An 88833-nucleotide genomic window follows, 5' to 3' on the forward strand; every position below is an offset into this window, starting at 1 on the left:
TGATAGGCTGGATGTGGAAGTGCGGTAACGCATGGAGCTAACCAGTCCTAATTGCTCTGATCGCGCCTGAGAGTCCCACCATCAACAACAGCACTGGAAAATCAGTGCTTCTGTTGAACGGATGGTTATCAGACAAAGCCAGATTATATCTAAATACAAGCAATTGTTTGATCGTTCATTTTCTCAAGTGAAAATGAACATGTGCACGGTATCGATTATAACCCAATATATGCGCAAGCTTCATTGCTTGGTGACCATAGCGTCTGTGACCCACCCGATCCCATCCCGAACTCGGCCGTGAAACCAGTCTGCGCCGATGGTACTATTGCTCAAGCACTGGAAGAGTAGGGCGTCGCCAGGCATTGCAGCTCGCGCATATATCGATCAAAAACCCATCCACAACCAAGCGACCTCCGGTCGCGCCTTCCGGGCAATACCGTCTGAACCAGACGATCCGCCGTGAAACCCTGCCAACATCATGCGACATGAAGAGCCTGAACGCTCCGAAATCGACAATCGTCAGGCATCCGGCCACAAGCCAGCACCATCCCTGCCGATCATATCTCCGCTAATAGCAACCTGCATTGATCATGACCTGTGCGTCAATTTGCGGGGTGCGATGGTCATGATGCGCCAAGGCTGATCGACGCGCCTGTTCCAAGCTTCGCAGCTTTACGAACGACCCGGTGCCTGGATGCCCGCCGAGCAATTGGCCGCACTTGTTGATGATTGCCGATCAGTGGTGCGTGCCTGCCTGTCGGGCAGTAACCTAGCACACTGTGACAATCAGGGACACCCTCTCGGCTTCATCATGACAGGCGGGGAAGCACCCGATTATGGCGTTGTCGATACTCTGATGGCGATCCCTGTCAACAAACCCAGGGCGTTACTCACCGATTTCCGGCATTGGGCCGATCTTCATCCTGGATGGAACTGAGGATGATCAGATCCTTGTCCTCTTCGGCATCCTCCCCACCGGTTGGCAGGCCGCCGAATACGCGGACATCGAGCCGGCTACACTGTGGCCATCTGGAACTGCGGACCGATCGGCCTGTTCGCGGTCCAGTCCACCCTCGTGATTGCACAGGCGATCGTGCCTGATGAGCGACCCTGATATAAAGTCGAGGTTCGCGGCCGTTCCCCAATGCCTAGACTGCCGCCAAATCCGCGCGCCATGCACGAGCGCTTGGGAAGAGGACAGGCAATGGCAAGAGAACATTTTCTGGGGCGAACGCTGGCGGATTTCGATCCTCCGGTTCGCGGCGATCCGATTACTGGGGAACGCTATTTTTCGCAGCGCTGGGCGCGCGCCGAATGGCGCAACGTCTTTGCCAAAGTGTGGCATATCGGTGGCATGCTGGCCGATCTGGAGGAGCCGGGCGACTGGATCACCCATAATCTGATGCGTGACAGCGTGATCATGATCCGGCAAGAGGATGGCTCGATCAAAGCCTTTTTCAACGCCTGCGTTCATCGCGGCAATCGGCTGCTCTGGTCAGACATGGGCAGCAGCGAGCGGATCACCTGTTCCTATCATGGCTGGCAGTTCGGCAAGGACGGCACCTTACTGTTCGCGCAGGATGCGGAGGATTTCCCCGGCGGTAATCCCTGCGGCAAGGCGCATCTGACCGAGATCGCGGTGGGCACATGGGGGCCGTTCGTGTGGTTCAACATGGACCGGGACGCCACGCCGCTGCTGGAATGGCTGGCGCCGCTGCCCGAACAGTTGGCCGGATATCAGATGGAGACGATGACGCGGGTGCTGGACGTGCGTTGCGAAATCCCGTGCAACTGGAAGATCATCCGCGACAATTTCAACGAAAGCTATCACCTGCCCACGCTCCACCCGGAACTGGCGAGCTTCATCGACGACGAATATACCGATACCAGCTTCGAAATGTACCCCAGCGGCCATAACCGCATGGTACAAAAGGGGTGCCACCCGTCCAAGCGACTGGACTATCCCGATGCGATGCAGCCGCTGGTCGAGGATAGTCTGCGCGAATGGGGGCTGGACCCCGCCGACTTCACCGATCGTGCGACGCAGGCGCGAGTGGCGATCCAGCAGGCCAAGCGGCGGCTGGGGCCGGAGCGGGGCTATCGGCATTTCGACACGATGACCGACAGCATGTTGACCGACTATTATCATTACACGCTCTGGCCCAACACGACCATCACGATGAGCCCGGACGGGTTCCAGATCCTGCGGTCCGAACCGCACCCGACCGATCCCGAAAAATGCATTTTCGATCACTGGTATATGATTCCGCCTGTCGACGGCCGCAAGGAAGTCGTCACCCCGGTCGGCGTCGTGCCCTTCGCTCCGGCCGAGCGGGAGGTGGTGATCTACGGCGCCAAGACGCTGGGCTATGTGGCGGATCAGGACATGTCTGTCGCGGTCGGCCAGCAGCAGGGGCTGCATTCGATGGGCTATAAGGGCGGCACGATTTCCGGACAAGAAAAGCGAATTCAGCGCTTCCACGAACTGCTTAACGACGCGTGCGGCCTTCATGGCGCGCTACCGGCAGACGGGGACTGATGTCGGTGTTCGAAGACCGGGTGGCGATCAACGACGTGCTGGCGCGCTATGCGGACTGCGTGAACCGGCGCGACGCGGCATTATGGGCGTCGACCTGGGACGAAGAAGGCGAATGGCGCCTGTTCGATCCCGTTCCGGTCAAGGGTCGCGCGGCGATCGTGGAGGCCTGGCAACAGGCGATGGCGGGTTTCCCCTTCGTGGTCATGATAGTCTCGCAAGGCGAGGTCGTCATCAATGGCGATGCCGCCGCGGGGCGGTCCTATTCCAGCGAAGTGGCGCGCACGGCCGATGGCAAGCGGATGCGGGTGCAGGGCTGCTACGACGATCGTTATCGTAAACGTAACGGCGTCTGGGGCTTTGCCTTTCGCGCCTTCACCGTCCTCGACAGCGAAAACTATTGATACCGATCAGGAGATGATGATGGCACGACTGGACGGCAAGGTTGCGGTCATATTGGGCGCGTCGGACTCGCGCAGCATGGGCGCGGCAACCGCGCGGCGCTTTGCGGCGGAGGGCGCGCAACTGGTGCTGGCGGCGCGACGGGCGGATGCGGTCGCGGCGGTGGCGGCAGAGTTGGGCGCGATCGCCATCGCGTGCGACATCACCGACGAGCCGCAATTGGCGGCGCTCGCCAAGGCGGCGGTCGATAGCTATGGCCGCCTAGACATTGCTGTCAACTATGCGGGCATCGGTGGATCGGGCGCGATCCTGGAAACCAGTGCAGACCTGTTCCGGCAACAGGCGGAGGTGCATTTTGTCGGCACCGGATTGTTCATCAAGCATATGGCGTTGGCCATGACCCCGGCGGCCAATGGTACGGGCGGCGGGTCGATCATCACCGCGTCGTCGCTCACCGTATTGGTGCAGGCACCCGATCATGGCGCCTATGCGGGGTCCAAAGGCGGGGCGGACGTGCTGGTGAAGGTCGCCGCCAATGAACTAGGCGAACGTGGCATCCGAGTCAATTCCATCGCGCCGGGCTTCACCAAAAGCGCCATGACGGACGCCTATTTCGCCATGCCGGCGGTGACCAACGCCTTTCTGAAGGAAATGCCGCTCGGTCGCTTCCCCACGGTCGAGGATATCGCCAACACCGCGCTGTGGCTTGCCAGTGACGAGGCGTTCGTGACCGGCCAGCGGATCGACGTGACGGCCGGGCAGGCGCTGCGGCGAACGCCGCGGCCGGAGGAGTTCGTCTGATGGGCCGGCTGTCGGGCAAGGCCGCACTGGTCGTGGGTGCCGCGGGCGTCGAAAATATGGGACAGGCGATCGCGCGCCGTTTCGCGGACGAAGGCGCGCGGGTCGCAGTAGCCGGGCGCAATATGGATGTGCTGGAGACGCTGGCGGCTGATATTGGGGGCGTGGCGCTGCCCTGCGACTTTTCCGACCGGGCGAGCATATTCGCCATGGTCGAGGGCGCCAGGACGGCGCTCGGCGGTCTGGACGTCGCGGTCAACGCCACCGGATGGGGGCTGCTCAAACCGTTTCTGGAAACGACCGACGAGGATTTCGACCGGATGTATGCGCTGCAACTGCGCGGGCCGTTCCAGTTCCTTCAAGCGCTGATCCCGGCCATGGCGACTGGTGGGTCGGTCATCCAGATCAGTTCCGCGACGGCGACGATCATGTTCCACGATCATGACGCCTATATGGCGACCAAGGCCGGGACCGACCATATGATCCGCAGCGTCGCCAACCAGTTTGGCGACCGCGGCATCCGTTTCAACAGCGTGTCGCCGGGCGTCACCGAAACGCCGATGACGGCCGACGCGGCTGCCGTGCCGGGCCTGATGGATGCTTTCCGCAAAGGCTATCCGCTTGGCCGCCACGGCACGCGGGAGGATGTGGCAGCGGCCTGCGTCTGGCTGGCCAGCGACGAATCTTTCATGACCGGCGAGAATATGCAGGTGAATGGCGGGCTTAGCCTGCGCGGCAATCCGTCCAAGGCGGAGATCGAAGCGGCGGTCGCGGCGGCGGTGGCGACAAGCTGACGATGGGCCGCAGGCATCCCTTAACTCATCCGCTGGCCATGTCGGCGGGCATCATGCCGGAGGCGACCCCGGTGCAACTGGTCGAAGCGGCGGCGCAGGCCGGGTTCGACTATGGTGGCATGTGGGTCGAGGCGGCAGACTGGACCGCCGCCACGACCCGCGAGGTGAAGGCGGCCCTGGCGGCCACCGGACTGCCGCTGCTGGATGTCGAAGTGGTGTGGATCAAGCCCGGCCCCCTCGACCCGGCTCATTTTCGCATCGTTGATATCGGCCTGGAGCTGGGCGCGTGCAATGTGCTGTGCGTCAGCAGCGATCCCGATGCGGGCGCGACGCGCGACAAACTGGCCGCGCTGATGGCGCATGGGGGTAGCGGCATCAGGGTCAATCTGGAGTTTGGCCTGTTTACGGCGGTCAAGACCATCGATCAGGCCAGCGCGATCCTGCGGGCGATTGACGCGCCCAACATGGGCTTGCTGGTCGATGCGCTGCACTGGACCCGGTCTGGCGGGACGCTGGCGGATGTCGCGGCCGTGCCGGTGGAGTGGCTGGGCTATGCCCAATTATGCGATGCGCCGATGCCGGGCGCGGATCGGAATGATCCCGACGCTATTTTGGTCGAGGCGATCGATGGTCGTGTCGCTTTGGGGCGGGGTGGCCTGGCGATTGACGGGTTGCTGGGGACGTTGCCGGACGGATTGCCGATCGGGATCGAGGAACGGTCGAAGGGGCTGCGCGACGGCTTCCCCGATTTGAACGACCGCGCTAAAGAGCTGGTGCGAACAAGCCGGGCTTGGCTGGACGACCGGGCTTAACTTCGCATATTTCCCGTCTATCTTGAAATTTTGTTGCGGTCTGCCGATCCTATTTGTGCGTCGGACCGACAATATAAACCGGCGGGGGCGTGTAGGACAGCCCCCGCCTGTCCTCATGCCGTCAGCAGTTTCGGGTCTTCGATCAGTTCTTTCAACGTCCGCATGAACGCCGCGCCGACCGCGCCATCGATCGCACGATGGTCGCAACTGAGTGACATTTCTACGATCGTGGCGAAGCCCAAGGCATTGCCGATTTCGATCGGCTGGCGGGTGCCGGCACCTACCGCCAAAATCGCGCCTTGCGGCGGATTGATGATCGCGTCGAACTGGTCGATGCCGAACATGCCGAGGTTGCTGATCGAAAAACTGCCACCCTGGAACTCGTCCGGCTGCAACTTGCCGGTACGCGCCTTTTCGGCCAGCGCCTTGACTTCGCGCGATATGGCAGCGACCGACAACGTGTCGGCGCCCTTGACGATGGGCGTGATCAGCCCTTTGTCGGTGGCGACCGCCACCGCGATGTCGGCACCGCCGAAGCGGTGGATCTCGTCGCCATGGACCTGCACGTTGACGTCGGGATGACGGGCGAGGGCCAAGCCACAGGCGCGCACGATATAATCGTTGATGCTGGGGGCTTCGCCGGTTGCCGCCTTCGCCTGCGTGCGCAAGCCGAGGATTGCGTCGATCCGTATCTTCGACCGCAGATAGAAATGCGGGATGGTCGACTTGCTGTGGCTGAGCGCCTTGGCGATGGCCTTGCGCATCGGCGTCATTTTGACGACTTCCGCTGTACCGGCAGCAGGCCGGGCGAAGGCCATCGGAGTGGCCGCTTCTGCCGGGGCAAGTGTCAGTGGTGCGGCCGGTTGCACCTGTGACAGCACGTCCGCCTTGCAGATGCGCCCCTTTGGCCCGGTGCCGTGGAGAGTGGAAAGATCGACCTTATGCTGGACCGCGAGCCGCTTTGCCAGCGGACTGGCATAAACGTCGCCCAGCGCATTACCGACCGGGGTTGTGTCGATCACTGTACCACCACCCACCGCGACCGACGGCATGCTGGCCTGCTGCACGTCCTGAAGGGTGATGCGGCCATTGGAACCTGAACCCACGATGCCGGCAATCTCCACGCCCTCCGCTTGCGCGAAGGCACGGGCAGCGGGGCTGATATGGGCGTCGGCCGGGATCGCAACGGCCTTGGCCTCTGGCGTGACAGCGGGTTGCCCGTAACCGGGCGAGGGGGGGGGCGGCGACGATGGCGTGGCCGCCTTTGACGTGGGGCGGGCGTCGGCGGGCTGGAACCCGGCGACGAACGCCTCAACCTCTTCCGCGGACGGTTGGTCGTCGGCACCGGTTAATACGGCGATTAGGTCTCCAACCTGATAGGTGCCACCCTTTTCCGCCAGCAGTCGAGGGAACATGCCGTCGGCTTCGGCCTCGACCTCATTGGTGATCTTGTCGGTTTCGATGAGCGCCAGCGTGTCGCCCTTCTTGAACGGCTGCCCTTCGGCGACCATCCATTCGGCGACGACACCCTCGGTCATTTCGATGCCCCATTTGGGCATGGCGAATGCGCGCAGATTGGCCATGACCGCTTATCCCCGCCTGTAGGACATGGCCTTGACCGCCGCCGCCACGATCTTTTCGGGCGAGGGGAGGTAGGCGGATTCTAGTTCACGGGCGAAGGGCACTGGGCTGTGCGCGCCGGTGATCATTTCAATCGGCGCGCGCAGGCTGGAAAAGGCCTTGTTCGCGACGAGGGCGGACAGATCGGTCGCGAAGCTGCACCGCGGCGGCGATTCATCGACGATCACCAGGCGACCGGTGCGCTCGACGCTGTCCAATATCGCTTCTTCGTCCAGTGGGCTGGTGGTGCGCAAATCGAGCAGGTCGCAGCCGATGCCGTCCTGCGCCAACTCTGCCGCCGCTTGTTCGGCATAGCCGACCATCATGCCGGTGGCGAGGATGGTGACGTCGTCGCCCTGCGTCACTTGTCGCGCATGGCCGAACGGGATCAGATAATCGCCGTCGGGCACTTCGCCCTTCACGCCATAGAGGAATTTATGTTCCAGGAAGATGACCGGATCATCGTCGCGGATCGCCTGGGCCAGCAGACCTTTGGTATCGGCGGCGGTCGAGGGCATCACGACCTTAAGGCCCGGCATGGCCGTGACCATCGCGTGGATCGACTGACTATGCTGGGGCGCGGCATTATAGCCGCCGCCATAGGGCATGCGGATCACGATCGGACATTTGGTCTTGCCACCGAACATATAGCGGAATTTGGCGACTTGGTTCCAGATCTGGTCCATGCAGACGCCGATGAAGTCGGCGAACATGATTTCGGCGATAGCGCGCTTGCCAGTCAGCGAAGCGCCCGCCGCCGCGCCGATGATCGCGCTTTCCGAAATCGGGGTGTCGATCACCCGGTCGGAGCCATATTTGGCCCAAAGCCCGCCCGATGTACCCCAGATGCCGCCGATGGCTTCCGGGCCGCCGGGCGACCCCATGCCGCCGACGATATCCTCGCCCAGCATGATGACGCTGTCGTCGCGCGCCATTTCCTCGTCGATCGTGTCGCGAATGACGTCGCGGATCATTTTCATTGCCATGATGGAAAAATCTTTCGCGTCAGTAGCTGATATAGACGTCTTCAAGGACGTGGTCGGCCGTGGGGCGCGCCGCGGCTTTCGATTCGGCGACCGCGCGGTCGATGAGGGCGGTCACTTCTGCGTCCAGTGCGTCGAGCGCAGCGCCTTCCAGCAGCTTGGCCTCCGTCACCTTGGTACGAAAAACCTTGAGGCAATCACGCTCTTCGCGAATGCGATCCAGTTCGCCCTTGCCGCGATAACGCTGCGGGTCGCCCTCGAAATGGCCGAAGAAACGTTCGCAATCCAGCTCGATGGAGGCCGGGCCGTTGCCCGCTTTGCAATAGTCGATCAGTTCTCGCATCGCTTCGTAGACGGAAAAGAAATCGATGCCATTGGCCTTGATCGCCTTCATGCCGAAGGCGGCGGCGCGGGTCGTCATGCTTTCCGCGCCGACGGCATAGGATTCGCCGGTATGTTCGGAATAATGGTTGTTCTCGAACACGAAGATGACCGGCAGTTTCAGCACCACCGCCATGTTCATCGCCTCGAACGTCGTGCCCTGGTTGCAGGCGCCGTCGCCAGAAAAGGCGATCGAGACATTGCCCGTGCCTTTGGCGGTGATGCCCGCGCCGACCGCGATCGGCGCGCCCGCGCCGACGATGCCGTTGGCGCCCAGCATCCCCTTGGTCACGTCAGCGATATGCATGGAGCCGCTCTTGCCCTTGCACAGCCCTTCGCTGGAACCATAGATTTCCTTCATCATGTCGACCACGTCGCATCCCTTGGCGATGCAATGACCATGGCCCCGATGGGTGGAGATGATGAAATCCTGTGCGTCGAGATGTTCGCACACCCCCACGGCGCAGGCTTCCTGCCCCGCGTAGAGGTGGGTGAAGCCGGCGATTTCGCCCAGCGCGATTTCGTCATGCAGCCGATCCTCGAACATGCGGATCGTCTTCATCTGGCGATAGGCCTGTAACAGGGCTTCGCGGCTAAGCTGCATGTCGTCCGTCTCCCAAGATAATGTCGCCGGTCACAGACCCAGCACCGTTTTGGCGATGATAGTGCGCTGAATCTCGTTCGTCCCGCCAAAGATGGTCCAGGCGCGGCTGTTGAGATAGCGGGGCGAGGCGACCTGCGCCGCCTTGTCCCGCAAGGGTTCTGGCGCACCATTGCCGTAAAGCGGCCGATGCTCCTCCAGTGCCAGGCCGGCATAGCCATAGAGCCGCACCGCGAGGCCATCGACCTGCTGGCGCAAGGTGGAGGCGACCATTTTGCATAGCGAGGTTTGCGGGCCGGGCGGCAGGCCCTTGGCCATTTCGGCCAGAATGCGCAATTCGGTCATTTCGAGCGCCTGCGCCTCTAGTTCGGTGCGGCCGATAGCGGTCATGAAGGCGCGATCATCGGCCATGCATCCCCCCTGACCGTCCGGCTCCTGGCCCGCGGCCTTGCGCAACTTCTGGAGGTCGGACAGCAATTTGGGGGCATGGCAGGCGCCGCCGCGTTCGTTCTCCAGCAGGAATTTGGCGATCGTCCAGCCGCTGCCTTCGTCCCCCACCAGATTGTCGAGCGGTGCGACGACATCGTCCAGATAGACTTCGTTGACCTCATGGTCGCCGGCCAGGCCGATGATCGGGCGAACCTCCACACCGGGCTGGTCCATGTCGATCAGGATGAAGCTGATGCCCGCCTGCGGCTTGGCGGCCGGATCGGTGCGCAGCAGGCAGAAGATATGGGTCGCGTGCTGGGCATGGGTGGTCCACAGCTTGCGGCCGTTGACCAGATAATGATCGTCCTTGCGCTCCGCCTTGCTTTTCAGGCTGGCGAGGTCCGATCCTGCGCCAGGTTCGGAGAAACCCTGGCACCAGTAATCACTGCCATCCAGGATGCGGGGCAGGATGGTCGCTTTTTGCTCCGCCGTGCCGAAGTGACAGATGACCGGGCCGAGTAGCTTGAGACTGAGCACCGGCAGGCTGGGCGCGTCGGCGAGGGCGCATTCTTTTTCGAAGATGTAGCGCTGGGTCATGGTCCAGCCGGTGCCGCCGCAATCGGCCGGCCAGTTGTAGGCGAGCCAGCCCTTGGCGTGCAGGATCGCCTGCCATTCGCGGCCGATGTCGGGTTCGACGAAGACCGTGGGCGTGGCCTGCATCCCCGCGCGCAGATGGTCGGGCAGGTGGCCGTCCAGGAAAGCGCGTACTTCGGCGCGGAAGGCTTCGTCTTCGGGGGTGAAATGCAGGTCCATAAGCCGTCAGCGCTGGAGGATGGTCACGCCGGAAATACCGGGCGCGCCGTAAACATGGGTGTAGGCGGTTTTGGGATTGCCCGGCACCTGGCGACCGCCGCCATGCCCGCGCAACTGGATGACATTTTCATAGACCTGCCGCAGGCCGGATGCGCCGATCGGCTCGCCGCAGGCCAGGCAGCCGCCGTCGGTATTCACCGGCAGCTTGCCGTCGATCTGCGTCCAGCCCTCCGCCAGCCATTCTTCCTGCGCGCCGTCGGCGCAAAACCCGTTTTCGGCCATATGCATGATTTCCGCGCCCGATTCGGTATCCTGCAACTGCGCGACGTCGATGTCTTCCGGACCGACGCCCGCCATTTCATACGCGGCGGCAGACGCGAGCAATGTCGGCGCGCCGCCGCGGTCTATGTCCAGGCCCGGAGCAAACACTTCGAACGATCCGGGCGGGCGGGTGCGGATCGCCGCCGCCTTCACGCGGACGTCGGCGCGACCCAGTTCGCGGGCCTTCTTCTCGCTCGCCAGGATCAGCGCAACGCCGCCTTCGGCGGGCGAACAGAACATATATTTGGTCAGCGGATCGTTAATCATCTGGGCGTTCAGGATCGTGTCGATATCGACCGGCGCGCGGCGCCAGGCATGGTCGGCATGAACCGCGTTGTTGAACGCCTTTTCCGACACCCGACCCAGCGACCGGCTGGTGATGCCATGGTGGGCCATATAGCGTTGCAGCTTCATCGCGAAAAACTGGGTGGTGACCATCAGCCCGACCGATCCATACCAGTCGGGCAGGCTATAGTCCGCGGGCATCGCATTGAACGCGCCGCGCGGATGCTTGTCAAAACCCAGCGCGATGCCGATGTCATATTGACCGGACGCGATGCCCTGCCACGCCCCGATCATCGCCGACCCGCCGGTCGCGCAACCATTCTTGACGTTGATGAAGGGCAGGCCGGTCAGGCCCAACTCATTGACGATCGTGTCGGCGCTGCCCGATGCGTCGGAGCCGCCGAAGCCGAACTGGATATCGTTCCAGGCGACCCCGGCGTCTGCCATCGCCGCCCGCGCAGCATAGGCGCCCTGCTGGAGGCCCGACAGGCCATCGGTGCGCCCGAACGGATGAATGCCGACACCGACGATGAACACATCAGCCATGCTGCACCTCATCCTGAACCGGGGCAAAGGCATAGGTGACGACGGTGCGACCCGAAGCGTCGGTGGCGAAGGGAATGATGACGGTTTCCATCTCCATGCCTATGCGAATGGATGCGAAATCGACGCCGACGATTCGCGTCTCGACGATTACCGCGCCGGGCAGTTCGACATAGCCGATTGCGAACGGCTCGAACGCTTCCGGGCCGATATAGGGCGGGGTTTTGGGGCGAAAGCGCTGGATGGTCCAGGACCAGACGCGGCCGCGCGGCGGCAAGTCGAACGGCTCGAACCGAAGATCGCCTACGGGACAGGGAAAGACGATGCGGCCGCTTTCCCGATCGCGTCCGCCAATCAGATGCGGCTGCGGCTGCGCGGCGAAAATGCCGTCTGCTACGGCAACGCTATCGAGGCTGGCGATGTCGGTGATGGTTCCGCTCCCTATTCTGCTTGTCTGTGACGACTATGGAAATGCGGGCGGGCAAATGCTGCTGTAAGAAAGCATAGGTTATCGGCAGAGGTTGTCCCGATGGACAAGAAAAGGCCCGCCGCAGCGATGCCGGGCGGGCCTTTTTTCCGTTGCTGTCGCCGCGCTGCTCAGTTGGCGATGGCGGCGTCCATCATGTCGTGATTGGTCGGTGTGGTCACTGTGGCGACGCTGCCCAGATAACCGAGCTGCGTCGCCTTGAAGACTGTCTGGCTGCGATTGACCGCTTCCAATTTGGTGGCGGCATTGTGGATATGGAAGCGGACGGTGGCGCAACTGCGCGCTAGGATCATCGCGATTTCCACGTCGGTCTTGCCGACCGCCGCCCAGCGCAGGCATTCCACTTCACGCTTCGACAGTCGGCAGTTGGTGGGAATCCAGGGCCGCTGGCTGGTCACGCGCGAATAGCCGCCGACGAAGCGACGGCTGTGATATTCCAGTTGGTCTGCATAAAGATCGAACTCGCGCGACAGGTCTTCGCGTGCATCGTCCAGGGGCGAGAAGCTGACCGCGCCGATCTGGCCGAAAGGCAGGTGAATCGGCACGACGATGACGGCGCTGGCGTTCACCTGCTCGCTGAAATGCGACAGGTCGATCTGGCCGAGCAACGGGTTATGGGCGCGGGTGTGGATGCCATGGGCGTTGACCCAGAAGGGATCGCTTTCATAGCGACAGGCGAAGGGCAGGGGGGAACTGAGCGCAAGCAGCGGTTTCTTCCACCATTGCTCCTTTGACGAAGGCCAGCCGAATACGGAATGGGCCAGAACATTGCCGTCTGCGTCGCACATCGGCATTTTGGACGCGATATTGGCGCAGGCGGCGACGCGGAAATGGCCGAGATCCATGGCAATGTCGCGCAAAGCCTGTGCGGCGGGCAATATATCGCCCGGCGTCGCAATCGCGGTGGGAACATGCCTGTTGGAACTTGCGTCGGTGCCGATCTGCGTCGGTATTCCGCCGTCGTTCGAACAAGCGACGGGCATGTCGCTTAATCTCTCCATGCCCGAAAGCTACGCCCCTAGCCGATGGGGATCAAGCGAAACAAAACCTATGAATAGTGGCAGGTCCGGGATGTCATGATGCGGCAAACTATCGGAAAATGCAGGCTGGCTTGGGCGCGGCGGGGACTATCCAATAGCTTGGATATAAGGATGCCGCAGCCGAGGGAGGCGTGGCGCCACGATAGCGAAAGCGAGGGGCGGCGTGAATTTCGATCTCAGCGAGGAACAGGCTCTGCTGCGCAACCTTGTCGAGAAGTTTGCGGGGGATCGCTACGATCCGGCCAAGCGGCTGACCTATGTCCGGCAGACGCATGGATTTTGCCCGCAGGGCTGGGCGGCGCTGGCGGATACCGGGCTGCTCGCCTTTCCCTTTGCCGAGGAGTTTGGTGGTTTTGGCGGTGGCAGCGTCGAACTGATCACTGTGATGGAAGCGATGGGCCGTGCCGTGGCGGTGGAGCCGCTATTGCCAGTCATCCTGATGGCGGGCGGCGTGATCGACAAGGCGGGGACGGATGAGCAGAAGCGCACCTGGCTGTCACGCCTGGCCACTGGCGAGTCGATGGCGAGCCTGGCGCATGGGGAACATCAGGCGCGGTTCAATCAGGCCAGCATTTCCACCCGCTCGAAGGATTCGCGGCTGAACGGCGCCAAGCAGATGGTGCTGGGGGCCAGCGTCGCCGATGTTTTCGTGGTGTCCGCGGTCGACGAGGCGGGTATGCTTGGCTTTTTCCTTGTGAAAGCCGATGCGCCGGGCCTGGTCCTGCGCCATTATCGCATGACCGACGGGTCGAGCGCGAGCGATCTGGTGCTGACCAATGTTTCGGGGGAATGGATGGCCGGCGGGCTGGAGGCGCTGGACGAAGTGCTGCTGGATGTTCGATTGGCGATCTGCGCCGAGCTGGTGGGGTTGATGGCGATGATGTTCGACGCCACGCTCGATTATATCAAGACACGCAAGCAGTTCAGCCAGCCGATCGGCGCGTTTCAGGCGATTCAACACCGGATGGCGGACAATTATGCCCGCATGGAATTGAGCCGGTCGCAGCTCTATCGGGCGGCGGGAACCCGGCGGGAGGATGCCGCGCGCGCTGCGGCGATCACCGGCGCCAAGGCTTATATCAGCGCCAGCGCGATGGCGCTAGGCGAGGATGCGGTGCAGTTGCATGGTGGCATCGGCACGACCGAGGAACTGATGGTCGGGCAGGCGTTTAAGCGGGTCATGCTGCTGGCGTCGCTGCTGGGCGACAGTGACTGGGAATTGCGGCGTTATGAGGCGCTGGTGGCGGCCTGAAGCCGCCGCGCGTTCTAGCTGGCGGACAGGTCCACCATCACCTTGCCGATATTGCCGCCGGAGAACAGCTTGCCATAAGCGTCCAGCGTATTTTCCAGCCCGGTCGTGACGTCAAATTCCATCTGTACGATGCCCGCTTCCAGCCATGGCGACGTCAGCCGATTGATCTCGCCACCGCGAAAATAGAAGTCTGGCGAAAAGAAGCCAGCGACGGTCAGACGTTTCATCAGGATCAGGTCGAAATTATGCGGCCCGACCCGCTCCGCCTTGTCATAGGTGGAGATGAGGCCGCAGATCGCGATCCGCCCGTTCATCGCCATGGCGGGCAGCACGGTGTCGAGCGTGTCCCCGCCGACGCAATCGAAGAAACAGTCGATCCCGCCCGGCGCCAGCGCCGCGAGCCGCGCCGCCAGATCGTCCGTCTTGTAATCGATGGCGGCGGCCAGGCCATAACGCTCGGTCAGCAAAGCGCATTTCGCAGCACCGCCCGCAATACCGATCACGCGGCATCCCATCGCCTTGGCGAACTGGGCGGCCAACAGTCCGGTGGCGCCAGCGGCAGCCGACACCAGCACGGTTTCACCGGGGCGAACCCGGCCATATTCGGTCAGGCCGACATAGGCGGTCCAGCCATTGGGGCCGAGTACGGCGAAATGCTGGCGCATGTCGGCGATGGAGTCGACGATCCAGATATCGCCCATGTCGGGATAGAGCAGGCTATAATCGGCCCATTGGCCATAGGCCCGAACGATGTCGCCCGGTTTGTATCCGGCATGGCGGGACTCAACGACCTGACCCAGCACGAAGCCCACGATCTTGCTGCCCAGCGGCGCGGGGTCCATATAGCTGTCGGTACGCGGGGTCAGCCACATGCGGGTGCCCGCATCCAGCGACAGCCACAGGTTACGTACCAGAAGCTGGTTTTCGCCGATGGCAGGCACCGCCTCTTCGCGCAGCTTGATGCCCCCTGCGAAATCCGTGCCGTCGGGATAGGCTTCCAGTTGCCAGAAACGGTTCATGCCGATTATCCTCTTTTGTCCTGACAATGCCATGGGATGTTCGCGCCTGCCGTGCAGCTATGAAAAGCATTAATTGTCGAGGTTGTCGGCTTGAGCCAGACGGGACGACTATGGAGAGAGGCGGGATGTTCAAAACCCATGAGTGAGACATATCATCGCGTAGTAGAGGCATCGGACGTTGCGGAAAAAACGATGCTGCCGTTCATCGTCAATCGCTGGCCGCTGTTCATCTGCCGAGAAGAGGAGGCGATCCACGCCATCATCAATCGCTGTACCCACGCCGCGGCCGAACTGGCTCCCAGTGGCAAGGTCCGGCGCGGGTCGGTGATGTGCCCGCTGCATGGCGCGCGGTTCAAGCTGGACAGCGGCGAATGTCTGGGCGGGGCGGGGTACAAGCCGCTCAAGCTGTTCCCCTGGCGGATGACCGACGATGGCTGGATCGAAGTCGCCGTGCCGGACGAAGCGCCGGGGATGGAACATCTGCCGGTGAAGGCGCTGGTTTAGGCGCGCCCTTCCTTCGCCCAGTCGATTCCACGCCTTAGAAGATCGTAGAAGACCGGCAGATCCCAGGCGCAGCGATCCACGGTCGGCCAATAGTCGAGATGGGGCTGCATGTCATAATGCCCCCGGCAATGGCCCAGCGTATTGTAGAGGACAGCGCCCTTGTCCTGCGGTTTGATGTAGAGAACGGGATGCTTGTCCTGCGCCCAATCGGCCTCGTCGAAGCCGGTCGCTTCGCCGGCAAATTCGGTTTCGAGCAGGACGTGCAGGTCGCCGTGGCGTTCCATCAGATAGAGTTCGTCGGTCGTCTCGAACGGTGCGATACCGCGCGTAATCGGATGGTCCTGGTCGGCGACCGTCACACTATAGGGCGCGATCGGCGGATGGGCGATGAACTGGCTGCCAAGCGTTTCCATGAACAGCGGCGCCCAGCGCGGGCTGCCGTAAAGGCCATTGTCGAACAGGCGCAGCACCGAATTGGTCCCGTGCAGCGCATACCAGCGCCCGCCGCCCTTCACCCAGTCGCGCAGCGCCTCCTGCGCCTCAAGCGAAGGGATGACGTCACAGGTGTAAGTGACGAGAAAGTCGACCTGAAGGATAGCATCAATATTATCGTAGTTCTCGAACACGCGGGTACGGACACGATCGTCCTCGCCCAGCAGCTTGAGCAGTTCCAGCCGGGCGAAGTCGATGTCGTGATACAGGCCGCCCGCGATCAGGACGCAGTCGATCCGCTTGGGATGGTCGTCAGTCATGTTCGCCATCCGCTCAATATTGGACGCGCTTGGTAAAGCCGCCGTCGATCACCAGATTGGCGCCGGTCAGGTAGCCGCAGACGGGCGAGGCGACGAAGGCGATCGCCTTGGCGATCTCCTCGCCATTGCCCATGCGGCCGAGCGGGATTTGCTTCAACATTGAGTCGTAGAAATCGGGCATCCCCTGCTTGATCTGGTCCCAGGCGCGCCCCTCCATCTCGACCGGTCCGGGCGTAATGCAATTGACGCGAATGCCGTCCGGCGCGAATTTCTGGGCCAGCGCGGCGGTATAATTGATCGTCGCGGCCTTGAGCGCATTATAGGCGCCCGGACCCATAAATTCCTCTACGGCGGCGGTTGAAGAGATGGTGACGATGGAGCCGCTGTCCGACTTTTGCAGGAAGGGCAGGGCGGCCTGCACCCCGCGCATCAACGGCAGCGTGTCGGCATCGAATACGGCGCGCCATCCGTCTTCGTCATCGACGCCGGTATTGGCGGAGGTGAAGGGGATGAAGATGTCGCAACCGCCAAGCCGCTGCGCGGCGGATGCGATCCAGGCACTGTGCGCTTGCGCATCGGTCACATCGACCGCGCCACCCACCAGGGCGACGCCATGGGTGGCCAGCGCCGCGAGCGCGGCATCGACGCTGCCCTGCGATCGCGAGCAAAGCGCGATATCGACGCCCTCGGCCGCCAGCGCATGGGCGGTGGCGAGACCGATGCCGTGGCTGGCCCCGACCAATATGGCCTTCCTGCCCTTAAGACCCAGATCCATTGCATCATTCCTTCCATACCGGCATGGCAGCATGAAAATGCGCTTCATACTGCCGCGTTCGCTGTCCATCTTAGAGGCGTCAGCCGCTATCTGCACTGGTGTTTCCGACAGTGTGCGTCTGTTAGCCTGACCCCATGGAATTGACAGGGGCGGATGGGCAATCCCTGCCCTATAGACGGTGGCATAGACGCCAGGAGAGATGTTCCGCATATGGGCAAGCCCGTTCTCGTCGACCTTATCCGTAGCCATGCGATAGAGCGGGGCGACGCGATCGCCCTGACGTTCGAGGGGCGGGACAGCAGCTATGCCACGCTGGACGCCCATGCCAGCCGCGTGGCCGCCGCGATGGTCGCCATGGGCCTGGTGTCAGGCGACCGGGTGGCGTTTCTGGGCAAGAACAGCGATCTCTATTTCGAATATTGGCTAGGCGCGGCGAAGGCGGGCGTCGTGCTGGTGCCGATAAACTGGCGGCTGGCGGCGCCGGAAGTCGCCTATATATTGAGTGACGCCAAGCCCCGACTGGTGCTGGCCGACCCGGAATTTCTCGACCGGCTGGACGAGCAGGGCGACTATGCGGTGCTGACGACCGAACCCGTGGCGGGGCGGGAGGATTTTTCCGCCTGGCGCGATACGCAGGCAGCGATCGATCCGCACCGGGACGCCGGCTATGATAACCCCGTATTGCAGCTCTACACATCCGGCACGACTGGCAACCCCAAGGGTGCGCTGCTGACCAACCGCAGCCTGCTGTCGCTGCGGCAGGATACGCCGGACGCGATCATGCCCGCGTGGAACCGTTGGAGCGCGCAGGATGTCGCGTTGATCGCGATGCCGATCTTTCATATCAGCGGGTCGGGTTGGGGGCTGTGGTCGCTGCAACATGGCGGCAAGGGCGTCGTCGTCCGCGAATTCGACCCGCATAAGGTGCTGGGCCTGCTGACGGAGCATCGCATCACCAAGATCATGATGGTGCCCACCGCGATGCGGATCGTGTGCGATCATCCTGCCGCGGCCACGACCGATTTCAGCTTCCTCCAGACCATCTGCTATGGCGGGTCGGCCATCCCGCTGGACCTGATGCGCCAGGCGATCGCGGTGTTCGGCTGCGGCTTTGCGCAGATGTACGGCATGACGGAGACGGCCGGGACGATCGTCGGGTTGCCGCCGGAGGATCATGATCCCGATGGCAATGCCCGGATGCGGGGGGTCGGCGTGCCGTTGCCGGGCGTGGAGGTGCGGATCATCGACGAGGCCGGCGTAGAACTCCCGCGCGGCGCGGTGGGCGAGATCGCGGTGCGATCGGCCGCGAACATGATCGGCTATTATGGACGGCCAGACGCGACGGCCGAGACGATCGACGCCGATGGGTGGATGCGGACGGGCGACGCAGGCACGATGGACGCCGATGGCTATCTCTATCTGGCGGACCGTATCAAGGACATGATCATTACCGGCGGTGAGAATGTCTATCCGGCCGAGGTCGAAAACGCGCTCTACAGCCATCCGCAGGTGAACGACGTTGCGGTCATCGGCGTTCCGGACGTCAAATGGGGCGAGGCGGTCAAGGCGATCGTCGTGCCGGTTAAAGGCGAAACGCCCGATCCGGCGGCGCTGATCGCCTGGGCGCGCGAACGGATCGCGGCCTATAAAGCGCCCAAGAGCGTGGAGTTTCGCGACACCCTCCCGCGCAATCCATCCGGCAAGATATTGCGCCGCCTGCTCCGCGACGAATATCGCTGACCTGCTGTTTCCGGCAGGTCACGGCCCAGCCGCGAGGGCATAGCCTGCTGTACAACAGACAACAGGAGAGCCTAGCATGACCGCCAATTTCACAGGGCCGCTGGAAGATCGCATGGCGATCCGCGAAGTGCTGGAAACCTATGCCGACGCAGTCAATCGCGTGGACGAGGAACTATGGGCCTCGATCTGGGTCGAGGACAGCCATTGGGATCTGTCGCACTATCCCGAACTGGGGATCGTGGAGGGCAAGGATGCTATCGTCGCGCTGTGGCGCGGGGCGATGCCGCATTATCCCAAGCTCAGTTTCATGGCGTCCGTCGGCATGATCCAGGTGGAGGGCGACGCTGCTCAGGCGCGCACCTATATTTCTGAAGTCTATGAGGAACCGGAAAGCGGCAAGGATAAGCGGGCGCGCGCCTGCTATAATGACAGGCTGGTGAAGCGCGACGGAGCATGGTTCCTCCAAAGCCGCAGCTTCACCGTCATCCACCAGACCTGAATAGCTGGGCCTACTTCCCCGATCTACTTGGCGGTCATGCCGCCATCGATCACCAGTTCCGATCCGGTCATGAAACTGGCCGCCGGGGTCGAAAGATAGACGATCCCGGCGGCGATCTCCTGCGGGTCGCCCATCCGCCCCATGGCGTGACTGGCCGATACCGTCGCGCGAGCGGTGGCTTCGTCGGGGAACAGGCCGTCATCGACATAACGGGCGTAGATGGTGTCCATCATATTGGTGTCGATGCCGCCGGGATGGACGCTGTTGACGCGGATGGGCAGGCCCATCATCGCAAATTCCAGCGCGGCGCTCTTGCTGAACAGCTTCACCGCGCCTTTGCTGGCGCAATAGGTAGACATCAGCGCCGCGCCGCGCAGTCCGCCAACGGACGAGAGGTTGACGACCGAGGAGCCGCCCTGACGGTCCTTCCCGCTTTTGGCCAGCAACGCCTGCGCGGCCTGGGTGCCCAGGAAGACGCCTTCAACATTGATCGCCATGCATTTGCGGAATTCGGCCAAGGTCGTGCTGGCGATGCTGTTGGTCACGGATATGCCGGCATTGTTGACCAATATGTCGAGCCGGCCATTTTCGCCCTCGATATGGGCGATCAGTGCGGCCCAATTGGCTGCGTCGGTGACGTCCAGTCGGCGATAGTCGGTAGCGCCCGCGATGTCAGCGCTGTCGGCAAGATCGGTCGCGATGACCTTCGCGCCCGCTTCCGAAAGGGCCAGGCAGGTTGCGCGGCCGATACCGCCGGTCGCGCCGGTGACGAGCGCCACCGCGCCGCTGAGATTGAAGTTGGGCACGTTCGTCCTTTCAATATGGGGATCAGCGGGCGGTCCATCCGCCATCAACCACGACTTCGCTGCCGGTCATGTAGCTGGCGTCGTCGCTGGCGAGGAAGGCGACGACCTTGCCGATCTCGACCGGCTGGGCGAGCCGCTTGATCGGCGTGGTCGCCGCCATGCCGTCGATCAATTCCTGCGCCGTCACGCCATCCCGCTCGGCCCAGCGCGCCATGCCCTGATGCAGCAGCGGGGTTTCCACGAAGCCGGGGTGAATGCTGTTCACCCGGATCGGGATACCCGCATCGGCGAACTCCAGCGCGTTCGACTTGCTGAACAGCCGCACCGCGCCCTTAGACGCATTATAGGCCGATACGTCGCCCATGCCGACCAGTCCCATGATTGAACTGACGTTGACGATGCTGGAGCCGTAGGGCGTGCTGACCCCGGCCTTGGCGAGCAGGGGCTGGAACGTCTTGGTTCCCAGGAAGACGGTGTCGACATTCAGAGTCATCAGGCGACGCCAGTCGGCCAGCGTCAGATCCTGCACCTTGCCGGTCAGGTCCGATCCGACATTGTTGACCAATATGTCGAGATGCCCGAAATCCCGTTCAACCTGCGCCCGCGCGGCGATCCACGCCTCCTCCTGGGTGGCGTCGAGCCGAATATAGCTGGCATTTTCGATAGTGCCGATGGCCGCGACGGCGTCCGGGCTGTCGGCGGCATCCAGGTCGGTGATGACGACGCTGGCGCCATCGGCAGCCAGGCAGGCGCAGATGGCGCGGCCAATGCCCCGCAAGCCCCCGGAAACCAATGCAATGCGTCCGTCCAAGCGGCCTGCGCTCATATCCTCGCCTTTCTTGTGTCGAGCCGGTGTCGGCCCCTTATTCCTGGCGATTGTTGTCTCCTTATGTCGGCTGCGCAACACCTGCGGCTTTTGACAGGGTGACCCGCTGTGATGCCGGGTGCATTCACCCTCTCTCGGTGAACCGTAAGCCCTGACATGGGTAGAGCGCCGTCGATATTCATCGGAACAAGCCGGGCATTGACCTTGAGCGGACGATTGGAGGGGAGAGGCATATGACAGGATCTGTTGCGCGTCGCGTTTTGAATAAGGGCGGAAGCCTATTGGCGCTGACGCTAGCGGGCGTTGCACCCGCGCTGGCGCAGGACGCACCCGCGCCGCAGGCGGCAGAGGCGGCCACGACCCAGGGTGGCCTGACCGATATCGTCGTCACGGCGCGCAAGCGAGCGGAAAGCGTGCAGGACGTGCCGGTCGCTGTCACCGCTTTGTCGGCCGAACTCATCGCCAAGCAGGATCTGACCTCGATCGAAAAGATCGCGGCACGGACGCCCAACCTCAATGTCGGGCGCGCCTCCAACGGTTCAGGCGCGCAACTCACCCTGCGCGGCATCGGCTCGTCCTCGACTTCGATCGGTATCGAACAGTCGGTCGCGGTCGTGGTGGACGGCGTCTATTATGGCCAGGGGCGGATCATCAATGAAGGGTTTTTCGACCTAGGCCGGGTGGAAATCCTGAAAGGTCCGCAGGCGCTGTTCTTCGGTAAAAACGCCACGGCCGGCGTCATTTCACTGACCAGCGCCGATCCTGGTGCGGAGCAGGAAATCAAGTTGCGTGCGGGCTATGAATTCAATGCGCAACAGGTCCAGTTGGAAGGCGTTTATTCGACCCCGCTCACCGATACATTGGGCCTGCGCGTCGCCGTGCGGGGATCGAAAATGTATGAAGGCTATTATCAGAATGTCGCGGCGCCCTTCAACTATGCGACCTTCGACGTGGCGACGGGAACGGCGGGCAGCGTCGTGTCCAACCCGGCGCCGAAGGATCAGCCTGGCGAGAAGGAGTTGCTGGGCCGCGTCACGCTGAAATGGGAGCCGACGGACCGCTTCACAGCGACGCTGAAAGGATCGGGCACTTATAACAAGACCAATAACAATAGCTGGAACTATGTCGCCTTCAACTGTCCGTCGGGTGCCAGCCAACTGAACGGCTATACGTGTAAACGGGATTTCATCGGGCATCAGAACAAGCTGCCCGCAGAGTTCGCAGCGCAAATCCCCTATGCCAAGAAGGATGGCAGCCTCTATAATCGCTACAAGAGCTGGGCGGTCACGGCGAACCTCAATTATGAGCTGGACGATGTGACGCTGACGTCCGTCACCAACTATAATTGGAACAATAACCAGTGGGCCTGCGCCTGCGATTTCCAGTCCAGTCCGGCATCCAACTGGGCGACGGAAAATTCGACCTATCACGCTTTCTCGTCGGAATTTCGTGCACTCACGACCTTCGATGCGCCGATCAACCTGATGGTGGGTGCACTGTATCAAAAGACCAAGCGGACGTTCGACCAATATATCGTGCTGGCCGGCCTGATCAACAGCGCGGCCGCGCCGGAGGACGAATATCTCGCCACGCGCAAGACCAGCTTCACCGATGGCGAGACGATCGCTGCCTTCGGGCAGGTGACGTGGAAGGTCCTGCCGACGGTCGAGGTCGCGGGCGGCGTGCGTTATACGCATGAGACCAAGGACAGCTTCTTCACCCAGCCCTATAACAATCCGGGCCTGACCAGCATCTTCCGGCCGCAGGACGACCCGGACGGGCTGGGCGTAGTGACGGCGAACCAAGTGTTCAACAACTGGTCGCCCGAAGCGACGATCACCTGGAAGCCGAGCCGCGACCTGCTGGTCTATGGCGCGTACAAGACCGCCTATAAATCGGGTGGCTTCTCCAATGGCGGCATCAACAGCAAGCTGTCGAGTGTGCCGTTCGATGACCTGACGTTCGACCCGGAAAAGGCGAGCGGGTTCGAGGCAGGGATTAAATCGACGCTGATGGACAATCAGCTACGCCTGAATCTGGGCGTCTACACCTATGGCTACAGCAATCTTCAGATCGATTTCTTCAACTCGCCCATCTTCGCGTTCCAGACGCTGACAGCCGATGCCCGCACCAAGGGTGTGGAGCTGGAGTTCGAATATGCGCCGCGCAGCGCGGTGGGTCTGAACCTGCACGGTTCGATCAACTATAACCGGGCGCGCTATACTGATTTCCCGGATGCGCCCTGCTATGCGGGGCAGAGCCAGGCGGAGGGGTGCAATGTCGTTGTCGGCACGGCGCGTCGCCAAAATCTGAAGGGTCAGCCACTCTCGGTCGCGCCGGAATGGACCGGTACACTGGGCGCGTCCTACGACATGGTGCTAGGCAACGGCATGACGCTGGGCGTCAACGCCGACGCGCGGTACAGCGACTCCTATCTGGCGTCAGGCTTTGGCAGTCTGGATTCCAGGCAGGGCAGCTATGTGACGATCGACGCTGGCATTCGGCTGGGCACGCAGGATGAACGGTGGCAGATCGCGCTGGTCGGCAAGAACCTGACCAACCGTTTCTATGTGACCGGCGCGGTCGATGGTCCTTCGACCGGCGGGGCGTCGGGCGGGCTGACATCCGCCCATGCCGACCAGCTCGGCTTCGGTACGCTGCCGCGCACCGTGATGTTGCAGGTTTCGACCAAGTTTTGATGGCAACGCAAGGGAGACGACCATGGACGCCGAACGCTACGCCGCCCTAAAGGGCCAGATCAACCATCTCTATTCCCTCACGGGAACGGCCCAGTGGGACAAGGTCGAGGCGCTTCTGACCGACGACTTCAGGATCGTGGAGGCGGAATGTCTGCCGTTCGGCGGCGTCTATGAAGGCAAGGGCGCGTTGCAGGCACTCTTCACCAAGGTGTTCGCCTTCTGGGAAGATCCGGCGCTGGATTATAAGGATATCGCGATTTCGGAGGATAATATCGTCGTCCTCCTGTCCTTCCACGCGACGTCGCGTTTAAATGGGGAACGGCTGGAAATGCCCCTTTGCGAGGTATTCCACCTGCGCGACGGCAAGTTCAGCGGCATCACGCCCTATTATTTCGATACCGCGGCGATCTGTCGCGCGACCGGCACGCTGGTCGATAGCTGACATCCCATGCGCCGCCTGCCACTTATAGCAGGCGGCAAAGGGCTTGCACCTTGCCATGATGACCGCAAACAGGCGTAATCGGGCAAGAGGATGATGAACATATGAGCAATTTGGCGGGCAAGGTCGCGCTGGTCACCGGCGGGACGTCGGGCATTGGCAAGGCGACGGTAGAGCGCCTTTCCGCGGACGGCGCACGGGTGATCTTCACCGGATCGAACGAAACAGCCGCCGCCGCGATCACCGCGGCGACCGGTGCCACTTTCCTCAACGGCCGGGTGCAGGAGCCCGCCGACTGGGCGCGGTTCGATGCGCTGGTGCGCGCAGATTTCGGTCGCCTTGACATCGCTTTCGCCAATGCCGGCATGGAACGCGGCGACAGTAGCGTCGAGCATATCGCACTGGACGCCTGGAACGGGCTGTTGGACGTCAACCTGACAGGCGTGATGCTCACCGCGCAGGCGGCCGTCCGCCTGATGCGCGACAATCCAGGCGGGGCGACCGGATCAATCATCATCAACAGTTCGATGAGCGCGTACAAGACGATGGGCAATTTCGTCGCCTATTCGACCACCAAGGGCGCGGTGCTGGCGCTGTCGAAATCCATCGCGATGCATTGCGCGAATGAAGGCATGAAGGTCCGCTGCAACGCAATCCTGCCCGGCGTCGTGCAGACCGAACTCATCCAGGCGATCATCGACAAATCACCCGACAGCGCAGCGGCTTTGGCCGCCTATCAGAGCATGTCCCCGCTCCGGCGGATGGCGCAGGTGGAGGAGATCGCTGCGCTGGTATCCTTCTTGGCATCGGACGAAGCGGCGTTCATATCCGGCGGCGAATATGCGATTGACGGTGCATCGACGGCCGGGATGATGGGAGTTTAAGGGCGGGCAGGCCGGTGCGCTCCTGCCACGCAGGAGCGCACCGGGGCCTCACAGGACCGGCGGCGCTTTTGCCGGATCGTCGCTCAGATAATAGTCGATATAGCGATGGAAAAATTGGTTGCCGCGCTCATTCCGGCCAAAGACGATGTTGGGCCGTGCGCCTGATTCCATGCCCTTCTGTACCTGTAGCCCCACGCCATAATCCTCCACATCCACCACGTCGCGCAGCCAGTCCATCATGCCCTCGATCGCGGCGGCGTCCGCTTCGTCCTTCGGGCCATGGCGACGGATGAACAGCAGGTTGGTCATGTTCTTGTCCGGCGTAGGGCCGGGGATCAGTTGCGCAACCTGAGTGATTTCGGGCGCGAAGAAGATGCTGACATTGGGGAAGATGGTGCGCACGAAGTCATAGCCTTCATTTTCATGAGCGCCCCATGTCTCGCGCGGCAGAGCGCCCAGCGCTTCTTTTATACGGATCTGGGGATAGCCAACGCGCAGATGCGGGCCGTAGGCGGTGAAACTCATGATGTTGCTGAAGGTGCGCGGATGGATGGTCTCGGGATGGGCCGCGGCGAAATGATAGCCCTCCAGATAGCCGTCATAGGCGATCTTCCAGTTCGCGCCATGGATGCGGCGTGATCCGCAAAAATGCCATTTGTCCAGCTCATAGGCGTTGAGGTCGTCCAGCATGCCGCCCAGATGCTTGCCGATGTCCATGTCGGCATTGGGGTCCAGGCTGACCCAGATGATGCCGCCCGCTTCGACGCAGGGCAGGGCGGTGAGATTATGATCCTCCTTGCAGATCGTGCCGAACTTCTTGGGTTCGGCGACGCCGATCAGCTTGCCGTCATTGGCGAAGGTCCAGGCATGATAGGGGCAGGAGAAGCGCTTGGCGTTGCCATGCCCTTCAGGCTTCAGGATCATGCCGCGATGCGAGCAGACATTATACATCGCCGCGACCGACCCGTCGGTCTTGCGGGTGATGAGGATGGGCTTTCCCATCAGGTCCATCGCCTTATAGTCGCCCGGATTGGGCATTTCGGCGGTCAGCGCAGCCAGTAGCGGCAGCTTCAGGAATATCTGCGACATCTCCCGATCGAACCAGGCGGGGTCGGTATAGGCGGCGGCTGGCACGGCCATCGTTTCGGGCGCGCAATCGGTCGTGCCGCTTTCTACAAAGTCCAGCATCCTGGCGGCTTCGTTGCCGATGATGTCATGATAGCCCATGGTGCGTCTCTCTCCTCAGGGCAGGCAGACGACGGTCTTGCCCGTCGTCCTGCCGCTCATCAAATTTATGAATGCGTCCGGCGTGGCGTCCAGCCCGCAGGTCACATTTTCCAGCGGGCGCAGGTCGCCAGCCTCTACCCATGCACCGATACGCGACTGCGCCTCTTCCAGAAACTCCGGATGCTCATAGGTCAGGAATCCCTGCATCGTCGCGCGCTTCACCAGCAGCTGCCACAGGTTGCGGATCGGATATTGTGCATCGGCATGATTATAATTGGCGATCATCCCGCACACGACCACCCGGCCATGATCGGTCAGATGGGGGAGGACGCCATCCAGTATCTCGCCACCGACATTGTCGAAATAGACGTCGATCCCCCGCGGCGCGGCGGCGGCGATCTTGTCCTCCAGCGTGCCGGGTGCATTGTAATCGACAACTGTGTCAAAGCCCAGATCATGACACAGGGCGACCTTTTCAGGCGAACTGGTTATGCCGATCGTACGGCATCCGGACAGGCGCGCGATCTGGCCCGCGACATTGCCGACCGCGCCCGCTGCCGCGCTGATCGCGACGGTATCGCCCGGCTTGATCCGCCCGATCGCGAACAGGCCGACATAGGCGGTCAGGCCGGACGGGCCGAGCGTGCCCATGTAGAGCGACAGCTTGTCCCGATCGGGGCAGGAGCATTTTTCCAGGCCCAGCGCATTGGCAGGCAGCAGGCTATATTCTTCCCACCCGGCCAGCGCGCGCACGATGTCGCCCGCCTGAAAGCCAGGCAAGCGGCTTTCCACCACTTCGCCCAGCACCATGCCGCGTATGGTTTCGCCGATCGCCAAAGGCGGCAGATAGCTGGGCCGGTCGTCCATGAAGCCCCGGATCGCCGCATCGATTGCGAACACCCGATTGCGGACCAGCATCGTGCCATCCGCCACCGATGGTAACGGCGCCTGCTCCAACTGGAAGTCGCCCGCCTTTGGGAGCCCTTCGGGCCGCCGGGCCAGCGTGATTTTGCGATGCGTGCCGGTCATGACTCTCCTCAGCGCCGGTCGTAGCCGACGGCGGGATGATAGGGCGTGCGCGGTTGGTGCTTCCCTGTGATTATCACTAGGTCAACCCATCAAGCCTTGGGATCGCCTGACGCAATCCATAGGTCATAATGCGCCGGACTTTCGCTAGGTTGGGCCAAGGAAGAGGAGATTCGAGACCATGGCTGACGCCGATCCCCAGATCAAAGCCCCGCCACAGATCAAGGGAGACGCGCTGCCGCGTTGTCCTGGCCCGTCCTATCGCGACCTGGCGCTGGCCGACACCAATATGGTGCCGGAATATCTCTATCAGGATGTGTACGAGAATCTGGGGTCCGATCCGATCCCCGCGTCGCGCTATACCGACCCGGCCTTTTTCGAGCTGGAAAAGCAGAAAATGTGGCCCAAGGTCTGGCAATTCGCCGCGCGCGAGGAAGAATTGCCCGAACCGGGCGATTATGCCGTGTATGAGAATGTCGGCAAATCCTTCATCCTGGTGCGCCAGGAAGACATGTCCGTCCGCGCCTTCTACAATGTCTGCCTGCATCGCGGCCGCAAGCTGAAGCTGGAAAGCGGCTGGGCGGGCGAACTGCAATGCCCGTTCCATGGCTTCACCTGGAATATGGACGGGTCGATGAAGCAGATTCCGTGCCGCTGGGACTTCTCGCATCTGTCGGACGACAAGATGGCGCTGCCCGAAGTGTCGGTCGGCCGCTGGGGCGGCTATATCTTCATCCGGGAAGCGGCCGACGGACCGACCATCGAGGAATTTCTGGCCCCGCTGCCAGAGCATTTCCAGCGCTGGAAGCATGAGGAATGCACGACCGTCATCTGGGTCGGCAAGGTCGTTCCCGCCAACTGGAAGGTGGTGATGGAGGCTTTCATGGAAAGCTGGCACACCGTCGTCACCCACCCGCAATTGCTGCCGTTCACCGGCGACGCCAATTCATCCTACAACATCTATGGCGACTATACGAACCTGACGGTCACGCCGTTCGGCACCATGTCGCCCCACATCGATCCCGAAGGCAAGCCGCAGCAGTGGATCGTGGACGAATTCGTCAAATATAATGGCCGCTCGTCCGACAATTATGAAGAGCAGCCAAAGGGCGGCTATAACGTCAAGGTGCCCGAAGGGGTCACCGCCCGCGCGGCGCTGGGCGCCAGCCTGCGCGAAACGACGAGCAAGATGTTTGGCCAGGACATCAGCTTCGCGTCCGACAGCGAGATGATGGACGCGCTGCTCTACAACGTTTTCCCCAATTACAGTCCCTGGGCCGGGTTCCAGCCCAATATCGTGTATCGCTGGCGGCCCTGGCATGATGTCGACCATTGCCTGATGGAGGTGCGCATCCTCACCCGCACGCCACCCGGCGAAACGCCGCCCAAATGCCCGCCGATGCATTTCCTGACCGACGACCAGAAATGGACCGAAGCGGCCGAGATCGGCATTTTGGGCGACGTGTTCGAACAGGATATGGAAAATCTGCCCTTCGTGCAGCAGGGGCTGAAAAGCTCCGCCAATGGCGAAGTGCAGTTGGCCAATTATCAGGAAATCCAGATCCGCCAGTTCCAGAACACGTTGATGAAATTCATCGACGCGCAATGACCATGGAGAATAGCGCGCAGCAACGCTTCGCCGGATCGGGGTCTATCCGCGAGGGGCATGGATTCGACATCGACCGCTTGTCCATTTGGATGGCGACCCATGTAAATGGCTTTGCCGGGCCGCTGACCGTCGAGCAGTTCAAAGGCGGCCAGTCCAACCCGACTTACAAGCTGACCACGCCGACGCGCAAATATGTGATGCGCCGCAAGCCGCCCGGCCAATTGCTCAAGGGCGCGCATGCGATCGAGCGGGAGTATCGGGTGATCTGCGCGCTGGGCGGGGCGGGCTTTCCGGTCGCCAAGGCCTATGCGCTGTGCGAGGATGAAAGCATCGTCGGCACGGCCTTTTATCTGATGGAGATGGTGGAGGGCCGCATCTTCTGGGATTCCACTTTGCCGGGCCTGACGGCGGAGGAGCGGCCGGTCTATTTCGACGCCATGAACGCGACCATCGCCCGGCTGCATGGCTTTGATGCCGCAGCGATCAATCTGGGCGACTATGGGCGGCCGGGTAATTATTTCGAACGACAGATCGCACGCTGGTCGCGCCAATATGGCGAGGACAGCGAAGCCGGGCGGTTGGACGATATGGACTGGATGGTCGAATGGTTGCCGGCGCACGTCCCGTCCGGCGATGAAAGCAGCGTCGTGCATGGCGATTTCCGCGCCGACAATATGATCTGGCACGCGACCGAACCGACGATATTGGCGGTGCTGGACTGGGAACTATCGACGCTGGGCCATCCGCTGGCCGATTTAACCTATCATCTGATGATGTATCATCTGCCCCCGCATATCATCGGCGGGTTCAAGGGCGCGGATCTGGTCGCGCTCAATATCCCGGCGCAGGACGCCTATGTCGCGGCCTATTGCGGGCGGACGGGCAGGGACGGAATCGACAATCTGTCTTTCTACCTCGCCTTCAACATGTTCCGCTTCGCCGCGATCCTGCACGGCATCAAGGGGCGGATGGCGCGCGGCACCGCGGCCTCGCCCGAAGCCGCCAGCCTGGTCGATACCTTGCCGGAACTCGCCAGCCTGGCTCGCGCCATGGCGGCACGAAAGGACTGAACGCTCCATGATCACCGCTACCCACCCCGCGCCGACCCAGCGCGCCGCCGATCTCGCCGCGCGGGTCGAACGCTTCGTGCGTGATGTCGTCATCCCCTACGAGAAAGACCCGCGCCAGGACGCGCATGGTCCGATGGAGGAGTTGGTCGCCGAGATGCGCGCAAAGGCGCGGGACGCCGGGCTGATGACGCCCCATATCCTGCCTGATGGCGGCCATCTGACCCATCGCGAAACCGCTTTGGTGCTCAAGACATCAGGCCTGTCTATCCTTGGCCCGACCGCGCTCAACACCGCCGCGCCGGACGAAGGCAATATGTATCTGATCGGCAAGGTGGGCACGCAGGCGCAGAAGGATCACTTCCTTGCGCCCATGCACCGCGGTGATGCCCGGTCCGCCTTCTTCATGACGGAACCGGCTGAGGATGGCGGGGCCGGAGCCGACCCGTCGATGATGCAAACGCGGGCGGTGCAGGATGGCGACCATTGGGTGATCAACGGCCGCAAGGCGTTCATCACCGGGGCGAAGGGCGCGAAGGTCGGCATCGTAATGGCCAATAGCGGCACGGACGCAAAAATGGCCGCGACCATGTTCCTGGTCGACCTCCCCGATCCGGCGATCCGTATCGAGCGGGTGATGGATACACTGGATGGATCGATGCCCGGTGGACATTCGGTGATCGCGATCGACAATCTGCGCGTATCGGCGGACCAGGTGCTTGGGGAACTGCATCAGGGGTTCGACTATGCCCAGATCCGGCTCAGCCCCGCGCGGCTGACCCATTGTATGCGCTGGCTGGGCGCGTGCATCCGCGCGCAGGAAATCGCCTCGGCCTATGCCTGTAAGCGCCATGCCTTCGGCAAGCCGCTGATCGATCATGAGGGCGTGGGCTTTCCCTTGGCGGAGAACCTCATCGACCTGAAACAATGCGAATTGATCATCGACTGGTGCGCCGACGTGCTGGACAGTGGTGCGTTGGGCACGACCGAAAGTTCGATGGCCAAGGTCGCCGTGTCCGAAGCGCTGTTCCGCGTCGCCGATCGCTGCATCCAGGTGATGGGCGGCACCGGCGTCACGCAGGACACGATGGTCGAGCAGGTGTTCCGCGAAATCCGAGCCTTTCGCATCTATGATGGCCCGACTGAGGTCCACAAATGGAGCCTCGCCAAGAAGATCAAGCGCGCGAACGCGGGGCATTGATGCGCCAGCTTGTCCTTGCCGATCGCCCGGTCGGTCGCCCGGTCGTCGCGACCGATTTTACGATGGTCGATGGGCCTATGCCTTCGCCCGGCCCTGGCCAGATGCTGCTGGCGACGCGCTGGCTGGGGTTCGAACCCGCGCAAAAGGGGTGGATGGAGAATTTCGGCGGCTATGTCGCACCGATCGAACTGGGCGACGTCATGCGCGGCATGGGTGTCGCGGAAGTGGTCGCGAGTGAGGGCGGCAAGTTCCCGGTCGGCACCATGGTTGCGGGCATGACTGGCTGGACCGAAGCGCTGGTCAGCGACGGAACGGGTTTCGACGTCTGCCATCCTTACCTGCCGCCCCAAGCCATGCTGGGGTTGCTGGGCATACCGGGCCTGACCGCCTGGGTCGGGCTGCACAATATCGGTCGCCCCGTAGCAGGTGACACAGTCGTTGTCTCAGGCGCGGCCGGGGCGACCGGATCGGTGGCTGGCCAGCTTGCGAAGATTGCCGGATGCCGGGTGATCGGTATCGCTGGTGGCGCGGAAAAATGCGCCTGGCTGGTCGACGAAGCCGGGTTCGACGCCGCTATCGACTATAAGGCGGGCAACGTTTCGAAGCAGTTGAAGGCGCTGGCCCCCAATGGCGTCGATGTCGTGTATGACAATGTCGGCGGCGACGTGCTCGACGCGATGCTGGCGCGATTGGCGATCGGTGCGCGGGTCGTGTTGTGCGGCGGCATCAGTCGTTACGAACAGGACGGCAAAATCGCGGGCCCAGCCAATTATTTCAACCTGATCCTGCGCCGGGCGACGATGGGCGGGTTCATCATCTTGGACCATGAGGCGGAGTGGCCGCGCATACGGGCGCGCTTGGCGGCATTGGCGCTGGCGGGCCGGATCACCTGGCAGATGGACGTGCTGGAAGGGCTGGACAACGCGCCGGCGGCCTTGGCGCGGCTCTTTACCGGCGCGAACCGGGGCAAGCAGGTCTTGCGGCTGTGACGGCGACCAGACTGTTCGAACACATGCCTGCTGATCCAAAATCGGTAGTGGAAAGATGGTATCGCTGCTTGTCCGCGATGGACATTGATGGGTTCGCAGCGACGCTACATGAGGATTTCATCAACAATGTCGCCGGTCGGACCCCGGTGTCGGGGCGTTCCTATGGCAAGCGCCAATTGTTCGACGATATCTTCCCACTAGTAATGGCCAATCTTGTGCCCGGCACCGTCAATCTGGCCCGCCGCTACCGCATCATGGCCGTGGACGGTCCGACCGTAGTGGGCATGATGGAGGGCGGCGCCGAAACGAAGGATGGCAGTCGCTATGAGCAGACCTATTGCCAGATATTCCGCGTCGAGGACGGCACTATCCGCGAAATATGGGAGTTTTTTGACACGATGCAGGCACAAGTGCGACTGTTCGGCCACCCTGCCGATCCGGGAGAAGCAGTGGACGATCCGCTTCGCTTTTGACCGTCGCTCCCGCCGTCATTAGATCAACTTCAGAATCATCTTGCCTTGGTTGCTGCCCTCGAACAGGCGCAGGAAGGCGGGGAAGGCATTGTCGATGCCGTCATCGACATGCTCGTCAAAGCGCAGCTTGCCTTCGCCAACCAGCTTCGCCATCGCCACGCCGCCCTCAGCGAAGCGATCGAGAAATTCGCTGATCAGGAAGCCGCGAATGGTCGCCATCCGCGCGATCAGTTTCCAAAGGTTGCGGGTGCCGTAAGGCGCGCCATTATATTCCGAGATGAGGCCGCACAGGCCGATGCGCGCATGGGCATTAATATGCTCCAGCGTCGCGTCCAGGCCGATGCCGCCGACATTTTCGAACACCAGATCGATGCCGTTTGGGCAGGCTGCCCCGATCGCCGCGGTCAGTGCGTCGACATCCTTGCCGCGATAGTCCACCGCCGCGTCGAAGCCATAATCATCGATCAGACGGCGACACTTGTCCGGTCCGCCCGCGATACCTACGACCCGCGCGCCTGCGAGTTTGCCCAACTGGCCGACGAGCGATCCGACAGCGCCGGCCGCGCCGCTGACCAGAAAAGTCTCGCCTGTTTTGGGCTTCAATATTTCGTTCACCCCGAAATAGGCGGTCAGCCCCACAGCGCCGATGACTGAGAGATAGTTAGTCACCGATGGCACCAGAGTTGGGTCGATCGGACTGGTAAAGCCGCCTTTGCGGGCCACCGAATAATGCTCGATCTTGTTGAGGCCCATCACCCAGTCGCCGGGCGCGAACCCTTCCAGATTGCTGGCCTCCACCAAGCCCACGGTGGTCGCCCGCACCGCGTCGCCCAGGTCCACCGGTGGCAAGTAGCTCGGCACATCGTCGAGCCAGCCACGAATGGCTGGGTCTATCGAGGCATAATGGTTGCGCACAAGAATCTCGTCGGGACCGATCGCCGGGACGGGTTCGTCGACCAGCGTGAAATCGCCAGGTTTGATAAGGCCGTCGGGCCGGGTCGTCAGGAGAAAGCGGCGGTTGATGCTCATATCTGTCAGCGTCCCGATGTGCCCGACGCCCAATTAAGCGTCTGGCTGAAATCCGTGCCGTTGCGGCCCGGCAGATGAACGAGCGGCATGCCCGCCATGAAGGCGTCGCTCGGCGCATCCTTGCGCGCCCAGTCGATCAGTTCGCGGCGGCGCTGGATCGCCCATTTGCCGTCTTTACAGGCATATTCGTCGATATAGCGTCCGGCCATGAACAGGTCATAGGGTTCGCCATCCTCGATCAACCGGTGCCAGGCGAAGAAATAGATCTCACCGCTGCCGGTCCCGGCCTGCGCATCCACATCGATGTCCATCTGGCCGACCAGATGCTGGCTCCCGCCCATTCCGGCAAGAAAGCCCTGTGCAAAGTCGGTGTAAGCCTCAGGCCCGCCGCGCAGCAGGCCGCAATCAACGTCGGAATCGGCGTGGAAGGCGCGCATCTGCAAATCAGGATCGAGCCGGTCCTGGCCGCGCATATAGTTAAAGATCGCCTTTTGAATGTCGCGGCGCGCCGCCAGATCGCGGATTTCGGCCTCAAGGTCCATCGCACTCTCCATGCGTCAATGCCATCGCGCGGCGGGATGATCGCCCAGGCCCTGCATGGCGGAAGGGGCGTCGTCGGTGCAGCTGGTGCCATCGACGCGGCTCCATTCGCTGACGAATGTGCGCGCCGCGAATTTCCACACGCCATCGCGTCGGGTGAAGCGGTCGAGATAGCGGCCGCCGGTCAGCATTTCCGATTTCCCTCGGTCCAGGTCGGTCATGGTCGACACCGCGACGACATAGGTTTCGCCCATCGCGGTATCGCCGGTCACCTCTATCCATTGATGGTCGATGCTGTGCAGGGTCTGGTCGAACACCGCGCGGACGATCGCGCAGATTTCGACCGCGAATTGATGGCCATTGCCGTCAAAGGCGCCGCTGACCACGATGCTGTCGTCGTGGAATATACTTTTCAGCAGCGCCTCGTCGGCGCGATCGACGCCCCGGCAATAAGCCAGCGTCAGCTCTGCAATCTGCTGGCGGGATCGGGCTATGTCGGCGGCCGTATCGGCTGCGCTTCGCGGGCCGAGCACGCTATCGGTCATGGGGGCGACCGTTTCCGCTATTCTGCCCATGCTGCGCCTCTCCCTGTCATTTTTCCAATCAAGGAAAAAGACTAGAGCATGGCGCGGCCAATCCCGACTATCATTTAGAGCAGTTCGGCTTTTAGAGCAGGTGCCGCGAGCGCATGGCGCAGGATGGCATCGACCTGAATCGCCAGCACGCGATGCTGTTCCTGTGCGCTCCAATGATCCTGATCGAGCGCGGCCTGCGTCGCGATCCCCTGTACGATCGCCAGCAGCATGCGGGCGACCCCATCCGTTGTCGTTGCCATGCCGGGCTGGCGGCTGGCGACGGCGCCGATGATCGACAGGGCGTTGGCCTGCCACCATTGCTGTTCCGCCGCCATCTCGGGATCGCTGACCGTTGCGCTCCAGAAGGCGAAGTAAACGCGCCACGTCCTTATCCCGTCCGGCGTATCCGGCAGGAAGGCGCGGAGCGCGGCGATCAGATTATCGGGGTCGCTTGCCTGCGCCGCATCGAACCGGCGCTGTGTGGCCTGCGCGGATGCGCGATAGGCCCAGAACAAAAGTTCGCGCTTATCCGCGAAATAATGGGTGACGACTGCGGTGCTATAGCCCGCTGCGGCGGCGACGCTGCGGATCGTCGCCTTGTCCATGCCGCCCTGCGCGATCAGATCGGCGGCGATCTCGGCAATATGGCGGCGGCGGGCTTCATGGTCGACGGCAGCGGGCATGGCGCGACTTTCCCCCGATGAAGGCGATGCTGTAAAGGCTATTCACGCTTCCTAGCAGTTCCGACAGCTTTCGACCCCCACTTTTATACAACATATGTTGTAAATAAAATCAGGAGCGGATCGATGGACCAATATGACGTCATAGTGCTGGGCACCGGCGCAGCCGGTCTGACGGCGGCGATCACCGCGCATGAGGGCGGCGCTAAGGTCGGCTTGTTCGAAAAGGCGGACACGGTGGGCGGCACCAGCGCCTGGTCGGGCGGGCAGGTGTGGATCCCCAACAACCCGCACCAGCGTGCGCTGGGCAAGCCCGACAGCCGGGATGACGCATTGACCTACCTTCTGTCGCTGTCGCATGGCATGATCGCGCCGCACATGGCGGAGGCATTCGTCGACACTGGCCCAGAGATGGTCGATTTTCTGGAGCAATGCTCGCCCGTCAGCTTCTATTCTATCCCCGATTTCCCCGACTATCATCCAGAATTTCCGGGCGGCAAGCCGGAGGGCGGACGGACGCTGGAATGTCGGCTTTTCCCCTTTGGCGAACTGGGCGACTGGGCCGACCGGGTCGGCACGTCACCCTATTATCTGGATTATACCATCACCGTGGGCGAAACCACGCTGGGTCAGCCGGTGCCGGTCGAGGTGCCACAGGCGGAAAAGGCGCGGCGGCGTGACAATGACGAACGCGGCATGGGCCTGGCGCTGATCGGGCGGCTGCTCAAGGGCTGTCTTGATCGCGGGATCGAACCGCAAACGGGTTGCCGCGCGGTCGAACTGGTGATGCGGGACGGGGCGGTCGCGGGCCTGAAGCTGGAAGGACCGGATGGCCCGTTCGAGGTCGCAACAAAGAACGTCATCCTGGCCACCGGCGGGTTCGAATGGGATGCCGACATGGTCCGCGCCTTCACCCGCGGGCCGATGACCCACCCGCTGTCGATCGAAACCAATACCGGCGACGGCCTGAAGATGGCGATGCGCGTCGGCGCGATGTTGGGGAATATGCGGGAAGCCTGGTGGATGCCGGTGATCGAAGTGCCGACCGAGGTGAACCGGATGGGCAAGCAGTTGCTGACCTATGAACGCACCATGCCCGGCACGCTGATGGTCAACAAACAGGGCAAGCGTTTCACCAACGAGGCGTCCAACTATAATGCGTTCGGCGCGGCGTTCCACGAACAGGATGTCAGCCGCTTCGACTATGCGAACCTGCCCTGCTGGCTGATCTTCAACCAGGATTTCTACGCCAAATACCCCTTTGTCGGCGGCCTGCGCGACGAATATGAGCATGGCCTGACCCCACCGCAATGGATAGCGGGCGCGCCGACCCTGCGGGAACTGGCCGACCGGATCGGCATCGACGCCGACCAGTTCGAGGCGACGGTGGACCGGTTCAACGGCCATGCGGCGAGCGCGAGCGATCCCGACTTCCGGCGGGGCGAAAGCGCCAACGATCTGTGGTGGGGCGACCCGGCCTGGCGCGGCGACAAGCGCGCGACGCTTGGGGCCTTGGGCGATGGACCTTATTATGCGGTGGAGGTCAAAAGCGGCGCGCTCGGCACCAAGGGCGGCCCACAAACCGATATCGACGCCAATGTGCTGGATGTTGACGGCGCGATCATTCCAGGCCTCTATGCAGCTGGGAACGTTATGGCGTCGCCCATGGGCATGACCTATGGCGGGGCGGGCGGCACGTTGGCGCCGGGCATGGTGTTCGGTTATCGCGCGGGCCGTCATGCTGCGGCGCGGGGGTGATCCTGACCGAGCGTCATCTATCCCATCTCAATGGCAGCGCTATGCACGCGCCGACATTGCCCGCGCGCATCGTCACCGAATGCGCGGGATCGAGCCGGAACCGCGGGATGGCTGGCAGCCATTCCTGTAGGACGGTGATGATTTCCATGCGCGCGAGCGCCGCCCCGACGCAACGGTGCGCGCCGTTGCCCATGGTCGTATGTTTGAACGGCGACAATTTTCGGTCGAACCGTACATCCTGCGGCGCATCGAAACTGCGCTCATCCAGATTATGCAGCACGCTGGCGAGGTAGATCGTGTCGCCCGCCTTCATCGTAACGCCGTCCAGATCCATGTCCACGCGCAGGTTGCGGCTCACCGATACGCTGGCATAGCGGCGCATCAGCTCATCGGCGGCATCGGGAATCAAAGCCGGATCGTCGCGCAACTGCTGTTGCTGCGCTGGGTGACGGGCCAGATGGAGTATGACGAAGCCCAACATCGCCACTACCGTATCGAGGCCACCGAACAGCAGGTTCCGGCACATTCGACGCGCTTCATCCTGCGTCCACGGCCGGCCATTGATCGGGACCGCAAGGATGCGGCTGAACAGGTCGCCGCCCGGATGCGCCAACCGCGCCTGGACGAAGGGCCACAGATAATCGTCCGCCGCCTGCATCAGGTCCGCAGGCGACATCGTGCCGTCGGGCCGCGTCAACTGGGTGCCGAATTCACGCAGCATCGGGCGATCGGCCAGCGGCACGTCGATCAGCGTCAGGAAGATATTGATCGGCAGGATTTTGGCGAAGTCCGTCATGAAGTCGCATGCCTGGCGATCTTTCAAACCGGCGATCAATTCGCGGGCGACAGTTCGGACCTGCGGCTCCATCGCAATGATGTGACGGGACGCAAAGCCCGTCATCACCGCCTTGCGGAACGGCCCATGTTCGGGCGGGTCGAGTTGTAAGGGGATGAACCGCATCACCTTGCCCACTTCGGGCGGGACGGTCAGCACTTCGCTGGAGAGATTGTCCGTGTCCGCCCAGAGCCGGTGGATATCCTCGCCCCGCGTCGCTATCCAGTGGCCGCCATTATGCGGCGTCCACACGATCGCGGGTCTGCCCGGCGTCTGAAGCGCCTTCCAGGCCGAGAAATAATCCTGCTCGATCAGGGGCGGTTGATAGACATCGAAATCGACCACGCGGTCGGCAGGAACATGGGCGGGGACGCTATCTGTCAACATCATCGCTGCCCCTATGTCCTTGATCCCGACCGGCGGGCGGTGCCTATGCGCATCGCCCGCCAGGATAGGTTCTAGAATTGATAGCCAAATTGCAGGCCGTACGTCCGCGGCTCGCGTGCCGAGGAGAAGGAGAAGAGGCCCGCGACGGTCAGCGCCGCATTGGGCCCGCGATCGTCGGCCAGGTTGCGGCCATAGGCCGTCACCCGCGCCTTATGGCCGTTAAGGTCGAACTCCAGCGTCGCGCTGGCGTCCAGCAGGCCCTGGCGATCCGACCGTACGCGCGGATCATTGCCATGGACGGTCACGACGCCATCGCTGCCGGTCGTCGTTGGCCCCAGGGAAATCTGCTGGTCGTAGGGCGCAATGTTCCGATAGCTGACGTTGAACTTCGCCTCGCCAAAGCTGACCGGCACAACATAGTCGGCGGTGACAGACAGCGTTTCGCGCGGATTGTAGATCAGGTGATTGGCCGAATAGTCGAAGGTCGTCAGCACGCCACCGACCGGCGCCTGGGTAATGAAGTCCTTGAACTTGGATCGCAGCAGGCCAAGCGAAGCGGTGAGCGTCAGGCCGGTCGCCGGCTTGGCGATCAGTTCCGCCTCGATGCCCTTGACCCGCGCAGAACCGACATTGGTCACGACGGTTTCGTTGCCGATGCCGCCGGAAATCGGGATGGTCGTGTTCTGCTGAAGGTCGCTATAGTCGGAATAGAAGCCCGCGACGTTGAACAGCAACCGCTTGTCCAGGAAGGCGCTCTTGAAACCGACTTCATAGGAATCGACCGTCTCCGCGCCATAGGGCGTGGTCGATGAAATCAGCGTTTGCCCGCGTCCCGACAGGCCGCCGGCCCGATAACCGCGCGACCAGGACGCATAGACCATCAGGTCGTCCGTCGGGCGATAGTCCAGCCCGATCTTGGGCGTGAACTTGCTGCCCGTATAGCCGGCCTTAGGGAACTGGTTCGGCGCGACGAAATTATAATTGGTCTTCTTGTCATGGGTCCAGCGACCACCGAAGGACAGGCGCACCTTGTCCACCACTTGCAGGTTGAAGTCGCCGAAGAAGGCGTAGGATTGCGACGTGCCGGTCACCACCTGCGTCGGGGCCGGGAAGGTCGCGAAGGTCGTTTCCTGCGTCAGATTATATTTGGAATCATAGAAATAGGCGCCCACGACATAATCGAACCCATCGCTGATCTTGCCTGCTGCGCGCAACTCCTGGCTGAACTGACGGAAATCCTGGACGCGGCGAACAAAGTAAAGATTGGCGCTGGTGGAATCGAAGTCCTGCGTCTGGTCCTCGTCCGACTTGCGATAACCGGTGATCGACGTCAGCTTGACCCCGCCCAGGTCCAGGTTCATTTCCAGCGTCGCCGCAGGCGCGCTATAATGCGACGCGGTGGGGCTACCGAATACGGTATAGAGATCGGTAGTCGTATTGCGATTGCACTGATTGGCAGGCGCGGCTGCGACCAGGCCGGGCACGCCGATCACCGCGTCCAATATGGCCTGGTTACAGAAGGCTTCACCACTGTTGGACAGGCTCGAATTGACCGGCTCGAAATCCTGCACCTGTTTTTCCAGCGTCAGCAGCGCGTCGAAATTGCTCGACGGGGTGAACAGGAAGCTGGCGCCGAAATTCTCGTTATTGCTCTTGCCCACGCGCTTGTTGCGGATGGCGTTATAATAATAGCCGTCGCTCTGGTTGTGGAAGTAGAAAGCCTTGGCGGCCAGGACGCCTTCCACGATCGGCACGTTGACGACGGCGCGCCCGGCCCAGCTGTCATAATTGCCATAGCTCAGTTCGAACTTGCCGCCCCACTCGCCGGTCGGCCGCGTGCGGCGGATGTTGATGACGCCGCCGATCGTGTTGCGGCCGAACAATGTTCCCTGCGGCCCGCGCAGCACTTCGATCTGGCTGATATCGAAGAAATCGAAGAACTGGCCCGTATTGGTACCGATGAATACCCCATCGACAACGACGCCGACCGTCGGTTCGAATGATTTTTCGACGTCGGCGAAGGTCAGGCCGCGGATCGACACGTTGGCTGCCGCTGCGCCGCTATTCTGATTGGTAATAAGCACGTTGGGCGCCGCGCCCTGCAGGTCGCCGATATTGATCGCAGCCTTGTTTTCCAACTGGGCCGGGGAAAAGGCGGTGATCGCGATCGGGGTCTGCTGCAATGTCTCGTCGCGGCGGCGCGCAGTGACCACGATGTCCTGGATCTGGCTGGTTTCCAACTGGGGCGCGGTTGCCGCGTCGTCCTGGGCCATCGCAGGTGCGACAAGAGCGGCGCATATGAGAACGGGCAGCGCGCAACCGCTCAAAAGGCCCAAAGAAGGTATGTTCTTCCTGTCGGTCATCACCATCTCCCTGTTATTCTTATCTCAGCAGCCATGCTGTATTTATAATGCAGGTTATGCGGGGAGGACGGTCGCTCACAACCTCGACAAAACACTAGGGTCGTTATGACGAGTCACAGGTCGGCCTGTTGTTTCGACTAGCTGACAGGGCGCGACATCATCCGATGATGGTTACAGAATCATAAGAGGAGAGGCATTTTGGTCGACCAGTTCGATTATATCATCATCGGCGCGGGATCGGCCGGATGCGTTCTGGCCGAACGACTGTCTGCCGATCCGCGCAACCGGGTGCTGTTGCTGGAAGCGGGCGGCAAGGATAGCAGTTTCCTGATTCACATGCCCAAGGGGCTGGGTAAGCTGGTGCTCGATCCCAATCATGCCTGGCACTACCCGGTCGACCAGCCGCGTGAGCCGGGCATGCCCGCGTCCGAAATATGGATACGCGGTAAGGTGCTGGGCGGCTCCAGTTCGATCAACGGCATGATCTATGTGCGCGGCCAGCCGGAGGATTATGCCGACTGGGAAGCCAAAGGCGCAAACGGCTGGGGCTGGCCGACCATGAAGAAGGCGTTCATGGAGATAGAGGATCACGAACTGGGCGCCGACGACCAGCGCGGCGCGGGCGGCCCGGTTCATATCAGCACGGGTACATTCCGCTACCCGGTGGCTGAAGCGCTGATCGAGGCTGGCGAGCAGATGGGCCTCGCGCGCAAGGAGGATCTTAACCGCGAGGATCAGGAAGGCGTGGGCTATTATGCTCATAATATCAAAAATGGTCGACGCCAGAGCGCGGCGGTGGCTTTCCTTGATCCAGCGCGCAAGCGGCCCAATCTCACGATCGAGCCGGGGATATTGGTCGAACGCATCATCGTCGAACATGGCGTGGCGACCGGCGTCATCGGGCGTCGCGGGAATGAATTGCGGACGTTTCATTGCGCGGGGGAAGTGATCCTGTCGGCGGGCGCCATCAACAGTCCCAAGTTGTTGCAGCTTTCGGGTATCGGCCCGGCCGATCATCTACGATCGCTGGGCATTGATGTGGTGACCGGCAGCCCCGATGTCGGATCGCGGATGCGCGAGCATCTGGGCTTTTCGATCCCCTATCGGCTAAAGGGCGATCCCGGCATCAACCGGCGGTTTCACGGGCTGGGCCTGATGGCCAGCGTCGCGCAATATTTTATCACGCACAAGGGGCCGATGGCGACGGGGCCATTCGAAGTCGGCGCGTTCGTGCGCACGGAGCCGCATGTCGATCGGCCCGACGCCCAATTGTATATGGGTGCGTTCACTTTCGCGCGCGGCGACGACAATTTCCCCGTTCCGCTGGCCGATGTCGAGCGATTGCCGGGTCTGACGATGTATGGCCAGCTTCTGCGCCTGACCAGCGAAGGCAGCGTGATGCTGCGCTCGCCCGATCCTGCCGCACCGCCGGTGATCACGCCCAACTGGCTGACGACGCCGGAGGACGAACATGCCGCGATTGCAATGGTGCGGTATATGCGCCGTTACATGCACCAACCGGCGCTGGAACGCTATGTCGGGGAGGAACTGGTACCGGGCATCGCCTGCCAGAGCGATACCGACATCCTTACCGCCTTCCGCCGTCTGTCGCTATGCGGCACCCATGCAGTCGCGACCTGCCGCATGGGCAGCGACAATGCGGCGGTGGTGGATGATCGCCTGCGCGTGCGCGGTGTTTCGGGCCTGCGCGTCGTGGATTGTTCCGTCATGCCTTCACCGGTGTCAGGCAACACCAACGGTCCCGCGATGGCGCTGGCCTGGCACGCGGCCAGCCTGATCGCGGCGGATGCGCGCCGGTCGGTGGCGGCATGATCGGGGGATTGCCGATCCGGCAGGTCGCCTATTTTGTGGAGGATGTACGCGCCGCCGCCATCGCCCATGCGGCGACCTTCGGCTCCGGCCCCTATTTCGTGGCCGACCATATCCCGCTCAAACGCTCCCTGCATCGTGGCGTGGCGGCGCCGCTCGACCATAGTTCCGCCTATGGCCAATGGAACGACCTGATGATCGAGTTCGTGCAGCAGAATAATCCTGGATCCTCCGCCTTTCGCGACATGTTCGCGCCGGAGGGGGAGGGGTTCCATCATGTCGCGCTGATCGTCGATGATCTGGACACGGCCCGTGCGGCTTGCGAACAGGCCGGGTTTACCAATGCGCTGGAGGCGGAAATGAATGACGGCTTCCGTTTCCTGATGATGGACGCGGTCGCGCGCTATGGCCATATGATCGAGCTGTATGAAGGCGCGCCTGTCCTGACCGGCTTTTATGATGTCGTCAGGCAGGCATCGGTCGATTTCGACGGTCGGGACGTGATCCGGGCCATCACCATGACGTGACGCCCGGCGCTCGGCCTCACTCGCCTAGCCAGTCGTCGATCACCGGCTTCAGGTCGATCGAAATCAGTTCCACCAGCAGGCCGGGTACCGGCGGCGCGACATAGGCGATCAGCCCATAGCCTTCTTGTGGCGACGCGCCCGCCGCGACCACGCGCCAGCCTTCGCCGACCATGCGGTCGGTCTCGCCCTTCAGGTCATCGACCCAGATGCCGACATGGCGGGCATCTGGCGCGCGAGCAGGATCATAAAAGGGGCCAGTGCCCTGCACCAGTTCCAGATGATGCGGCCCGCCCAGCGAATAGACGGCCTTGACATGCACCTCATGCGATCCGGCTTCCGGCGTCCAGAAGGGCAGGGGGTCGAAATGCCGCACCGGCGACCATGCCAGCCCTAGCGCTGCGCCGAACAGATCCATCGCCGCGTCGATGTCGGCCACGGCCATGCCGGTATGGTGGAAGCGTTGCAGGTCGATCATGGATAAGGCCTCTCATGGACTATGTTGGTAATTGTCACCAGGGGACGATCAATTCTTCGCCGTCCCAGTCGCGAGCTGCCTCGACCGTGCGGGCATACATGGCGCGGATGACGGGATGTTCGGGATAGAGTTCGATGAAATGGCCCAGCGTGTCGCGCGCGTCGACATAGCAGATTTTTGCGCCGAAATCAGTGGTGAACTCGCTGGCTACCGCATGGCCGTCCGTAACCCAACGCGCTTTTTCGGCCTCATAATCGTCGCAGAACAGGGCAACATGATGCAGCCCTTCGCGCTCTGCATCGACCATATCGTGAAAGGCGCTTGGGCCGGGCGACAGGATTTGGATCAACTCGATATTCAGGTCGCCCGACTGGACGAACACGCCCCGCAGCCGGATCGGCGCGGTGGGGGCACCGCGATAATGATGGCCCTCCAGCATCACCTCGGTCCCGCCCACGAATGGCGCGACGCCCAGCGTCGCGTGCAGGCGAATGCAGGCCATGTTCAGATCGCGCACGACATAGCCATTCTGTACGATTCTGCTGACGGCGCGGCGCGGCATCGATCCTCTCCTGTCGCACCACGCTAGGCTTTTCGCGCGCAACGGCGACTAACATCTTTGACAGGGGCGTAAACTACCTATGACGGGCTATCACGTAAGGATAAGCGTGTCGGGAGGATATATGCCGCGTCATCAGGCCCTAGTCGTCGTAGCTGTTGCGGCGGCCACCCTGCTCGTTTCGAGTTGTACCCCGGCGGTCCGCGATACCACCGATGCGGCGCTCAACCCCAATGATTGGACGGGGTTCGGGCGGACCGGCGGCGAACAACATTATAGCCCGCTCGACAGCATCGACAGCGGCAACGTCGCCAAGCTGGGCCTGGTGTGGTCGATGGACCTGCCGCCGCAGAACAGCGTATCCGCGCCGCTGGCGATCGACGGGGTCCTATACACCGCCACGGGCTACACCGTGGTGCGTGCGATCGATGCGGTGTCTGGCAAGCTGCTCTGGGAATATGACAGCAAGGCGGCCGAAGCATCGGGCCGCAAGCTGCGCCAGGGCTGGGGCATACGCGGCCTTGCCTATGGCGAGGGCAGGATATTCGTCGGCACCCATGACGGTCGCCTGCTGGCGATCGACGCGAAGACGGGCAAGCTCGCCTGGTCGTCGCGCACGCTGCCGATCGACAATGCCAGCTTCATCAGCGGCCCGCCACGCTATTTCGCGGGTAAGGTCATCATCGGATTCGGCGGCGGCGACGTCAGTTCGGTGCGCGGTTATGTCACGACCTACGACGCCAGGACCGGTAAGCAACTCTGGCGCTTCTACACCGTACCGGGTAATCCGAAGGACGGGTTCGAGAACAAGGCCATGGAGATAGCGGCGCGGACCTGGGCTGGGGACTGGTGGAAATATGGCGGCGGCGGCACCGTGTGGAACGCGATGACCTATGATGTCAGCACGGACTCCATCATCCTGGGCGTCGGCAACGGTTCGCCCTGGAACCATAAGGTGCGCAGCGAGGGCAAGGGGGACAATCTGTTCCTGGCGTCCGTCGTGGCGCTCGATGCAAAAACCGGCGTCTATAAATGGCATTATCAAGTCAATCCGGGCGAAAGCTGGGACTATAATGCGTCAATGGACATGGAACTGGCCGACCTGACCATCGACGGGAAGCTGCGTCAGGTGTTGATGACCGCGCCCAAAAACGGCTTTTTCTATGTCATCGACCGGACCAACGGTAAACTCATATCGGCTGAACCCTTCGTCAAGGTCAGTTGGGCCAAGCGCATCGACCTGAAGACCGGCCGTCCGGTCGAAGACCCCGACGCGCGCTATCCCGACGGCAAGACCTTCACCATGTGGCCTGGCCCGGTTGGTGCGCACACCTGGTTGCCGATGGCGTTCAATCCCAAGGCGGGCCTGGTTTATATCCCGGCGATCGAGATGGCGACCAGCTATAATGATGTCGGCATCACGAAAGCCAACTGGGTGCGGGCGCCCGGCAACGCGGTGGACGGCGCGGCGATCCCCAATTTTGTCGTCAAGGATGCCGGCCCGACTAACGCCACGAGCGCGCTGGTCGCCTGGGATCCGGTGCGCCAGCGTGCGGCATGGAAAGTACCGACGCCGGGGCCATGGAATGGCGGCGTGATGACGACTGCGGGCAATCTCGTCTTTCAGGGGCGGATCGACGGCCAGTTCAACGCCTATGCCGCAGACAGCGGCAAGCCGCTCTGGCGCTTCGCGGCGCAGGCGCCCGTCACCGCGCCGCCGATCAGCTATGCGGTCAATGGCAAGCAATATGTGACCGTCATCACCGGCATGGGTACCAGCGGCGCGGCATTTGGCGCGCTGCTACCCGTCAGCATCGATTATCGCACCCAGGCGCGGCGCATCCTGACCTTCGCGCTGGATGGCAAGGCGACCCTGCCCAAGGCCGACGTCGTGCCGCTCACCCCGATCGCAGATCCGGCTTTCAAGCCTGATCCTGTTGTCGAGGCGCGTGGCATGCTGACCTACGCCCGGCATTGCGCCGTCTGTCACGGCGTCGATGTCATCGCGGCCGGCCATGCGCCCGATCTGCTGGCTTCTGCCGTGCCGCTTGATCCCATGGCTTTTGCGACCGTCGTTCGGGACGGCGCGCTGGTAACCAACGGCATGCCGCGGTTTGAAGAGTTTGGCGATGCCGAACTGGCGGCGCTGCGCCAATATATCCGGCGCAACAACGCCGACTGGCATAAGCGCACCGTCCAAAAGCTGACCGGGGAGTAGCGGTATCGGGGGAATTGGACATGTCTGTAAATGGATACGCCTGGCGTTTGCCGGATGGGCATGGCGCAGGCTAACACAGCGGCTGATCACATTGACATAGCCGCACCTGGCACCCCATTAATCGCTTTCATGCCAGTCGATGAGGTGCCGCCATTTGTGCATCTCGGTATCGAGCGGGATCGGCTTGGCGCGCCTCGGATGCTGTGAGATGGCGATCTTGGCGCCGCGTTCGTTGAGATCGGCGACGATGTCGTTGTTGTCGAAGGCCTTGTCGGCGAGCAGAGCACCGAACTCGATGCCGTCGATAAGTGGGGCAACCCCGATGCTATCGAAGCGATTACCAGGCATCAGGCGGAAGCGAGTGAGGTTGCCCAGTGCATCGGTCAGCGCCAGAATCTTGGTTGTCATGCCGCCTTTGGAGCGGCCAATGGCCTGGCTCTGAGTCCCCCTTTTGCGCCCTGTCCGTGGCGATGAACTTTCACGATGGTGGCATCGAGCATGGCATATTCCATGTCCGGCTCGTCCAGGCACGCATCGAAAATACGCTTGAAAACGTCCGCTGCGCGCCAGTCCCTGAACCGCCGAAAGGCCGTGCTCCAGTTGCCGAACGGCGCTGGCAGGTCGCGCCAGGGACTGCCCGTTCGGCCAATCCACAACACCGCTTCCATGAACAACCGATTGTTAGTCCCGCTGCGACCGGGGTCTGTCGGCTTACCCAGGCAATGCGGTTCCATCTTCGCCAATTGGGCGTCCGTCAGTACAAAACGATCCATCCAAAGTGTGAATCACATCTCCCCACAAAAGGGAATTCTAAATCCCCGCAGACCTTAGACCAGCCCGCTCCGATTATGCCGGAGGTAAAGCACAATTTCGCGGAGCGTTACCGGGATAAAATTCGCTATATTACTTCTACTAGATGATCCGGAATTGCGGGGCAGTGTTTCTCGCGACATCAGATCGATGATCAAAAATATCAGGATATTTTCTACCCTAACAAACGGCAAAGTTGATGCAACTCTCTCGGGTGACCTAGCAGGAATCCTGAGTTTAACGGAGGGGCGTAGCGAGCCATTTCACAATTTGATGACACGCAAGGCGGTCGCAAGGGCTTGCGACCGCCTTGGGTATAAGCCCATTTTGTTTGAGGCGGACTCGGATCCCCATGACCACCTAAATCATAACTCGACTATACCACAGGCGGACTCTCAGCCACGCGACATCCTCAAGTATAGTCCTTTAACCATTTCCATTTGAACGGGATCTACGATCTGGGCACTCACTAAGCTAGGTGTTTGATCCCGCAGTTTGATGGTGCGATCCTTTCGTTGGAATGGAAGGAAGCATTATGGGGCAAGTACGTCACGGGAGCGCCACGACTACGCACGCCGTCCGAGCAGCAATACAGCGATCGCAGGCTTCGCTCGCGACGCTGAGCCGAGAGCTTGGGATCACCCCAAGACGGTGGCGAAATGGCGCAAGCGGACGACTGTCCATGATCTCAAGACCGAGCCGAAGGCCCCTCATTCCACAACTATGAACGAGGCGGAGGAAGCGATGCCCGTCACATCATGCCATCAACAGATTGATATTAATAGCAATATTATAACTCATTCGATGCCATACCATGGATTATACCATGTCCAAAAAATTTGCCCGTTCGATGGCCCAAAATGGGAATCGCACCAGCATGGTCGATACCATATGCTTGGCGCTGTCTTCCGCCGAATCAGGGGTCATCATGACGACGAATGAACAGGGCGAACCGTTCGGCGGCTGGCTGCTAAAGCATACCGGCCGGGACGACTGGATAGGCACACTGGCGAAGCAAGCGAAGAGCGACCCCCGGTTCAGGGCGGCCACCACGCCGGACGAACTACGCAAGCGGCTTCAGGAGGCGGGCGCGGAGGGTGACCATTTCGAGGCGCTGGATGACGCCGAGGTCGAGTGGCTGAGCGAGTAGGATATGCCGGCGCTGACGGATTGTGAGCTATGGGCCATAGCCGCGAAGGTGATGGACGCCGAGGGAGATGACGTGGGCGAGTTCCTCATCGAGCGCGTCCACGCCTTGACCCAGGCCGGTGACGATGAAGGCGTGATGATGTGGCTGGCTGTCGCCGATCGCGTCCAGCAGTTGATGCTGGGCAAGCCGCGCGATCCAAAGGAAATAAATTAGCAGTCCCACGGAACCGCTTCCCTTGTTGCGCGTATGGCCGATCAGCGACCTTTCAGTTCGCCCCCTTCGATAGCCCCGCCTCTTTCCCCCCGACAGAGGCGGGGTTTTCATATGAATGCGGCGCCGATAGATTACGACCCATGAGAATGTTGCACGCCATGGATCAGCTACTGGACGCCGCGCTACAGGCGGGGCGGGAGCCAAAGCATTGGGTCATTCGCCAGGACGATTGACTTGAGATGGTCGCCCGGCTCAACGCCGACAGAATCGACCAAAGCCTGTTCGCGGCTAATACCTATCGCGGCGTGCCTGCCCATTTTTCCGCGATGAATGATAACGCCATGGTCGGGCTGGTCGATGCGGCTGGCAGCGTCACGGAAGAGCCGTTCTGATAGATGCAATGGAGCAGCCCGACGGGGTCGCACCGTCCTCGCACGCGGGGGAACCGCGCTCGTCCGATGGACGGGCCGCATAGGTGCAGTGCCGCTGCCTGGCGGAAACTGCAACTGCTCACCCTAAGAAAAACTTAGGGCCCATATTCCGGCTTCGGGAACGGCAGCGCCGGATACCGGCAGCCCTTCGCGAACCGGGGCTTGAGGAACCGCAGATAGCGGAACTGGCGCAGCTTATGCCGGGTGGCCCGATCCAGCCCGGCCCGGATCGCCATGGCGCGCGGCCCGTTGCTCTTGGAATTGGTGACGAGGCTATTGTGATAGAACTCGCCGTCCAGTTCCCAGAAGATACCCAGATGCTCGCCGTGGAAGGTGAAGCCAGCCGCCTGATAAACGGTACCGAACAAGCCGCAGCGCTGATCGGCAAATGACTGTATCCACTTCACCGCCGGCCGGACGCGGCGGATGAACCGGATCGAATAGGCGAGGGCCTTGCTCTCGCTGTTCCGCGGCGCGGCGTCCGCCAGCCACATCCGGTTGAGTTCGAGATATTCCGACATGCCGGTGCCGGCGACCACGCTGTCAGCGCTGGCCGGGTTCATGGCGAAGCCATATTGCAGCACGCCCACCATCTGCGCGCCGATGAAGACGCCCAGGTGCAGGGTCGACGCGGAATAGACCCGCTTGCTGTAGTGGTTCGCCCTGATGATCCGATTGGCCAGATCGCGATCGATCGTCTCGACGCGAAAGGCGGCATTGCCAAAGCCGATGGCTTCGCGGTTGCAGATCAGGTCAGGGTTGAAAAGGTAGCCGGTATCCTCGCCAGCGACGCCGAAAGGCGTCTGGCCCGTTAATAACTCCATAGGGGATTTTGCTCACAAGAGCCCCGCCTGTTGCGCAGGTGCGGGGCGAAGCGGCGACGCGAGCCGCTAGTAGCGAGTTGTGTTCTCGCTGGTTGCTGGGTTGCAGCCCAGCACCCCCGCTCGCGATATCGTCATTCCGATATCGGGCGGACGTGTCTCTAAATTTCAGGTAAAAAAATAACTCAGTTACGATTTCCGCTTGCGCGCGAAACGTAACTGAGTTACTAAATGTGCATCGGCAGGGAATGAGCCCTGACGATAATCGAAGGAAAGAGCATGATTACGCTCACCCTTCGGTTCAAATGGAAGCAGATAGAGTTAGCCCTCACCATCTGCTTCTAAACTGAGCCGGGCCTCTGAACCGCCATGAGAAGCGGGAAGGGGTCCGGCCACGATGATAAGGCTTTGACGATGGCGATGCAAGGCGACGAATTGAAAGCGCTGCGCAAGCGGCTGGGCTGGACGCAGGGACGCATGGCGGCTGAACTTGATCTATCGACAACCTTCGTCGGGTTGATGGAGCGCGGCGAAAAAGCAATCGAGCGTCGTACCGAACTCGCAGTCAAGGCGCTTGAGGATATCCCGGCAACCCGGTTTAGCAGTGCCGAACTGGCAGCGCGGGGCATTATTGCCGAGGGAAATTAGCCGCTATTGCCCGTCGCTTGTCGTGTCGGTATCGCCAGCCCGATCCTGCCGCATTTCAGCTTCGCGGCGCGCGGCAGGGTCACCCTTGATCGCGGTCAACAGCGCCCGGCCGGCTGCTGCGATATAGCCAAGCCCCTCGATCGCCATTCCGACCTTGCCCAGCCCGCGCGCGAATCGACCGATGCCCATCAGGCCGCAACGTCGCCCGTCTTGCGACGCAGCCACTCGATGAAGTCGGCCACCGATTTATCGCGGAGGATCGACGGGTTCGCCGCCGTGGCGGCCGGGCCTGCGATCGCGTCGGCGCGGTCCGCCTTGTCAGCAGCCAAGATGGACCCAGCCGTCACCGCGCCAAGGAAGTGGGCAGCATAGAGCGATGCACGGTTGATCGGAACATGGCGCGCCCGCAGATAGGCCGCGTTCTTCGCGGTGAAGGTTTTCGCGCGCGCCAGTTGCTCCGCGACGGCTGGCTTCAAGCCGCCGAACGCAGGGCGAAGCGTCGGACCCCACTTGCCCCCTTCGGCCTGCCAGGTGCCGCGAATGAACTGATAGAGGCCGGAGGCACTGGACGATGCCGCCTGCACATACGGCCGGTCCCCACTTTCGATCTTCGATAGCATCGGCCAATAGCTATCCGGTATCGCGTCAGCATCTGCCTTATCGACGGCGGGCGGCCTGACCATGTCCAATTGAGCGACCGTGTCTCGACCCGCCCAGCCGTCTATCTTCAGGCCATGCTTGCCCTGAAACAGCCGAACGAAGGCGTCATCGCTCACTGGCAGTGAGGCGGGCGCCTTGATGCCGAGGCTCGCGACCGTGAGCAAGCCCGCGACGCCGTCAATCTTCAGACCGAAACGGGCCTGATACAGACGCACGAAAGCGTCATCAGAAATGATGGTCATTTTAACCTCGCAATTTTAGGGATGAAGGGCGGCTGTCGGGCCGGCTGGCTGCACCGCCTAGCGCGGCGTGTTGCCCATGAAGGCGTCGATCGCGGCCTTGAAGCGACCGCCCACAGCGCTCTTGGCGATGCCGATGATACCGGCGCCCAGACTGCCGATGCCTATGCCGGTGATGCCGGCCGCGAGCAGTTCAAGGCTCTGCGCCTGCACCCACAGCACGGCGACGAGAAGGCAGAGCATGGTGATGGCCGCGTCCAGCGTCCATTGCGCCTTGCTCTTCGCCTGAAGGCCGATGATGACGCGGGTGATGATGACGGCGCAGATGCAGACGATCGTGGGGCCAGCGTGGAAGGGTTCGCCGAAGATCCACCAGATGACGGGCTCGCGGGACGAGATAGCAGAGGTCATTGCGGCAGCCCCCAGCGCCGCGCCCAGCCTCACCGCAGACATACGGCTGCCAGGGCGGCAACAAAACTCAGGATGATGACGATTCCGGCGCGAACAAGCACAGGCCAGCGGGACCACATGTCGACGGGCAGGGGAGCCTTTCGCAATTGATGCTCGATCCCCGGCTCCCCCAGGATCACGATCGTCATCCACATCAGGCCGCACCCGACCGCTATCGGGTCGATCCAGCGCTTCGCCATGCTGACCCGCGCCGACGTCACCACATCAGCCGGGTTCCAGCCCCAAAGGAACATCGCCTCCGCGCCGCAACGCAGGGTGATGCCGAGGCCAGCCAGAAGGGTAATCCCCCGATACAGGGACACAGGATGGAGCGGATGGTCCCAGAAGCGCTGCGTCCAGATCCGGCTGGATTGTTTGCCGACCAGCATCGCCCCGAGGAAGGTCGTGGCCGTCATGATGAACAGGTTGAACAGGAACAGCGACTGTCCATTGTCGAAGCTGGGAGGGACGTTTGTGGCCGGACCCTCCGCGATATAGTTGGCGACGACGCTGCCCGCCGCGCTGATCCAGTTCAGCATGTTGACCTCCGTTGTCCGGTGAGTGGCCGGCGGGCCGTCAGACGGTGAGGCCGTAGACCGCCGCTACCGCCTCGATCAGCGCATTGCGCCGCGTGTTGGCCGCTGCGTTGGCGTCGGTCGAATACATCTCGGCATCGCGGACGATCGTTGCCGCCTCGATCATGCCGTTGAAGTGGTGCGTGGGCGTGCCCGTACCGGGGCGCCCGCCGACATAGATGCCGGGCGTGTTGGCGTCGTTCTTCACATTCTCGACAATGGTGCCGAGCAGCGTCTTACCCAGGAAGGCGGCCAGCCGGGTCCGGGCGGCATCATAATGGACGGTAAGCAGCGAGCGCTGGCTATGCGGGATGACGCCAGCCAGATTGAAGCCGCCGGCCGCGCCGTGGCGCCAGCGCAAATCTAGCGGCGTATCGGCTGCCGACTGCGCCAGCCAGCTCGCAAGATATTCGCCATTGGGGTTTTCATAGGCGAGCGCGCGGATGCTGGTCACGCCGCCGTTGGCCGGATTGATGACGAAGCACATGGTATAGGTAGCGGGCAGGAGATAGGTCGGCACCGCCAGGCGCTGGCCGTCGCCCACGTCGGCAAAGACGAAGCCGATATTATCCTTGGCGCCGCCCGACGGGCCGCGCGTCACGACGCCGTCGACGCTGCCGGCCACCCCATTCACCCGCTCGCGCAGGGCGGTAGCAGACCCGGCGACCAGCGCCTTGCCGTCCAGCCACAAGTCGAGATCGGGGAAGTTGACCAGATCGATTTCGGCCTGGGAGATATCCAGATACTGGCCGCCCTTTGCGCCGATCGAGCGGGTGATGAGCGTGTGACCACGAGTCGGGGTAAGCGCCATGATGAAGTCCTTTCGTTAAGCCGAGACGGAGACGTTGAGTTCTTGCTGCTGCGCCCAGAGCCAGAGCGGGCGGCCGGTGGTGTGGGACCAATATTTGCGCAGCGAGCGGATGCAGCTGCGCAGGCCGTAGAGGCGGCCCATCCCGTCACGGTTCGATAGGGCGGGATATTTCTTCGCGCCGTGGCAGGCGATCGACACGACCTCTCCCGCGCCGGTCGCGCCGGTGACGCGGAAGGTGATGACATTGCCGTCGACCTTCACGCCGCTGGGCGTCCGGGACGCCGTGCTGTCGCGATAGCTGATCCCGTAATTGCCGGGATCGGCAACGCCTTTCGTGTCGAGCGCCACGACCTCGGACATGGTGACGGTCACCAGCGTCCCGGTGCGCCGCGCCGATATCATGCGCGGCGTGCGCGACCGGCTGACGGTGGCGAAGTCCCAAAGCAGATGGCCGCTCAGTTCATCGATATGACGATGGCCCTGGGCGCGATGATGGACGGTCGCGACGTCATCCATGGACGTCCAGTAGAGCGGGAGCGCCACGGCATAGTTGGACACGCTTGCCGCCCAATTTGCGATGGCCAGTGCGGCGGGGCGGGGCAGGCCAGTATTCAGCGACCGGGTAGAAGCGGGCTGGCAGGCAATGATCGGGATCGGGGCGCTCTGCCCGGTCAACGGAGCGAGGGCGGTGACCTTCGTTCGCAGGGCGTTGAAGTTCGTGACATTACCAGCCACCTCGTCGGCGTCGCCGTTTTCGCCCCAATCGAAGATGACGCCGGCAATGACCGGCGTCAGCCCCATGCCAGCCGCGATCGTCACTGCCGAATTGACCATGGCAATGATGTCAGTCCACGGCTGGGCGTCGGCGCCGACCTGGCCGACCAACTCATTGAAGCTGGAGCCGGAAAAGCCATTGTTGATGAGCAGCACCTTTGCGCCGCTCGCCATGGCGAAGACCTCGGCAGCGCCGAGGCCGGACCCCTCATATTCGTTGACCTTCATATCGATGAAGCTGGCGAACCCGGCCGGATCGGCGGGCGTGGCGACGTCGCCCGAACCGCCCGAAGACTGATGCGGGTGCGGTCCGTTGTTGAAGGTGAAGCACTGCCCCGGCATCGATGCCAGCACCGTGAATTTCGGGTTCGGGGCAGATCCGTCCGCAGCGCCAGTGATCCCGATGCTGTTGGACTGGCCGTGCTTGATGATGATGTAGAGGATCGAGGATGCGAGCAGCTGCGCGCGCCAGCCGACGATGCCGATCGGATAGTCAGGGTCCGGCCCCTTCACCCGCATGAGGCCCGGAGACAGAGCGCCCAGCGGCGTGAAGTCTCCCTGCTGCGACAGGGTAACAACTCGGCGCGTTGGCCACAGCGAACCCGGATCGACGTCGAAGACCGCGAGCTGCTTGCGGTTGAACATGGTTTCGCCGGCAGGGTCGGCCGCCGCCTGCGCCGCCGCGCCCGGATCATAGGGCACGCCATCGAACTGGCCGCGCAGCACTTCGCCGTCCGGCGTCTGCTCAGTCGGCAGGATGCCGTTGCTGATCGGGGTGCGTAGCGTCGGTTCCGACGTCATTGCCGCCAGCACCGGCCGCCCGGCGCTGTCGAAGGAGACGATGGACGCGCCGTTAGGGTCCATGACGACCGGGATAGCACCCGCCGTGATCGGCATCTTCGCGGTCGGCTCAGACGCCAGTGCGCCCAGCACGAACTTGCCGGTCGCATCGACCGCCAACGGCGAAGACTTATCCTGATCAATCATCACCGGCGCGCGGCCGAACGTGACGGGCGTGCGCTGCGAGCCGGGGCGGGAGAACCGGCCGTCAATGCCCTCGGACGTCAGGGTCAGGTCGGCAAGGCCCTTTTCATCGGCTTGCAGCGCCAGGCGCCCATAGGTGACCGGGTAGCGCGCGCCCTCGATCAGGTCGCGATCCAGATCGGCCTGTTGCTCGGCAGTATAGGCGCGAACCTCCAGGCCAGTGGCCCGGCCATCAAGGGCGGCAGTCTGTCCGGCGCGTGTTGCCGCTTCGGCGGCGATGCCGCCCGACAGCGAAGCCTCCGCGCCGGTCGCGCGCTCGACCTCATCAGAGATATCCGCACCGAGTGCGCTCACATCACCCTGTAGCGCCGCGATATCCAGTCCCGCCTGACCGATGCCCGCCTGGGCCAGAATGGCGTCGGTGACATCCTCGGGCGGCTCGATCGAAATCGCATCGGTCTCATGTCCGTTGCCGAATATGCGCATAACCGGCAGCCCGTAGAGGGCCGTGGGCGGGATCGTGTAATCCAGCGTGCCGGGCGCTCCAGCCTTGCCGATGAGGAAGGTGCGCGTCAGGACGCCATCCGCCTCCAGCGGCGTCAGTACCGGGCCGAGGCGCGGCGGCACGCTGATCGCGTTCTTGTTATAGTTCAGGTTCTGCCAGTGCAGAGAAACCGCGTTGTTCGCCGGGTCGGTCGGGTCGCTGTTGCGGCGCAGGCGGAACGTCACACGATAGGTGCGGCCCTCATATAGCGGTTCAGCGATGCGCGGCGCGACGTCGATATAGCCGTCTTCATCGTCCGTATCCTCGCCCCGGATACGCAGGACGGTGCCGGCAACCGTGTTCGCCACAGAGACGCCGGCCGTGATCGCCGGCCGCGCAATCGGATCGCCGGTAATGCTGGACGAGAACAGCCCACGCGCGTCACCGGCGCGATCGTCATAGCGCGGCACAAGGTCCACCAGCGGATCGACAAGCGCCTCTGCCGCCGTCAATCGCGTGTCGATGCCGTTCAGTTCGGTGTCGACCGCATCGGCTCGCCCGGTCAACCCGCTCACCGCGCCTGCGCGCGTTGCTGCCTCCGCATCGATGTTCGACTGAAGCGCATCCTCGGCATCCTGCGCGCGATTGGTCTCGGTGGTGAGGGCCGTCGCGCTTGCCTTGCCGGGCAGCGCGCTCTCGACCGCGTCAAGGCGACCATCAAGCGCTGCCTCCGCACCGGTGGCCCGATCGACTTCGCCGGTCAGATCGCCTTCGACGCCGTCGATCCGGTTGCCAAGCGCCGTTACCGCCGCCGCGCGCGTGGAGGCCTCGCCATCGATATCGTCCTGAAGGGCGGCTTCCGCATCCGTCGCGCGGGTTACCTCTGCGCCGAGCGCGGTGGAGCTTGCCTTGCTCGGCAAGGCCGCCTCCATCGTATCCAGTCGCCCGTCAAGAGCGGTCACCGCAGTGGCGCGAGTGGAAGCCTCCTGTGCGATGCCTTCCTCAAGATCGGCTTCGGCAGCTTCCGCGCGGCTGATCTCATTGCCCAGCGCTGTCGTGCTGGCCTTGCCGGGCAGCGCTGCTTCGACCGTGTCCAGGCGACCGTCGAGGGCTGCCTCTACGCCGGTGGCGCGGGTCACCTCGCCCGACAGGCCGTCTTCCACATCGTCCATCCTGCCGCCCAGGGCGGTTACGGATGACGTCGAAGCCTTGCCCGCGACGGCGTCGGCAAGCGCACCTTCGGCGGCCATTGCGCGGGTCCGCTCGGTGGCGATCTGCGCGCTGTACGGATAGAGCCGGATATACTTCATAGGACGGTCACTCCGGGCGAGACGGTGAAGGTGCCCGCCATGGCGAGCGGTTCGAGCGGGGAGGGGCGGTCAATCAGCAGGTCGTAGACGAACACGTCCGGCTGATTGGGTTCGCTGCCGTTGACGGGGCCGCCGGGCAGCGCCGCGAGATTGGCCTTGGGGATAATCATGCGGATCTTGCCGTTCACGGCGTCGGTCACGCGGATGCCCAGAATATCGGTGGTCACCTGGGGCAGGCTGATCAGCGCGGCGCCGGGCTGCGCGCCGTACAGCCGCACCTCCATCTTGAGCGTGCAGCCGGTCAGGTTGAGCGGGCCATCATCCTCGCCCAACAGGCCATATTCTTCGCGCAGATCGAGGTTGCGCGCCGCAGTGAGCGGCACGGTGGGCGTGTCCATGAAGCGTCCTTTGCTGGGAGGGTCAGCCGTCGCTGCGCGCGACAGCAATGCAGGTGAAAGCGGTGCCCGTTGCAGGCGCGGCGAAGGTGACGAAGCCGGTAAGGCCCGTGATTATTCCGTTGATGCCAGTCAGCGAGAGGACGCCGGACAGGAGCGTCATCAGCGGCAAGGGGCGTCCCCGCCAGGCGCGCACCACGCAGCCGACATATTTGCCCGATGGCGTCGGCGTCATGGTTTCCCGAATCCAGCTTTCGACCCTAAAGCTGGCAGGCTGGGCAGGCATGACCCCGGTGGCTGGCGGCACTTCGCAGAAGACGGGGCCGGGCGGAAGATCGAACGACCGCGTGAACATGACCGTGGCCAAGCCCGTCGCGGCGACAACATGGCTATCCGGGCTGGTAGACTTAGGCCCCGTCGTGCTGGTGAGGCGCGGATGCTGATGACCCGCGCCAGATACCTTTGTGCCTTCGACGCCCGGCGCACCGCCCACGGCTTCGGGCATGGGCGTTTCTGCCGACGGCACCGGCATCGCCGCCTTCAGCGCCGCCAGATCCTCGACAGGCGCCGCGACCAGCGGGATCGCGCTGTCACCGTTGCGGATGGCTCCATAGACGGGATCGACCTTCACGCCCATCAGACGCGCTCCACCTTGCGGATAATCGGGCGGTTGAGGTTCGTCGGCACGGTGGAATTGCCCCCGCTGACGGTGGTGGCGACGTCCTGCGTAGAGCCGTCGTCAAAGGTGTAGCGAACAGTGATCGCGCCATCGGGGACATTGCGCGAGGCCCACGACAGGACAAGTGCGTCGGCCGCGCGCGTGGCGACTGCGCCGCTCGTCTTGATCGGGGAGGTGGCCTTGCCGCCCAGCTCGCGCTGAGGCGAGGCGATCTTCAGCGTGAGGTTGATGGCCGCCCCGACGGCGGACCAGTTGAACCGCAGCACCTGGCGCGCGGACGTTGACGTGAGCGTGCGCGTGTTGGTGTAGCGGGCGAGCGCCGACGTGATGCCGCCCAGGCTTGTGCCTCCGGTTTCGCTGCCGGCACGCAACTGGAAGCCTGCGACGTTTGTCAGTGATCCCGCCGAAAGCGCCAGATAGAGACTGTTGGTCCACGCCTGCCCCGCGCTTGCCGCCGCGCCAGCCGTATCCGGGCGGAGGGTCAATGCAGCGGCGGACGTCGCGGTGCCGGACATCTGGATTTCGATGATGTCGAAGCCCGCAACGGTGGTGATGGATTTGACCTCCACCGCCGCGCCGCCATTGCCTTCCGGCATGGTCCAGCCGGTTGGCAGCGCGCCGCCCGATCCGATGACGCCAGCAACGGCGCCCGAATTGCTGTTGTTCGTCGCCTCATTGGTGGCGGAAGGTTCGATCGATACGCCAAGCACCGCGTGAGAGGTCGGGTGATATTCGATAGCCGGCGCGTCGATGGCGACGCTTTCAATCGAACCGCTGGAGTTCGTCCGGATTTTGGTCGACGCGCGGGTCAGTGTCGCTCCGCTGGGGAGGCTTCCAGCGGCGAAATCGAACACGCCCACGCTGGCGGTCACCGGGCCAGCCGGGTCCGACTGATTGCCCGCACTATCGAAGGCAACGACCCACCAGTAATAGATGCCGCCGGGAACGGTGTCGGTGACCTGCAATATCTGCCCAAGGCCGCCGATGATGGAGCCCGAAACCGGCGAGGCAGCGATGAAGGCATCTGTGGTGCCCCGATAGACGCGGCAATAGGCGAATGAGGCTTCGGTCGGGTTGCGCCAAGAGATCGCGGCCGAGGTCGTGCCGGCGGTGACGTTGACGTCGGTGGGCGAGGCCACCCCATCGCCGATTGGATCGGCCGGTGTCAGTGTGCCCTGTGTCCCAACCGTATGATAACTCCCCGCATCGAATTCGAAGAGGTCGGCGTTATGCTCTTCCAGCTGGAGCCCGACGGAGAAATCCTGATTGAGGCCCCAGCCGGTCACCTGAAAGGCATAGTTGCTCAGGCCGTACTTCGACGTGGCCAACTGGACCGTGTCCAGCGTCGAAATCGCAATGCCCATGATGTTCATAGGCCATGACACACGGCGCTCAGCCTGCGCCTTCCGAAGGAAATATTCGAGGATGCGCTGGCCGCGATAGTGCGAGGTTATATGCGCCAGATCATAGGTTGCCTGACGGATGTCGCTGGAATCGATTGATCGGGTCGGCACGTCCATGGGCTGGTACATGCTCGGTTCGACATAGGTGCCGGTCACTTCAGTAGCCACCTCGTCGCCGGTCAGCAGGGCAGGCACGGTGAACGGGCTGGCCAGATCTTCTTCGAGCAGCGTGTTGGAAGGCGGGACATAATAGCCCGGCCGCATCAGCATCTTGCCGTTGGTGTAGCTGAACTTGCCCGCGCAGCAGGTTACGAAGGTATCCCGGACCTCGCTTGGCGCGGCGCCGGTCTGGATATAGCTGTCGAACTCGTAGCGCTTTTCCATGCCGGCAGGCGTGGAGACTTCCTCATCGCAGACGTTCGCCTGCGCTGCGACCCAATCCCAATCGATCTCATCATCATAGGCGCCAAAGCCGCCTTCCTCGCGCGCCATCGCCATCCAGTCGTAGAAGACCAGGGCAGCATTGCGCGTGTAGCCCCGGACATCCGTGCGGGGATCGAGGATATCGTCTTTGCCCTCCACCTCGGCGGTGATGTTCGGCATCCCCGCCTGAACGATGTCATTGGTCATCTTGAACTTGGCATAGATGAGTGCCAGGCCGCGCCCGCGATGGTTCGCCGTCCATTTGCCCTGCGTCTCGGCAACAAAGGTCGGATGCGCTACCTGATCGTCCGTGCCGCGATAGAACCACAGCCATGCGTTGTTCGCATATTTGCCGCTGGTCACCATGCCGGCGGCGTTGACGCTCACCTGCTCGTCGCCAAGGAACCAGCGCGTGACACCCTTGCAGCGGTGCCCGGCCGCCGCGATCACGAAATAGCGATAGTTCTTGCCCAGAGGGTGGAAGAAGATGAGCAGGCCGCCCACACGGCGCTTACCGTAGATTATGAAGCTGTTGGCGATCGACTGACGGAAGACGCTAGGCGATGCAGACGAAGAGGGCTTTGGGGTGAGGGCTGCCATCGCGGCGGACGCCGCAATAGTGAGGGCCGCAGATACCGCTGCTGTTGCTGCCGTTGAGCCGATCGCAGCCGACAGAAACTGTGGCGTCAACTGCGGAGCGAAATAGGCGATGGCGGCTGCCACGGCGATGATCGCCACGACCTTGAGGACTTTCCCCATCAGGCATCCCTGTTATGTTAGCGCAAATGTGGAAGTCGATTCTTGTGTGCGCGCTCGCGCTCAGTGCCGCCCAGGTGTCAGCCAAGCCGATTGGAGATCGACCGGTGAAGGCTACGTTTTTCAGTCAGAAATCGGCCGATGAGATCGGTCCCTGTGTAACTGAGAGCTTATCCTATCTGGCAGCACCAGCTATGGTGCCTGCCACTGAAGGCGTTCGCATTCGCTTCTCTTCTTGGGGGCGCGCCGTATCTGACGTTCTCATTTTGCCGGGAGATCGGACGCGCATTGAGCTTCGCGGCGTGTCCGGCGCTCGCGTCCGTCATGGCATAGAGAAATGTCTATAGCCTCCAAGCGAGGTTGATATCCCGCATTGCGACGGTATCCCCGCCGAAGAACTCAGCCTGATCGCCGCGGCAGATGCCGATCGCCCAGCCGCGCTGGACGATGTCGCCGCGCATGGCCTGCCGATATGGAATGGGCTCGCCATGAACGGCACTGATGACGCCCGACATATCCCGGACGCCCAGCCGCTTCATCATATTGACCCAATCGCGAGGCCGCCGGGGAGATGGTCCCACGATATCGCAAATATCGATCCCGGTTTCCGCCAGGACGTGGGCGCGCCAGCGATCGCCACAATGATCAGCCCACGCCGGATCGGTCACAACACCGCGTCCTGCCTTGCTTTGGCCCACAATATCTGAACCTCGACCATCGCCTTCACATATTGAAGCGCTACATCGCCCGGATATTTGCGCTGCTGCCACCAGTCGGTGAAGCGCTTGATAGCCGGCCGGCGCTGATCCCGCATCCGGCTTTCACCGCCAGCCGACACCGTTATCGTTTCGCCCGCATCCACAATCTCATAGGTGTCGAGCCGACCCTTCCAGATCTTCTTGAACCCAATGACATTCTTATACCCGGCATCGAGCGCGCCGACGAATAGCTCATACAAGCAACCGCGCGTCGCCTGATCAGCGACGTCATCGCGGAACTCGGCCGGCACCTGAAAGAGCGTGGCCTTAACACCCACCGCTGACCCGTCGGTGCCCTCGCCGATCGTGTCGATCTGCCCGAGGCCGCCGATCGCCGACCATGTCTCGCCGCCGTAGGTAATGGTGGCATTGCCGGTCACAGCGAAGACGGGATCGGGCAGGTCGATATGTACGCCAAGGAACGGGCGAAGCTCGGGCTTTTCGATTTCGCCCTGAAGGGCAGGATCAAGATCGCGCAGGCCGCTCATGGCAATCGCTCCATAAAGTCCAGCACATATTCGATAGGTGCGCCCACCTCGCCCTCATTTTCGCCGGCTTCACTGTTGGTCAGTTCGAAAGGGGCGGTGATCGGTCCGACCTCCAGAGCGGTGCCGGCGGCAACAGGCGCCGACAGCGGGGGCTTGAAGGTCAGCGTGATCTTGCCGTCAGCGCCGCCCTTGGACATCATGCTGCCTGCCCTGGGCGATACATCGACCACGATGTGCGGGCGATCATCCCCGCCGATGTAATCGCCGATCGATGGCCCGATCAGGCCCTGCGCCCGGTTGATGACGATCGACGTGGCGCCCGCCAGTGCCGTCGTTGCTACGGTCGTTTGGCCGAACAGCGTCAGGTGGCTTTGCGGACGGGGCCGACGGAAATCATGAAACCGCACAAGGGTCAGGCCGCCCTCAAGTTGTGCGATCAACGCATCGAGCCGCGCGGCAAAGAACCGCGCGTCATCCGCTTGCGGCCCGACCCGACCCTCTGCCAGTCCAACCTCATCATAGCCGTGCCCGGCCCGGAAGCTCAGACGCGCCAGCCAGCGGGGCGCGGACAGGCCATAGACCTTGCGCGTGCGCGTCAGGGGACTTTCCTGCCCGCCCACATGAGGCTGAAGGTAGAACATGACCTTGTAAGGCATGAGGCCGGTGGGCCAATCGAGATCAGCCACGACGCCGGTTCGCCTCCATGACACCCTGAATAGCAGCCTGCCGCGCAGCGTCAGCGAAACGGATAGCTTCCGTCTTCGTCGCCAGGTCCATCGCGCCGCTGAATGTCATCGGCATGCTGATCTGAATCCCATTCGGGCCGTTGTCATTGCCGGGCCGCTCGATCTTCATGATTTCGCCGGCTGTGGCACGGAAAGAGATCAGGTTCGCATCGATGCCGGGCTTGCCCTTGATTACGCCGGTGCCGCCAGTTTTGAAGCCGGGAAGGTCTTTTGCCGTGCCCAGATTTGCCGACATGCCATCCAGATAGGATTGAGAGGAGGCGCTTACGCCGCCCAGCGAACTGCCGCCGAGCGCACCGCCTACGATTTTGACGATCGATCCAAGGATGCCGCCGCCCGAACCGCTGCCATGGCCAGCATTAGCGAACAGGCTGGCGATAAGATCGGCCAGGCTGTTCAGCGCCTCTTCCATGCCCTTCGCGACGCGGTCCCGCCACCAGTTCTTGAACCATCCCTTGAGGTCGCCATCGAGCGCAGCACGCACGCCATCCTTGAAAGTGTCGCGGAAAACGCCTGTTTGCCGGGCTCTTTCCATCTGATCCCATTCTTCGGTGGCCTGCCTCTTGGCCTCCGCTGGCGTCTTGTCGAAATCGCGCTCCAGCTCGCGCTGACGCTCACGAATATCGATTTCGCGCTGAAGGGCGCGGATACGCTCTTCGCTGTCACCCCGAGCCTGCGCCAGGCGCAACTGACGATCCTGCTCGTCGTCTGCGATCATGCGCTTTCGCACTTCGGCGCGGGCCTTATCGATGTCTAGCTGCTGGCGCAGCGCGCGAGCGGTTGCCTCCTCGATAGACTGCCCGTCACGATGCAACTGCGCGATTCGCTCCTTAAGCTCTTCCTGCCGGGCGAGCGTCTCTTCCAGTGAACGATTGCCAGCGATGCGTGCGAGGTCGATCTGATGCGCGGCCTCATCCCGCTCCAGATCCTTGGCCAGCCCCTCCCGACGCGCAGCCTCCAGCGTCGCCATGTCCTTCTTGGCCGCGGCAGTGGCAGCATCAATGCCGAGGCCGGTCCGCTGATAGGCTTCAATCTGCTTGCTCAGTTCGAGGCGGGTGCGGATCGCCCGTTCCGCTTCACGGTCACCGCGCAGGCGTGCCGCCTCCAGTTCGATATCATCGGCCAGCTGCTGGCGGTTGCCGGCATCATAGGTCGTATTCCGCCCCTTCGGCGTGCCGCCCTTCTTCTTGCTCGCCGGGTCATCATCGAAGTTGACGGAGCGCTTCGGCGCGGGCGCGCTGGTCGGGCTCGCGGTTTCGGGCTTGGTCGGTGGCGGGGCGTTGTTGGCGCTGCCGCTCTCGCCCAAGCCAAGACGCTTTTTCAGGCCGGCATACTGGTCACCGATCCACTTTGCAGCGTTGCCCACCCAGGTCATCAGGCCGCCGAACTTGTCGACCAGCCAGCCCTTCACGCCCGTATAGACGCTCTTGGCCGCGGCAACGACGTTCGGGAAGGCGCTGGTGGCATAGTTGACGCCGGACTGGATGGTCGACGTGAACCCGCCGACGATGGACTGGAAGCCTTCGGCAAGCCATTGCTTGGCCTCTTCGTAGACCGATTTCAGCGACGCGCTTATTTCGGGAACGAAAGCTCCGATCACCGCGAGGATCATCGCAATCTCAGCGTCGATTAACTTTCCGACTGCCTCCCATGCGCCGGAAAAGTCGCCATTCAACAATGCGCTGACAACATCGATCGCGCCGCTGACGATGTCCAGCATCCACGAGATGGCGGTCACGATCACCGTCATCACGCGCTCCACGATTTCGCCCGCCAGGAGAATTGCCCCCACGAGAACCGTGCCCACTACGTCGGCCAAGCCTGAAAGCAGAGTGACGATAGCAGCAACCGCTGTGCCGACCGGCCCGCTCGATAGCTTGGAGAAGATCGCGCCGACCTTCGTGATAATTGCCTCCAGCGGCGGACCGAGCGTTTCGCTCAGGCTTTTCCACACTGCCGACAGCGCGAAGATGATCTGATCTTTGAACAGTAGAAACGCGCCAATCGCCCAGCCGACCGGGCCGGCGAGGGCGAGCAAGCGCGATCCGACCATCATCAGCACGCGGGCAAGCCCCATCTCTCCCAGCATGCCGATCAGCGTCGACACCGGCGCGATGATGAGGCCAAGCGCCTTGCCTATCAGGCCGAAGCGTGATGCCGCGAAATGCGCGAGCAACACAGCGCCCAGATGACCGACGATAACGAGCAGCGGACCGATCGCGGCGGCGAGGGCGGAGAATGCCGCGCCCACCTTCAGGACGGCCGGCGGCGCGTTAGCGATGGCCTCCAGCATGCGCGCGAAGCCGTTCTTGATGGCGGTCACGATGTCCAGCAGGCCGGTATCCATGCCCAGCGCGATCTTCACACTCTCCCAAGCGACCGCAATGCGGCGCCCGGCCGCCTCCGAACCTTCCATGCGCTTCTGGATTTTGGCCTCAACGTCACCGCCGGCAATGGCCGCCTGCAACTTGTTGAACCCGTCGGCGCCTTGCTCCATCAGTCCGATTGCGGTTCGCGACGCATCGGAGCCGAAGATCGTTTTGAGGGCCTCGGTCTTTGCGTCGTCGGTCAGGCCGCCGATCGCATCACGCAATATCTGGGCTTGCTCTGCCAGCGGCTTCATCTGCCCGGTCTGCACGTCGAAGAAGGAAATTCCCAGCTTCTTCATGGCGGCCTTGGCCTGGTTGCTGTTGCCGACAAGGCTCTGGATATAGGTTTTGAACGACGTGCCAGCGTCTGCGCCGCTGGTAAACTGCGTGCTGGTCGCGGAGATCGCGGTAGCGAAGTCCATGAAGCCCACGCCAGCCGACGCTGCGACCGCGCCACCCTGGCCGACCGCAAGGCGGAAATCATCGAAGCCGAACTTCGACGTGTCGAGCGCGCCCACGACCTTCTGCACCACGCCGGGTAGCTGGGCAGCCGAGATCTTGAATTGGCCCATGATGTCGGTGACGAGCGATGATGCGGAACCGGCGTCAACCATGCCGGCGGCCGACAGGTCCAACGCGGCCTTCAGTGCGCCACCCATGATATCGGCGGTGGAGACGCCTGCCAGTCCAAGCGCTTCAATCGCCTCTGCCGCTTCGGTGGCACCCTTGCCAACGGCTGGCCCCATCGTCCGCGCCATGTCCGATAGCTGCTTCAGCTCTTCGCCCGACACGGCGCCGAGCGCGGCCTCCACCTTCTTCATCTGGCCCTGAAACGACCCGGCGCCCTTGTCGACCGCGCGCACCATCGCGGCAAAGGGCACGGTGATTCCGAGCGTGACGCCGGCCCCAATCCCCTTGATCCGCTTCTCGACCTCCTGAAACTTTTCGACCAGGCGGCCAAGGACGCCTTCGACGCCCTTGGCACCCGCGTCGAAATCAGAGGTGTCCGCGCCAAAGACGACGCGGGCGGCACCGACGACTGCCATGTTCATGCGGCGCCCCCCTCTTCGACAATAGAACCCCGTTCCGACGCCCACGCGGTGGCGGCGACGTACATCGCTTGCCAGCTTTGCCGCTTCGGCGTGGATGCCGGCGAGATCATGAAGTTCTTAAGCGGCGGGACTTTCTTCGCCCGCCCGATGACACCGGCCGTCCATGCCGCCTGCATGACCAGATCATGCAAGCTGCACCGGTCCCGCCCTTTCGCTTCGATCACACGCGCAATCTCGCGAGGGGTCAGTCCCCAATATTGAACGGGGTCTAACCCGGCTTGGACCCAGCTCCCATGGAGCCGCGTCCAGTCCCACGGCCGGCCGGCTTCGGCTTGGCCGGCGCCTTGCGAGGGCGCGCCGCGCCATCCGTGGCGGCCTCCGGAAACGCCTGTTCGACAGCGCGCATGATGAGTTCGAGCGAAGGCTCCAGCCCGCCGACCGCCTCCATGATCTGTCCGGCCTCATGGTCGGTCATATCCGGGTGACAGTCGGTCAGGCCAATGCGGAAAAGCTTGCGGATCGTGCGCAGCGACGGAGACTGCGACAGCACCGTCTCCAGTTCGCTGATATCCTTGAGGTCAAACTCCTCTTCCACAGCGCACAGGGCGTTCGTTGTGAAAGCGAAGACCCAGCGATTGCCGTCGACCTCGAAGCCGAGCTGGCCGCGATGCTTATTGGCGGCGGTCATGCTCAGGCTGCCGGGGTGAGGACGGGCTTGCCGGTGACCTTGAAGGTCGCCGAGCCGGTCATGCGGTCATCGATCGGGGTAGCGCGGCCATGCGCGGTGGCGAAGGCCTTCACGTCCAGCTTCGCGCCGTTTGGGAAAACGATGCGCCAGGTCTCAACGGCGCGGGTGGCCAGATGGTCGTGGATAGTGTCGTCGTCCAGCAAGCCGGCGACCAGATTGTAGGAGAGGCTTACCTCACCCGCATCGGCGAGGCCCGGCTTGAACTCGCGGAAGCCGTCCGGGCTGCCGAAGTGAGTAAATTCCGGGCCGTCGCGGGTCGTTTCGGGCGGGTTGAGTTCGGTCATCTCAGCGAACGGCGTGTAGTTGCCGCTTACCACCTTGCCGAACGTCGTGAGCAGACCGATGTCGGTCGCGGCATTAGTCTCTGCCATGTCTTTCCTCCTAATTGGCGCGACCTGCGCCCTCAGTTAAATTTCGGGTGGAGCGCCGCTAGTCGGCGGCGTGCCAGACCATTGCGTCGATCGAGGTGCGATGAACGATGCCCTCTGCGTCCTCATCAGTGTCGGCGCGGCGGTTCATGATGAAGGTGCGCAGCCGGACGCCAGAAACCGTCTCACGCATACCGCTCAAGATCCCGGTGGGCGGCTTCGCGAGGATGTCGGCGATGTCGCGGGCTGCCTTGTAAGTGCGGCCGAGGCAGTCGATCTGTACCCGGCAGCGCGTCCATGCACTGCCGCCGGACATGTTCATTCGCGGCCCGCCGCTAATCTCGAACAGTCGAACTGCCGGCAGTCCTGCGCCTGTTCCGCGAAGGCCCCAATCGATGCGGGTGCCGACAAGGGCTGTGAGCGCCGCAGTCGCCCGCAGCTTGGCACGAAGCGCCTCTTCCATGGCTCAGCCCTTCTTGCCGGCGTCCAGTATCGCGTCGATGCCGCGCCGGCCGACATTCTTCAGCGCGCGGTCGATATTGCCGTCGAAGGCCGGGCGAATGAACGGGCGCGGCTCCTGATGGATATTGCCGAACTCTTCCTGGATCGCCTGGGGCAGGGGGCCGGGTCCGGCATAGACTTCGATCTCGGCGATCGGCTCCACGATCGCAGCCTGCGCAGGGGAGAGTTCGGTGCCGACCGTTACGCTGTCCGCCATCTCGCCAGACCCGCGCGCCGCGCCCGCGCGCATGTCGTCCGCCATCGGTTCAAGCTCTTCCTCGATGATCGGCACTAGCGTCTCTCGTCGCAGCGCCTTCCCCATCGCCCTGAGATTGCGCGCGATCTGGTCCGTTCCGACGATCTTGATGCTCATCTTCATGACGGACGCATGTCCGGCCGCGATGAGCAGGTTATCTCGACTTCTTCATTGCGCCGGTTGCCGACCGCTTTCGTGCCCACGACATAATAGGTAGCGCCTTCGCACTTTATGATGTCCGATGCGGTGATGGTGCGCGACAGTGAGTCTCCGGCCATTGCAAACCGGGTCGACAGTTCCTGCCCCATCTGTTGGGCGCGAAGCTTTTCGCCATCGCTGACGTCAATCTTTTCCGCCCAGCGCTTGCCGACTTCAGCCGGCTCACCGTCCACAGCGGCGATACCATCATCGACAGTCGCTGATCTCCAGATGGATACCCGCCATTTGAGCCGCCCCTTCTTCACAGCCTGCGAATCCTGAGGCCGTTACAAAGGCGGCGCGCGGTCTTCTCTGCCTTCTCCAATGTCGCGCCGCCCTCCCGGTCATCGTCATAGGCACCGATCAGCATCAGCATGACGCGCCGGAACACGCCCGGCACGGTGTCGGCATCCTCATAGCCGGCACGGACCGTGACGGTGATGGGCGCGCCGACCGGGATGGCAGGGAAACGATAGCCAACCCATGACACGACGCGCGCCGGGCGGGCGCTGACATTCATGCGGACGGTGGTGACCGGCCAGGCCTGTCCATCGGCACCTTCATAGGTGACCGTCGGCACGGCGTCGCTGGCGATCGGATATTCGCGGAACGTCATCCGGTCGAGCGCGCTAAACTCGGCCGTCACGTCGCGCGCTTCGAGGATATGGCCGGTCCATTCCTCGATCCATGCCGCCGCGTCATCAATGAAGCCGCGGATTTCATCATCACGCTCGGCGTCATCCAGCTCGACCCGCAACTGGATCTTGGCATCATCAAGGCTGACAGGAATGGCCATGCAGCCTCCTAGCTATGGGGCCGGGCGAGCCGGCCCCACCCCTTACTTCTTGCCGGCGAGCTGCTCGGCGACAACTTCATGGCCCGGCTTGGTCGGGTCGTTGAAGTCGATGCGGTTCTGCAACTCGGTCGTGCCCGCGCGCGGGTCATTGTCGACGGCCGGGTGATTGGGGTCGACGTCCGGCACAACCTGCAAGGGCGCGCCCGACGGGTCGAAGGCGTCGGCCGCCGGGATGTTCGCCGGGCCAGACGTGTCCAACTGCGCGGCGATGGCGGGCGGGTTGGCGCTCGCCTGGGTGAAGCCCTGGGCGCGATCGGCCTCCGCCGTCGCAATCGCCGACGCCAGCGCGTCCAGCACGCCGCTGCGCTTCTTGCCCGCCTCTTCGGCAGACTTCAGCTTCAACAGGTCATCATGGGACAGACCGGCAAGGCCGCCCTTCACATCGTCCACACTGCCGTCCAGCAGCTTCGTCACATCGTTCATGAAATGTCTCCTTGGCTTGTCGAAACGCCGCCCCGCTCGCGGCGCTTCGAAAAGCCGGGCCGGCATTAACCGGCCCGGTCAGGCTGGCGAGGATCAGGCGCCGATCTTCATGGCCTTCATGGAGTCCGGGTTCTTCACGCCCCCGCCGACGCGCTTCGTGCAGTAGAAGCAGATGTACGGCTTGTTGGTGTAGGGGTCGCGCAGGACGCGGAAGCCGATCCGGTCGATCACCAGATAGGTCTCCTTCATGTCGCCGAAGGCCAGCGACAGCGCGTCGGCGACGATATTCGGCATGTCGGGCATGTCGACCACCGGATAGCCCGCCAGCGTGGACGGCTGACCGGCGACGAAGGTCGGCTGCCATAGATAGTTGTTCTGGCCGTCCTTCAGCTTCCGGACGGCACCCAGCGACGAACGGTTGGTGAAGAATTTGGCGTTGGGCGTATAGACGGCCGGCAGCTTGTAGACGATGTCCACCACCTTGTCGGCGGTGATGGCGGCAGCCGCGCCGCTGGTCACCACCTCGATCGCGCCCCACGGATGACGGGCCGCAGCCGCGCCGCCGGTGGCATAGGTCAGGAACCCATAGGGCTTGTTGGTGCCGTCACCGCCGACGAAGGCAATGCCTTCCTGACGCGAGAACTCGGTTTCGATTTCACCGGTCAGCCAATTTTCCAGATTGATCTCGGCATCGTCCAGCACGTCCTGCGACGCCGCGGCGTTCGCATAGAGCTGGCCAAGGCCGAAGGGCAGGGCGGTGAATTGCGGCGTGGCGGTCGCGGGGCGCGACGCGGTTTCACCCACCCAGCCGCTGCCGACCGTGCGATCGGTGAACAGCTTGGTGAAGCCGGCCTTCGAGATCGAGATGACCGTCGATTCCTGACGCATCGGCGTGATGAGCTTCAGACGCCCGGAAATGGTGCGGTCCCACTCGATTGGCGTGAGGAGGCCGCCATCGGCGGGCACGCCTTCCGACATAGCGGCGCGGGGACCGACCTTCTGCGCCGCCATCAGCTTTCGATGGTCTTCGGCGCTTTCGGTGCGCATGAACGACGCAAAGGCGTTGGAATATTCAGGGTCGACGGGAGCAGCCTTCTGGCCGTTCGGGTTCATGGACGCCGCTGCGATCTTCAACGCATGTTCGTTGAGGGTCGTTTCCAGGGAGTTCATCGTCCCGTTGAGCTTGTTCAGCTTTTCCGTGACCTCGGCCCCATCGGCCTTCGCGCCGATATTCGCCTCGATCGTGTCGCGGAATTCCTTATGGGCCGCCTGAAGCTGCTCGATCATGGCCTTCGGATCGGTGGTCACGTCCGCCCGGACCGTCGCGCCGATGAGGGCACGAGGCAGCACCGGCAGTTCGCGGGGCGCGAGCGTCGGCGCGGTCAGGGTCAGTTCGCCCTTGCGGGCGGCGAACATCGTGCGGAAAGGATGGGCGAGCAGGGTCGCCACCGCCGACAAGGCGGCCTTGGAATGATACTTCATCTTACGCTCCTGGTTACTTGCGGATCTCGGCGAGGAAGGACTGCGCGGCAGCCATCCAGCCGGTGTCATTGCCTTCAGCGCCAGGCGTGTCGGCGGGGTCAGGGGCAGCGCCGGGCGTGCCCTTGAGACTTTTGATGCGGGCGCGCGCCTGGGTGCGCGTCATCCCGCTGGAAACGAGCGCCATTTCCATGGCGCGCACGTCGTTGACATCGCGGTCGGAGGCCTTGGCCTTCTCATCGACCTTGGTCTGGTCGGCGGCCAGCAGCTCGTCCGCAAATCCGCGATCGATGGCGACCGAACCGGACATGTAGGTCTCGGCGTCCATCCACTTCGCGCAATCAGCGACCTTCTGGCCGCTGCGCTGGGCGTAGACATCGGCCATCGCCTGGTCGAACGGCGCCAGATAGTCCGCGACTTCCAGCATGTCGTTGCGATTGCCGGCGGCATATACCCAGCAATTATGGATCATCAAAAACGATGCCGCGCCGATCTGGACGGTGTCGCCCGCCATAGCGATCACGGACGCGGCCGATGCAGCCATGCCCATGACCTTGATCGTCACATCCTGCGGATGCTCGCGCAGCACGTTGTAGATGGCGAGCCCTTCGAACATGTCGCCGCCAGGGCTGTTGATCTGGACCTCGACGGGCCGGTCGCCGATCGCGCGCAGCTGGGCCGCAACCCGCTTCGCGGTGACACCGCCGCCGGTCCACCAGTCTTCGCCGATGATATCGAACATCGTAATGACGTTGTCGCCCGTCTCCAGCGCCGACGGTCGGACGCCGGCCGCGTCTGCGTTCCACCGATCGAGGACGGTCGCGGGCGAGAAGGCGCTGACGTCACGGCTTGCCGGAATGGGGAGCGCGCCGGGCCGGTTGCGCCCCTGCACCTTGCCCAGGATCGAAGCGGGACGGCCCGGCGCGGGCTGCACCGGCTTGGCGCCGGGAGCCGGGCGGACCCCGACCGTCTTCACTGCGGCGGGCTTGCCGCCCGGCTGCTTGGGATCACTCATCGTCCAGTTCCTTGGGGCTGGTGGCCGCTTTCGCCGCAGGCTTGGGAAGGCCGTTGCCATCCTCGACGGGGTTCAGTTCGAAGTTGGCGCGCACTTCATTGGGCTCCATCCACGCTGCATTGTTGCCGAGAGCCTTGGAGAAGAATTCGGCCTGCTCTTTCAGCGAACCGCGCAGCAGGGCGCCTTCATTGAACTTGATGTAGAGCTCGTCCGCATCCTGCTCCTCTTCGGTGAGACAGGACCGCTCCAGCGCCTGCTCCCAGGCGGTGAACCACTTCATGAGGCAGTATGTGACGAAGAAGAGCCCAAGCTCGCGGATGCCGGTGCCCCAACTGGTTTCGTCCATCATCAGCAGGGGGCGGGGAATGTCGGTGAAGCGGGCGATATTCTCATCCTGCCGCTTGCGCGTCTCATCGGTCTGGCTGTCGCGGGCGGAGGCGAAGGCATTGGCTTCGCCGCCCTCTTCCAAAATGAACCACGATCCGGAGTTTTCCGCGCCGCTATGATCCTCGTTCATGCTGTCGCGCAGGCGCTCATATGCCTTGTCACCCAGCTCGTTCGGGAACTGGATGGCACCGGCAGCCATCACGCCCTTGGCGAGCAGGCGGGCAACGGCCTTTTCAGCAGCGGCAGCAAGGCCCAGCGTTTCTACCGCCACGTCGAGCAGGGAAAGGCCGTTCACGCCGTCCGGGCTTAGAGGGTGGCGGAAGTGAAAGACTTCCCGCGGATCTAGCGTTTTGGCTTCACCGCCCTTGCGCGGCGTGTATCGGAAAACGAGTTCGAGATCGTCGCCCAGCTCAGACTTCACGGTCCCGCGGGGATAGGGCAGCATGGCCAGCACCACGCGCTGGCCGCGGCGGACGCCCCAGACGACGCGCGCATAGGCGTTTCCGTCCAGCAGGGCCACCAACTGCATGTAGCTCTTGAACTCGAACGCTGTCTGATAGCCGTTCGGGCGCTTGTGCAGCACGCGGTAGAAGGGGTGATCCTTGGCCTTTTCCGTCGTGCCGTCAGCTTTGCGGCGATGCAGATGTGTCGGCAACATGCCGACGGAAGAACAGATCAGGTTGCAGGCGCGGAAGAACCCGCTGTTTTTCAGCGCCAGGCGCTGTGTAACGGTCAAGCCAGCCGACGACATACGCCCAGCGCCGAGAAATTCGCGTAGGAGCGGGCTGTTTATGTCCATGCTATCGAAGGCCTGCACCGGCCCGGCGGTGGTGCGGGCGACTGCGACAGACCCGGCGGTCGATCGCCTGAAGCCCGCCGCCCGCCGATAATCATCAGGTGAGGGCATCGTGCCTCCTTAGATCCGGCGCACGCCGCGATTCTCATATACGGACGGCCCTTTGACCCCCGGATTACGGCTCATCAGCATCACGGCGTTGAAGGCGGCCACGAGCGGGTCGATCTTCGCCTTGCCCGCAACCTGTTTGGTTATCAGCACCGCGTTGGCGCGCTGTTCGCATTTTGCATTGCCGACACACCAGGCCATCAGTTCCTGCCCGCCGTGGACCAGCGTCCCGTCCTTCAGCTTTCGCTCTGTGCCCCATATCGCGCCGGAAAGGCGGAAGCCCTGCGGAACGGCCAGCATCTGCTCGCCTGTGAAGCCGCGGCTGGATAGCTCATCGACCAGTGTGGTGACGCCTTGAGGATCAAGGCCGATGGCCGCTTGATCCGGGAACAGCCCCTTATCCTTCACCCGCTCCAGCAGGTCGGCGATTTCCACCAGATCCTGAGTGGGGCTCTCGCACTTGGTGAGCGTGCGCTCTTTCATGAAATCGGCCAGCCGGCTGGCGATATCCTTCCGGCGCTCGAACACGTCCAGTTGCGCCCAGGCGTGGCAGTAAAGCAGCCACTGCTTGGTCACCTTGTGCCGGCCCAGCAGTGCCAAGCCGAGAAGATCGTCCAGACCGCCGCCATCAATGCCAGCGACCGCCACCTCTATGATGGCGAGGAACTGCTCCAATGTGCCGTCCCACAATTCGGCCGGCGCAGCGGCATGTTGCCAGTAGAGCGCGCCGATCCACGCATCGTGGCGCAGGCCGACGCCGATCTCCACATTCAGGTGCTTGGCGTAAAAGACCTGTTTGGTGCCGTCCTCGGCGTTTTCGACCTGCCGGAATTCGCTCTCCAGCCACTTCTGGCTGACCGAACGCCCCAGGTTCGGGTTGGTGATGTAGAAATTGGCCGGGTCCAGATGCTCGTCCGCCGCGATCATCTCGTCGGGGAACTCGTACAGGACCGGGAGGAATTCCCTGTCTTCGATCAGCCCGTCGCGGACATCGCGCGCATAGGCCAGCATCTCCTTGAACACGCCGGCCGGTGGCTCGTCCGACTGCGTAGTCAGGAATAGGGTGTAGCCCTCCGGCCGCGACACCTGTCCGCCCGATGCCTCGCGGAACATCGCGTCGGCCGTCGCCTTCTTGCCAAACAACCAAAGCTCATCGATGAGGACGCGGCTCGCCTTCTTGCCCGACACCGTCGCGCTGTCGGCCGCCACGACCTTGAGCGTGGCCTTCGACACCCGGTTGGTGATGAGCCGAACATGTTCCTGGATGTGCAGGAGGTCGTTCAGTTCCTCATCATTGCGGATCATGTCGCAAGCCGGCTTGAAGCTGTTCCCGGCGACCTCGATCGTGGGGGCGAGGATCAGGTTTTCGTCTGACGGCCTCCAGCCGCAGATCAGTTCGGTGAGCATGATGCCGGCCGCGATGGTCGACTTCGTGTTCTTCTTGGACACGAGCAGCAGGCCCTTGCGGATCATCTGCTCGCCCGTCTCCGGGTTATAGGCCCCGAATATGGCGGCGGCGAAGTCGAGCAGCCATTCGTCCGCCGATTCGCCAATCGTCCAATAATCTTCCGTCGCCGGGTTGATGCCCAGGTCGACAATCTTGAGCGACGTGAAGACCGCCATCTTCGCCTCTACCGAGGCGGGGAACAGCGGGCTGAAAGGGATCAGGGACCGGCGATCCCTGATGCGGCGTTTCCAGTCCAGGCACGCCGTCGACCATTCGGTCACCTTACTTCACGGCTTTGAGCTGCGGGGCACCCATGGCCCCAAAGCGCCGGCCGCCGCCAACGGCGTTTGCGCGGTCCTGCGCGGCTGCCTTTTTACCCTGCGGCGCCGAGGCCTCGTTGGTCGTTTTCAGCGCCAGTGCCAGCGTCTTGAGCGTGTTCGCTCGGCTGGGCAGGCTCAGCGCCTTCATCATTGCGTCGCGCCGGGCGTCATCGTCATCACCGTCGGTGGCTTCGACAATCATATCCTCCAGTTCGCCGCGCCGGCTGGTGACGACGTCCAGCTCGTCCAGCATCCGACCGATGAGCGACCGGGCGTCATCTGCGACCTTGGCAGAATCCGCAGGCGTGGCCGGGTCGGAAGGGGGCGGAGGGGGCGGGGACCGGTCAGGTTCGCGCCGGTTCGCAGTGCGAACCAATCTCTCCCACCCCTCCGCCTTCGCGCGCTTACGAATAGCGGTGTCGGAAATCTCGTGCCGATCAGCTATTTCCCTGATCGAATCTTCGCCCGCCAAGTATTCGATTTCGATGCGGGGCCAATCGATAGTATTTTTGCGGCTCGCCATCGGCGTCTACCTCCGGCGAAAGTTCGCACCCCATTTCATCCAGCAGGATTTTTTCTCTGCGTGAGAGCAGCACCGGTCGGGGCGGGCAAGGCGCTCAGGACTTTTGGACGGGGGGTGGTGTCAGCGTCACGGTGACCGCGCCTGTGACCCGCTCCATCCAGTATTGGCCGCGCCACTGCGGATCGGGCTGCGCCTGCCCGTTTTCGTCCAGGACATGCCGATCGACCCATCCCGCCTCGCAGTCATAGGCAACGACCGCCTGTTGCTCCACGCCATCGAGCGATATGAGCAGGCAACGGCCGATGGCAGGGTCAAAGTCTTTCTGATGGATGCTGTAGCGGACGGGCACGATCATAGTGGCGCTCCCTGCTCTGCCCGCTGCTTCGCGCCATCGTGACATGGCTTGCACAGCGTTTGCAGATTATTCTCGTCCCAGAACAGGCGGATATCGCCGCGATGCTTGATCTTGTGGTCGGCAACGAGGCGCGATGTGTTCCCCTCTACGCGCCCGCATCCGGGCCACTGGCATGTGAAGCCATCGCGCTCGAAGATGGCGATGCGCAGCTTGCGCCAGCGCTCTGTGCTGTACCATCTGCGCCATGGCGCATAGGCCAGACGGGTCGCAGTCTCGCCGCGCTTTTCCTGTTGCAGGAAGCCCACCGTGGGCTTGAGGGTCGCAAGGTGGCTGCCGATAGCCTTGAGCTTGCTCACCGCGACGGAGCCGGGGGCTTTGGCCTGTTGGCCTGGACGCTGATGTTGTCGCGACAGGTGGGGCAGGGGACGGTCAGATAGCCGCCATCACGCTGATCATCGGTAAAGCGAGCATCTTGCCGCTCGAACTCCACCTCCGTCTTGCACCGATGGCATGTGCCGGCGAACAGGTCATGCTCCGGCAGGGATCCCCGCTTGGTTACCTTGATCGCCATGCCGTCCTCCTATCGCCCACGCACGAGCGCGCGGACCTCGGCGGCTATGCGCTCACCGTCGCCAATGATCCGCTCAACTCGATCGTGTGACCGCGATGGTTCGCGCATGTCGAAGGCCAGCATATGCAGCTCGCTGGCAAGGCGCTCCATCTGATCGGCGGGGGAAGGGCGCTGCTGCATGGGCGCTCCGATGAATGGTGGCAGCGGGCGGATTTGAACCGCCGGCCTTCAGCTTATGAGGCTGACGAGCTACCGGACTGCTCTATGCGGCTGTGGTGTGGCGCGGGCCGGGTTTAGGTGCCGGCTATCGACAGGGGGATGCCACGCGTCGCACCAGTAGCGCCATCCTGTCCATCTAGAAGGGGTTCAGTGCGCCTCGCCCCTTGGCGACTGCGTGTCTATCCACGCCGCCGCGTCACCAAGCCCGATAGCTGGAACCGTCCGAAGACGGGGACAAACCAGCCAGAGCGGGAACAGAAATTAGGCAATATCTTTCACCGTCGCCGGAGCGCTATGCGCGTCCTGCGTTCGGTGGGCGGGCAGTAGCTCGGCGGCTACCAGACCTATCGCGCCTTTGCTGCTCTGGCAGCGGTGCCTTTCGGCTCGCTCCTGTCTATCATTTCGGACACCAAAATCAAGGCATCGATTTCCCAGGTCATCAGCGTATTCGGGAAGGCGACCAGCACCTTGCGGCCCTTCTGCTCGACCACCACGCCGCACTTGCCGGTAGCGGCGCCGTCCTGCACCCGCACATGATCTCCGGCCGGGAAGGTCGGTATCGGCTCGCTCTCCCGCTGACGCCTCCGCGCAGCTTCGCGCTGACGCTCTTCCGCCTCCCGCAACGGCAATAGGGATCGGGCAGCGATCAGCGGGAAATGGTCACGGTGCCGGAAGATCGAGAACGGCGGATGCTGGCTGTCCAGCGCCGCCGATATCGCCAGCAGATCGCGCAGACGGTCGGCGGGGGCGAAGGCATAGGTCGGCATGACCGGCATTTCCCGCTCAGCCGTCTTCTTGCTGCGAGGAAGCCGCCGCACCTGCGTCTCGACCGGAGTCCAGACATCGAAGCCTGCGCCGGCCAGCGACGTCGTGACACGCATGGTGCCCGGACCCGACATGCGCAGGATGCAGAACCGATCCGCCAACTCAATCACCGCTTCATCCTTCCAATATCGTCAATCACGTCATCGATGCGCTCGCAGGCCTCCCTGCGCATTTCGGCCGCCAGCGTGGGCATGGCCCCGTTCATGCCCTTGACCAGCAGCTTTACCGCCATCAGCGCGGCGGTGATGTCTTCGGGGGCAGGGCGGCGGTGCTTCATGCCGAGGCACCACCTTCGACCACGGTCAGGCGGGGATGATGCTCGCCGCACCAATGCCCATCCCACGTGATAGGCCAGACAGCGCGGTTCGCACCATCAGACGAGTAGGTGTGTCCATCGACTGCCATCTGATTATAGCCGGCTGTCGGAGGATATCGCCGGCATTGGCCGGTCTGCTCGTCCAGCACATCAAAGCCAGCATCGGTGAACACGCCATCCTTGTCAGACATGCGTACCCAATAGCGGCAGGTGTCACAATTCAGGTTCATCGTCGCCCTCCGCTTCGTCGCCGGACGGAAGCCGGGGGCCGGATCGCGGATATCCATCCCAGCGACGGTTCAGGAAGACCGAGACGTTCACGTCGTCCAGCCGCTCTTCCACTTCCAAAATGACCTTGCTGACAAGGCTCTGGCCGCCCAGGATATCCAGCGTCGCGCCGATATGATGGATGGCGAACAACAGCCCCGAAAGTCGCCCATCAACCCGATTGGACGAAGTCACGGCGGGCAGTGCTTCACCCATCGCCTCCGATCGGATTTCCTCGCAAAGAGCTGCGACTTGCTCAGCGACTTTCGCGATGTTTTCAGACGTCGATATCATTTCCACCATCTCCATACTCGGCCGTGAACCACTTCCATTCGAGCTTAATCGAACACTCATAACCGGGCATCCCCATCCGCACCTTGGTCACCGACATCTCGGTAATTGTCTTCGTCTTGTCGGGCCGGTGGATGACGACGCCATAGTCAGCCTTGTTGGCCCAATGCGCGGAGCCGCTGACCTCGTAGAGGCCCGGCGCGGAGGCCTTGGCCCCCCATTCGCCGGGCTTTTTAGGGTGGGCGACAACCCAGACCGCCACCCCATTATTTCGGGCGAAGGATTTGAGCATGCGGATGGCGCGGCCGGTATAATCATGCTCACCCTCGTCCGGGCGGCGCTTGTGTTCCAGTTCGTTCCAAGGATCGAGCAAGAGCAGGCTCGATCCATCCCGCACGATCGTGACGCGGGCGCGTTCAAGGATTTCCTCCAGTGTCAGTTCATCGTCTTCATCGCCGATCGTCTGGGCGAGAATGAAGAAATGCTTTTCGAGCAGTTCCTCCGCCCACGCCCTTTGCTCAGGCTGGATATTGCGCAGCGTCGAGCGGCATAGCGCCTCGATCATCTTCGCATGCAGGACCGGTCGCGGGATCGTCTCGAAGCTGCCGACGGTCACGGTGATCCCCTGTCGGATCAGCTTGGCGAGGATGAAAACGAGCAGCGATGTCTTGCCGCCGCCGGCAAAGCCGGTCCAAACGGTCAGTGTTTCGGGCACGAAGCGGATAGCGTCGTCCCGCGCTGGCAGCCCCAGCGACCGGCCGGTCAGGGGAGGGCGGTCCGGGAAATCCGAAAACCGATAGATGCCCTTCACAGGGTAAGGCTTGGCGGCATCCAGCACGGTTTTGACCCCGGCTTCGCCGTGGCGGTCCAGAACTTCGCCGAGATCCTTGCAGCCATCTGGGTAGCGGACGAACATGCAGCGTTCAGGCCCCAGCCGACGCGCCAGATCGGCAGCGAGCGCTATGCCCGGTCCATCGTTGTCTACTGCCAGGATGAACCGGCCGACACGGTCCAGCACCGCCTGCGCCCGCCAGATGAAACGATATCGCTCGGCATCGCCGCCGTCATCGCCCAGAGCCGTCTCCTCCTTCGGGGCGCCGTTGGGGACGGAGACGGTGAACGGGAACCCCGACTGGATCGCCGCCAGCGCGTCCCATTCGCCCTCGGTGATTATCGCCGGGCGGTCCGGTGATGTCACCCGATCGTCCAGCAGCGCGTCGTGGTTCCACAGGACGAGGGGCGCCCCCGAATCCATCATGTGCCGTTTTTTGCCCGTGAGCCGATACTTGTGGTTCACGACCTCCCCATGCTCGACGTAAGGGATCGCCAGCCAGTTCGCGCCGCCTTCGCTCTTCGTGAACAGACCCTTTTCGACCGCCAGTTCGAGACTGAGCTTTCGCCCGGCGATCCAGTTCGCGTGCTGTGTCGCGATCATTGTCGTAGCCGCCCTTCCATGAGCAATTGTGGCAAAAATATACGAAACCGCCGTGGGCGAAGGTTACCGACAGGCAGGGGTCGCGCTTGTTTTTCCGGGACGCCGAGCATTGCGGGCAGGTGGTTTTCCGGTTGCCCGGATCGGTTGAACGAACGGTGATTCCCAGCTCGCGCAGCTTTTGGTCGACGTTCAGCATGGCCCGGAAATCGGCGTGAACTCGCCGCCCCTTCCAAGGTTTTGCTGGTGCCCGCTTCCGCGCTCAGGCTGGATGCCCAGCACCCACTTTTGCCAAGTTTTGAGCCAGTCGATCTTGGTCGCGTCCTTGCCCGTCTTGGTTTGCCAGTGGAGCCTGAACTTCTCCGCCTCCCGCTCGATGACGGCGCGGCTGTGACCCTTGCCAGCGGCGTAAGCCTTCCAGTCGTCGGGCATGACGAAATCATCGGGGAGGCGGGTGCCGCGTCCTGCGCGGCCACTCTCCGAAGGAGTATTATTATATAATCCCTCTCCCTCTCCCTCTCCCTTTACTGTCCCTCTCTTAGCCGTGACATGCTGTGACTTGTCACTCTCACCATTTTCATGGTTGATGGTGATCCCGTTTGTGGCTGCTAAAGCCCGCAACTCCGAGGTTTTTGCGTGGAAGTCCGGCGTTATCCCTATCGCTTTCAGCCCCGCAAAAAGCGCTTTCCGATCCTGCCGCTCACGCTCTTTGCGCTCTGATGCAGCTGCTTTTTTGCTCTGAAACTCGCGACGTTGAGGCAGCGCTTCCATCGCCTTTTCGCAGACCACAGGGTGATAAAGGCGCCCGTCACTGCATTTTACCCAGCCGTGCAGTGACATGTCACGCATGTCACACCACTTGTCACGCGCGCCGGATAAGTGAGCCAGAATGCGATCGTCATCGGGAAGGCTACCAGCCGGCACCTGCTGCCAGGACTTGCACCATAGAGCCAAGCCCGCCCGAAATTCCTCCGGCGTCGCCAGCGCGAAGAAGTCGCTGTCGAGCAGTCGCACCGTGTCGAGCGGCATGAATGGCAGGCCCCGCAGATCGCAGTCCGCAGGTGTCAGCGGATCAGGAAGGCTGTCGTCCCCCGTCATGGCGGTCACCCCGCCTCGACGGGAGCGAAGAAGTCTGAATATTCAAGCTCGCCATTTGAAGCTGCTATGATCCGCTCGATCATTCGCTTCGTTGGATTTCTCTCACCGGAGGCGATCCGCGTTACAGTCGACAAGCTGACACCAGCCTTTTTCGCCAGGTCACTTGCCCTGCCGCGCTGTTCGATATGCGATTTCAAGCTCATGGCCAGATACTTGCCTCAGAGGCAATAAATCGTCAATCATTTTTGCTTACGGGAGCATGGCGTAATTGCATGAGATGCGGGATATTTGCGCTATGAAAAACAAAATACGTGATGTGCGAAAAGCGCGAGGTATCACGCAAAGCGATCTGGCCGAAGCGATCGGCGTAGGCGTTCCTCAGATTTCTCGCATTGAAAGCGGGAAAGTAGATATCCCCCTGTCTCGCATCGTCCAAATTGCGCAGGCGTTGGGATGTCAGATCGCTGACCTTATGACATTCGATGATTTTGTAGGGTATGCAGCCGTTCCAGAGCCCAACGTTGTTCCCGTCAAAATGGAGGGCGCTTCTGAAGAGCGCATGAGAGAAGACCTCCCTATTTTCGGCACTGCGCTGGGCGCGCCAAAGATAGTCGAAGGTGAGGCAGTCGAGCAGACGATGCTGAATACAGGCGAAATTATCCAGTATGTTAAGCGCCCCGTAATCCTGAATGGAAGGGCGGACGCCTACGGCCTGTATGTGCAGGGGCAGTCGATGGAGCCAGTTCACATGGAGGGCGACTTCGCGCTGGCTGAAACCAAGCGCCCTGCAAAAGTGGGGGACGACGTCGTTGTCTACCTTCGTCCCAGGACCGAAGACGACGATGGTGAGCGCGCCCGCTCGGTTCTATTGAAGCGCTTAGTGCGCCGAACCGCGAACTATATTGAGCTTGAGCAATTCAATCCCGCCGTCACCTTCCGTATCGAGACAGAAGAGGTTCTCCGAATCGACCGAGTTCTGCGGCTTGCGGACTTGATTGGTTAAAAATTGCCTGACAGGCAATTTACACTTGATTAAAGATTGCCTCTAAGGCAAATAATGCCTCATCACCTGAACGCCTCCGGGCCGAAGACGGTGATGCAGGCAGGGTGATCCCCTGTCCTTTAGACAGGAGATTCCTACATGGCCGACGCCACCACGGCGCGGAGCGATGCCGCTTCGCCAGACGAAGAACTGCGCCTATCCGACATGGATAGGATTTGCTCGCTGATCGGCGAGGCCGACCGGTATTGCCAATCCGCAGGGCGCCACCAGACGCGCGGATTTACGGGCTTCGCAGCTATATACGATAAGTCCTACTCCGCTCTTTGCGAAGGGCATTTGAACCTGCTTCGGGCTGTCCCTGATGGATCGCCGCGAGACCTCGTCACCTTGGCAGGTCACGCCTGCATGATGGCTGACCAGATCGCTTCCTTGGACGTCGGCGGTAACGTTTACATGGCGCGGATGCTGGAGGGTATCCACGCGGCGCTCATCAGCATCAGCGGCTCGGTCGCGAACCGGTTTCCCGATCAGGTCGACGTGATCGCCTCTCACTGGCCCGAACTCGGCCAGTCGATCCGCAACGACATGTCGGTGGCGCGGCAGATGATCGCAGAATCTGAGGGCCGCTGACATGGCTTCGTCCAAGCTATCGCAAGCCAAGGTCACATGCGTCCGGCCGTTTACCGATCGGCGAGAGATATTGAATCAAGCCGGTGCCATCGTGACCCTTCTGGCGTGCGCTTACACCGCTGATGCTGATGCTACGGATCTGGCCAATGAAATTGGCAACGGCAGAAGCGCCCCCAATTGGGCCGGACTTTCGCAAGAGCTTTTCCATGATGCGCTTGAGGGCGTTGCTAGTCTGATCGCCGTCGCCATCCACCTTGAAGATCAGGAGGGCTGACATGACCACCCGTCGCCAACTTCTGGCAGCGGCTGTTGCCGCGCCGATCGTCGCTGTGCCCGCCAGTGCTGCGCCCATGTTCTCTTGCCACCCCGTGGGGCCAAGCTCGGAATGGCTGGCCGCATCTGAGAAGATGGAAATCGCATCTGCTGCCTATGACACTTATTTTGACACTTTCTTTGAACCGTTGTGGGACGCGGCCCGAGAAAGGGAAATGGCCGCCGACGCGGAATTGAAGCGCCAGATAGATGCCATTCCGCATTACACGACGCTGCGCAGCTATCTGAGCGCTGACGACCTGCCAATCCACATGACGACCGAGAGTAGGGCGGATGTGCGGATTGCTCTTGGGTTCGCTGAAGACATCCTTCCTGAGCATGACGATTTTCGCGAGTGCTGTCGCGAACTGGTCGGTGCGATCGGCAAGCGGCTTGAGCAAGAACACGCGATCAAGGACGCATTCCCCAAAGCCCATATGGATATTGCCAGCCATATCCCAGCTGACATTAGGGCGGAGGAAAAGCGCCTTGAGACGGAGAGCTATGCTGCGTTTCGGGCGGTAGCAAATTTTCAAGCGGCAACGCCGGGCGACCTTATCGCGAAGATCGAGTTTCTGAAATCGCAGGATTGCGAGATCGACCACGACCAGATGCTGGCAGATCTCCGGCGCGTGTTTGGGTGGGCATCGTCATGAGCCAGCTCACCTTCGCCGCCGCGCGTGAAATCTACCGCGCCAGCCTGGCCGCTTACGAGGCCGCCGATTTCACCAGCATGGGGTTGGATGCCGAAGAGGCGCACACCAACGCGCACTTTTCGACCCAGGACGATTTACTTCAGGCGCCGGTGGCTACCGCCTTCGACCTTCTGGAGAAGATGCGCATACTGGATGAGCGCTATACCGAATACCAAGAGGCAATCCCCAAGGTCGATTGGGAAGCGCTCAGGCGCGACGTCGAGAGCCTGACGAAACCCCCGGCCGATGCCGACAGCCCGACATGGCAGGCATGGCTGCGCTATGCCGACGAGGCATGGAGCATCCGGGGAGATCGCCCCGGCACCGAAACATCCCGCGCTGATGAGCGGACGCTGGCTGACTATACCGCTGCAACGCCGCTCGGTGTCGCGGGCAAGCTCCGGTACGCCCTTCATGTCCATGCAGACTCTCCATGGCTGGAAGCCGCAGCGCTGGGCGCTGACGTTCCAAACATCGCAGAGAAGATGGATATGGAGGATGCCGTTAACCAGACGATCTGGTCCTCGATCCAGAGCCTCGAAGCGATGGAGGCGCGGCCATGACCTACATCATCCTCAAGCAGCTGCACCCTCTGGATGCCATATGGTCCCACGCCACGCGGGCGGTCGAGCTGGCCCAGGCGGCAATCGATGATTTGCCTGAGCCGTATACGAATGAGGAAATCGACGCGCTGGTAGATGTCCATACAGCGGCTTCAATGGCCGTCCTGGCACTTCCCGCACGCAATGTCGCGGATTGCATTTCGAAGCTGGACCTTACCGGCCCGATAACTGGATGCCCGCTCGTCGGCACCGACCGGTCGGCTATCCTCAATGAGATGCTGGATCTGATCGACCTCGGCATTTCTGATGGAGCGAAGCTGATCGAGCAGCGGCCGGATCTTCTGGGAGGGGTGCGGCCATGATCGAAAGTCGCAAATGCTCGACATGCGCCTTCTGGCGCGCTGGCGCGACCTCCCAAACCATTGAGCCGGTCGATAGCGCCGCAGATTCGCAGACAGGAACCTGCGAATTCTATCCGCCATCCGTGGTCATCGTGGACGGCCTGCCCGTCTCGGTCCAGCCGACCATACACGGCGCTCGCTTCTGCAATGAATGGAGGCCCCAGTCGTGGTTCGACTTCCCCGACGACGATGACCAGCTGTGGCCCGATCCCGATCCGCCAGAGCCGGACCGCGAGAAGGTCCGCCGCCTGTTCCCGAACCCGCCGCCCCGGCCTGTAGCCGCATAGGAGCATCGCCATGCCCGCCACCAAACCCGCTGCGCGCCACGATCCCGCGCTTGTATCCGCCTATGATCGATATGCCGCGCTGGCGCGGAAGCGCGAACTGCTCTGCGGCGATCCCCTGACTACGGAGAGCCAGCGCTTCGAGGCAGCAATGGCTGTCCACAAGGCGTTTCAGGATTTCCTGACCACCAACGCCAAGCCGACGGCGTACGGCGAATGACGGACGTCCGCCTCACCGTGCCCACGGCGCACACCTTCATGGTGGCGCGTAAGGGCCGCACCGTTCGCCCCGGCTCCACGCTCCCGCGCCTGCGCTACCAGACGCTGGACGAGGCCGCGACCGAAGCCGAGTTGCAGGCTGCCGCCAATCCCGGCCGCGTGATGATAGTTTTCCAGGAAGTGCTTCGCGCCAAGGCCGAAGCCTCCGACCCTATTCCGGCCGCCGACGCCCCCAGGCGGCCGGGAGAGCCGGGCGAGCAAGCCCCCCGATCGCCCGGCTCAAATTCCACATAGGTCACCAGTTTCGGCGAAAGCCGTCCGCAACATCCCGGCACACGACGCCGGATGTGAACGCCGCATCATGCGGCACTTACGAAAGGTAGTACCATGAACGCACTTGTCTCTCTCACGGCCGAGACGGCCAGCGAATATGATTTCGTCATTGGCTTGGATGCGTCCGGCTCGATGGCTTCCCCGTCCACCCGCTATCAGGGTAAGACCCGCTGGCAGGAAGCGCAGGAAACCATTTTCGGCTTGGCGTCGGTTCTTGGCCAGTATGATGCTGACGGCATCGACGTGGTGGTGTTCGGCGGATCGGTCGAAGTCTTCGAAGGCGTCACCGCCGACAAGGTTTCGTCCATCTTCTCGGCTCGCAGCCCGCGGGGCTCCACGCCGCTTGCTGAAGCCATCCAGAAGATCGACGCCCTGAACAGCGATGGCAAGAAGGCCGTGGCCATCATCTTCACCGATGGCGAGCCGGACGATCGGGCCGCCGCCGAAGCAGCGATCATCGCTGCCGCAGGCAAGCTGGAAAAGGATGAGGATTTCACCATCCTCTTTGTCCAGATCGGTGACGATGCCGGCGCCGCCAAGTTCCTGGCGCATCTGGACGACGGTCTGTCGGCCGCCAAGTTCGACATCGTGGACACCATCAGCGCGGCGGAAGCCGACAAGTTGGAACCCCTCGATCTGATCAACAAGGCGATCAACGACTGATAGCCGGTGACCGGGCGGGGACACGACCCCCGCCCGGTCTATCCGCTTGCGAAAGGACCAAACGGACATGGATATTTTCGATAAGATCGCGGCCCAGGGCAAGGCCCTGTTGGCAGTGGTGATGATGGAGTTCGGCAAGATCAGTTCGCCCATCGTCAAGCTGGTGATGCTGGCGGTGACGGTGGTGATCGCTTTCTGGCTGGTGCTGGAGGCACTTCCGATCCTGCTGGTCGGCGGGCTTTTGGTGGCCGCCTATCTTGTGATCAAGGCGATCATCGAGGGTGAGGGCACGAAGCCGTGAGCCCCAAAGAAGTCGAGCGGATCGGCAAGAAGTTCACCGAGGGCGCGCTATGGGCCATCGGCAAGTGGACGCTGATCGTGGTGGTCGGCACGGCAGTCTTTCAGGCGATATCGCCTCCAGCGCGTGACGCCACCGACCCGCCTTCGGGTGCCCGCAGTGGAGTTCGCCTACGGACCGATAGCGGCACCGGCTGCCAGTATCTGGAGACGAAGGGCGGGGCGCTGACGCCGCGCATGGGGCGCGACGGCCGGCAGATTTGCATGGAGGTGGAAAATGGCCAGTAACCCCGACCGCCTTCTTCGGATAAGCGAGGTGGAGGAGATCGTCGGACTGAAGCGCGCGATGATCTACCGTCTTATCCAGCGCGGAAAGTTCCCCAAGCAATACAAGCCGGGGGGCTTCGCCAGCCGCTGGGACGAGACGGAAGTGCGCGCATGGCGGGAGCAGCAGCGCGCAGCTTAGACCTCAGTGCGACTTGTCGTTGTCGTGGAGATCATCAAGCGTCACAACCTTACCAAATTCAGGGTGCCGGGGGAATAACCCCCCGACAGAGCCGACCTTAGCAGCATTTTCTGCGGTCTTTCGGACCGCCTCTTCCACCGCGATCCTGTGACGAACTTCCAAGGAGCGTCGCAAAATTCCAGGGATCATACCTGCGCGAAAGAAAACCAAAGCCGACGCGGCGCAGACAACCCCTTGGCCGCCACGGTTGAGGCCCTCACCAAGAAAGCGGATGCTGGCAAGCAAAGAGGGAGTAGGGATAGCAAGCGCAATGAGTGCAATCACGCTGACGCCTACAATTCCGAACAAAGCGAACAGGGCGTCGACCGCAGCGGTGAGTTCCGCATTCAAATCGTTGATGGCCTTTACCGACCTGCCACTGGCGGTCATGCTTGCCATAAGAAGCGAGATCGTTGGAAGGATACTGGCCGATACCAAGCTCAAAAACGTAACGAGCAGCCGGCCGCTATCACCCGCGAGAGTGCCGGGCGCTACAAGTGCTCCGACAACAAATGCTGCCGCCACCCCAGCTTTCTCTATGCCGCGAAGTTGCAATCTATCCGTCCTGCCTCAGCCCATCCCCGAAGCGCGTTCACAATCTGTTCCATAGCACTGGTGGGATCAAGAAGCGAGTTCACTGTATCTACGGGCTTTGAAACCGAAAGTTTCACAATCCCGCCTTTCTCGCGGCCGTTACCCTTCAACCCAAGGTCGGCTGGGTCGACATTGCGAAGCGCCTCATTGATTGTAGCCCTTGAGATTGATCGCCGCCGATGCTTCTGCTTGATAAATACTCGGAAAAATCCTTCGATCGTGCCGTCGTCGGGCACCTCGCCTTGAAGCCGTTCCAAAGCATCGGCACCCCATCCTAAAAGTCGCAGAACATCAAAGACTGTTGCCCCTTCGTCTCGGACTTGGGCTGCCTCACGTTCGGTCGTCACCACGCCGCGCCTAGCTTCCCCTCTGTTGTTGCTTGGCACGGCGGAGACGTCGATTTCTGATGATTCAGGGAGTTCCTTACCGTCACCAGAAAGGAATTTCCCATTGAGGATTACAGCTTGCCCTGGTTCTAATTCGCCAGCATCTTGAAAGAGGCGTGTGAGATACCTCTCCAGCATTCGGCCTTTCACCTGCTGACCCTCAATCAACCCGACATGGTTCCCCACGATTGCGAAATACAAAGCACCCTTCAAAACGCGAGCGCGCTCGCCAACGTTTAAATTCTGAAGGATAAATTCTTCGGTATCATCCTCTAGGGACTGCGTGACCGCGTGAACGTCCGATCCCTCCTGAAGATGGATCAATTGGCCCGCAAAAATCGGACCGCCCCAGCTATCTCTACCAGAAAGCTTATTTAATATGACAAAGCTGTTATCTTGATCGATGTCCAATATTCTGAGCTTGGCATTGTCTGCTAGCGCTTGACCGACGCCACGGCCACGGCGTTGCAATACATCAATCATCATCGCCTTAAGATTGGCGTTCGGTCCAAAATCGTCGGTCTTAAGTTGCCGGTACTGTACTGTGCAATTCTTCGCCATTAGCCCCTCCGAATCTGAAGGGACATAACAAGGCTAAGCAGCAAGAGAGTCGAGTCGAATTATTCTTGCTCCGGAACACAGGCCTAGATTAACTGCCCACTTCGACCCGGACCGTTCGCAGCATACCGGATCGGCTGGCCGAGATGGATCGCAGGCGGCCACATGTCTCCGACGAGAATGTCAGCCCATTCCTGCGCCAGCTCGCGGCGGCGCGGCATGTAGGAGGCCCGGTTGTAACTGCCTTCAGACCCCGACGTGCCTTGGGGGATGTGGGCCAGCATCAGGTCGATGACGGCGCGATCGTCCGGGTTCTTGAGCAGCTTGGCGCGCTCGTTCATTATCGTAGAAAAGGCCGCGCGGAAGCCGTGCGGCACATGACGCTGATAATAGCCGGCGCGGATGAGCAAGGCGCGCAACGTGTTTTCGGATATGGGGCGATGCAGATGGCGCTCGCCGGGAAACATCAGCGCCAGGTCGCCAGATAGTCGGCGCAATTCAAGCAGCACCTCGACCGCCTGAGAGGAGAGGGGGACCAGATGGTCGCCTTCGACCTCTGCCTTCCTGTCTTCGTCGCCCTTCATGCGCGAAGCGGGGATGCGCCACAAAGGATCCTTCGCTACCCTGTTCTGCCAGTCGATCCCGCTTATTTCATCCCATGCCGCAAACCGAATCTCGCCCGGCCGCGTTGCGGTCAGGGCGAGAAGCCTCAGCGCGAACTTGGTAATCGCGCGGCAGCGCTCCGCCTCCGCAT

103 protein-coding genes, 1 tRNA gene, 1 rRNA gene and 1 pseudogene are annotated in these 88833 nt (G+C 62.4%); 40 read left to right on the forward strand and 66 right to left on the reverse strand.

The window, feature by feature from the left end; translation table 11 throughout:
* Positions 1 to 246: 246 nt before the first annotated feature.
* From rrf to RQH62_RS20105, 7 genes and pseudogenes are all read left to right on the forward strand, one after another.
* Positions 247 to 361: ribosomal RNA gene (gene rrf, locus RQH62_RS20080) — 5S ribosomal RNA — on the forward strand.
* Between the two features lie 532 nt (positions 362 to 893).
* Positions 894 to 1081: pseudogene (locus tag RQH62_RS24975) on the forward strand (glutathione-dependent formaldehyde dehydrogenase); the annotation flags it as partial.
* 123 nt (positions 1082 to 1204) lie between these two features.
* Positions 1205 to 2539 (forward strand): aromatic ring-hydroxylating dioxygenase subunit alpha, encoded by a 1335-nt coding sequence (locus tag RQH62_RS20085; RefSeq protein ID WP_311270429.1) that lies wholly within the window; start codon positions 1205 to 1207, stop codon positions 2537 to 2539.
* A complete protein-coding gene (locus RQH62_RS20090; RefSeq protein WP_311270430.1) occupies positions 2539 to 2940 on the forward strand; it encodes a nuclear transport factor 2 family protein in 402 nt (133 codons plus the stop codon). Before RQH62_RS20085 ends, RQH62_RS20090 begins: the two co-directional genes overlap by 1 nt.
* Before the next feature lie 19 nt (positions 2941 to 2959).
* Complete coding sequence (locus tag RQH62_RS20095) at positions 2960 to 3739, forward strand: SDR family oxidoreductase (protein WP_311270431.1); 780 nt, start codon at positions 2960 to 2962, stop codon at positions 3737 to 3739.
* On the forward strand, positions 3739 to 4530 hold the full coding sequence (locus tag RQH62_RS20100; protein ID WP_311270432.1) for an SDR family oxidoreductase: 792 nt from the start codon (positions 3739 to 3741) through the stop codon (positions 4528 to 4530). The genes RQH62_RS20095 and RQH62_RS20100 overlap by 1 nt, the downstream gene beginning before the upstream one ends.
* A 38-nt stretch (positions 4531 to 4568) precedes the next feature.
* A complete protein-coding gene (locus RQH62_RS20105) occupies positions 4569 to 5342 on the forward strand; it encodes a TIM barrel protein (protein ID WP_311270433.1) in 774 nt (257 codons plus the stop codon).
* A 113-nt stretch (positions 5343 to 5455) separates the two neighbouring features.
* On the opposite strand, the gene RQH62_RS20110 is transcribed toward RQH62_RS20105, so the two are convergent.
* The 7 genes from RQH62_RS20110 to RQH62_RS20140 form a co-directional block, all read right to left on the reverse strand.
* The gene (locus RQH62_RS20110) at positions 5456 to 6925 is read right to left on the reverse strand and encodes a dihydrolipoamide acetyltransferase family protein (RefSeq protein ID WP_311270434.1); all 1470 of its coding nucleotides are present in this window, start codon (positions 6923 to 6925) and stop codon (positions 5456 to 5458) included.
* 6 nt (positions 6926 to 6931) lie between these two features.
* Complete coding sequence (locus tag RQH62_RS20115) at positions 6932 to 7948, reverse strand: alpha-ketoacid dehydrogenase subunit beta (RefSeq protein WP_311270435.1); 1017 nt, start codon at positions 7946 to 7948, stop codon at positions 6932 to 6934.
* Positions 7949 to 7967: 19 nt separating this feature from the next.
* Positions 7968 to 8930 carry a thiamine pyrophosphate-dependent dehydrogenase E1 component subunit alpha gene (locus RQH62_RS20120; RefSeq protein ID WP_311270436.1) on the reverse strand — a complete coding sequence of 321 codons (963 nt, stop codon included), beginning with the start codon at positions 8928 to 8930 and terminating at the stop codon, positions 7968 to 7970.
* A 30-nt stretch (positions 8931 to 8960) separates the two neighbouring features.
* On the reverse strand, positions 8961 to 10169 hold the full coding sequence (locus RQH62_RS20125; RefSeq protein WP_311270437.1) for an acyl-CoA dehydrogenase family protein: 1209 nt from the start codon (positions 10167 to 10169) through the stop codon (positions 8961 to 8963).
* A gap of 6 nt (positions 10170 to 10175) precedes the next feature.
* Positions 10176 to 11321, reverse strand: a complete 1146-nt coding sequence (locus RQH62_RS20130) for a thiolase family protein (protein ID WP_311270438.1) — start codon at positions 11319 to 11321, stop codon at positions 10176 to 10178.
* A complete protein-coding gene (locus RQH62_RS20135; RefSeq protein ID WP_311270439.1) occupies positions 11314 to 11595 on the reverse strand; it encodes an OB-fold domain-containing protein in 282 nt (93 codons plus the stop codon). Before RQH62_RS20135 ends, RQH62_RS20130 begins: the two co-directional genes overlap by 8 nt.
* A gap of 320 nt (positions 11596 to 11915) precedes the next feature.
* The gene (locus RQH62_RS20140; RefSeq protein WP_311270440.1) at positions 11916 to 12806 is read right to left on the reverse strand and encodes a helix-turn-helix transcriptional regulator; all 891 of its coding nucleotides are present in this window, start codon (positions 12804 to 12806) and stop codon (positions 11916 to 11918) included.
* A gap of 202 nt (positions 12807 to 13008) precedes the next feature.
* Here RQH62_RS20140 and RQH62_RS20145 point away from each other — a divergent pair, with 202 nt between their 5' ends.
* On the forward strand, positions 13009 to 14097 hold the full coding sequence (locus tag RQH62_RS20145; RefSeq protein ID WP_311270441.1) for an acyl-CoA dehydrogenase family protein: 1089 nt from the start codon (positions 13009 to 13011) through the stop codon (positions 14095 to 14097).
* A gap of 14 nt (positions 14098 to 14111) precedes the next feature.
* Here the strand turns inward: RQH62_RS20145 and RQH62_RS20150 are convergent, their stop codons facing one another.
* Positions 14112 to 15116 carry an NADP-dependent oxidoreductase gene (locus tag RQH62_RS20150; protein WP_311270442.1) on the reverse strand — a complete coding sequence of 335 codons (1005 nt, stop codon included), beginning with the start codon at positions 15114 to 15116 and terminating at the stop codon, positions 14112 to 14114.
* A 138-nt stretch (positions 15117 to 15254) separates the two neighbouring features.
* Here RQH62_RS20150 and RQH62_RS20155 point away from each other — a divergent pair, with 138 nt between their 5' ends.
* Entirely contained in the window at positions 15255 to 15620 is a 366-nt protein-coding gene (locus tag RQH62_RS20155) for a Rieske (2Fe-2S) protein (RefSeq protein WP_311270443.1), read from the forward strand.
* On the opposite strand, the gene RQH62_RS20160 is transcribed toward RQH62_RS20155, so the two are convergent.
* A complete protein-coding gene (locus RQH62_RS20160) occupies positions 15617 to 16372 on the reverse strand; it encodes a ThuA domain-containing protein (RefSeq protein ID WP_311270444.1) in 756 nt (251 codons plus the stop codon). The genes RQH62_RS20155 and RQH62_RS20160 overlap by 4 nt on opposite strands.
* 13 nt (positions 16373 to 16385) lie before the next feature.
* Positions 16386 to 17147 (reverse strand): SDR family oxidoreductase, encoded by a 762-nt coding sequence (locus RQH62_RS20165; protein ID WP_311270445.1) that lies wholly within the window; start codon positions 17145 to 17147, stop codon positions 16386 to 16388.
* Between the two features lie 210 nt (positions 17148 to 17357).
* Here RQH62_RS20165 and RQH62_RS20170 point away from each other — a divergent pair, with 210 nt between their 5' ends.
* Both RQH62_RS20170 and RQH62_RS20175 read left to right on the forward strand, forming a co-directional pair.
* The gene (locus RQH62_RS20170) at positions 17358 to 18887 is read left to right on the forward strand and encodes a fatty acid--CoA ligase (protein ID WP_311270446.1); all 1530 of its coding nucleotides are present in this window, start codon (positions 17358 to 17360) and stop codon (positions 18885 to 18887) included.
* Between the two features lie 76 nt (positions 18888 to 18963).
* Entirely contained in the window at positions 18964 to 19386 is a 423-nt protein-coding gene (locus RQH62_RS20175; protein WP_311270447.1) for a nuclear transport factor 2 family protein, read from the forward strand.
* A gap of 23 nt (positions 19387 to 19409) precedes the next feature.
* Here the strand turns inward: RQH62_RS20175 and RQH62_RS20180 are convergent, their stop codons facing one another.
* Both RQH62_RS20180 and RQH62_RS20185 read right to left on the reverse strand, forming a co-directional pair.
* A complete protein-coding gene (locus RQH62_RS20180; protein WP_311270448.1) occupies positions 19410 to 20192 on the reverse strand; it encodes an SDR family oxidoreductase in 783 nt (260 codons plus the stop codon).
* A 22-nt stretch (positions 20193 to 20214) separates the two neighbouring features.
* Positions 20215 to 21018: an SDR family oxidoreductase gene (locus RQH62_RS20185; protein WP_311270449.1), complete on the reverse strand. Its 804-nt coding sequence runs from the start codon at positions 21016 to 21018 to the stop codon at positions 20215 to 20217.
* Positions 21019 to 21251: 233 nt separating this feature from the next.
* On the opposite strand from RQH62_RS20185, the gene RQH62_RS20190 reads away from it, so the two are divergent.
* From RQH62_RS20190 to RQH62_RS20200, 3 genes are all read left to right on the forward strand, one after another.
* Positions 21252 to 23717 (forward strand): TonB-dependent receptor, encoded by a 2466-nt coding sequence (locus RQH62_RS20190; protein WP_405053575.1) that lies wholly within the window; start codon positions 21252 to 21254, stop codon positions 23715 to 23717.
* Positions 23718 to 23739: 22 nt separating this feature from the next.
* Complete coding sequence (locus RQH62_RS20195) at positions 23740 to 24159, forward strand: nuclear transport factor 2 family protein (protein ID WP_311270451.1); 420 nt, start codon at positions 23740 to 23742, stop codon at positions 24157 to 24159.
* A 101-nt stretch (positions 24160 to 24260) separates the two neighbouring features.
* On the forward strand, positions 24261 to 25040 hold the full coding sequence (locus RQH62_RS20200) for an SDR family oxidoreductase (protein WP_311270452.1): 780 nt from the start codon (positions 24261 to 24263) through the stop codon (positions 25038 to 25040).
* A 48-nt stretch (positions 25041 to 25088) separates the two neighbouring features.
* Here RQH62_RS20200 and RQH62_RS20205 read toward each other — a convergent pair whose 3' ends face one another.
* Entirely contained in the window at positions 25089 to 26267 is a 1179-nt protein-coding gene (locus RQH62_RS20205; protein ID WP_311270453.1) for an SRPBCC family protein, read from the reverse strand.
* Positions 26268 to 26282: 15 nt separating this feature from the next.
* Positions 26283 to 27296 carry an NADP-dependent oxidoreductase gene (locus tag RQH62_RS20210; protein WP_311270454.1) on the reverse strand — a complete coding sequence of 338 codons (1014 nt, stop codon included), beginning with the start codon at positions 27294 to 27296 and terminating at the stop codon, positions 26283 to 26285.
* 178 nt (positions 27297 to 27474) lie between these two features.
* Between RQH62_RS20210 and RQH62_RS20215 the strand changes: the two genes are divergently transcribed.
* Genes RQH62_RS20215 through RQH62_RS20235 form a run of 5 tightly spaced genes read left to right on the forward strand, consistent with a single transcriptional unit; the run spans position 27475 to position 32632 of the window.
* Positions 27475 to 28902, forward strand: coding sequence for an aromatic ring-hydroxylating dioxygenase subunit alpha (locus tag RQH62_RS20215; protein WP_311270455.1), 1428 nt, complete (start codon positions 27475 to 27477; stop codon positions 28900 to 28902).
* Between the two features lie 2 nt (positions 28903 to 28904).
* Positions 28905 to 29972, forward strand: a complete 1068-nt coding sequence (locus tag RQH62_RS20220) for a phosphotransferase (RefSeq protein ID WP_311270529.1) — start codon at positions 28905 to 28907, stop codon at positions 29970 to 29972.
* A gap of 7 nt (positions 29973 to 29979) precedes the next feature.
* Positions 29980 to 31170, forward strand: a complete 1191-nt coding sequence (locus RQH62_RS20225; protein ID WP_311270456.1) for an acyl-CoA dehydrogenase family protein — start codon at positions 29980 to 29982, stop codon at positions 31168 to 31170.
* A complete protein-coding gene (locus RQH62_RS20230; RefSeq protein ID WP_311270457.1) occupies positions 31170 to 32159 on the forward strand; it encodes an NADP-dependent oxidoreductase in 990 nt (329 codons plus the stop codon). Before RQH62_RS20225 ends, RQH62_RS20230 begins: the two co-directional genes overlap by 1 nt.
* 23 nt (positions 32160 to 32182) lie before the next feature.
* Positions 32183 to 32632 (forward strand): nuclear transport factor 2 family protein, encoded by a 450-nt coding sequence (locus tag RQH62_RS20235; protein WP_311270458.1) that lies wholly within the window; start codon positions 32183 to 32185, stop codon positions 32630 to 32632.
* 18 nt (positions 32633 to 32650) lie between these two features.
* On the opposite strand, the gene RQH62_RS20240 is transcribed toward RQH62_RS20235, so the two are convergent.
* The 4 genes from RQH62_RS20240 to RQH62_RS20255 form a co-directional block, all read right to left on the reverse strand.
* Entirely contained in the window at positions 32651 to 33661 is a 1011-nt protein-coding gene (locus tag RQH62_RS20240; protein ID WP_311270459.1) for an NADP-dependent oxidoreductase, read from the reverse strand.
* 5 nt (positions 33662 to 33666) lie between these two features.
* Entirely contained in the window at positions 33667 to 34203 is a 537-nt protein-coding gene (locus tag RQH62_RS20245; RefSeq protein WP_311270460.1) for a nuclear transport factor 2 family protein, read from the reverse strand.
* Between the two features lie 15 nt (positions 34204 to 34218).
* Entirely contained in the window at positions 34219 to 34776 is a 558-nt protein-coding gene (locus RQH62_RS20250; protein ID WP_311270461.1) for a nuclear transport factor 2 family protein, read from the reverse strand.
* Positions 34777 to 34850: 74 nt separating this feature from the next.
* A complete protein-coding gene (locus RQH62_RS20255; RefSeq protein ID WP_311270462.1) occupies positions 34851 to 35459 on the reverse strand; it encodes a TetR/AcrR family transcriptional regulator in 609 nt (202 codons plus the stop codon).
* A 123-nt stretch (positions 35460 to 35582) separates the two neighbouring features.
* On the opposite strand from RQH62_RS20255, the gene RQH62_RS20260 reads away from it, so the two are divergent.
* Positions 35583 to 37214, forward strand: a complete 1632-nt coding sequence (locus RQH62_RS20260) for an FAD-dependent oxidoreductase (protein WP_311270463.1) — start codon at positions 35583 to 35585, stop codon at positions 37212 to 37214.
* A gap of 13 nt (positions 37215 to 37227) precedes the next feature.
* Here RQH62_RS20260 and RQH62_RS20265 read toward each other — a convergent pair whose 3' ends face one another.
* Entirely contained in the window at positions 37228 to 38439 is a 1212-nt protein-coding gene (locus RQH62_RS20265; protein WP_311270464.1) for a cytochrome P450, read from the reverse strand.
* A 68-nt stretch (positions 38440 to 38507) separates the two neighbouring features.
* A complete protein-coding gene (locus RQH62_RS20270) occupies positions 38508 to 40709 on the reverse strand; it encodes a TonB-dependent receptor (protein ID WP_311270465.1) in 2202 nt (733 codons plus the stop codon).
* Between the two features lie 288 nt (positions 40710 to 40997).
* Between RQH62_RS20270 and RQH62_RS20275 the strand changes: the two genes are divergently transcribed.
* Both RQH62_RS20275 and RQH62_RS20280 read left to right on the forward strand, forming a co-directional pair.
* Entirely contained in the window at positions 40998 to 42632 is a 1635-nt protein-coding gene (locus RQH62_RS20275) for a GMC family oxidoreductase N-terminal domain-containing protein (protein WP_311270466.1), read from the forward strand.
* On the forward strand, positions 42629 to 43156 hold the full coding sequence (locus RQH62_RS20280; RefSeq protein ID WP_311270467.1) for a VOC family protein: 528 nt from the start codon (positions 42629 to 42631) through the stop codon (positions 43154 to 43156). Before RQH62_RS20275 ends, RQH62_RS20280 begins: the two co-directional genes overlap by 4 nt.
* Before the next feature lie 16 nt (positions 43157 to 43172).
* Here RQH62_RS20280 and RQH62_RS20285 read toward each other — a convergent pair whose 3' ends face one another.
* Together RQH62_RS20285 and RQH62_RS20290 are read right to left on the reverse strand one after the other, a co-directional pair.
* On the reverse strand, positions 43173 to 43631 hold the full coding sequence (locus tag RQH62_RS20285) for a VOC family protein (protein ID WP_311270468.1): 459 nt from the start codon (positions 43629 to 43631) through the stop codon (positions 43173 to 43175).
* A gap of 34 nt (positions 43632 to 43665) precedes the next feature.
* Positions 43666 to 44193, reverse strand: coding sequence for a VOC family protein (locus RQH62_RS20290; RefSeq protein WP_311270469.1), 528 nt, complete (start codon positions 44191 to 44193; stop codon positions 43666 to 43668).
* Positions 44194 to 44314: 121 nt separating this feature from the next.
* Here RQH62_RS20290 and RQH62_RS20295 point away from each other — a divergent pair, with 121 nt between their 5' ends.
* On the forward strand, positions 44315 to 46408 hold the full coding sequence (locus RQH62_RS20295; protein WP_311270470.1) for a PQQ-dependent dehydrogenase, methanol/ethanol family: 2094 nt from the start codon (positions 44315 to 44317) through the stop codon (positions 46406 to 46408).
* A gap of 117 nt (positions 46409 to 46525) precedes the next feature.
* Here the strand turns inward: RQH62_RS20295 and RQH62_RS20300 are convergent, their stop codons facing one another.
* Entirely contained in the window at positions 46526 to 46816 is a 291-nt protein-coding gene (locus RQH62_RS20300) for a transposase (protein ID WP_311270471.1), read from the reverse strand.
* On the reverse strand, positions 46813 to 47181 hold the full coding sequence (locus tag RQH62_RS20305; RefSeq protein WP_311270472.1) for an IS5 family transposase: 369 nt from the start codon (positions 47179 to 47181) through the stop codon (positions 46813 to 46815). Before RQH62_RS20305 ends, RQH62_RS20300 begins: the two co-directional genes overlap by 4 nt.
* Before the next feature lie 965 nt (positions 47182 to 48146).
* Here RQH62_RS20305 and RQH62_RS20315 point away from each other — a divergent pair.
* The 3 genes from RQH62_RS20315 (at position 48147) to RQH62_RS20325 (ending at position 48973) form a co-directional block, all read left to right on the forward strand.
* The gene (locus RQH62_RS20315) at positions 48147 to 48368 is read left to right on the forward strand and encodes a hypothetical protein (protein WP_311270473.1); all 222 of its coding nucleotides are present in this window, start codon (positions 48147 to 48149) and stop codon (positions 48366 to 48368) included.
* Positions 48369 to 48371: 3 nt separating this feature from the next.
* Positions 48372 to 48581 carry a DUF6961 family protein gene (locus tag RQH62_RS20320; RefSeq protein ID WP_311270474.1) on the forward strand — a complete coding sequence of 70 codons (210 nt, stop codon included), beginning with the start codon at positions 48372 to 48374 and terminating at the stop codon, positions 48579 to 48581.
* A gap of 239 nt (positions 48582 to 48820) precedes the next feature.
* Positions 48821 to 48973 carry a hypothetical protein gene (locus RQH62_RS20325; RefSeq protein WP_311270475.1) on the forward strand — a complete coding sequence of 51 codons (153 nt, stop codon included), beginning with the start codon at positions 48821 to 48823 and terminating at the stop codon, positions 48971 to 48973.
* Between the two features lie 134 nt (positions 48974 to 49107).
* On the opposite strand, the gene RQH62_RS20330 is transcribed toward RQH62_RS20325, so the two are convergent.
* Positions 49108 to 49836 (reverse strand): hypothetical protein, encoded by a 729-nt coding sequence (locus tag RQH62_RS20330; protein WP_311270476.1) that lies wholly within the window; start codon positions 49834 to 49836, stop codon positions 49108 to 49110.
* A 411-nt stretch (positions 49837 to 50247) separates the two neighbouring features.
* Between RQH62_RS20330 and RQH62_RS20335 the strand changes: the two genes are divergently transcribed.
* Positions 50248 to 50481 carry a helix-turn-helix domain-containing protein gene (locus RQH62_RS20335; RefSeq protein WP_311270477.1) on the forward strand — a complete coding sequence of 78 codons (234 nt, stop codon included), beginning with the start codon at positions 50248 to 50250 and terminating at the stop codon, positions 50479 to 50481.
* A gap of 3 nt (positions 50482 to 50484) precedes the next feature.
* Here the strand turns inward: RQH62_RS20335 and RQH62_RS20340 are convergent, their stop codons facing one another.
* From RQH62_RS20340 to RQH62_RS20525, 38 genes are all read right to left on the reverse strand, one after another.
* Positions 50485 to 50670: a hypothetical protein gene (locus tag RQH62_RS20340; RefSeq protein ID WP_311270478.1), complete on the reverse strand. Its 186-nt coding sequence runs from the start codon at positions 50668 to 50670 to the stop codon at positions 50485 to 50487.
* Complete coding sequence (locus RQH62_RS20345; RefSeq protein WP_311270479.1) at positions 50670 to 51383, reverse strand: hypothetical protein; 714 nt, start codon at positions 51381 to 51383, stop codon at positions 50670 to 50672. The genes RQH62_RS20340 and RQH62_RS20345 overlap by 1 nt, the downstream gene beginning before the upstream one ends.
* Before the next feature lie 57 nt (positions 51384 to 51440).
* Positions 51441 to 51791, reverse strand: a complete 351-nt coding sequence (locus RQH62_RS20350) for a hypothetical protein (protein ID WP_311267438.1) — start codon at positions 51789 to 51791, stop codon at positions 51441 to 51443.
* Between the two features lie 29 nt (positions 51792 to 51820).
* Positions 51821 to 52369 (reverse strand): hypothetical protein, encoded by a 549-nt coding sequence (locus RQH62_RS20355; protein WP_311270480.1) that lies wholly within the window; start codon positions 52367 to 52369, stop codon positions 51821 to 51823.
* Between the two features lie 37 nt (positions 52370 to 52406).
* Entirely contained in the window at positions 52407 to 53216 is an 810-nt protein-coding gene (locus RQH62_RS20360) for a hypothetical protein (protein ID WP_311270481.1), read from the reverse strand.
* A 15-nt stretch (positions 53217 to 53231) separates the two neighbouring features.
* A complete protein-coding gene (locus tag RQH62_RS20365) occupies positions 53232 to 56768 on the reverse strand; it encodes a hypothetical protein (RefSeq protein WP_311270482.1) in 3537 nt (1178 codons plus the stop codon).
* Positions 56765 to 57166: a hypothetical protein gene (locus RQH62_RS20370; protein WP_311270483.1), complete on the reverse strand. Its 402-nt coding sequence runs from the start codon at positions 57164 to 57166 to the stop codon at positions 56765 to 56767. Before RQH62_RS20370 ends, RQH62_RS20365 begins: the two co-directional genes overlap by 4 nt.
* A 22-nt stretch (positions 57167 to 57188) precedes the next feature.
* Positions 57189 to 57800, reverse strand: coding sequence for a hypothetical protein (locus tag RQH62_RS20375; RefSeq protein WP_311270484.1), 612 nt, complete (start codon positions 57798 to 57800; stop codon positions 57189 to 57191).
* Positions 57800 to 60427 carry a hypothetical protein gene (locus tag RQH62_RS20380; RefSeq protein ID WP_311270485.1) on the reverse strand — a complete coding sequence of 876 codons (2628 nt, stop codon included), beginning with the start codon at positions 60425 to 60427 and terminating at the stop codon, positions 57800 to 57802. Before RQH62_RS20380 ends, RQH62_RS20375 begins: the two co-directional genes overlap by 1 nt.
* A gap of 338 nt (positions 60428 to 60765) precedes the next feature.
* Positions 60766 to 61194 (reverse strand): DUF6950 family protein, encoded by a 429-nt coding sequence (locus RQH62_RS24980; protein ID WP_405053576.1) that lies wholly within the window; start codon positions 61192 to 61194, stop codon positions 60766 to 60768.
* Positions 61089 to 61670: a hypothetical protein gene (locus RQH62_RS20390; RefSeq protein WP_311270487.1), complete on the reverse strand. Its 582-nt coding sequence runs from the start codon at positions 61668 to 61670 to the stop codon at positions 61089 to 61091. Before RQH62_RS20390 ends, RQH62_RS24980 begins: the two co-directional genes overlap by 106 nt.
* Positions 61667 to 62356 carry a hypothetical protein gene (locus tag RQH62_RS20395; protein WP_311270488.1) on the reverse strand — a complete coding sequence of 230 codons (690 nt, stop codon included), beginning with the start codon at positions 62354 to 62356 and terminating at the stop codon, positions 61667 to 61669. Before RQH62_RS20395 ends, RQH62_RS20390 begins: the two co-directional genes overlap by 4 nt.
* Positions 62349 to 65837: a phage tail tape measure protein gene (locus RQH62_RS20400; RefSeq protein ID WP_311270489.1), complete on the reverse strand. Its 3489-nt coding sequence runs from the start codon at positions 65835 to 65837 to the stop codon at positions 62349 to 62351. Before RQH62_RS20400 ends, RQH62_RS20395 begins: the two co-directional genes overlap by 8 nt.
* Positions 65834 to 66028 (reverse strand): hypothetical protein, encoded by a 195-nt coding sequence (locus tag RQH62_RS20405; RefSeq protein ID WP_311270490.1) that lies wholly within the window; start codon positions 66026 to 66028, stop codon positions 65834 to 65836. Before RQH62_RS20405 ends, RQH62_RS20400 begins: the two co-directional genes overlap by 4 nt.
* A gap of 77 nt (positions 66029 to 66105) precedes the next feature.
* Positions 66106 to 66525 (reverse strand): hypothetical protein, encoded by a 420-nt coding sequence (locus RQH62_RS20410; protein ID WP_311270491.1) that lies wholly within the window; start codon positions 66523 to 66525, stop codon positions 66106 to 66108.
* A gap of 2 nt (positions 66526 to 66527) precedes the next feature.
* Entirely contained in the window at positions 66528 to 66956 is a 429-nt protein-coding gene (locus tag RQH62_RS20415) for a phage tail tube protein (protein ID WP_311270492.1), read from the reverse strand.
* A 58-nt stretch (positions 66957 to 67014) separates the two neighbouring features.
* The gene (locus tag RQH62_RS20420; RefSeq protein ID WP_311270493.1) at positions 67015 to 67416 is read right to left on the reverse strand and encodes a DUF3168 domain-containing protein; all 402 of its coding nucleotides are present in this window, start codon (positions 67414 to 67416) and stop codon (positions 67015 to 67017) included.
* Positions 67417 to 67419: 3 nt separating this feature from the next.
* The gene (locus tag RQH62_RS20425) at positions 67420 to 67833 is read right to left on the reverse strand and encodes an HK97 gp10 family phage protein (protein WP_311270494.1); all 414 of its coding nucleotides are present in this window, start codon (positions 67831 to 67833) and stop codon (positions 67420 to 67422) included.
* Positions 67830 to 68174: a head-tail adaptor protein gene (locus tag RQH62_RS20430; protein WP_311270495.1), complete on the reverse strand. Its 345-nt coding sequence runs from the start codon at positions 68172 to 68174 to the stop codon at positions 67830 to 67832. The genes RQH62_RS20425 and RQH62_RS20430 overlap by 4 nt, the downstream gene beginning before the upstream one ends.
* A complete protein-coding gene (locus tag RQH62_RS20435) occupies positions 68171 to 68704 on the reverse strand; it encodes a phage head-tail connector protein (protein WP_311270496.1) in 534 nt (177 codons plus the stop codon). The genes RQH62_RS20430 and RQH62_RS20435 overlap by 4 nt, the downstream gene beginning before the upstream one ends.
* 42 nt (positions 68705 to 68746) lie before the next feature.
* Positions 68747 to 69187, reverse strand: coding sequence for a hypothetical protein (locus tag RQH62_RS20440; RefSeq protein WP_311270497.1), 441 nt, complete (start codon positions 69185 to 69187; stop codon positions 68747 to 68749).
* Positions 69188 to 69280: 93 nt separating this feature from the next.
* On the reverse strand, positions 69281 to 70669 hold the full coding sequence (locus RQH62_RS20445; RefSeq protein WP_311270498.1) for a phage major capsid protein: 1389 nt from the start codon (positions 70667 to 70669) through the stop codon (positions 69281 to 69283).
* Between the two features lie 13 nt (positions 70670 to 70682).
* The gene (locus tag RQH62_RS20450; RefSeq protein WP_311270499.1) at positions 70683 to 71681 is read right to left on the reverse strand and encodes a head maturation protease, ClpP-related; all 999 of its coding nucleotides are present in this window, start codon (positions 71679 to 71681) and stop codon (positions 70683 to 70685) included.
* Complete coding sequence (locus RQH62_RS20455) at positions 71674 to 72975, reverse strand: phage portal protein (RefSeq protein ID WP_311270500.1); 1302 nt, start codon at positions 72973 to 72975, stop codon at positions 71674 to 71676. Before RQH62_RS20455 ends, RQH62_RS20450 begins: the two co-directional genes overlap by 8 nt.
* 9 nt (positions 72976 to 72984) lie before the next feature.
* On the reverse strand, positions 72985 to 74595 hold the full coding sequence (locus RQH62_RS20460) for a terminase TerL endonuclease subunit (protein ID WP_311270501.1): 1611 nt from the start codon (positions 74593 to 74595) through the stop codon (positions 72985 to 72987).
* Positions 74596 to 74701: 106 nt separating this feature from the next.
* Entirely contained in the window at positions 74702 to 75262 is a 561-nt protein-coding gene (locus RQH62_RS20465) for a hypothetical protein (protein ID WP_311270502.1), read from the reverse strand.
* Between the two features lie 94 nt (positions 75263 to 75356).
* Positions 75357 to 75617, reverse strand: coding sequence for a hypothetical protein (locus RQH62_RS20470; RefSeq protein WP_311270503.1), 261 nt, complete (start codon positions 75615 to 75617; stop codon positions 75357 to 75359).
* Positions 75614 to 75973 (reverse strand): HNH endonuclease signature motif containing protein, encoded by a 360-nt coding sequence (locus RQH62_RS20475; protein WP_311270504.1) that lies wholly within the window; start codon positions 75971 to 75973, stop codon positions 75614 to 75616. Before RQH62_RS20475 ends, RQH62_RS20470 begins: the two co-directional genes overlap by 4 nt.
* A complete protein-coding gene (locus RQH62_RS20480; RefSeq protein WP_311270505.1) occupies positions 75970 to 76188 on the reverse strand; it encodes a hypothetical protein in 219 nt (72 codons plus the stop codon). Before RQH62_RS20480 ends, RQH62_RS20475 begins: the two co-directional genes overlap by 4 nt.
* Positions 76189 to 76197: 9 nt before the next feature.
* Entirely contained in the window at positions 76198 to 76368 is a 171-nt protein-coding gene (locus RQH62_RS20485; RefSeq protein ID WP_311270506.1) for a hypothetical protein, read from the reverse strand.
* A 15-nt stretch (positions 76369 to 76383) separates the two neighbouring features.
* A tRNA-Met gene (locus RQH62_RS20490) sits at positions 76384 to 76457 on the reverse strand.
* Between the two features lie 294 nt (positions 76458 to 76751).
* Complete coding sequence (locus RQH62_RS20495) at positions 76752 to 77342, reverse strand: hypothetical protein (RefSeq protein ID WP_311270507.1); 591 nt, start codon at positions 77340 to 77342, stop codon at positions 76752 to 76754.
* Positions 77339 to 77509, reverse strand: coding sequence for a hypothetical protein (locus tag RQH62_RS20500; protein WP_311270508.1), 171 nt, complete (start codon positions 77507 to 77509; stop codon positions 77339 to 77341). Before RQH62_RS20500 ends, RQH62_RS20495 begins: the two co-directional genes overlap by 4 nt.
* A complete protein-coding gene (locus tag RQH62_RS20505) occupies positions 77506 to 77778 on the reverse strand; it encodes a hypothetical protein (protein ID WP_311270509.1) in 273 nt (90 codons plus the stop codon). Before RQH62_RS20505 ends, RQH62_RS20500 begins: the two co-directional genes overlap by 4 nt.
* Positions 77762 to 78031 carry a hypothetical protein gene (locus RQH62_RS20510; RefSeq protein WP_311270510.1) on the reverse strand — a complete coding sequence of 90 codons (270 nt, stop codon included), beginning with the start codon at positions 78029 to 78031 and terminating at the stop codon, positions 77762 to 77764. The genes RQH62_RS20505 and RQH62_RS20510 overlap by 17 nt, the downstream gene beginning before the upstream one ends.
* 61 nt (positions 78032 to 78092) lie before the next feature.
* Positions 78093 to 79541, reverse strand: a complete 1449-nt coding sequence (locus tag RQH62_RS20515; protein ID WP_311270511.1) for an AAA family ATPase — start codon at positions 79539 to 79541, stop codon at positions 78093 to 78095.
* A 189-nt stretch (positions 79542 to 79730) separates the two neighbouring features.
* On the reverse strand, positions 79731 to 80636 hold the full coding sequence (locus RQH62_RS20520; RefSeq protein WP_311270530.1) for a DUF1376 domain-containing protein: 906 nt from the start codon (positions 80634 to 80636) through the stop codon (positions 79731 to 79733).
* Between the two features lie 5 nt (positions 80637 to 80641).
* A complete protein-coding gene (locus RQH62_RS20525) occupies positions 80642 to 80839 on the reverse strand; it encodes a helix-turn-helix transcriptional regulator (RefSeq protein ID WP_311270512.1) in 198 nt (65 codons plus the stop codon).
* Positions 80840 to 80931: 92 nt separating this feature from the next.
* Between RQH62_RS20525 and RQH62_RS20530 the strand changes: the two genes are divergently transcribed.
* From RQH62_RS20530 to RQH62_RS20590, 13 genes are all read left to right on the forward strand, one after another.
* A complete protein-coding gene (locus tag RQH62_RS20530) occupies positions 80932 to 81639 on the forward strand; it encodes a LexA family transcriptional regulator (protein ID WP_311270513.1) in 708 nt (235 codons plus the stop codon).
* A 138-nt stretch (positions 81640 to 81777) separates the two neighbouring features.
* Positions 81778 to 82269 carry a hypothetical protein gene (locus tag RQH62_RS20535; protein ID WP_311270514.1) on the forward strand — a complete coding sequence of 164 codons (492 nt, stop codon included), beginning with the start codon at positions 81778 to 81780 and terminating at the stop codon, positions 82267 to 82269.
* Between the two features lies 1 nt (position 82270).
* Positions 82271 to 82543 (forward strand): hypothetical protein, encoded by a 273-nt coding sequence (locus RQH62_RS20540; RefSeq protein WP_311270515.1) that lies wholly within the window; start codon positions 82271 to 82273, stop codon positions 82541 to 82543.
* 1 nt (position 82544) lies between these two features.
* Positions 82545 to 83237, forward strand: a complete 693-nt coding sequence (locus RQH62_RS20545; RefSeq protein WP_311270516.1) for a hypothetical protein — start codon at positions 82545 to 82547, stop codon at positions 83235 to 83237.
* Positions 83234 to 83839, forward strand: coding sequence for a hypothetical protein (locus tag RQH62_RS20550; protein WP_311270517.1), 606 nt, complete (start codon positions 83234 to 83236; stop codon positions 83837 to 83839). Before RQH62_RS20545 ends, RQH62_RS20550 begins: the two co-directional genes overlap by 4 nt.
* On the forward strand, positions 83836 to 84201 hold the full coding sequence (locus tag RQH62_RS20555; protein WP_311270518.1) for a hypothetical protein: 366 nt from the start codon (positions 83836 to 83838) through the stop codon (positions 84199 to 84201). The genes RQH62_RS20550 and RQH62_RS20555 overlap by 4 nt, the downstream gene beginning before the upstream one ends.
* Positions 84198 to 84527, forward strand: coding sequence for a hypothetical protein (locus tag RQH62_RS20560; RefSeq protein ID WP_311270519.1), 330 nt, complete (start codon positions 84198 to 84200; stop codon positions 84525 to 84527). The genes RQH62_RS20555 and RQH62_RS20560 overlap by 4 nt, the downstream gene beginning before the upstream one ends.
* Before the next feature lie 10 nt (positions 84528 to 84537).
* Positions 84538 to 84744: a hypothetical protein gene (locus RQH62_RS20565; RefSeq protein ID WP_311270520.1), complete on the forward strand. Its 207-nt coding sequence runs from the start codon at positions 84538 to 84540 to the stop codon at positions 84742 to 84744.
* A complete protein-coding gene (locus RQH62_RS20570; RefSeq protein WP_311270521.1) occupies positions 84741 to 85037 on the forward strand; it encodes a hypothetical protein in 297 nt (98 codons plus the stop codon). The genes RQH62_RS20565 and RQH62_RS20570 overlap by 4 nt, the downstream gene beginning before the upstream one ends.
* A gap of 93 nt (positions 85038 to 85130) precedes the next feature.
* Entirely contained in the window at positions 85131 to 85739 is a 609-nt protein-coding gene (locus RQH62_RS20575) for a VWA domain-containing protein (RefSeq protein ID WP_311270522.1), read from the forward strand.
* Between the two features lie 67 nt (positions 85740 to 85806).
* Positions 85807 to 86040, forward strand: a complete 234-nt coding sequence (locus RQH62_RS20580) for a hypothetical protein (protein WP_311270523.1) — start codon at positions 85807 to 85809, stop codon at positions 86038 to 86040.
* On the forward strand, positions 86037 to 86324 hold the full coding sequence (locus RQH62_RS20585) for a hypothetical protein (protein ID WP_311270524.1): 288 nt from the start codon (positions 86037 to 86039) through the stop codon (positions 86322 to 86324). The genes RQH62_RS20580 and RQH62_RS20585 overlap by 4 nt, the downstream gene beginning before the upstream one ends.
* Entirely contained in the window at positions 86314 to 86502 is a 189-nt protein-coding gene (locus RQH62_RS20590) for an AlpA family phage regulatory protein (protein WP_311270525.1), read from the forward strand. The genes RQH62_RS20585 and RQH62_RS20590 overlap by 11 nt, the downstream gene beginning before the upstream one ends.
* Before the next feature lie 3 nt (positions 86503 to 86505).
* On the opposite strand, the gene RQH62_RS20595 is transcribed toward RQH62_RS20590, so the two are convergent.
* The 3 genes from RQH62_RS20595 to RQH62_RS20605 form a co-directional block, all read right to left on the reverse strand.
* Entirely contained in the window at positions 86506 to 87096 is a 591-nt protein-coding gene (locus RQH62_RS20595) for a hypothetical protein (protein WP_311270526.1), read from the reverse strand.
* Positions 87078 to 88082 (reverse strand): hypothetical protein, encoded by a 1005-nt coding sequence (locus RQH62_RS20600; RefSeq protein WP_311270527.1) that lies wholly within the window; start codon positions 88080 to 88082, stop codon positions 87078 to 87080. Before RQH62_RS20600 ends, RQH62_RS20595 begins: the two co-directional genes overlap by 19 nt.
* 83 nt (positions 88083 to 88165) lie before the next feature.
* On the reverse strand, positions 88166 to 88833 hold a 668-nt coding region (locus RQH62_RS20605), incomplete at its 5' end, for a site-specific integrase (RefSeq protein ID WP_311270528.1).

The organism is Sphingobium sp. WCS2017Hpa-17 (genome assembly GCF_031843765.1).
Classification (GTDB): Bacteria; Pseudomonadota; Alphaproteobacteria; order Sphingomonadales; family Sphingomonadaceae; genus Sphingobium.

Bases quoted from the DNA above. Each gene is read 5' to 3' on its own strand.
- RQH62_RS20085 (WP_311270429.1), top strand. From the start codon at position 1,205: ATGGCAAGAGAACATTTTCTGGGGCGAACGCTGGCGGATTTCGATCCT.
- RQH62_RS20090 (WP_311270430.1), top strand. From the start codon at position 2,539: ATGTCGGTGTTCGAAGACCGGGTGGCGATCAACGACGTGCTGGCGCGC.
- RQH62_RS20095 (WP_311270431.1), top strand. From the start codon at position 2,960: ATGGCACGACTGGACGGCAAGGTTGCGGTCATATTGGGCGCGTCGGAC.
- RQH62_RS20100 (WP_311270432.1), top strand. From the start codon at position 3,739: ATGGGCCGGCTGTCGGGCAAGGCCGCACTGGTCGTGGGTGCCGCGGGC.
- RQH62_RS20105 (WP_311270433.1), top strand. From the start codon at position 4,569: ATGTCGGCGGGCATCATGCCGGAGGCGACCCCGGTGCAACTGGTCGAA.
- RQH62_RS20110 (WP_311270434.1), bottom strand. From the start codon at position 6,925: ATGGCCAATCTGCGCGCATTCGCCATGCCCAAATGGGGCATCGAAATG.
- RQH62_RS20115 (WP_311270435.1), bottom strand. From the start codon at position 7,948: ATGGCAATGAAAATGATCCGCGACGTCATTCGCGACACGATCGACGAG.
- RQH62_RS20120 (WP_311270436.1), bottom strand. From the start codon at position 8,930: ATGCAGCTTAGCCGCGAAGCCCTGTTACAGGCCTATCGCCAGATGAAG.
- RQH62_RS20125 (WP_311270437.1), bottom strand. From the start codon at position 10,169: ATGGACCTGCATTTCACCCCCGAAGACGAAGCCTTCCGCGCCGAAGTA.
- RQH62_RS20130 (WP_311270438.1), bottom strand. From the start codon at position 11,321: ATGGCTGATGTGTTCATCGTCGGTGTCGGCATTCATCCGTTCGGGCGC.
- RQH62_RS20140 (WP_311270440.1), bottom strand. From the start codon at position 12,806: ATGGAGAGATTAAGCGACATGCCCGTCGCTTGTTCGAACGACGGCGGA.
- RQH62_RS20150 (WP_311270442.1), bottom strand. From the start codon at position 15,116: ATGAACCGTTTCTGGCAACTGGAAGCCTATCCCGACGGCACGGATTTC.
- RQH62_RS20155 (WP_311270443.1), top strand. From the start codon at position 15,255: ATGAGTGAGACATATCATCGCGTAGTAGAGGCATCGGACGTTGCGGAA.
- RQH62_RS20160 (WP_311270444.1), bottom strand. From the start codon at position 16,372: ATGACTGACGACCATCCCAAGCGGATCGACTGCGTCCTGATCGCGGGC.
- RQH62_RS20165 (WP_311270445.1), bottom strand. From the start codon at position 17,147: ATGGATCTGGGTCTTAAGGGCAGGAAGGCCATATTGGTCGGGGCCAGC.
- RQH62_RS20170 (WP_311270446.1), top strand. From the start codon at position 17,358: ATGGGCAAGCCCGTTCTCGTCGACCTTATCCGTAGCCATGCGATAGAG.
- RQH62_RS20175 (WP_311270447.1), top strand. From the start codon at position 18,964: ATGACCGCCAATTTCACAGGGCCGCTGGAAGATCGCATGGCGATCCGC.
- RQH62_RS20185 (WP_311270449.1), bottom strand. From the start codon at position 21,018: ATGAGCGCAGGCCGCTTGGACGGACGCATTGCATTGGTTTCCGGGGGC.
- RQH62_RS20190 (WP_405053575.1), top strand. From the start codon at position 21,252: ATGACAGGATCTGTTGCGCGTCGCGTTTTGAATAAGGGCGGAAGCCTA.
- RQH62_RS20195 (WP_311270451.1), top strand. From the start codon at position 23,740: ATGGACGCCGAACGCTACGCCGCCCTAAAGGGCCAGATCAACCATCTC.
- RQH62_RS20200 (WP_311270452.1), top strand. From the start codon at position 24,261: ATGAGCAATTTGGCGGGCAAGGTCGCGCTGGTCACCGGCGGGACGTCG.
- RQH62_RS20205 (WP_311270453.1), bottom strand. From the start codon at position 26,267: ATGGGCTATCATGACATCATCGGCAACGAAGCCGCCAGGATGCTGGAC.
- RQH62_RS20210 (WP_311270454.1), bottom strand. From the start codon at position 27,296: ATGACCGGCACGCATCGCAAAATCACGCTGGCCCGGCGGCCCGAAGGG.
- RQH62_RS20215 (WP_311270455.1), top strand. From the start codon at position 27,475: ATGGCTGACGCCGATCCCCAGATCAAAGCCCCGCCACAGATCAAGGGA.
- RQH62_RS20220 (WP_311270529.1), top strand. From the start codon at position 28,905: ATGGAGAATAGCGCGCAGCAACGCTTCGCCGGATCGGGGTCTATCCGC.
- RQH62_RS20225 (WP_311270456.1), top strand. From the start codon at position 29,980: ATGATCACCGCTACCCACCCCGCGCCGACCCAGCGCGCCGCCGATCTC.
- RQH62_RS20230 (WP_311270457.1), top strand. From the start codon at position 31,170: ATGCGCCAGCTTGTCCTTGCCGATCGCCCGGTCGGTCGCCCGGTCGTC.
- RQH62_RS20235 (WP_311270458.1), top strand. From the start codon at position 32,183: ATGCCTGCTGATCCAAAATCGGTAGTGGAAAGATGGTATCGCTGCTTG.
- RQH62_RS20240 (WP_311270459.1), bottom strand. From the start codon at position 33,661: ATGAGCATCAACCGCCGCTTTCTCCTGACGACCCGGCCCGACGGCCTT.
- RQH62_RS20245 (WP_311270460.1), bottom strand. From the start codon at position 34,203: ATGGACCTTGAGGCCGAAATCCGCGATCTGGCGGCGCGCCGCGACATT.
- RQH62_RS20250 (WP_311270461.1), bottom strand. From the start codon at position 34,776: ATGGGCAGAATAGCGGAAACGGTCGCCCCCATGACCGATAGCGTGCTC.
- RQH62_RS20255 (WP_311270462.1), bottom strand. From the start codon at position 35,459: ATGCCCGCTGCCGTCGACCATGAAGCCCGCCGCCGCCATATTGCCGAG.
- RQH62_RS20260 (WP_311270463.1), top strand. From the start codon at position 35,583: ATGGACCAATATGACGTCATAGTGCTGGGCACCGGCGCAGCCGGTCTG.
- RQH62_RS20265 (WP_311270464.1), bottom strand. From the start codon at position 38,439: ATGATGTTGACAGATAGCGTCCCCGCCCATGTTCCTGCCGACCGCGTG.
- RQH62_RS20270 (WP_311270465.1), bottom strand. From the start codon at position 40,709: ATGGCCCAGGACGACGCGGCAACCGCGCCCCAGTTGGAAACCAGCCAG.
- RQH62_RS20280 (WP_311270467.1), top strand. From the start codon at position 42,629: ATGATCGGGGGATTGCCGATCCGGCAGGTCGCCTATTTTGTGGAGGAT.
- RQH62_RS20285 (WP_311270468.1), bottom strand. From the start codon at position 43,631: ATGATCGACCTGCAACGCTTCCACCATACCGGCATGGCCGTGGCCGAC.
- RQH62_RS20290 (WP_311270469.1), bottom strand. From the start codon at position 44,193: ATGCCGCGCCGCGCCGTCAGCAGAATCGTACAGAATGGCTATGTCGTG.
- RQH62_RS20295 (WP_311270470.1), top strand. From the start codon at position 44,315: ATGCCGCGTCATCAGGCCCTAGTCGTCGTAGCTGTTGCGGCGGCCACC.
- RQH62_RS20300 (WP_311270471.1), bottom strand. From the start codon at position 46,816: ATGACAACCAAGATTCTGGCGCTGACCGATGCACTGGGCAACCTCACT.
- RQH62_RS20305 (WP_311270472.1), bottom strand. From the start codon at position 47,181: ATGGATCGTTTTGTACTGACGGACGCCCAATTGGCGAAGATGGAACCG.
- RQH62_RS20315 (WP_311270473.1), top strand. From the start codon at position 48,147: ATGACGACGAATGAACAGGGCGAACCGTTCGGCGGCTGGCTGCTAAAG.
- RQH62_RS20320 (WP_311270474.1), top strand. From the start codon at position 48,372: ATGCCGGCGCTGACGGATTGTGAGCTATGGGCCATAGCCGCGAAGGTG.
- RQH62_RS20325 (WP_311270475.1), top strand. From the start codon at position 48,821: ATGGTCGCCCGGCTCAACGCCGACAGAATCGACCAAAGCCTGTTCGCG.
- RQH62_RS20330 (WP_311270476.1), bottom strand. From the start codon at position 49,836: ATGGAGTTATTAACGGGCCAGACGCCTTTCGGCGTCGCTGGCGAGGAT.
- RQH62_RS20335 (WP_311270477.1), top strand. From the start codon at position 50,248: ATGGCGATGCAAGGCGACGAATTGAAAGCGCTGCGCAAGCGGCTGGGC.
- RQH62_RS20340 (WP_311270478.1), bottom strand. From the start codon at position 50,670: ATGGGCATCGGTCGATTCGCGCGCGGGCTGGGCAAGGTCGGAATGGCG.
- RQH62_RS20345 (WP_311270479.1), bottom strand. From the start codon at position 51,383: ATGACCATCATTTCTGATGACGCTTTCGTGCGTCTGTATCAGGCCCGT.
- RQH62_RS20350 (WP_311267438.1), bottom strand. From the start codon at position 51,791: ATGACCTCTGCTATCTCGTCCCGCGAGCCCGTCATCTGGTGGATCTTC.
- RQH62_RS20355 (WP_311270480.1), bottom strand. From the start codon at position 52,369: ATGCTGAACTGGATCAGCGCGGCGGGCAGCGTCGTCGCCAACTATATC.
- RQH62_RS20360 (WP_311270481.1), bottom strand. From the start codon at position 53,216: ATGGCGCTTACCCCGACTCGTGGTCACACGCTCATCACCCGCTCGATC.
- RQH62_RS20365 (WP_311270482.1), bottom strand. From the start codon at position 56,768: ATGAAGTATATCCGGCTCTATCCGTACAGCGCGCAGATCGCCACCGAG.
- RQH62_RS20370 (WP_311270483.1), bottom strand. From the start codon at position 57,166: ATGGACACGCCCACCGTGCCGCTCACTGCGGCGCGCAACCTCGATCTG.
- RQH62_RS20375 (WP_311270484.1), bottom strand. From the start codon at position 57,800: ATGGGCGTGAAGGTCGATCCCGTCTATGGAGCCATCCGCAACGGTGAC.
- RQH62_RS20380 (WP_311270485.1), bottom strand. From the start codon at position 60,427: ATGGGGAAAGTCCTCAAGGTCGTGGCGATCATCGCCGTGGCAGCCGCC.
- RQH62_RS20390 (WP_311270487.1), bottom strand. From the start codon at position 61,670: ATGAGCGGCCTGCGCGATCTTGATCCTGCCCTTCAGGGCGAAATCGAA.
- RQH62_RS20400 (WP_311270489.1), bottom strand. From the start codon at position 65,837: ATGAACATGGCAGTCGTCGGTGCCGCCCGCGTCGTCTTTGGCGCGGAC.
- RQH62_RS20410 (WP_311270491.1), bottom strand. From the start codon at position 66,525: ATGACCGCCGCCAATAAGCATCGCGGCCAGCTCGGCTTCGAGGTCGAC.
- RQH62_RS20415 (WP_311270492.1), bottom strand. From the start codon at position 66,956: ATGGCAGAGACTAATGCCGCGACCGACATCGGTCTGCTCACGACGTTC.
- RQH62_RS20420 (WP_311270493.1), bottom strand. From the start codon at position 67,416: ATGGAAGAGGCGCTTCGTGCCAAGCTGCGGGCGACTGCGGCGCTCACA.
- RQH62_RS20425 (WP_311270494.1), bottom strand. From the start codon at position 67,833: ATGAAGATGAGCATCAAGATCGTCGGAACGGACCAGATCGCGCGCAAT.
- RQH62_RS20435 (WP_311270496.1), bottom strand. From the start codon at position 68,704: ATGGCCATTCCTGTCAGCCTTGATGATGCCAAGATCCAGTTGCGGGTC.
- RQH62_RS20440 (WP_311270497.1), bottom strand. From the start codon at position 69,187: ATGAACGATGTGACGAAGCTGCTGGACGGCAGTGTGGACGATGTGAAG.
- RQH62_RS20445 (WP_311270498.1), bottom strand. From the start codon at position 70,669: ATGAAGTATCATTCCAAGGCCGCCTTGTCGGCGGTGGCGACCCTGCTC.
- RQH62_RS20450 (WP_311270499.1), bottom strand. From the start codon at position 71,681: ATGAGTGATCCCAAGCAGCCGGGCGGCAAGCCCGCCGCAGTGAAGACG.
- RQH62_RS20455 (WP_311270500.1), bottom strand. From the start codon at position 72,975: ATGCCCTCACCTGATGATTATCGGCGGGCGGCGGGCTTCAGGCGATCG.
- RQH62_RS20460 (WP_311270501.1), bottom strand. From the start codon at position 74,595: ATGGCGGTCTTCACGTCGCTCAAGATTGTCGACCTGGGCATCAACCCG.
- RQH62_RS20465 (WP_311270502.1), bottom strand. From the start codon at position 75,262: ATGGCGAGCCGCAAAAATACTATCGATTGGCCCCGCATCGAAATCGAA.
- RQH62_RS20470 (WP_311270503.1), bottom strand. From the start codon at position 75,617: ATGATCGTGCCCGTCCGCTACAGCATCCATCAGAAAGACTTTGACCCT.
- RQH62_RS20480 (WP_311270505.1), bottom strand. From the start codon at position 76,188: ATGGCGATCAAGGTAACCAAGCGGGGATCCCTGCCGGAGCATGACCTG.
- RQH62_RS20485 (WP_311270506.1), bottom strand. From the start codon at position 76,368: ATGCAGCAGCGCCCTTCCCCCGCCGATCAGATGGAGCGCCTTGCCAGC.
- RQH62_RS20500 (WP_311270508.1), bottom strand. From the start codon at position 77,509: ATGAAGCACCGCCGCCCTGCCCCCGAAGACATCACCGCCGCGCTGATG.
- RQH62_RS20505 (WP_311270509.1), bottom strand. From the start codon at position 77,778: ATGAACCTGAATTGTGACACCTGCCGCTATTGGGTACGCATGTCTGAC.
- RQH62_RS20510 (WP_311270510.1), bottom strand. From the start codon at position 78,031: ATGGGTGAAGCACTGCCCGCCGTGACTTCGTCCAATCGGGTTGATGGG.
- RQH62_RS20515 (WP_311270511.1), bottom strand. From the start codon at position 79,541: ATGATCGCGACACAGCACGCGAACTGGATCGCCGGGCGAAAGCTCAGT.
- RQH62_RS20520 (WP_311270530.1), bottom strand. From the start codon at position 80,636: ATGACGGGGGACGACAGCCTTCCTGATCCGCTGACACCTGCGGACTGC.
- RQH62_RS20525 (WP_311270512.1), bottom strand. From the start codon at position 80,839: ATGAGCTTGAAATCGCATATCGAACAGCGCGGCAGGGCAAGTGACCTG.
- RQH62_RS20530 (WP_311270513.1), top strand. From the start codon at position 80,932: ATGAAAAACAAAATACGTGATGTGCGAAAAGCGCGAGGTATCACGCAA.
- RQH62_RS20535 (WP_311270514.1), top strand. From the start codon at position 81,778: ATGGCCGACGCCACCACGGCGCGGAGCGATGCCGCTTCGCCAGACGAA.
- RQH62_RS20540 (WP_311270515.1), top strand. From the start codon at position 82,271: ATGGCTTCGTCCAAGCTATCGCAAGCCAAGGTCACATGCGTCCGGCCG.
- RQH62_RS20545 (WP_311270516.1), top strand. From the start codon at position 82,545: ATGACCACCCGTCGCCAACTTCTGGCAGCGGCTGTTGCCGCGCCGATC.
- RQH62_RS20550 (WP_311270517.1), top strand. From the start codon at position 83,234: ATGAGCCAGCTCACCTTCGCCGCCGCGCGTGAAATCTACCGCGCCAGC.
- RQH62_RS20555 (WP_311270518.1), top strand. From the start codon at position 83,836: ATGACCTACATCATCCTCAAGCAGCTGCACCCTCTGGATGCCATATGG.
- RQH62_RS20560 (WP_311270519.1), top strand. From the start codon at position 84,198: ATGATCGAAAGTCGCAAATGCTCGACATGCGCCTTCTGGCGCGCTGGC.
- RQH62_RS20565 (WP_311270520.1), top strand. From the start codon at position 84,538: ATGCCCGCCACCAAACCCGCTGCGCGCCACGATCCCGCGCTTGTATCC.
- RQH62_RS20570 (WP_311270521.1), top strand. From the start codon at position 84,741: ATGACGGACGTCCGCCTCACCGTGCCCACGGCGCACACCTTCATGGTG.
- RQH62_RS20575 (WP_311270522.1), top strand. From the start codon at position 85,131: ATGAACGCACTTGTCTCTCTCACGGCCGAGACGGCCAGCGAATATGAT.
- RQH62_RS20580 (WP_311270523.1), top strand. From the start codon at position 85,807: ATGGATATTTTCGATAAGATCGCGGCCCAGGGCAAGGCCCTGTTGGCA.
- RQH62_RS20590 (WP_311270525.1), top strand. From the start codon at position 86,314: ATGGCCAGTAACCCCGACCGCCTTCTTCGGATAAGCGAGGTGGAGGAG.
- RQH62_RS20600 (WP_311270527.1), bottom strand. From the start codon at position 88,082: ATGGCGAAGAATTGCACAGTACAGTACCGGCAACTTAAGACCGACGAT.